The organism is Leptolyngbya sp. O-77 (genome assembly GCF_001548395.1).
Classification (GTDB): Bacteria; Cyanobacteriota; Cyanobacteriia; order Elainellales; family Elainellaceae; genus Thermoleptolyngbya.
On the sequence record NZ_AP017367.1, the window covers coordinates 3959723 to 4071741 of the forward strand.

Consider the following 112019-nt stretch of genomic DNA (forward strand, 5'->3'; position numbering starts at 1 on the left):
GGGCGCTGATGGCGTATACGGTGACGGCGGGCGGCTTGCCAGAAAAAGTGCGATCGCCCTTGGTCACCTTCTCCGGTGTCGCATCCAACTTTGCAGGGGTTCCCCTGGCCTTTGCCTTCATCGCCACGCTGGGGCGGCTGGGTCTGATGACGGGCTGGCTGAAAAATCTTGGGCTAGATCTCTACGCCCAGGGCTTCAACCTCTACACGTTTTGGGGATTGATGCTCACCTACCTCTACTTTCAGATTCCGCTGACGGTGCTGATCCTGGTGCCAGCCTTCGACGGGCTGCGGCGGGAGTGGCGCGAGGCGGCGGAAAACCTGGGTGCGAGTTCCTGGGACTATTGGCGGCAGGTGGCGCTGCCGATTCTCATGCCGTCGCTGCTGGGCACGATGATTTTGCTGTTTGGCAACGCCTTTGGGGCGCACGCCACCGCCTACGCGCTCACGGGCGGGCAGATTAATCTGGTGACAATTTTGATTGACGCGCAGATCCGGGGCGATGCGCTGCAAAATCCGGGCTTGGGCAACGCGCTGGCGCTGGGCATGGTGGTGATCATGGCGGTGTCGATCGCCCTCTACTCCTGGCTGCAACGGCGCACATCAAGGTGGGTGCGATGACCGATTCGACCCGACGCGGCAACCTCTGGGCGTGGCTGTGGATGGCGATCGGCACGCTGTATTTTGCGATCCCGCTGATTGCGACGATCGACTTTTCGCTGCGGGCACAAAAAGATACCCTCAGCCTCGCCGCCTACAGCAACATTTTCGACGACCCCAAGTTTTTTGAAAGCTTTACCTTTTCAGCGCTGACGGCGCTGGGGGCGATCGCCCTCAGTTGGCTGCTGATCGTGCCCACGGCCTACTGGGTGCAGCTCCGTCTGCCCCGGATGCGCCCGGTGATGGAGCTGATCACGCTGCTGCCGTTTGTCGTGCCTGCGGTGGTGCTGGTCTTTGGGCTGATCCGCACTTACAGCACCACCCTGCTCAACACACGCACGGGCGGCTGGATTTTGCTCACCGTCGCCTACGTCGTCCTCTCCTTTCCCTACATGTATCGCGCCGTAGACACTGGGATGCGAGCCATCAACGTGCAGACCCTTACTGAAGCCGCTCAGAGCCTCGGCGCAAGCTGGCCCGCCGTCATCCTGCGCGTCATCTTTCCCAACCTGCGCGTCGCCCTGCTCAACGGAGCCTTTATCACCTTCGCCATCGTCATGGGCGAATTCACGATCGCCGCTCTGCTTGCCCAGCCCGCCTTCGGCCCCTACATGAACCTGCTCGCCAGCAGCAAAGTCTACGAACCCTCTGCCCTTGCCGTCGTTAGCTTTGCCCTCACCTGGGGCGCAATCGGCATTGTGCAACTGCTGGGCCGCGGCAGCAGCGGCCAGTTGGGCGGGCCGCGATAGTTGTAGCGATAGTTGTAGCGTTGAAAATCAGGGTACAAGAAGAGAGCCGCCCCTTATTCAATCTTCGTTTTCCCTCTTCGTTTTTCGTTCTTCCCTCTTCATTTTTCGTTCTTCCTTCTTCCCTCTTCCCATGCACCTCTCCCTCAACCAACTCTCCAAATCCTACGGTGGCAAGACTTTGGCGGTTCGCGGAGTCGATTTGCAAGTCCAGTCAGGCGAGTTTGTCTCGCTGCTGGGGCCGTCGGGTTGCGGCAAGACGACGATTTTGCGGATGATTGCGGGGTTTGAAAAGCCGACGGGCGGCACAATTTTGCTAAATGGGCAGGATATCACCCGGATTCCGGCAAATCGACGGGATATGGGCATGGTGTTTCAGTCTTACAGTCTGTTTCCCCACATGACGGCGGCGCAAAATATTGCCTTTGGGCTGGGGCTGCGAAAAATGAACCGGGGCCAACAGCAGCAGCGCGTCGAGGAAATGCTGGAACTGGTGGGGCTGGGCAGTATGGGCGATCGCTTTCCGCATCAGCTTTCGGGCGGGCAGCAGCAGCGGGTGGCGCTGGCGCGGGCGCTGGCGATTTCGCCGCAGGTGTTGCTGCTCGACGAACCCCTGTCGGCGCTGGATGCCAAGGTGCGCGTGCAGCTCCGCAACGAGATTCGCCGGATTCAGCAGCAGTTGGGCATTACCACGCTGTTTGTGACGCATGACCAGGAAGAGGCGCTGTGTGTGAGCGATCGCGTCGTGGTCATGTCCCAAGGAAAAATTGAGCAACTAGGCACGCCAGAGGAGATTTACCTGACCCCCAGCACTGCGTTTACTGCCTCCTTCATCGGTGCAATGAACCAGATCCCCGGCTTTTGGGTAGACGGCAAAGTCCGCATCGACACCCACCCCAACACCAGCCTGCCCGACGAGTTTTTGCAGACGCAGCTCGTGGAGTTGCCAGAGGGTAGCCGCGTGGTGGTGCTGGTGCGCCCCGAAAGCATCACCGCCCAGCCGCCAGAGCAGACGGCTCCGCCGAACACTAACTTGCTCAGCGGCTTGATCACGGGTCGAACCTTCCTTGGCTCAGCGGTGCGACTGTCGGTGCTGGTGGGCGAGTTTTATTTGAATGTGGATGTGCCGACAGGTCAGGCAGAGACGTTTGCGGCTGGGCAACTGGTGCAACTCAGCTTTCCGCCGGAACAGTGTCGCGTGCTGACGGTCGAGGCAGCGCCTGCGTCTGTTGGGCGGGCAACGCCGCTGAATGTCGAAGATCCGGTGCGCGACTAAAACGGGACGAAGTGGGTAACTCACCTGGACTAAAGAGTTAGTCCTAGGGCGCGTCATCAATTAAGCTCAGAAACCTTAAGGAATCAGCAGTATCGCGCCCGCCTAAGCAAACCAGGCTAGGGGCTGAACCTCTTAAGAAATCAGTGTTGAGCAGACAATTGATGACAGCCCCTAGAATCACCCATTCGGGGCTGGAAATTTTGCAGGGTTTAGGCAGTCGATCGTTACATTAAGAAATAGTTTAGAGTTAGTCTGGTACGCAGTTTCTATGCGTTGAGCCAGACTTTTTTATGAGTGACATTTCACAACCTGCCTCATCGGAAGACACGCCTGCTAGCGTTTCCGAAGCCCCCGATCCCGCTCAGGCTACGCCATCGGAGCCGCCGCCCAGCTATGTGAAGCTGGCCATGCGGAACATGGTTCGCAAGCGGGGCACGTCGCTCAAGCATTTTGCACTGACGACGGTGGGGCTGCTGGGACTGCTGGTGGGGCTGGCCTACCTAACGCGGTGAAGGGACGATGATTCCAGAATTTCCGGGTCGAGCCGATATCCCAGAAGCCTCCGGAGTGGGGCGTTTGGCTGCTGAAGTATGGACTGGAACGCCTGAAACCCAGTCTGCTCAGGGAGTTTCGGTTGAGGTGGATGTGCAGGAAGAGGGGGCGATCGCCTCTCCCATTTCTCAGGACACCTGGATCACCTGGTTCCAAACCTGGCTGACGGCACTAGTGCCCGATTTATCTCCTATTGGGGTATATGAGCTAAGTCTGCGCCTCACCACCGATGCCGAGATTCACCAGCTCAATGCTCAATACCGCCAAGTCGATCGCCCAACGGATGTGCTGTCGTTTTCTGCGCTGGAGTCTGGCGTGGCGCTGCCTGCCGGACTGCTTGCCGAAGAACCCTTTCCTCTAGGCGACATCATCATCTCGCTGGATACCGCCGCTGCCCAGGCGCAACAGCGCAACCACACGCTGACCGAAGAACTAGCTTGGCTGGCGACTCACGGGCTGCTGCACTTACTGGGATGGGATCATCCTGACGAAGCCCAACTCCAAAAAATGTTGCAGCAACAAGTTAATCTGCTACAAACTGTTGCGCTGGAGGTTCAGTATGATTAACCAGGGAGTCATAGCCATGTCCTTTGCCGTTGGGAACTGGGCATCCTGATGATTGACGAAGCGAAACGACGAAACCGCCAGCAAGGCTGTAGTTGGTCATCCACTCTTCTTTCCTGTTCGCCTGAACTTTTTTCTTGATACTGTCGGAGTTCTGATTTGAACTCTTAAGCGATCGCCTACTGGTCATTGCCTGGGTTTCTCTCCTATCCGTATTCAAAGTTGCGACGGTTCCTATGCCTCAGCCCCTCCCCACCGAAAATTTTCAGGCTGTTCCACCGCCCCCCATTCCGTTTCCCACCAAGCCCAACCGCGATCTTTCGTGGAAAGTTGCCTCTAGTTTATTTGTGAGTTTTCGCTACGCCTGGGCGGGTTTGACCTATGCCTTCTTTACGCAGCGAAATTTTCGGATTCACCTGCTGGTGGGCAGCGTGGCGATCGGGCTTAGCCTTTGGCTCCAGCTCAGCCGCGTCGAAATTGCGGTCATTGGTCTGACCAGCGGCCTCGTGCTGACGATGGAACTGCTGAACACCGCCCTTGAGTCTGTGGTTGACCTGACCGTTAAGCAGACCTATCACGAACTCGCCAAAACCGCTAAGGACTGCGCTGCCGGAGCGGTTTTGATTTCGGCGATCGCCGCCCTGCTGGTGGCTGGTTCGCTGCTGCTGCCGCCGCTGCTAGCCGTTCTGGGCCTTGCTTGAGGGGTGATGGAGTGACGGAGTGACGGAGTGATGGAGCAGACTTTCCAACCCCTCAATACCCCAATACCCCAACCCCTCGTTCGGCGAAGCTCACGAGCCGCCAATACCAAAACACTCCAACACCCCAACACCCCAACACCTCTAAGATGCGCTTTAAAAGTGCCTAGAGAGATTGATTGTTGTGCCCGACGCACACGAAAAATCAACTTTTAAAACAGACCCTAACCCCCAACCCCTAACCCCCAACCCCTAACCCCCAACCCCTCATGATCCTGGTCATCGACAACTACGACAGCTTTACCTATAACCTGGTGCAATATCTGGGGGAACTGGGCGAAGAACTGCCCGTCGCTGCCGATATCCGGGTCTATCGCAACGACGAGATCACGGTGGAAGAGATTCGGCAATTGCAGCCAGACGGCATTGTAATCTCGCCCGGCCCAGGACGGCCGGAGGATGCAGGCATCTCGCCGCAGGTGATTGCTGAACTGGGGCCAGAAGTGCCGCTGCTGGGCGTGTGCCTGGGGCATCAGGGGATTGGGCAGGTATTTGGCGGTCGGGTGACTTCGGCGGCGGAGCTAATGCATGGCAAAACGTCTGCAATCGAGCATACGGGCGTGGGCGTGTTTGAGGGCATCCCCAGCCCCATGACGGCGACGCGCTACCACAGCCTGGTGGTGGATCGGGAAACCTGTCCCGATGTACTGGAAATTACCGCCTGGGTGGAAGACGGCACGATTATGGGCGTGCGCCATCGAGAATTTCCGCACCTCCAAGGCGTACAGTTTCACCCCGAAAGCATTCTCACCGACCAGGGCAAGTCGTTATTGCGAAACTTCCTGCGGCAGATTCCGCCCCGTCCAGCGGCCGTGGGCTAGGCGCGTGCCGCCAAGCTGTTCTGCCTGTTTCGTCGCCATCCAATAGAGCCAGGCCTGGCCCAGCGCTTCCCGGTTCAGGTCATACACCGTTGCCAGCGATCGCTCGTATTCGTTTAGCAGCGGCGAGCCGTCGGGATCATAGCCCTCCAGTTCATCCAGCGCCGCCAGCACGCCAAAATCCGCAAAGGACAGCACATAGCCATAAACAGGGTCTTCCCCAGGCGTGAGCGCCGGATACCCCATAGGCAAGTCATAGAGCGTGCCCAGGGCGATCGCCTCTACGCTGGCCACCACTTTGCCCTCACAGTAGCGCGGATAGAAATATTCGCCGGGTTTCAGCGTACCGTAGACAAAAACATGCAGCAGGTCGGGAGAAAGCATTTTGCAAGGAGAGATGCAGGGTTTATCTAGGGTTTATCTTTAGTTTCCCGCATTTTGCCCAGGCGGATTAGCCAGCCAGAACTTTTGCGTCAGAAGGGGTTCAAGCTCTGGGGGAAACGGACAATGGGCAGGCAGGGCAACATCAGGATAGTCGTCCTTCACCTGTCCAGCAGCATAGCGCCAGGACGCTTCAAAAATCTCGGCGAGATAACCCTTGAGGCTGGGTGAATCTCTGAGAAGCAGTTGGATTTCGCTGCGCTGTTCTTTGATCGGGTTTTCCCAACCCCGATAATCCTCTGGAGACTTGACATAAACCCGCTTCAGCAAATGACTCAGCAACACTCGCAGGCGGCTTTCTAGCTCTCGGCGATCGCGCTTTGCCAACGCCTCAACCTCCTCAATCAGATGTTCCCAGTCCACAGTGCCAAACTCGCCTGCTCGCAGCTTAGTCACAGTTTCGTCTATCCAGAGGCAAAAATCTTGGTCATAGAGCGTAGCTTTCGCTGGAAACTCCGCCATACCCATCTCCCATCATGCAAACTTCTCCAGAATCCAACCCCTCTTCCCTCTTCCCTCTTCCCTCTTCCCTCTTCCCTCGTTCTTCGTTCTTCGTTCTTCGTTCTTCGTTCTTCGTTCTTCGTTCTTCCCTCTTCATTCTCCAAACAACACCTTACCCTGACGAACCGTAGCCAACACGTCGGCCGGCGTGACGCGAGTAACGATACTGGCAGGAATGTGGCGACTAGCGCGGAGATGCGGTTGGGTAAAGTCCAGCACGACAAAATCCGCAGGAAGCCCTTGTTCTAGATAGCCGTAGGTGTCGCCGCCGAGGAGCGATCGCACGTTGGTGGTCACCATTTTTAGAATTTCCCTGGGATCGGGGCGAATCGAATCGCCGTACTGGCTCTTGGCGACTTTATAGGTGAAATCCAGTTCGGCAAACAGGTTGGGGCTGTTGAGCAGGCCGTTGTCGGTGCCCAGGAGCAGGTTGGCGTTGCTTTCTAATAATTTGGCGATGGGCGGCAGCGGCAGCCCTAGGTTGGCATTGGCGCGGGGGTTGAGGGCGACATTCACGCGGTGCTGGCTCATCAGGGCGATTTCGGCATCGTTGGCGACGGTGGCATGAATCACCAGATGCGGCTGATACAGATCCAGCGCCCGCTCCAGGTCGCCGCGCCCCGTGACGGCGAGACTCACCTCCCGATAGCCGTCGTTTTCCAGGCAGTGGATCGCCCGCAGCTTTCCCTGTGCCTCGGTCATCTCGCGAATTTGCACCCAGGCGGCATCGGTGAGGTCGTTCATGGTACTTTCCGAAAAGCCGTCGGCAACTGCCAGCACGGCCGCCAGTTCCGCCAGCGCTGCATCCGAGAGCGGAGCCTGGTTTTCCCGAAGCTGGGCATCGCTAAAGGGCAACTCGTTGAACTGCCCCAAGACTATCGATCGCACGCCGGTTTCGGCGGAAGCGCGACGCAGTAGCTCGCTGCCATACGCGCCCTGCTCCCGAAAGTCGATGTGTCCCACCGTGCCCGTGCGGGCCATGTAGTGGAGGTGGGCGGTGATGTGGCGGAGGTGTTCGGCTTCGGATTGTTTCGCGAGTTCTCGATATTTGTAGCCGTGGGGGCGAAAGAAGCCCTGCTCTAGTGTCATGCCCGTTGCGCCGTCGGGCAGGCACGAGTCGCCCATGTGGGTGTGGCTGTTGTAGAAAGCAGGCAAAATGACCTGTGCGCCGCGAGTCAGACTCAGTTCATCGAAGCTGAGGCAGGGCGGGCCGAGTTCCAGGCGGGTGATGGTGTCGGTGGTGACGGAGAGGCGATCGCACCAGTGCGGCTCTAGCTCTGGGCCATACAGCACAACGCAGTCGGTGAATTCCAGCATCGGCAGCGGGTTGGAGTGGGGTAGGGCAGACGTGACGTGACATTCAATGGCGAGATGTGGCGATTCTAATCCCACCCGATGGAAAATTGTCGTAGGCCATTCACAATTTGTTGATTAGCTGATCACTTTCCAGTCCCCTTTCTAGTCTCATTAGCTCATCCTGGGCAAGGCCCCCGCAGCCTCTCCACCCCACTCCAAAATCCCAAATCCCCCCAACCCCATTCACCTCTCCCTGCAACCCTCTGTGAGCTATTGTCTCAATCCCAACTGTGCCAATCCTCGCAACCTGGGCGATCGCCGCTTTTGCCAGAGTTGCGGGATGGAGTTGGTGCTGGGCGATCGCTATCGGGCGCTGGAGCCGCTGGGGGCGGGCGGGTTTGGGCGGACGTTTTTGGCGGTGGATGAATACCTTCCCTCGCGGCCGCGCTGCGTGATCAAGCAACTGTTTCCGCCGAAGCCGGGAAGTCGCCACGCCGCTAAAGCGGAGGAACTCTTTCAGCGGGAGGCAGAGCGGCTGGACGAACTGGGTCAGCATCCGCAGATTCCCAAGCTGCTGGCGCATTTTATTGAAAACGGCTATCCGTATTTGATCCAGACCTATGTAGATGGACACCCGCTGACGCGGGAACTGCTGCAAGCGGGCGCGTTTGACGAAGACCAAATCCGGCATCTGCTGCGAGGTCTGCTGCCTGTGGTGCAGTTTGTCCACGACCATCAGGTGATTCACCGCGACATCAAACCCGACAACATCATTCGCGATCGCCACACGGAAACGCTGACCCTGGTGGACTTTGGCGCATCGAAGATGGCAACGGCTTCCAGCCTCAGCAAAACGGGCACGGTCATCGGCAGTGCGGGCTATTCTGCACCGGAACAAGTGGCAGGCAAGGCCACCTTCGCCAGCGACCTCTACAGCCTGGGGGTTACCTGCATCCATCTGATGACCGAGGTGTCGCCCATTGACCTGTATTGCTTTGTCGAAGGGCGCTGGCTATGGCGCGACCACCTGATGCAATCCGTCAGCGATGACCTGGCCCTAGTCATCGACCGGATGATCGAGCCGGCCATCAGCCGCCGATACGCCGCCGCCAGCGCCGTCTTGCACGATCTGGAACCCGCGCAGGTGTCTTTCGCCCTGCCCTATCGTCCGTCTGCGCCGATGATCCCCGCCGCTACGATTCCGCCCCAGCGATCGCCCTGGCGCTGTATGCGGACGCTGTGTGAGCATAAACAGGCTGTGGCGGCGATCGCCCTCAACCCGCGCAATCAGCAGTTTGCCAGCGCCAGCTTCGACGGCTCGATTCGGCTGTGGGACGTAAAAACCGACCAGTCCACAGGGATTCTGTTGGGACATACGGAACCCGTCGTATCGCTGGTGTTTAGCCCCGACGGGCAGCGGCTCATCAGCGGCAGCCTGGATGACACGCTGCGGATCTGGAATCCAGAAAACGGCGAATTGCTGCGGACGCTAAACGACCCGTCGGATTCGATCGTGTCGCTGGCGGTGGCAGTCAGTCCCGACGGGCAGACGGTGGCCAGCGGCAGTGACAAGCACACGATTCGCTTGTGGCATCTGGCGACGGGTCGGCTGGTGCGGACGCTGGAGGAACCCCGCGCCGTGACCTGTGTGGCCATCAGCCCTGACGGTCGCCTGCTGGCCAGCGGCAGCAGCGGCAACACCGTGCGGCTGTGGAATTTGTTTACCGGCGAGTTGCTAAAAGTTTTGGAAGGGCACACCCGCGATGTGAATGCGATCGCCTTTAGCCCCGACGGCTCTATGCTGGTCAGCGGCAGTAGCGATCACAGCGTCCGCCTGTGGAATTTTGAGACGCGCAAGGTTCAGGTGCTAAATGGGCATCATGACTGGGTGAAGGCGATCGCCCTCAGTCCCGACGGCACACTCCTCGCCAGCGGCAGCAGCGACCACACCGTAAAGCTGTGGAGTCTGCCCGACGGCAAGCTTTGCCATACGCTGGCGGGGCATACCCGCGAGGTAAATGCGATCGCCTTCACGGCAGATAGTCAGATTTTGATTTCGGGAAGCCGCGATCGCACGATTAAACTGTGGCGACGTTGAGGCCGATTTTAGATTGGGGATTTTGGATTCTGGATTAGAGACTCAGCCCCCCTCCAAAATCCAAAATCTAAAATCCAACATTAAGCCTACTCATGCACCCAGGGCATGATCGTCGGCGTCCAGCTCACCAGCTCCTCCGGCTTAAACCACAGGCCAATCTCATACTCCGCAGTCTCCGGCGCATCTGACCCGTGGATGATATTGCGCCCAATGTTTGCGCCCAGATCGCCGCGAATCGTACCGGGTTCGGCATTCAGCGGGTTGGTCGCGCCGATCAGCTTGCGGGCAGCCGCAATCACACCGTCGCCTTCCCACACCATCGCCACCACCGGGCCGGAGGTGATGAAGTCCACCAGTCCAGGGAAGAAGGGGCGCTCTTTATGAACGGCGTAGTGTTGTTCGGCCAGTTCGCGGCTGGGTTGCAAAAACTTCAGCCCCACTAGGGTAAAGCCTTTCGTCTCAAAGCGGCGGATAATTTCGCCCGCCAGCCCACGCTGCACGCCGTCGGGCTTGATTGCGATAAAGGTGCGTTCCACAATAGTTACTCCAAATACTCCAAATAACTCCTAACTGGATTCCGAGCGGGAGGCTCCGATCCGGACAGTCCAACCAGGGGACTCCGGGCGGAACCCTTGCAAGCCTTCTCTATGCTCAGAAAAAGATGGCCCTTTGTAAAGGGTAAGCGGCGATGGTCATCGAGGCTTCATGTCAGAGCTTAATCGAAACTTAATCAAAGCCTTGCGCGGCAACGGATACAGAGATTTTTTGAGGAAATACGCTAGACTTAAGCTGAGCTTAAGCAATGCAGACCTGAGGGGGTGTCGTGCGTCGTGCGACACCCCAAACTGTTGAGAGGAATTCTAAAGTCTACTCGGCGGCTCATCATCCATGTTTTAGAGGAAAAACTTGATGGAAGTAAAACCCAAACTCTTTGCCAGCGATGTGGAAGAACCCGGAGGGGGAAAGCTCGCAGAAACGCCTCGAGACCGACGCATCACCAAGCTGCCCACTCCAGAGACGGGGCGCGTGAAGTCGGGCTGGACGATTGAAGACAGCGAGGAACTGTACCGCATCAAGGGCTGGGGCGACCCGTATTTTTCGATCAACGCGGCAGGACACGTCACCGTCTCTCCGCAGGGCGATCGCGGCGGTTCGCTAGATCTATACGAATTGGTGCGAGCGCTCAAGCAACGGAATTTGGGGCTGCCGCTGCTGATCGTTTCTCAGATATTTTGGAAGACCGGATTCAGCGGGCTGAATGCCGCCTTTGCCAAGGCGATCGCCCGCTACAACTACCAAGGCGTTTATCGCGGCGTGTTTCCGGTGAAATGCAACCAACAGCGACATTTGATTGAAGACCTGGTGCGTTTCGGACGACCCTATCAGTTTGGACTGGAGGCCGGGTCAAAACCAGAATTGATGATTGCCCTGGCGCTGCTGGATACGCCGGGTTCCCTGCTGATCTGCAATGGCTACAAAGACCAGGAATATATCGAAACGGCGATCCTGGCGAAGCAGCTCGGCAAGACGGTGATCATCGTGCTAGAGCAGGTCGAAGAAGTGGATCTGGTGATTGCCGAGAGTCGCAAGCTGGGAATCATGCCGATCGTGGGTGTGTGTGCGGGCCCAAGCTGAGCGCCAAGGGGCATCGGGCGCTGGGGTGGCTCGGCGGGGCGATCGCGCTAAATTCGGCCTCACCGTGCCTGAAATCATCCAGGCCGTCGAAAAGCTCCGCGCCGCCGACATGCTGAGCTGTTTGCAGCTATTGCACTATCACATTGGCTCCCAAATTCCCGCCATCAATGTGATCAAAGACGCAATTCGAGAAGCCAGCCAAATTTTTGTAGAACTGGCGCAACTGGGCGCGAATATGCGCTATCTGGACGTGGGCGGCGGACTGGGCGTAGACTACGACGGCTCCAAGACCAACTTCTACGCCTCCAAAAACTACAACATGCAGAACTACGCCTACGACGTGGTGGCAGAGGTAAAAGAAGCCTGCGAAGAACGCGACGTGCCCATGCCCACGCTGATTAGCGAAAGCGGCCGGGCGATCGCCTCCCATCAGTCCGTTCTCGTGTTCGACGTGCTGGGCACCAGCGATGTCATCGCCGAAGAACCCGAACCCACCACCGACGACGACCATCTGATTCTGCGAAACCTCTACGAAACCTGGCAGTCCATCACGCCAGACACCTATCAAGAGGCCTATCACGACGCAACGCAGTTTAAAGAAGAGGCCATCAGCCTGTTTGGGTTTGGCTATCTCAGCCTAGTAGAGCGGGCGCGGGCCGAGCGGCTCTATTGGGCCTGCTGCGCCAAGATTCTAGAAATCGCCCGCCAGCAGGACTATGTGCCCGACGATCTGGAAGACCTGGAAAAGATCATGGCATCGATCTACTACGTCAACCTGTCCGTCTTCCAATCCGCCCCCGATAGCTGGGCCATCGACCAGTTGTTCCCCATCATGCCGATCCACCGCCTCGACGAGGAACCCACCTGCCGGGGCACCCTGGCCGACCTCACCTGCGACAGCGACGGCAAGATTGACCAATTCATCGACCTGCGCGATGTCAAGTCGGTGCTGGAACTGCATCCATTAGTCAGAGGGCAGGGAGCAGACGCAAACTCTGAACTCCAGACCACAGAGCCATATTACCTGGGGCTATTTCTAGGGGGCGCGTATCAGGAAATCATGGGCAACCTGCACAACCTGTTTGGCGACACGAATACAGTACATATCCAGCTCACGCCCAAGGGCTACCAAATTGAGCATGTGGTCAAGGGCGACACCATGACCGAAGTGCTGGGCTATGTGCAATACGACTCGGAAGACCTGATCGAGAGCATCCGCCGCCAGAGCGAAGCCGCCCTACAAGAGCGACGCATCACCCTGCAAGAAGCGCAACTGCTATTGCAAAACTACGAGCGATCGCTCAGTCGGTATACATACTTGACCTCGTAGGGAAGGAGGAAAAGGGAAGAACGAAGAGCGAAGAACGAAGAGCGAAGAACAAAGAGGTTCCGTTTTTCGTTCTTCGTTCTTCATTTTTCGTTCTTCATTTCTTCCGTCCCTCCCCGACTGCCTCGATCTGCCGCGCCACGGTCCACGCACTGTAGCTCACGCCCGCTGTGCCCTCGCCGGGATGGGTCGAGTCGCCCACCAGCCACAGGCGAGGAATCGGCGTGCGGTTGGCAAAGCCGAAGGGACCGAAAGTGGAGACACGCTGCCCAATGCCGCCGACCATGCCGCGATCGCGCGCGGTGTAGTACGCAAAGGTGCGGGGTGTGGCGGCTTCGGTATGCAGGAGCGTTTCGGCAGTTAGGTGGAAAAATTGACCTAAGCGGGCGATCGCCGTTTCGGTGTAGTGCTGCTTCAGTGCGGCGTAGCGGTCGTCGTCGCCTTGCCAGATGCGTGGGTCAGTAAAAGACGACGCAATCACCGTGGCGCAGCCGCTTGGGGCGCGTCCATCGCCCGGGTGGCTAACGGAAACAAACAGGGAGTTATTTTCGGCGATGGGCCCGTCGAAGTCGTAGAGAAATTGCAGGTGCGGCGGGCAGTCAGCCGGAATCGCGTCCTGCTTGACCCCTAGATACACCACAAACGCGCCGGAGCCGTCGGGCAGCTTGTCTACGCGCTGGCGATAACCCGTGGGCGCAGCCTCGCCCAACAGTTTCACCAGATTTTGCACCGTTACGTTGGCGACGACGTGATCGGCAGGTTCCATCCAGGTTTCGCCCGTTTTGAGGTTGCGGACGCGCACGCCGACGGCTCGACCGTTTTCGGTGGCGATCGCCTCCACGGTATGGCGCAGGTGCAGCGTGCCGCCGTCGCGTTCGAGGGATTCCACGAGGCGATCGCTCAAAGCCTGCATACTGCCCTGGAGGTGAAACAAACCCTGGGGCGACTGCGACACCGCCAGCGCCGTGGCCGCGTAGAGCAGCGCCGTTTCCTCCGCATCCACCTGGGAATAGAGCTTCAGCTGCAAGTCCAGAAATCGCCGCAGCCGCTGGTCGTTCCCCAGCCCATACCAGCGCAAAACTTGACCCACCGTAGAAAACGTATGCGGCAGCGTGGTCAGCGTTCCTGGCCGCACCGCCTGCACCAGCTGCCACATATCCCACGCGCTGCGCGGCGGCAGCACCGGGTCGCGCCCCTGAAACGCCCAGCTTGCGTCAAACAGGTCTTTTAACAATTGCCAGAATGGCTCGCTGCCGGGAAACTGGCGCTGTCGCTCCTGCTGCCAGCGCTGCGGGTCGCGCCACACGCGGATTGGCTCCGGTTCCCCCGGCAGATAGACGGCACAGGCGGGGTCGCAGGGGGTGGCGGCGGGTGGCTCGATGCCCAATTCAGCAAAAATTCGGTGGTGAATGCCGCCCGGTTCCAGTCCCGCTACCTGGGTCGCGCCCACGTCGAAGGTAAAGCCGCGCCGCCGAAACGTAGACGCACAGCCGCCCGGCACGATCGCCTGATCAAACACGCGCACCCCATAGCCCCGCCGCGCCAGCAGCGCCGCCGTTGTTAGCCCGCCAATGCCCGCCCCGATTACCACCACACGAGGAGATTCCACACGAGGAGCCATGCGCCCTACTCCAACTGGCGATCGCCAGCCCTGTGACACCTTCATTACATTTCTTAATAATCCTCATCTTAACGTTTAACCGGATAAGGGCGATCGCCCCTCAGAAAAGTCGAGGTTATTGGGGGCCGGTTCAGGTTAAGGTAAGGTTAATGATCATTTAAGCCCGATTTTCACAGATTAGCGATGGATATAGGCGACCTCGTGCGCCTGAAGCAGCCGTTTCAGCCCGAACCAGACAGCGATCGCACATACAGCTATGGAATTATTGCCGGGATTGTTTGGTCGGAGGATGCATCGCTCCCGTCGCCCCCCGTAGAAATTGTGCTTTACCTATACGATCTCGATACACGGCAAATTTACGTCGATTCGGCTGGGCTACAGGCCATTTATGCCTTCCGTGCAGATGAGCTGGAGCTAGTGTGAGGTTTTGGATTGTGGGTTTTGGATTTTAGATTTGAACCTTTGCCGCTTCAAAATCACAGGCCAAACGTCAAGCTCAAAATCTAAAATTTTCTTGCCATTGGAGATCGCATCTACTACAATCGTCCATCAAGCTGTGAAAGATACCCTATCGACGCAGCGTCCCCGAAAAATTCGCCGCGAGTCGTTTACGGCGCTGGCAGGTGTTAGCCGCACCAACCAGCACCTGACCCGTTGACAGAGTACGCTGTCTCAGGGCTTTGCTTATTTTAGCCGCCTTGAAATTCGCTCTATGTCTTTCGGGCGGCGGTTTTTCGGGATTTCCTTCATCTAACTTTCAAGAGGAAACCCCAAATGCTTCAAATTCAATACTTTTCGGCGGCTTCCAACCCAGAAGCGGCCTCGGTTTCGCTGCCTGCTTTTCTGCCGCCGCTGCTGCCGCAACGGCCGAGCCGCCGCCGTCTGCGCCTCTACCTGGTCGGTTCCCCCGCCGACACCCAGCACGAGATCGACCGCCTGCATCTGCTGCACTATGCCGAGCGCTTTGAATGGAGCCGCGTGGTGCAGATTCCCGACGGCGGCATCGTCCTGCGTCCCGATGTAGGGGATGTGTTGCGTTATCTCCAGCGCGATCGCCCCCTGAATTAACGCCATCGTCCCTTTGACTAGGACGAAGAAATTAAGGGAAGACTAGGAGAATCAGGAAAATCGGTCGCCTGCGGAGAGGGTTCGCTCCTGCCGCAGGCGATCGCCCCTCCGCTCTCCGCATCTACCCGCGCCTACCTGCATGACCTACAGCCTACGGATCGCCGACCTGCCGCAAAGCGAACGTCCCCGCGAGCGGCTGCTGACCTACGGGGCAAAGCAGCTTTCCACCCCAGAGCTAATCGCCATCCTGCTGGGAACCGGGCAGGGGCCGGGCAAGCTATCGGCCGTAGGTTTGGGCAATCTGATTCTGAAAACGCTGGAACAGAGCCACGGCAACGGACTGGCAGCCTTGCAGCATATTGCGCCTCAGGAGTTGATGCAGATTAACGGGATCGGCGAAGCAAAGGCGACGACCATTTTGGCAGCGATTGAATTGGGCAAGCGGGTGTTTCAGTCTCGACCGGGCGATCGCACTATTGTAGACGACCCCGCCGTGGCCGCCGCCGTCCTCAGCCAAGACCTCATGTGGCAACCCCAGGAGCGCTTTGCCGTCGTGCTGCTAGATATCAAGCATCGCCTGCTGGGAACCCAACTGATCAGCATTGGCACAGCCACCGAAACCCTCGCCCATCCCCGCGAAATCTTCCGCGAAGTGATCCGCCGGGGCGCAACCCGTGCCATCATCGCCCACAACCATCCATCGGGAAACCTGGAACCCAGCTCAGAAGACATCGCCCTCACCCGCCAACTGCTGCAAGGCGCACAGGTCTTGGGCATCCCGCTGCTGGATCATCTAATCTTAGGCAATGGCGACTTCATCAGCCTGCGCCAAACCACGCAGCTTTGGAGCGAAACGCCCCAGGAAGTCTAGCGCCACCCCAACCGTGAATGGAGGACTCCCCGATGCCCCTCGCATCCAACGAACCCAAAAACGAACCCAAAGCAGAATCCGGTCTATCGACCCAGCCCGCCTCTGAACCCAAAGTCTGGACAGATGCAGAATTTATGGCGCTGCCGCAGGACGGTCACCGCTACGAACTGGTGAACGGAGAACTCATTGATATGGGCAACTCAGGAATGGAACATGGCTGGATAGCCAGCAACTTAATGATTGTATTGGGTGGCTTTGTGCGAACCCATAAGCTCGGTGTCATGTGCGACTCTAGCACCGCCTTTGCGATGAAAAACGGCAATCGGCGATCGCCCGATGTGTCCTTCGTGACCAAAGAGCGGCTGCAAGGGCTGCGGCGGCTGCCCAAGGGCTTCTTTCAGGGTGCGCCGGATTTGGCGGTGGAAGTCTTGTCACCCAGCAACACGGTCGAAGAAATTCACGAAAAAATCGTCGAATATTTTGAAAACGAAACTCGCCTGGTATGGGTGATTCACCCGGATGAGCAGTACGTGCTGGTCTACCACAGCCCCAGCCCCGATCGCCTACTGCGGCTCCAAGATGCGCTGGAGGGCGAATCGGTTGTGCCTGGGTTTTCCCTCGCGGTCGCGGAACTGTTTGAAGAGCTAGATTTCTGAAGTCTCGTCTCCTCATCATCCCTGATCCAACCCCTGCTCCCGATCCAGCGCCATCTGAAACGCCTGGAGTGCCGCAGGCGTGCCGACTGTCCACACCTGCGCCACAGCCTCTAGAATCAGCTGCTTGACCGGAAGCTCAGGAAACGTTGGGCTATAGTCAGATTCCACATAATGCCCATCATGCAGGATGTAAAACGTCAGATTTCCATTGGCATAAACCCACAGTTCTGGAACGGCGATCGCCTCATAAGCCGCTAGCGTCGTTGCAGAAGTGACATCGATTTCAAGGGCCAGGTCAGGCGGGGGATCGCCCAGTTGCAGCCGCCGCCGACCGCGCATTTGCGATGCATGTTGAATATAGAAGCACGCATCTGGCTCAACCCCAGCTACCCCCTCTTGCTTAAACGTGGTCGAACCGAAGGGTTCATAGTCCTGCTCGGTCGCGTTCAGCAGTCGCTTAACCAAATCCGAGATCAGCTCGGTTGGGCGTTCGTGTTCGGGCAAAGGAACCATAATCTCCAGCGTGCCATTGCTGTAGGCAATTCGAGCAGCCCGCCGTTCGCCAAGTTCTTCCAAAAGCCGTTCAAACTCTTCCCAGGACAGGTCAGGAATGCTGACCACACTGCCCGGTGCCAGGTGCATTTGGCTAATTGGCTTGGCAATTGGCGCTATCACCATTCAAAAACCCTCTAAAGGCTGGTTGGGGCTTGCAACAGGAACTTAGGGAACTTTTATCTTCGACTCTAAACCAGAAAACCTAAACCAGTGCCTTGAGCAGCGCTTGCAGCTTTAGCTTTACCTCAGCCAGTTCGCGGGCAGGGTCTGATCCGGCGACGATGCCCGCGCCTGCATACAGCCGAGCGCGATCGCCCTCTAGCAGGGCCGAACGGATGCCGACGATAAATTCTGCATTACCCGCCGCATCGACCCAGCCCAGGGGCGCAGCGTAGAGCGATCGCCCAAAGCCCTCAGAGCGGCGAATTTCCTCGCAGGCGATATCGCGGGGCAGCCCAGCCACCGCAGGCGTGGGGTGCAGCGCGTCTACCAGGTCTAGCGGGTGCAGTCGGGCGGGCAGGTGGGCATGAATGGGCGTGTGCAAATGCTGAATATTCGACAAGCGCAGCAGGTCGGGGGCGGCGGGCATCTGAGGGGATAGCCCAAGACAGAGCAGGCGATCGCGCAAAAAGTCCACCACTACCTGATGTTCGTGCCGCTCTTTGGGCGTGTTCAGCAGGGTGTAGCCCAGCCTCGCATCTTCGTCTGCTGTGCAGCCTCGCGGCGCAGACCCCGCCAGCGCATCGGTCGTGAGGCGCTGATTCCGCACGCTGACCAGTCGTTCGGGGCTGGCTCCGATAAAAGTCTTGCTGCCGCCCTGGTTCACCGAAAAGATATAGCAATCGGGATAAAGCTGCCGCAGATGATGCAAAGAAAAAAGCCAGTCGAATGGACGGCGAGAAATCACGTCAACCGCGTGAGACAGCACCAGTTTTTGCAGACGATTTTGATGAATCGAGCGGAGTGCTTTTTCAACCGTTTTTTGGAAATCATTAATTTCTAAAAATTCCCAGGATTGGGGGGCGATCGCCTCACTGCCCGCAAAGTTTAATAAGGAATAGTTTGCCTGCTGAATTTTTTGAAACTTGCGCCAGAGTGCATCGGTTAGCATTGTCACATTAGTATCAGCACCCAGCGCTATATTTGCGGTTGCCAAACAGCGATCTGGCTGGCGCAAAATCTGCCACTCTGGCAGCAAGATCATGGCAGAGGCAAATGGTGAATGAAGTGATCTAGGTTCATCAAAAAAGGTGTAGCTACAAAAACAGCGAAGATCCGCCGGAGAGGTGATGCCCGTTGGCACAGTTTCCACCCCATGAGTTGCCATGAAACGAGGCATCCCAATTAAGCTGTGCTTGAGAAATTGCTGAGTTCTTAAAAAGCGGCGATCGCCCCCTGTGCTGAGCGACAAAGTTTTCCCAAAAGCCGCTACAGCCTCACCTTCGTAAGGTTTTTCAAAGTAGAAATGGGGTTGATCAGAGAGGTTAAATTGATGTAGAGCCAGCAGTGGATCAACCGCCTCAATCTCCTGAGAAATGCTGACCCAATTGCAACCAGATTGATGCTCAGAATCTAGGACTTGTTTGATATGCTTCTGGCATTGGGAAAGGAGTTTATATAAACTTTTACAATCTTGAACAGGTTCAATCGGTCGGGGTGCGACTGGCATGAGTCAATGGTAAAACGGTTCGATAAAGGTGAGCAGTAAAACAGCAATGGCGGGCGCAGCCTGTCTACTACAGGTAACATACTTGGGCAAAGTCTAGCCACCGGCCCATCAGATCTGATGAAGCTGACGATTGTCTCCGACAAAGCCAAGGCCCATCAAGCGTTTGGACGAGGGGCGATCGCCCGCAACATCAGTCACAACTCTTTACAGTTCCAACAGGTCGCCACGACCAATCGGAGAGGCGGAAAATCGTAGAATAATGAGGCTTCCAGCAGTTACCCGCCCGCAATGACGACCAAACCGACCCGACAAACTCCCTCCACAAACCTTCACTCCCTGGAACCGACACTCAGCGCTGGGTCTGCGGTCGGCCCCCACCCAGATCAGCCCGCCAAGCCGCCTGCCAAAAAGCTCTGGATGGCAGCCCTGAAGCCACCCATGTATAGCGTTGCGATTATGCCGATTGCGCTGGGAACGGCGATCGCCTATTTTGAAAAGCGATCGCTTCAATGGGATATTTTGATAATATTTTTAGCGGCCGCAATTTTAATTTTGATCTGGGAAAATCTGAGCAATGATGTGTTTGATTCAGAAACCGGAATCGATCAAAATAAACATCATTCTCTGGTGAATTTAACGAGAAACAAATCCCTGATTTTTGCGATCGCCAATGTTTGTTTAATTTTGGGGATTTCAGGCATCATTTCTATTTCCTGGATTCAGCAAGATCCTACAGTTCTGGTTCTCGTCTTGCTCTGCTGCGGATTGGGCTACGTGTATCAAGGGCCGCCCTTCCGCCTGGGCTATCAAGGGTTGGGCGAAATTCTCTGCTTCTTCGCCTTTGGGCCGCTGGGTGTATCGGCTGCCTACTACAGCCAGAGCCAGTCGGGGTCATGGGCGAATCTGGCTGCATCCATCATTTTGGGCATCAGCACTAGCCTGATCCTGTTCTGCTCCCACTTTCACCAAGTCGCAGACGATGCCGCCGCCGGAAAGCGATCGCCCATTGTCCGTCTGGGCACCCGCCGTTCAGCAGAGTTGCTCCCCTGGCTCTGCGGCAGCCTCTACGGGCTGACAGCGCTGTTCGTCGTCACCAGGCTATTTCCCCTCTGGACGCTGCTCCTATTTGCCAGCCTGCCGCCCGCGCTCAAGCTTTGCCGCCACGTCCTCGCCAACCACGACAAACCCGCCCGCGTCAGCAACTGCAAATTCATCGCCGTCTCGCTGCATTTCTGGAGTAGCCTGCTGCTGTGTGCAGGGTTTGTGCTGGCCGCAGCATAGCGATTTTTGGAACTTATAGAAGCAACTGTAGATTTTTGATTTTGGTGGATTTTAGTTGGCCTTGGCTAGTGGTCGCCCAATCCAAAATCCCCAATCTAAAATCCAAAATCCATCAGACTTTCGCCACAGGCACCGGACTCACGTCTACATTTCGCCCAAACAATACCCTCGGCTTCAGCAACGCACGAAGCAGCAGCCAGAGCGACTGAAACTCGCCAGGAGACTGCCGCGTTTTCCACTGACCTGGACGACAAAACAAGACTTCTACCAGGCGGCGCTGTTGTTCCAGGCTCATCTCTTCAAACAGAATCCGCACAGTGGGGAACTCGTCGCTCATGCCTGTCCGCTCGACCAATCCCTGAAGCGACAGATTTTCTTCCAGGAGCTCGATTTGCACAGGCGGCAAGTCTTCCGACAGCGGCGGAAAGCCCGCCTGCGTCAGGGCGACCTCTACGCCCACTTCAGAAATCATGGTGGTAATGCCGTAAAACGTGCGATCGCCCACTTGCAGGCGCACCGTCCGGCGCAGGTCAAACCATTCATAGGGGCTGGGGCGCGGCGCGTCTAGCAAAATCAGCAGCGCAATCCCCAGCATCATCAGGTTATACAGGCTCCACAGCCAGCCCAGCCCAATGCCCTTCACCACCATCGCCTCTTCGGGCGTAACGGTCTGCTGCCATGCGCCCTTGATCATGCACAGGCCCAGATTCACCCACAGGCTAATGGCCGTCAGCACAAAGAAAATCAGAATTGGCGCGGCTAGGTTCCAGTTAAACGTAAAGCGATCGCTCGCAGTGCCCTTCGGCGTGACCTTGAACCCCTTGGAAAACGGATTCAGCATCACCTTCACCACTGTCGCTGCCAAGGGCACAGCCAGCGCCAGTGAGTAAATGTCCGACAGCACAGCGGAGCGCGATCGATAGTTCAGCCAGGAAAACACCGCAAGCTGCACCAAGTAGTAGGGCAGGAAGAAATACATGAGTTCTGCCGCCGTCGCCCGCAGCGGAATCACGCCCAAAAATGAGTAGGCCAGCGGCATCAGCAGATACCCCACGCGGGAAATGCTAGTAAACCAGTGCAGCAGTCCCTCCAGATGGGCGAGCCGCTGCAACGGCCGCAGCCCCCGAATCGTCAGCGGATTCGCCTGAATAAAAAAGGCTTGCAGCGTGCCCTGGGCCCAGCGCAGCCGCTGGAGCGCGTGGGAGGCGATGTTCTCTGCCGCCAGTCCGGCGCTCAGCTTCTCATCCAGGTACACCATGCGATAGCCCTTGGCAGAGATGCGGATGCCGGTGAAATAGTCTTCGCTGAGCGAGTCGGTGACAAAGCCGCCGATTTCATTCAGCACGCTGCGCCGCACCACGAAGGATGTCCCGGAACAGATGACGCTGCCTGCTCCATCGCGAATCGGCTGAATTTGGCGATAAAAGACTTCTTCTTCCGGCGTGAGGACATCTTCCAGACCCAGGTTATAGGCGATCGGGTCGGTGTTGTAAAAGGTCTGCGGCGTTTGCACTAGCGCCACCTGTGGATCTTGAAAAAAGCCGACCGTGCGGATCAGGAAATTGCGGGTGGGCACAAAGTCTGCATCGAACACCACGATCAGTTCCCCGGTGGTGCGGGGCAGGGCGTTGTTGAGGTTGCCTGCTTTGGCGTGGCGATTGTCGGGGCGGGTGATGTATTCGCAGCCCAGTTCTGCTGCCAATGCCTGAATTTCGGGACGGCGTGTGTCGTCCAGCAAATAAACCGTTTTAGCCGGATAGTCGATCGCCTGGCAGCCAATGACCGTGCGCTTGAGAATGAAGGCGGGTTCGTTGTAGGTGGGGATGAAGATATCGACGGTTGGCGTGTACTGTCCGGTTTGCACGGCTTGGGAAAGGGCATCGGCTTCGGAACGGCGATCGCGCACTTTCAGCATCAGCGCCAGTTGGATAATCGCGCTGCTCAGCATCAGCAGTTCCAAAAACAGCAGCCCCAGGCTAAACACCCCATTTAGCGGCGTATTCAGGTTTAGCGTGCTGGCCACTCGCCACAGCACATAGCGCACCGTCAGCACCAGCAAAATCGTCACCACCACAGTTCGCGACCAGGGTCGAGGGCGGGGTGACAGCGCCATCACTCCCAACACCAGCAGAAACAGCGCCACGGTAGGCACTAGCAGATATTGCCCCGTCACCATCGGTACTTCCAACCACAGCGGCGGGTTTTGCTGAATTGTGTTGATCTGGGCAAAGATTTTGCTAATCGTGCCCTGCCCTGCAAACCAGAGCGCCACAATCACAAAGGCGATCGCCACCACGCTCAGCAAAATCAGCGTCGTCAACTGCGGACGCATCGGCGCGGGCCCAGACTGGGACAACTGCTGGCGACGAATCTCAGAAATAGTCATAGAAGATGAGTCCTCAATCTGACATCGGCAATCAAGCAAAATCGCTGCTTCCAATCCAGCACCTTGACGTACCACCGCGTCACAAGCTTTGCCAAGCTAGGTGTCAAGCAGTACGCTGCCCCTCCTTAAAAGTACGAACTCAAGCACAGGAAGGATTTGAGAACGGCTCGGAACACTCCAAGTTTTCGATCTGCACCCGTTTCCCTAGTTTCCAGGCTCAGGCCAGCTTCAATGCCCAGAACAGCGCGATCGCACCATCAAGCTCCAGCAAGCCCCAGGTATATCAGCCAGTCCTCTACCCAACTGTTGTATAGATAACTTGTATAGATAACTTGTATTGATAATGTCAGTAACTCCGCACACAGCGTTTCTGAAGCGAATGAGGGACGCAGATAGCCACAAAACCCTCATCTTTTCAGACCGTTGCGCCTCTTACCACGCAAGGAGATCTTGTATCTCGCAAAGCTCCTCTCAAACAATGCCACATTGCTTCGAGGCGCGACAATTAAGTTCTGGTCATCCAATTCACGGCTGCACGGGTTTTGATTACTTACGGCTTGCCCTTCTATCAAAAACCCGTATCGCCGAAATTGAGAAAATCCCGCATAATCTTAAGAGAACGCAACAGTGTGGTGTTCGCGTCCCCAGATGCGATCGCCTTAAGCAGCCCCTATACCGAGTTCAGGAGACGGTTCACCTATGGCCATGATCGAAACCAAGACCGAACCCATGGTGCTGAACATGGGTCCCCATCACCCTTCGATGCACGGGGTGTTGCGGCTCATCGTCACTCTGGACGGGGAGGACGTGGTGGACTGTGAACCTGTGATTGGCTATCTGCATCGCGGCATGGAAAAAATTGCAGAAAGCCGCACGCCTGTCATGTACGTGCCCTACGTCAGCCGATGGGACTACGCAGCGGGCATGTTCAACGAGGCGGTTGTCGTCAATGCCATCGAAAAGCTAGCAGACGTGCCCGTGCCCAAACGCGCCAGCTATATCCGCGTCATCATGCTGGAGCTAAACCGCATTGCCAACCATCTGCTGTGGCTTGGCCCCTTTCTGGCAGACGTGGGGGCCCAAACGCCCTTCTTCTACATCTTCCGTGAGCGGGAAATGATTTACGACCTGTGGGAAGCTGCGACGGGCTACCGCATGGTGAACAACAACTACTGGCGGATTGGCGGCGTTGCGGCTGACCTGCCCTACGGCTGGGTGGATAAGTGCGCCGACTTTTGCGACTACTTCCTGCCCAAGGTCGATGAATACGAGAAGCTGATTACTAATAACCCGATCTTCCGCCGCCGCGTCGAGGGTGTTGGCACCATCACCCGCGAAGATGCGATTAACTGGGGGCTATCTGGCCCAATGCTGAGGGCTTCGGGGGTTAAGTGGGATCTCCGTAAGGTCGATCACTACGAGTCCTACGACGACTTTGACTGGGAAATTCATTGGGAAACCGCGGGAGACTGTCTGGCGCGTTACCTGGTACGAATTCGCGAAATGCGCGAGTCGGTCAAGATCATTCGCCAGGCCCTTGCAGGCTTGCCGGGTGGTTCCTACGAAAGCCTAGAAGCCCAGCGGATGAATGCCGGCCCGAAGTCTGAGTGGAACAGCTTCGACTATCAGTTCATTGGCAAAAAAGTTGCGCCAACGTTCAAGATTCCCAAGGGTGAAAACTACGTCCGCATCGAAAGCGGCAAGGGCGAAATTGGCATCTACGTGATTGGCGATGACAATGTGTTTCCCTGGCGCTTCAAGATTCGCGCCGCCGACTTCAACAATTTGCAGATCCTGCCTCATTTGCTGAAGGGCGTGAAGGTGGCGGACATCGTGGCAATTTTGGGCAGCATTGACGTGATTATGGGTTCGGTGGATCGATAGCGAACTGAGTAGAGCGTATTGCACAGCAGGCTACACCGCTGGTGCGGTTTGCGCTGAGTTTCCGCCAGTTCTATTCATTTTTGCGGCTCGAGACAGAGGTTTCGAGCCGTTTGGTTATGCTTTTGCGATTCGTTTTTTGCGGAGCAGCGAGGGACTTAAATGGAGGCTGGATGGAACCTGATCCAGGGCGATCGCGTCATAGGGGCTATCTTCACCTGATGCATCCCGGTTCAGCGTCGCTCAGCGTTTTCTTGGTCGATTTCTCAGTCGATTTCTCAGTCGATTTCTTGGTCGGCGGTTCACCCGTTTGGGTCAATCTTGTCCAAATGGATTGACTTACACATTCCAACCAAGGATAAATAAGTATGTTTACATTTAGGTAAGTATGTTTACATTCCACGATCTGCTCAGATCTTTTTGGGCAGCGTGGCGGGTTTCACAGTTCCGGTGCGTAGAGTCTGGCGCAGGGTTCTGAGACTTGCCGAAATTTCAGCAGCAATGGCTGGATCACTTAAAACAACAACCTCTTTGGAAGCGCGTTCGAGTTCGATTCACGTATCAGAAAGCTCGATGGAATTAGCAACAACACTGAGGGGGCATACCGTCCACAACGCGGTGCGTGAGGTCGGCATCAACCCCAACTACTGGTATCCCGTTTACTGGGCTGAAGATTTGCAGCCGGGTCAGGTGGCGCAGGTGGTGGTCTGGCAGCAGGCGATCGCCCTCTACCGCACCCCCGATGGCCAGGTCTACGCGATGGAGAATGCCTGCCCGCACAAAGGGGTAGAGCTACACAAGGGCAAAGTCAAGGGCGATCGCCTGGTGTGCCCCTATCACGGCTGGGAATTCAACTCAGACGGACAATGCGCCCACATTCCCTATCTGCCACCCAATCAAAAACTGCCCTGCGCCCAAGCCCGCAGCTACCCAACGCGAGAGCGCTATGGCATTCTCTGGGTGTTTCCGGGTGATCCGTCCCTAGCGGAACAGGTCGCCATGCCCTATATGCCGGAATACGACGACCCTGCCTATTTTCAAATCCCCATTCCGGGACATTTCCACGCCCATTTCTCGATTTGCAACGAGAACACGATGGATGTGTTTCACGGCTATCTGCACGAAAATCTCCAGGGCTGGTACGACCCGAAATTGCTCAAGCTAAAGGAGTCGCCCAATTCCGTTTTGGCAGAGTATGAGGTGAACTACGAAGGCTGGATGACGAAGGTGCTGGGGCTGAGCGAAGACGGCGGCAAAACCACTCGCATCGTCTCGGTTCATTACCAATATCCGCATTACACCAGTTCGCTGGAGAGCGTGTCCTCGCTCTACCTTAATCGGTTGCCCGTGGGGCCAAAGGAAACTCGCTCCTTCTCGATCCTGTTCCTCAAGCTGCCCCTGCCGCAGTGGTTGGTGCGTCCCATCCGCAAGCCGCTGATGCTGTTTGTGCGGCGGTTTGTGTTGATGAAATTTCTCCTGCAAGATGTGGAGATGATGGAGAGCGAGCAGCGGGTTTTCACGTCAGATCCCAAGCGGCGCTACGTGGAAATCAATCCAGCGATCATTGCGCTCCAGCGTGTCTTTTTGCGGCAGTATGAGCAGTTTCTGCAACGGTCTCAGGGATTCTCTGAGGCACTTTCTGGAGCGATCGCCCCAGCAGATGTAGCAGCCAGTAGTGAAGGAGAAATGCCGCAGCCTGAGCCTGTTTTGGCAGACTCGGCAAGGCGTTCGGTGGACACTTCCAATGGGAGGGGTGAACTGTAACAATCTCAAGACATGGATTAATCTTCTTCTGGCAGAGTAAAGGAAAACTCTTATTGTAATTATCAAAAAGCGCCGCCGGAGCAGCGCCAGAGGTCGAGAATTCACCCAAAAGCTCAACCAGGTTTCATGAGTGTCGATATAGCGCCAATGGACTTAGCAGCATGAACTTAGCAGCATGGATTCAGCAGCAATGAGTTAAGCCAAGTCTAATCATCCGAGGGGCTAGAAGAGATACGCTACTCAATTCAGTTAGGTGAGGGGAGTTTACTGTGCAAGTTATCAAGGAATACGTTCAGCGCTGGTATGAGAGCGGGCTAGACCCGGATGAATATATCTGCCATCGCAAACAGGGCAACCTGGTAGAAATTGAAGAGGCCGATACGGGCCGTCGCCGCATGGTGTTGACCTTCTGCACAAACGATGTGCTGGGTCTGGTGCAAAGCCCTGCGGTCAAGCAGGCTGCTATCGACGCAATTCTGCAATTTGGCACGTCGAACAGTTCGACCTCGGTGCTGAGCGGACGAATCGATCTGCACCGCCAGCTAGAAGATGAAGTCTCCGCCTTTAAGCATCTAGGCTATACGCAACTGTTTTTGAATGCGTGGATGGCCATGCAAGCGCTAATGGATGCGTTTTGCCATCAGGCGATTCCGGTGCCAGGGTTCCAAAACACCCGCGAGACGCTGATCATGACCGACGTGCTGAATCACGGCTGCATCGTGTCGGCGATCGCCAATGCGGGCACTCGGTCGGGCAAGCTGTTTGGCCACAGCCCTGCGGTGCGCGTGCGGGCCTATCGCCACTGCGACATGGAGGACTTTGCCCGCAAGCTGAAGCGCTACGCCAAGCCGGGGCGATCGCATTTTGGGTCGTCTCCGACGCGGTGTTCTCGATGGATGGCGACATCGCGCCCCTACCCGACATGATCGATATTATGTCGAAGTATGAAGACACCACCCTGGTGATGGACGAAGCCCACGCCAGCGGTTCAATCGGCGCAACGGGTCGCGGCATCTACGAACACTTTGGAATTTTGCCGCAAGATGCGCTGGATAAGGGCGTAACGCCGCTGATCATGACCACCTTCTCGAAGTTTGGCGCGTCGGTGGGTGCCGCCATCAGCAGCCCGGTGGCAGAGCTAAAGCCGCTGCTGAATGTGTCACCTTCTTCGATTGGCACCTGCTCTCTGGCACCCCCACTGACCGCGGCTGCTCTGGAAGCGGTGCGCCAAGTGCGCCAGCATCCCGAACTGGTGCAGCGCCTGCATGACAACACGCGCTATCTGCGGAGCCGTCTGGCAGAGAACGATTTTCTGGCGATTGGCGAAACCAACGTGCTGCCAGTGCTGCTGCCGCCGGATCTGAATCCAAAGGACTTTGCGCGATCGCTCGTGACCAACCACGGTATCTGGGTTTCGCCCATCTGGTACATTGCCAAGCCTCGTCTGCGGATCACGGCCAACGCGCTGCACACCCGCGAGGAAATGGATCGCCTAGTGGCTGCAATGGTGGCGGTGCGCGAGGAGATGTCCTATAAGCCTGCGGCAACCATCAGCGCTTAGTCCGGGAATTAGAGATAGGCAGCATGAAATTGGCGATCGCCCTTCTCTGAACGCCGAAGTGAACCTACCTTGCATCGCTTAGGAAAGACGGCGGCATCAAGTGTCGCCGTTTTTGTTTTGGGGAACCAAGGGGGCGATTGAACCAAGATTGAACCAAAACGTTTGCGTCTAGCCGCGCGAAATAGGAGAATGGCGCAGAATCAGTTGTCGATTTGCGGCTACTTGGGGCTGATTCGCCGCTGCAATCCATCGAGCGCTATGTTAGGTACTCCCGTGGGCTGGTTGGTTTTGTTTTTAGTGGGCACAATGACGGGCACCCTGTCGGGGCTGCTGGGCATTGGCGGCGGGCTGATTATGGTGCCGATGCTCACGTTTTTTGGGCTGCCGCTGGTGCAAGCAACAGCGACGAGTCTGGTTGGTGTGCTGCTGAGTGCTTTGTCAGGGAGCTACCAAAACCTGCGGACGGGTACACTGAACTGGCGCGTTTCTCTGCTGCTGGCGGTGTTTGGCATGGTGACGGCGCAGGTTGGGGCGTGGCTGGGCGATCGCCTTCCCGATGCCTCCCTATCGCTTGCCTTCGCCGTGCTGCTGCTGGTCACGATCTACCTCATGGATCTCCGCCGCAAGCTCGCCCAAAAAGAGCGCCATCTCAAAATTCCAGCCCCCGAAACAGTTTCAGCACCCGTTTCGACCCCTGCCAATGCTCTCCCGCCCATCGCTGGAATCGGCCTCCTCGCCGGAATTCTCTCTGGCCTCTTTGGGGTGGGGGGTGGCGTGGTCATGGTACCGCTGCAAACGCTGTTTCTGGGCGAAACAATCAAGTCTGCGGTGCGAACCAGCCTGGGGGCGATCGTACCGATTGCCATTTCAGGACTAGCGCAACATGCGTATAACGGCAACGTGCTATGGATTGCGGGGGTTTGTCTGGGGCTGGGCGGCATCGTCGGCGCTCAGGTCGGCACGCGCCTTCTGCCTAAGCTGTCCGATCAAACTGTGAATCGGCTGTTCAAATCCTTCCTGATTGCCCTGGCAGTCTATATGACCGTGCGGGGTGCAAAAGGGCTTGGGAGCTAGGGTGCAAAGGGTTGAGAAGGGCATAGAGCAAGCCTGGAATCGGGCGATCGCCCTCCATCCTCAAACCTCCATCCTCAACCCAATCGCCCTAAGTAGCAAAACCTATCGCAAAACTTAGTGATATTTTTTAGTGATATTTTCGAGCTTTTTGCGCTATCCTGCGATCGCCCCAAACTCTCACATTTTCGATCCCCTCGACCTCGCTTGACCTCGCTTGACTCGACCTGGCTAGATTGGCTCGCTGTCCTTGGCTATATCTCCCTGGCGCTGCTGGTGTGCTGGCGCGTCTTACAAACGCAGCCCAAGAAGTAGCCTAGAAAATGCCTAGAAAATATCGCTCGTCAGAAAAACGCTCCCAAAGGTCTTCATGGCAAAGAAACCAAAGCACGATCTGAAATGGGTGAAAGAAACCCTCAGCCTGCCCGAAAACCACAACTGGAAATCGCAAGATGGCTACAACATTTTCGTAGCTGGACGCGGTGCCGTGCGGTTCGACGTTCCCGAAGATTGGATCTTCGAGCCAGATGAAAAATCCTTCAAGTTTTTTGACGGCAAGCCGCCGAACGACAACTGCCGCCTGGAGGTGTCCTATAACCTGCTCCCAGAGGGCGACTGGACGCTGTTTCCGCTGGTCAGCGTGATGAAGGAACTAGTCGAAAAAGACGAGCGCAACATTTTAGAAAAGGGCGAGATTGTCAGCCTCAAACGACAAACCGCCCGGATCGTCTGGACAGAGTTCAAGTTTCTCGATTCGCAGGAAAATCGCGAAGCCTACTCGCGCACCTGCATCGGGCTGGGGTCAGGGGTGCAGTGCCTAATCACCTTCGACTATTGGGTAGACGATGCCGAGCGGCTCACACCCGTTTGGGACGTGGTCATGAATACGCTGACGCTGGGGTTGTTTATTCGCGACCCCAGACAGGGCTTTGCGTTTCCTGATTAACACTTCCTGATTAACACTTCCTGATTAACACTTCCTGATTAACACAATGTGCAACTTTGCCGATTCCCTTGTGTGAATCGTTGGGCGGCGGTGCTGTCCAACGATTCATGCTCTTAGAAAAGCATTTGTGCAAGAGGTCTACTAAGGATCAGCTAAAGATCAGTATCTTCTCTCCGAATGCGATCGCACAGCACGTAAATTGCCTGCACCACGCGCTCGTACAGCGCCTCATCAGACCCTTCATGCTCAAACAACTGGCGCGTTTCTTCGACCCAAGCATCGGCAGTTTCGGTCGTCCATTCTTCCATCAGGTCTAGTTCCATCTCTTCCAGTTTCATCGCTTCTAGCTCCAGGTTTTGTAGCAGTGCTGGGTCTTCGGGCATGTCGATTTCTGTTTCGATCCATTGGTTCGAGTCAGCCCGTTCTGAATCAGCCGTTAAATTCCACAGCAAGTCCATCTGAGCAAAATCGGGCGGGTATTGGGGTCGTCGTGCCATGTCGCCTCACCAAATTTAGTACAAATATACTAAATCAGATTGGAGTAAAACGCTAGCCCTGGTGACGGATTTTTAGCTTGATTTAACGACTTGATTTAACAACTTGATTGACGGGCAATCCAAAATCGAGAATTGATATTGATATAGTCTCTGGTCTTAATCCGTCTTGCAAAGCGCCAAAATTTAGCCCTGAGACAGAGCATTGAGAACAGTTCTGGGCGATCGCCCGTGCTACAGTCTAAGCATTACAAGCGCTGACGATGCGCGGTTTGAAGCCCTTGGGTTTGGGAGCTTTTGGTCAACCATGCCGTTTCCCCGTTCTAGTGGTATTTTGCTGCACCCCACGTCGTTTCCCAGCCGCTATGGAATTGGGGATCTTGGAGACAGCGCCTATCGGTTTGTCGAGTTTTTGCAGCGCAGCGGGCAGCAGTTTTGGCAGGTGTTGCCGCTGGGGCCGACGGGGCATGGCAACTCGCCCTATATGTGCTTTTCGTCGATGGCAGGCAATCCGCTGCTAATCAGCCCTGATCGCCTCTATCACGAGGGCTGGCTGACGGATGAAGACCTGGCAAACTTGCCCGATTTTCCCGCTGAGCGAGTCGAGTATGACCGGGTGATTGAAACCAAGATGCCGCTGTTGCTAAAGGCAGCCCAGCGCTTTAAGGAACACGCCACGGTAGAGCAGCGCATGGAGTTCGATGCGTTTTGCGCCAGCCGCGCCTTTTGGCTGAATGACTATGCGCTGTTCATCGCGCTGAAGGAGGCTCAGGGCGGCCTTAGCTGGCACCAGTGGGATGAGGCGATCGCCCGTCGCGATTCAGCAGCGCTGGCCGAGTGGCGGCTCAAGCTCAGCGAAGAGATCTTTCAGCATAAGTATTTGCAGTTCGAGTTTTTCCGCCAGTGGTCTACGCTGCGCGACTACGCAAATGATCTGGGCATCCGCATCATTGGCGACATCCCCATCTATGTGGCGCACGACAGCGTAGACGTGTGGGCATTTCCCGAATTTTTCCACCTTGACCCAGAAACAGGCGAACCCGCGCTGATGGCAGGCGTGCCGCCAGATTACTTTAGCGAGACGGGGGCAACTCTGGGGGCAACCCAATTTATCACTGGGAGGGCGCTGGAAGAGGCGGGCTTTGGCTGGTGGCTCCAGCGATTTCGTTCCACGCTAGATTATGTAGATATCGTCCGCATCGACCATTTTCGGGGCTTTTGCGCTTACTGGGCCGTGCCCCAGGGCGAGGAGACTGCGATGAACGGCGAGTGGATTGATGCACCGGGCACGGCGTTTTTTGAGACGCTGGCAGCGGAACTGGGGCATCTGCCGATTTTGGCAGAAGACCTGGGGGTAATTACGCCTGATGTGGAAGAGTTGCGCGATCGCTTCGAGTTTCCTGGTATGAAAATTCTGCAATTTGCCTTTGGTGGCGGTGCTGATAATCCGTTTCTGCCGTTCAATTTTGAGCGCAACTGCGTCGTTTACACAGGCACTCATGACAACGACACCACCCAGGGCTGGTTTAGCGAACTGTCAGAATATGAGCGCGATCGCCTGATTCGCTATCTGGGCTGTGTGTCGGAAGAGGGCATCCACTGGGGATCTGATTCGTCTGGGCATGGCCCTCGGTGGCTAACCAGGCCATTTTCCCGCTGCAAGACCTGCTGGGCCTGGGCACTGAGGCTCGCATGAACTATCCCGGCAAGCCCGATGGCAACTGGGACTGGCGCTACCGAGCCGAGGTTTTAACTGAAGAATTGGGCGATCGCCTTTTGGCGCTGGTCGAACTCTACGGCCGCGCCCCCAAACCTCCTTCAAAACAGGATCGTGAAGCCCGACACGAAATAGAGCCTGGTCAGCCCGACCCTCATTGACGCCCCTTTCACTCACACCCTTATCTACTATCTACACCCTTATCTACAAAGATCGACATCCACAAAAATCGACCGCCAGAGGTCAAAACTCCTGCGCCGCAAATGCCGTCACCGCGGCACCCAAAACCCATAACCACAATGCAAGTAACCGCAATGCAGGAACTAGGGCTGGGCAAAGCTAGTTAGCCTGAGCATTTGAAGAGGCTTGGGTGCTGCCTTGGCCCGGCGATGGCGGAAAGACGATGGACTGAACGGCTCCAGGCTGACCGATGGGCTTTGCTTCCTGCTCATTGTAGGACACCAGCACACCGCCCGCGTTGCCAGCGCGGATGCGAACTTCCCGGTCGGCTGCCCAACTGCGCTGCGTGCCGGCCTGCATCATGCCTTCAAAATCGGTGCGTCCGTCCACGGTCACCCGCAGCCAGGATTGCTCCCGCAGCGTAATTTCCACGCGAACAGGCTTGGCGGGTACGGCAGGCGACGGGCTGGGAGAAGGGCTGGCGGCGATCGCCTGTGTAGTGGGCGATTGTCCAGGCTGGGCGGCAGGGCTGGCAGCAGTCGGCGAGGGCGAGGCGATGAGCGAGGGGACAGGAGAGGGCTGATTCGCCGTAATCGGCGTGGTAGAACGGCTCCAGACGTAGGACAGGCCGGCGATCGCCGCTGCAATCAGCCCCACATAAGCAACATACAGGTGTAGCGGACGCAATTGTGCCTCCGGCGTTTCCTGCCAGGACGGCTGAATTTCAGCATTTTGCGGCTCCAATGGGAACTCGTTTGCCAGGGCGTGCCCGTCTAGCCCCAGCGCATCCGCATAACGCCGCAAAAAGCCCCGGATATAGACCCCTTCAGGAAGCTCCTTAAAATTGCCAGATTCGATCGCGCGAATCACTCGCGGCTGAATCATTGTCTGGGCAGAAATCTGGTCGATCGAGAGCATCTGCTGCTCCCGAAGCTGGTGCAACTCATAGCCCAACTCTTCAAGCTTCAGGATTTGCTCTTGCTCTAGTGGAGAAAGACCCTTGCTCATAGCATCCAGCACCTTACGCTCCTCACTGTGACGTGACCTGTTGAGACGACATGACCTGATGAGACATGATTTTGATGATTGGTCGGCCGCACAAGCTCAGCATCATCCTCAAAAAGCCAGACTCTAAACCCCCAAAAGAGGGCGACACAGATAAGAGCATATTACTTCAAAATCCTACGGGTCTGAAGGGGGTTTGGCGAAGTTACCAGCCTGCGCTCGGAGAAAATCCAGATCCTTTGAGGTCAGGTTTCGATAGCGTCCGGGAGGCAAATCTCCCAGCGAAATCGGCCCGATCGCCACTCGATGGAGCGACATTACAGGATGCCCCAACTGCTCAGCGACGCGGCGGATTTGTCGATTCCGCCCTTCATGCAAGACGATTTTCAGCAGGGTTTTGTTCGGTCGAGCATCGAGGAGCGTGACTTCGGCGGGCAGGGTTGGGCGATCGTCTAGCAGCACGCCGCCTCGCCATCGCTGCAAAGTCTCCGCGCTGGGGCGGCCAGCAACCCACACTTCGTACACCTTGGGAATGTGGTGAGACGGATGGGTGAGGGGAAAGGTCAGGGAACCGTCGTTGGTCAGCAGCAGCGCTCCGGTGGAATTGGCATCCAGGCGGCCCACGGGGTGCAGCCCACGGCTCTGGCGCAAATGCTCTGGCAACAGGTCTAGCACCGTGCGCCGTTGCTGCGGATCGTGGCAAGTGGAGACTACACCCATCGGCTTATGCAGCAGCAGATAAAGCAGGTCTGGACGGGCCTGGGCGTTTAGCAGCTTGCCGTCTACTTCTAGGCGATCGCCCGTCAGATCCGCCACCTGACCCAATGTCGCCACCTGCCCATTCAGACGCACCCGCCCCGCCAGGATCATTTGCTCTGCCTGGCGGCGCGAAGCAATGCCATATTGAGACAAAATTTTCTGAATCCGCTCAGCCATTCTGGCTCATGTCGATTTGCGATTTTGGATTTGCGATTTTGGGTCAGCAAGGTGTCAGCAGGGCTTCCAGCCATCTCCCCTGTGGTGCCACAGGCGGACTGATATCAGCCGCGTTATCTTGCTTGCATCACGCCATCACCCTATCATGCAGCCTTACGATCGCCGAATATTTAAGCAGCACCAGTCCTGCCTGCGCCAGAGCGTGGCAACGATCCAGCCGTTGGCTTCGAGCGAGTCAGCAATGGGCTTCACCTGATCTAGCAAGATGCCGCTGAGAACGCCCCAAGTGCTGGGTTTGGCGATCGCCCCAAAACCGGGGATCAGGTCAAGAATCACTTCTGCCAGAATATTGCACACAAACCCATCGACGGGGGCGGGCAGCATTTGGGTGAGGTGATCCAGGCTGCCCAGTTCGACGATCAGACGCTCTGGCGCGATGCCGTTTAGCTCTCGGCTGGCGTTGGTGGAGTCAATCGTCAACGGGTCAGTATCCACCGCGTAGGCTTGCTTTGCTCCCAGCAGCAGCGCTGCGATAGAAAGAATGCCAGAGCCGCAGCCAATGTCGGCAAGGGTGATATCCGATGGCCCCTCGATCCGCATTTCCAGCGCCTCTAGGCAAAGCTGCGTTGTGGCGTGGGCCCCCGTGCCAAAAGCAACCCCAGGGTCAAGTTGCAGCACAATGCGATCGCCCTGCGCGGGGACAGGCAGCCAGGCAGGGTTGATCAAGAGGCGATCGCCCACTTCCTGCGGATGCCAATACTGCTTCCAGCTACTCGACCAGTCTTCTTCATCAATCATCTGCCACTGTACTACAGGCACCGCCACCCCAGCACAGAGGGCATCCTGCTTCAGCCGCAGCGCCAGCGCCGACAGATCCAGCAACTCAGCTTGAGTCTGCGGCAGGTAGCCGCGCACCAGCACACCGAACTCCTTGCGTTCACTCGCCGTGCCTTTGCAGCCAAACTCCTCAAGCCGCCAAGACACCAGGTCTTCGGCTGCCGGATCGCACAGCACTTGAATTTCCCACCAGGTGGACATAAGGGGTCAGGGTGTGAAAGCTGGCCGAAAGGCTGATTTGTTGCGCCCGTTGCGCCCGAAGAATCAGCCGAAACTAACGCCTCAAACCAGCGCTAAGACGTAGGCAGCGTCACCGTATAGGCATCGCGGATGCCGGGAACCTGAGTAATTTCGTCGAGAATGCCGTCTGGCAAGGGGTCGTCCAGGCTTAGCACCATCACCGCATCGCCCCGCACAATCTTGCGGCCGACCTGCATACTGGCAATATTGACGTTCAGGCTTCCCAAGAGAGAACCTAGCTTACCAATGATCCCCGGCATGTCGCGGTGCAGCGTGAACAGCATATGGCGACTGGGCGGCACGTTGATTGGGAAGTCGTCAATATTGGTGATGCGAATTTCGTTGTCGCCTAGGAGCGCACCCGTGACGGTGTGTTCGCCGTTGGGGCCACTAGCCGACAGGCGCAGAGAACCTGTGTAATCAATCACCGCCGCATCGCGGGTTTCTACCACGCGAATGCCCCGCTCCTTGGCTTCGATGCTGGCGTTAACGTAGTTGACCCGCTCTTGCAGCGCAGTGGACAGCAGACCTTTTAGCGCGGCCACCACGACGGGCTGACTCTCGTTGCTGGCGAGTTCACCCTGAAGCCGCACGTTCAGCGACTCGACGCGGCCGCCCGTGAGCTGGCTGATCAGATTGCCCAAGATTTCCGCCAGTTGCAGGTAAGGGCGCAGTTTTTCCAGCAGGTCGGGCCGCAAACCCGGAATGTTGACCGCCGAGCGGGCAGGCAGCCCCAGCAGCACATCGCGGATTTGCTCGGCTACGTCGATCGCCACGTTGACCTGGGCTTCTTCAGTAGACGCACCGAGGTGGGGCGTGAGAATAACTTCTTTGCCGAGGGCCCGCAATGCTGACTCGCCCAGCGGTTCTGATTCGTAGACATCCAGGGCGGCTCCGGCGATTTTGCCTTCCTTGAGGGCGATCGCCAAGGCCTCTTCATCAATGATCCCACCCCGCGCGCAGTTGATAATACGAGCCGTAGGCTTCATCTTGGCCAGCGACTCAGCGTTGATCATGTGCTGGGTTTCTGGCGTTTTGGGCAGGTGCAGCGTAATATAGTCCGACTCGCGCAGCAGCAGATCCAGATCCACCAAATGGCAGCCCATCTGCTCGGCGCGTTCGCTAGAGAGGAATGGGTCGTAAGCTAGCAGGCGCATCTCCATTGCCCGCGCCACTTTCGCCACATGGGAGCCGATCTTGCCCAGCCCAACGATCCCCAGCGTTTTTTTGTAGACCTCGACCCCTGTGAAGCTCTTGCGATCCCACTCGCCCGCCTTCACCGATTGATTAGCAGCAGGGATATGACGCGACAGGGCCAGCATCATCGCTAGGGCGTGTTCTGCTGCGGCGATGGTGTTGCCTTCGGGCGAGTTGACCACGAGGATGCCGCGACGAGTCGCCGCAGGCACATCGACATTATCCACACCCACGCCTGCACGGCCAATGATTTTGAGCTGAGTGCCTGCTTCGATGATTTCCTGAGTAACGCGCGTGCCGGAACGAATCATCAGCGCGTCGTAGTCGGGAATGATCTGCACCAGTTGGTCAGGAGACAGCCCGGTTTTCACATCGACCTGAGCAACCTGCGAGAGGATGTCAATTCCGATTTGATCAATTGGGTCGGAAACAAGAACCTTAGACATGATGATGGGCTGACAGGTTGAGAGAACAGTGTTGATAGAACAGTGTAGACAGTTTGAAAGACGAGCCAAAAGCAAACGCGAAACCGAAACCCGTACAAGGTTGTGAAGCGCTGAGGGGTGAAGGCAACCGAATGAGGCGTTCAGATGCAGTTTAGACGCAGGTTTACTCTCCTCAACGGGCGAGTTGCTCTGGTTTTGAACCCGTCATGGGCGATCGCCCCAAGGACCCCAGAATCTTTGGACGGGAAAACGCCGGGCCGGTTCGCAGTGCGCCGGAGCAGAAGAGAGTTTTCCACAGACCGAAGGTCATTTTACTGCAAAGCGGTATACCAATCGGGTTTACACCCGAAAGTTTTTGGGTTCGCCCGCTAGGGCCAGGTTCCGAGGACGAATCCACGAGTACGGCTACCCACACTCGCGGAGAAATTGCAATACTTTGAAATATTTTGTTATATTTATTTACAGATTGAAACAAGCCAACACGGGAGGCTGTTATGACGCTTCTAATTGCACTATTTGTGATCGCCTGGGTCGCCGCTTCAGTCATTGGAACCCAAGCGTATTTCCGGGGCGAACAGTCCAAGCCAATCCACGAACGAAACTGGAATTCTGAGTCTTTCGAGCAGCTCGCCGCCTCCATCACCGCCACGGAAGTGGACTACAGCACGCGCGAGTTCCCGGGTTATTTGGGGGATCAGGGGTTAGGTAGGGGCTGGGGTCGGTCGGGCTTTTGCGATGGTTATTCTGCGGTGGTTACGTGTCTCTCCTCACTGTCCACCGGGGTCAAATGAGGCGATCGCCAGCCGACCTGTGCTCCAAGCCTCGTTACAACGCACGATTTGAGCCAAGTTACCTATGCCCTCCTGTCTGGAGGGCTTTTTTTGGGCCCAAATCGCTATCGCTCTGGGGTTTCCCTGAAATCTCTACCCCCACAAACTTTTGAACTCTAACCCTAAAGCGTCATGAACATCCGCCGATCAAGTGTCCGGGGATCATGACTTTCCATGAAGTGTGTCAGGTCTTCGTCGCTTTCGAGTCGCCCATCGACCAAGCTGACGATGCGATCGGCAATGTCAAGGATGCGATTGTCGTGGGTCACCATCAAAATCGTGCAGTTTCGCTCTTTGGCCAACTGCTGCATCAGTTCTACGACTTCGCGGCCGCTTTTTTTGTCGAGGGCGGCGGTGGGTTCGTCTGCCAGGATGAGGTTTGGCTGGTTGACCAGGGCACGGGCGATCGCCACTCGCTGCTTTTGCCCACCAGAGAGGGCGCGGGGTTTGTAATCGACCCGTTCTCCCAGACCCAACCGGGTCAGCATGGCAACGGCTTGCTCTCGCTTGGTACGCCAGTTGGACATTAGTTCCACTGCCATCTCTACATTCTGAGACGCAGTGAGCGAATCAAACAGGTTGTGGGCCTGAAAGATAAAGCCGATATTGCGTCGCACTTCCACGAGTTGCCCCCGGCCCATGCCCACCAGTTCGCGCCCCAGCACCTTGAGACTGCCATCTTGCACGGTTCGCAGTGCGCCGATCAGCGTCAGCAGCGTGGTTTTGCCGGAGCCGGATGGGCCGGTCATGATGACAATTTGCCCCGGCAGCAGGTCGAGGTTGATGTCGTAAAGAACCTGCTTCTGGAGTTCGCCCTGGCCAAAAAAATAGTTGAGGTTGCGAATCTGAACCGTGGCGCTCGGCGAGGGTGCCATAATTGCTGTCGCGCCAGCAGCGGGGTTGGGTTCAGCCGTAGGGCGATCGCCCTCCAAGTTTTCCATCATGTAGAAACACTTGAAACTTGCCAGGAGTAGCCTCTCGGCCTAGCCCAGCTTGCTCTCCATTATCGCTACTGCAACGTGGTTTTGGAGACGATCCGAGTCCTTTTGCGATCGCTCTCCGACAGTTCCTCGCCCTCTTGCAGGCGGGTGGCGTTTTCTTGCAGTACAGTGGCAGCCGTCTGGTCGCCCATTTGCAGCGCAGTCTTGGCAGCAGATTGCAGCATGGTAGCCGCCCCAGCGCGATCGCCCTGTTGCAGCTTTTGCTCAGCGATCTGGGTCTGGCGATATTTGCCTAGTGCCAGGACATGCTGCTGCACCTGCGGGTCGGGCGCTGGCTGGAATGTGGTCACCACGCTCGCTTCAACGATCACCGGATCGCTCAGCACGCTCTCCAAATTCTGCGCCGGGTCATCGTAGCGCACCTGCACCTGCACCAGCGGATGCCGCCCCACGGGAAGCTGCGAAGCATACAGGTTTGCCAACACCACACGCGGCGAGTCTACCATCAGGTCACCCAAGCGCACCGACACCTGCCCCGCCTCCTGAATCGGCTGCAATTCTACCGTTTCGGGCACCACCTGCGCCACAGGCTTTAGCTCTGCCAGCCGCACACCGGGCATCATTCTCAGCAGCAGATAGGCATTCGTCAGCCCAACAGACTGCACCCGGCTAAACAGGCGCGTAAACTCCAGCAGCGCGTCTTCTGGAGTCTGGATATAGGTCAACGCACCGCCGCCTGCATCGGCAATCTGTTCCAAAATGTCCTGGTTCCAGTGGTCGCCAAAGCCCAGCGTATTCAGCGTCAGGTTATATTCCGCTGCCAGGTGCGCCAGCTTCAGACATCGATCGTTGTCGCCGTGTTCGTTTTCGCCATCCGTCAGCAAAAACGCCTGAGAAATCGTGTCTTTTTTCGCCTTGGCCAGTTCTTCAATGCCCAGCCGCATTCCTTCGTCGATGCAGGTGCCGCCGCTGGTTTTGAGTTTGCTAATTTCGCTCTTGATGCCCACTGGGTTTTCGATCACCTGGTTGGGCACTAGCACCTTGGCTTTGTGATCAAAAACGACGATCGAGAGGCGATCGCCCGGCGACAGGCTATCCACAATTTTCAGCGCCGCCTGCTTGACGGTTTCCATTGGGCGACCGTTCATCGAGCCACTGTGATCCAAAATCAAGCAAAGGTTCAGCGGTGCCGTGCGACCGGACGAAGCGGCGATCGCCGACATCGAAATTGCCAACTGCCGCTGACTGCTCACCTGCGCCACATCCAAATTGGCATCACTCAGCGACGCTTGCAGACCCACTTTCATAGCCCCAGGCTCCAGTCTAAGAGAATGTGTTGAGAAGGAATACGTCGAGAACCCGCAGCATTCCCTTGCAAGGTGAGGTACGCCCTTGCCCTAAAAGACAAAGGTTTCGCAGTCCGGTTTCGTAACCCCCTGCAAACCTCACTCGCTTCCAAAACGCTGTATTTTTATGTTCTGCCTCTTCAATACTCCAACGCCCCCATTCCCGATTCCGTAAACTGCCCCAATCTTCTCACGCTTTTCCCAAACCCCTGATGGGCCAGCCCTCTCGACCGCTGCGATGCCCCTCACGCTACTATGGTATAAGCGGCGTTCGTAGAAACAGCGCAGTTCATACGCTAATTCAGGCGTAAGTCCTCCCGCAAGTTCACACGCCAACCGTTTCGGCAAGCGTCCAGGCGAGTTTGACCCTATGAGTTCATCGATTAAGGCCGTTCAGTCCAACTATTACTACGGGGATGCTGCCTATCGCACACCCCCGCCTGACCTACCCTCGCTACTGCTCAAAGAGCGCATCATTTACCTGGGGCTGCCGCTGGTCTCGTCAGACGACCTCAAGCGCCAGTTAGGGGTCGATGTGACCAAGCTGATCATCGCGCAACTCCTCTACCTCCAGTTCGACGACCCTGAAAAGCCCATTTACTTTTACATCAACTCGACAGGCACCTCCTGGTATACCAACGACGCGATCGGCTACGAAACCGAAGCCTTCGCCATCTGCGACACCATTTCCTACGTCAAACCTCCGGTCCACACTATCTGCATTGGCCAGGCAATGGGTACGGCGGCGATGATCCTGTCCGCTGGCACTAAAGGCTTCCGCGCCAGCCTGCCCCATGCCACCATCGTGCTGAATCAGCCCCGCACGGGCATGGGCCAGGCCCAGGCAACCGACATCCAGATCCGCGCCCGCGAAGTGCTGATTAACAAGCAGGCCACCCTAGAAATCCTTTCCCGCAATACAGGTCAACCCGTCGAGAAAATTGCCAAGGACACCGACCGCATCTTCTACATGAACCCCTACGAAGCCAAGGAATACGGGCTGATTGATCGCGTTCTCGAAAGCGCCAAGGAATTGCCTAAACAGGTTCCAGCGCTGACCTAGAAGTCTCAACAAGTCGCATTAACAAGATGATGAGACGTGCGGTGAGGATGGGAATCGCTGATATTCCAGGGCTTCCCCGCTTTCATCGCTCTATCTGTCATCCTTACATCCCTCCAACTCACAGTCTTTTCCATGTCTGTAGATCCCGTCCTCCGTGTTCCCTACAACATCCCCGGTAGTCCCTACTGGCAGTGGATCAACATCTACACCCGCATGAGCCAGGAGCGGATTATCTTTCTCAACCAGCCCATTACCGACGGATTCGCCAATTCCATCATTTCGGCGCTGCTGTACCTAGACTCGCAAGACCAGAGCAAGCCGATTTACTTTTATATCAACTCGCTGGGCGATCCGCTGATGGCGGGCATGGGATCGATGGCAATTGGCATGATGTCGATTAATGCTGGACTTGCCATCTATGACACGATGCAGCACATCAAGGCACCCATTCTCACCATTTGTATGGGTCAGTGTTTTGGCATGGCGACGGTGCTGCTGTCGGCGGGCACGAAGGGCAAACGCGCCAGCCTGCCGCATACCATGATCGCCCTCGCCCATCCCCAAAGCGGCTCTCGCGGCCAGGCAACCGACATCGAGATTAATGCAAAGGAAGTGCTGAACAAGCAGCGTATCGTCATAGAACTGCTCTCGGAAACCACCGGACAGCCTTTTGAGCGCATTCATGAGGACATGGATCGGATGTTTTATCTCACGCCGACTCAGGCAAAAGAGTACGGACTAATCGACCTGGTACTAGAAAGCCCGAAGCTGGCAGGAGCAGGAGTTGGGCGCTAGGGGATTCATGAGGCTCTCGACCGAATCCTTCCCCAGTTCCAACACCCCCCTCCTGTAGATTCCCATTACATACCCTTTCACCCCTTCAAAGACCTATGCCAATTGGAATTCCTAGCGTCCCCTATCGCCTCCCTGGCAGTTCTTTTGAGCAGTGGATCAGCATCTACGAGCGGCTGTTTCGGGAGCGGATTATTTTTCTAGCAGAAGAGGTAGACGACGGCATTGCAAATGCGATTGTCGCCTACATGCTTTATCTCGATTCGGACGACAACACGAAGCCCATCTATCTTTATATCAATTCACCGGGCGGCTCGGTGACAGCAGGCATGGCGATCTACGACACCATGCAGCACATCAAGTCGGAAGTGGTGACGATTTGCGTGGGGCTGGCGGCCTCGATGGGCGCGTTTTTGCTGACGGCGGGCGCAAAGGGTAAGCGACTGGCGCTGCCCCATGCGCGGATCATGATTCACCAGCCGCTGGGCGGAACGGGTCGTCGTCAGGCCACCGATATCGAAATCGAAGCGCGGCAGATTTTGCGGGTGCGCCAGGAACTCAATGAGATGATGGCGCTGCATACGGGCAAGACTGTGGAGCAGATTGAGAAAGATACCGATCGCGACTACTTTATGTCGGCGCAAGAGGCGGTGGAATACGGCTTGATTGACCGAGTGATTACGGATGCGAGCGCTCAAAGTTGAGATTTGAATTATTCAAAATTATTCAAAATTGAAATTTCTAGGAGCGAACGATTACACTTGGAACGCTAAGTGTAGAACGCTAACGTGGAACGCTTGAGGCGATCGCCCGGTTGATGAGCCTTGTTGATGAACCTTGCTGAGTGCTATCGGATTTTGGGACTGAGAAGCAGCGCCACCTACGAGGAGATTAAGTCTTCCTATCGGCGGCTGGCGCGGCGATATCATCCCGACCTGAATCCGGGGAGCGCTCAGCAGGCAGAGCAGTTCATCCAGGTGAATGCGGCCTATCGGCAACTCATGGAGTTGGTGCGTCCGACGGGCATGGGCGATCGCCCTCTGCCTGCCCCGCCGCGACCCGCACCAAGCGCAGCCGATGCTTCCCCATCCACAGCCTCGCCAAAAGCCACATCGCCCTCCTCCGCCCAAAAAGCCCAGACCCAGCGGAGTCCCACCGCACAGTCTGGCTCTGGCATTCGCAAGCGCCCGCCGATTCAGCGCAGCCCGGATGCCTCGCCGACGGATCATCAGCTCAAAGAGCATGTCTATAGCCGCCTCCAGCAGTTGTTGCGGCAGCAGCGCTATCCCCGCGCTGTCGCGCTGGTTGAAGGGCTGGCCCAGCGGTTGCCCAACGACCTGGAGGTGCGCCAATGGCTGGCGATCGCCTATCAGCGCTGGGGTCGCCACTTGGTAGACCTGAAGCAGCCCGAAAAGGCCCGCACCTACCTCAACAAAGCCCTCCGCACCGACCCGCGCAATCGCGCCCTCTGGTTTGAGGTCGATCGAGATTTGCGCCGCCTGGATGGCATCGAGATTTTGTAGGGGTCAGGAGTCAGGGGCTAGAGGTCAGGGGACAGGGATTAGGGGTTGAGGATTGGATAAGCTCTTGAGCTTGAAACCTGATTCCTGGCACCCGCTCCCTGGCACCTTATCCCTGAAGCTCGATTCCTAACCCCTAACCCCCAACCCCCAAACCCTCACTACGGCGTTGCCTTGAGGACTGTCCGCTCTGCTGGGTCGAGGGTAAATTCTAGCGGGATGCGGTCTTCGTAAGCTTTCACAACCTGGCGATAAACCTCGTAGCGTGTGGGCAGCGTGCGGTTGTCTTCGCCGGGGCGACGGAACGTGATGGTGTAGTCAACCGTTTTGTTTAGTCGGGGTGTGCCGGGTCTTTCCTGTCGCTGCTGGCGGGCTTCGACATCATCAATCGTTGGTTTGGGCGGCAGGGCGGGCCACCAGAGTCCCTGCTCGTCGGGGCCGGTGACTGCGCCATCGGGCTTTTGACCGTTGCGATTTTCTAGCGAGGTCGAGGCAAATTTTTCGATGCGGGGGGGACGTTCACCCGGCCGGTTTGCGCCCTCATATTCCACCAGCCAGGTGTAGGTCGTCGTGGCGGTGGCCTGATATTGGGTCGAAATGGGGGTTTCACAGCCGCCTAGCGCCAGCATGGGCAAGCTAGCCAGCAGCAGGGCTGCTCGTCGCCAGGGGCGAGTTCGGGTGGCTTTGCGCGGGAGGGGCGATCGCAGAGATGGGGTCATATGTGCCTTCTATCCGACTTTTCAAACTATCCAAGACTTTTCAAAAACTGTTTAAGCAGTTTCGACGCAGGTATTTTAACTGCGAATACTGGCGGATGTTCATGATCCAATTCTGTTCTTGTGTTGCACAGGCTGATGCGAGAGGCGGACACTTTTCGCAAACGTCACAGCCGCTCCCTTTTCTAACTGATGTTGAGAATTTGAGAAATTGCCTGGCCAGCTTAGCCCGCGCAAAGAAAGTCGCACTGAGAATGTTTTGTATAGGCGATCGCCCTCATGGAGCTGAAAAACCGAGACAAAATGGGCTAAAAATTGTGGCTCTCGAAATTTGAGAAGCGCCCTTTCTCCTGGTTTGAAATTTGGCTCAACTGGCTGTATGCAGGTTTTTCACAATGCAAGACGGACTGCTAAAATGTGCAGCTTGGTTGGGTTGAATTAATTTTGATCCGCCCTGTGAAAATGGCGCTATAGTCAATAGGCGAAAAGCCCTCAAGCGATGCTCGGTCTCATTTTTGGCTTTAAATAAGCAGCTTTAAGCAAAGAATCAGCTTTAAGCAAGGCGGCTTTAAGCAGCGCAGGCAGGCAGCGTAGGCAGGCATTTTTCAGATTTTCACTGCCCGTTTCCACGCAGCTCAAGGATGTTTGAATGGCAACGATTACCGGCGATTCCCAAAACAACCGTATACAAGGCACTTCTGATAATGACAGTATTTTTGGCGGTGCTGGGAACGATACGCTATTAGGTTTGGGGGGGGATGATCGGCTTTTTGGGGAAGCCGGGGACGATCGCCTCGAAGGGGGCATCGGCAATGATTTGCTAGACGGCGGCGCAGGAGACGATACGCTGGACGGCGGCGCGGGAACCGATACGCTGACTGGGGGAGCCGGAAACAACACCTATATTATTGATGCACCGGGCGATCGCATCGTTCAAAGCAACAACCAGTCCATCACCACGGTTCAATCTTCCATTACGTTTAACCTCAGCGCTCTAGGGCTGTCGGCGGGTCTGCAAAATCTGATCTTGTTGGGCAACGCCGACATCAACGCCACGGGCAATAGTAGGGATAACGTTCTGGTGGGCAATCGCGGCAGCAACGTGCTGCGCGGGTTGGCGGGCGACGATCGCATTTCTGGCGGCTCAGGCGGCAACGACCTGCTGGATGGCGGCGCGGGTAACGATATTTTGGTGGGCAACGCAGGCAACAACACCTTCGTGATCGACAGTCCGGGCGATCGCATTTTGGGCGCAGGACGCGGCATTGACACGGTTGAGTCCTTAGTAGACTATGCGCTGGTGCGGGGGCTGGAGAACTGCAATCTGCGGGGCGATGCGCGGATCTGCGTCGGCAATCGGTTCAACAACGCGCTGACGGGCAACCGCAACGACAACACCCTCATCGGCGGGATGGGGGCGGATACGCTGCTGGGCAACGACGGCAACGACAAACTCAGCGGCGGCCAAGGCGACGACGACCTCACGGGTGGACGAGGCAACGACACGCTAACCGGGGGAGAAGGGCGCGATTTGTTCTACTACCGGAGCGATCGCAGCTTTAGAACCAGCGACTTCGGGCGCGATACCATTACCGATTTCCGGGGCACAGACAGCATTGTTCTATCGCGGCGCACCTTCGGACTCCGCAGCAGTCGCGGCTTTGGGTTTAGCCAAGACAGCGAATTTGCCGTAGTGGCCAATAATCGCCTGGCCGCCAGCAGCAGCGCCCGCATCGTCTACAGCACCGGGTCGCGCACGCTGTTTCTCAACGCTAACGGCAGCAGCGGCGGCTTTGGCTCCTCTAGCAGCAGCGGCGCATTTATCGTGTTTAGCAGCAACACTAACCTCAGCACCCTCAGCTTCCTGATTGTCTAGAACCCCCTTCCTGTCAGAACTTCCTGACCTCCTATCTGCCCCTTGGCTGACAACCCCTAACAGTGGATTGGGGTTATGATAGAAGGCATTGTTGATATTTCTTAATACTGGATGGTTGAGTCCTCCGCTGGGTTCGGACAGGTCAAGGCAAACCTCACGGAATTCATCACCGAGAAGGTGCTGTTTGGCAATCGCCCAACGCCCGAACTGGTTGCGATTCTGCTGGTCTACTTTGTGCAAGGCATTTTGGGTCTGGCACGGCTGGCGGTCAGCTTTTTCCTGAAGGATGACTTGGCGCTGAGTCCGGCGCAGGTGTCGGCGCTGCTGGGGGTGGCCGCCATCCCTTGGATGATTAAGCCGCTGTTTGGCTTTATGTCGGACGGGCTGCCGATTTTTGGCTATCGCCGTCGGCCCTATCTGGTGCTGTCGGGCGTGCTGGGGGCGCTGGCTTGGGTCGCTATGGCCACGGTGGTTCACACTGCCTGGGCCGCCACACTGGCGATCGCGCTCAGTTCACTGGCGATCGCCGTTAGCGATGTGATTGTGGACTCGCTAGTCGTTGAGCGGGCCCGCCTGGAATCTAGCAAAGCGTCTGGTTCGCTGCAATCTATCTGCTGGGGCGCGTCGGCTCTGGGCGGGCTGATCACCGCCTACCTCAGCGGCTTTTTGCTGGAGCGATTTTCGGTGCAGACCGTGTTTGCCATTACGGCCACCTTCCCGCTGATCGTGTCGCTGGTGGCAGGGCTAATTGCTGAATCGCCCATCACCCAGCCCACCGACTGGTCAGTGATCCGATCGCAGGTCAAGGATTTGCGGTCTGCCATTTCGCAAAAATCCATCTGGCTGCCCACGGCGTTCCTCTTCCTCTGGCAGGCCACACCCACCGCCGAATCCGCCTTTTTCTTTTTCACCACCAACGACCTCGGCTTTACGCCAGAGTTTCTCGGTCGCGTCCGCCTGGTCACCAGCCTCGCCTCGCTGCTGGGCATCTGGATGTTTCAGCGGTTCTTTCGCACCGTGCCTTTCCGCACCTTTTTCGGCTGGACGATTGTCGTCTCGACGCTGCTGGGCATGACCATGCTCATCCTAGTAACCCATACCAACCGGGCGATCGGCATCGACGACCACTGGTTTAGCCTGGGCGACAGTCTGATCCTGACGGTGATGGGACAAATTGCCTATATGCCTGTGCTGATTTTGGCTGCCCGCCTCTGCCCGCCCGGTATAGAAGCAACGCTCTTCGCCCTGCTGATGTCCGTCACCAACCTGGCTGCACTGGTGTCTTACGAACTGGGCGCGGGGCTGATGCACTGGCTCGGTGTCACCGAAGACAACTTCTCGAACCTGTGGCTGCTGGTCATCATTACCAACCTCAGCACTCTGCTGCCGCTGCCCTTCCTGGGCTGGCTTCCTGGCAAGGAGGACGAAAAACTGGAAATCCACACTTCCACGCCACGAGTGACGCAGCCCGTTGTGGAGATTGGCGAAGGCATTGGTGTGGCGGAGTAATGGATTGTCCCGGTGACCAGTCAACGCGGTGATACAGATTAGCAGCGGCCCAACGATTGAATTCTTCTTGATCTCCTTGCTCTGGCACTCTCCAATCCTCCAGCATTTTCCGACTTCCAAAAACGCTTATGCAAACCCAACCGCTCTCCACCCCCCGCTCATATAACCGCAAAGACTGGCAAACAGGCTATCGCTCATTGGAGCAAGAGTTTGACTATGCCATTGAGGATGTAGAGGGTGAAATTCCGGCTGAACTAGAGGGAACGCTGTTTCGCAATGGGCCGGGGCGGCTGGAACTGGGCGGGCAGCGCTATCGGCATCCGTTTGATGGAGATGGCATGGTGTGTGCGATCGCCCTCCGCAACGGCCGCGCCCATTTTCGCAATCGCTTTGTGCGGACGGAAGGATTTGTCGCAGAGCAGCAGGCGCAGAAAATTCTCTATCGCGGCGTATTTGGCACGCAGAAGCCGGGTGGCTTGCTGGCAAACGCCTTTGACTTGCGCCGCAAAAATATTGCCAATACCAACGTGATTTATTGGGGCGGCAAACTGTTGGCGCTGTGGGAAGCAGCCGAACCCTATCGCCTCGACCCGCGCACGCTGGAAACGCTGGGCACTGATGACCTGAATGGCGGCCTGAAGCCGGGTGAATCCTTCGCGGCGCATCCCTGGGTTGACCCCGCTAGCGAACTCGACGGCGGCGAACCCTGTCTGGTGAATTTTTCCATTAGCCCCGGACTTTCGACGCGAATTACAGTCTATGAGCTAAATTTGGCGGGCGATGTGGTGCGCCGCTATAGCCATTCGGTGCCCGGTTTCGCGTTTATCCACGATTTTGTGATTACGCCGCACTACTGCATCTTTTTCCAGAATGCGGTGTCGTTTAACCCGCTGCCGTTTGTGCTGGGGCAAAAGGGGGCGGGCGAGTGCGTTGAGTTTCATCCCGAAAAGCCCACGCAGGCGGTGATCATTTCTCGCCAGGGCAGCCATGAAAAGCAGTTGATTTCGGTCAACTCAGGCTTCGTATTTCACCATGTAAATGCCTTTGAGGACGGCAAAACGCTGGTGGTGGACTCCATCAGCTACGATTCGCTGCCGACGCTGGAACCAGGGCAGGACTATCGCGAGGTGGATTTTGAGGCGCTGGCTCCGGGACAACTCTGGCGCTTCCGGTTTGATCTGGCGGCGGGTTCCGTTGCCCAGCAAAAGCTAGACGAGCGCTGCGTCGAGTTTCCGGTGGTGCATCCCGACCGGGTGGGACGCAACTATCGCTATCTATTTGTCGGCGCAGCCCATGAGCCGACGGGCAACGCGCCGCTGCAAGGCGTGCTGAAGTTGGATTTGCAGACGGGCGATCGCCAGCTTTGGAGCGCTGCGCCCTACGGCTACGGCAGCGAACCCATCTTTGTACCACGACCGGGCGCAACCGCTGAGGACGATGGCTGGGTGCTGGTGCTGATTTACAACGCCGAGCGGCAAAAGTCGGAACTAGTGATTTTGGATGGGCAGGATTTAGAAAAGGGGGCGATCGCCACGCTGCGGTTGCGGCATCACGTCCCCTATGGGCTGCACGGCAGCTTTACGACCGAATACTTTGGCGAGTAAGGGAAAATTTTAGCATTTGCAGCCTGCTAGCCGATGTGAAAGGCTGACTCAGATATCTTTAATGTCTTTAATCAGGATAGACACAATGTTCATAAAGAATATTGCGCTTGTTGGCAATGGGTAGATAAATGCTCACAATCGTCTCTTTGGCAAATGATAGGATTTTCAACGATCCTCCATGAGCGATAACAATTTGCTTTGAGATTGCCAATCCCAACCCCGTGCCGCCGGACTTTGTGGAAAAAAATGGAGTTCCCAAGTGAGGCAATAATTCTGACGGAATGGGTTTGCCAGCATTCCGAATACTGATACAGATGCAATGATCTGGAACATTATATTTGACCAAGCAACTTACACCTTCCTGGATGGCGATCGCTTCCAGCGCATTGCGAAATAAATTCAAAAACACCTGCTTCAATTTATTAATATCTGCCATCACCTCAACCGCTGGCGCTTCATTGACGTAATGAATTGAGCGATCGACGGACTCAGGTAAATCTTGTATCTGCACCAACATTGCCTTGAGAAACGCATCAACGTTAGTGATTGAGAGGTTCAGTGGTTTTGGCTTCGCATAATCCAGAAGCTCGCTCAAAAGCTGGTTGAGGCGCTGAGACTCGCTTAATGCAAGGGTAATACGTTGTAGATCGGTATCGGAAGTTAACACCTTTTTCGCGTGTTTTAAGCCTAACTCAATTGTGGTCAGCGGATTCCGCGCTTCATGCACAATCATGGCAGTAAACTCCCCTAACGCTGCTAATCGATCGCGCTCCATCAGCTCCTCTTGAGACTGACTTTTTTGTGACAAGTTTTGCTCAAACATAGTTGGATGATTTGAAGATAGATAAGTAGATAGACCAAATTAAAAACATATCCTAAACCCTACGTCGCCCGCGCAGCAGATGGCGCAGGGTCTCTGGGTTTTATGTTTATTAATGTCTGCTTACTTAGAAATGTTTAAGCATTCTTTCGTGAACTTCAATCCTCTGGCTCATTACCTATTTAGAACAACTGTGAGATTAAAATCGCTATTCAAAATTTGCTTGCACAATCGCCTCTAGCAATTTTTCTAAGTGTTGCTCACCGCCATATTTCAACCCATTAATAAAGAACGTCGGCGTTTTGACCACACCACTTTTCACCCCACTTTCAATATCAGACTGAATTCGTGCTGTATGACAATCGTTCGCCATTTCTGCTAAAAATTGATCCACATCTAGATACAGAGCCATTGCATATTCAACCAAATAGCTATCAGCCAGTTGAGATTGATGCTGTAGCAAGTGGATATGCATATCCCAAAACTTATTCTGGGATGCTGCTGCTTCTGCCGCTTCCGCTGCGTGGTGGGCTTCGGGATGGAGATACGACTGCGGAAAGTGGCGAAACACAAATCGCAACTGCTCACCTAACTGCTGCTGAATAGATGAAATAAAGCGATGCGCTATTCGACAGGAAGGACATTGATAATCGCCGTACTGTACCAATGTGAATTTTGCTGCGGGGCTGCCTTGACAGTGGTCAAAATCACCCACAGGAAGAATGAGGCGACTGGATTTTTGGGGTAATGTCATTAGAAAATATCACGACTGCTGATTAGACGATTGGAGAGTATTCCTGTGCTGAAATGACTATGCAGAGTCACCACTTTAAACTCAGGGCTATTTCATTCTAAAAATAGACTTCAATTGCTTGAGGCTGAAGCCACAACGACGCTGTGCTTGAGCCATGTTGTGGAACCCTAAATCACGATAGAGGTTGAGTGCCAGGTTGCGGGCAATTGTCCAAAGTTGCGGTAATGGCACCACTCGAATTCTGGAAGCATCTTCGCCCTGAGTCACGTCACGCACATAATGCACTTTGTTTTCCACTCCCCAGTAAGCTCGAATCCGCTCGGCAAATTGCTGTGCTGTTTCACTCAATGATGAAATGTAGTAGCGCGTTTCTGGCTTGCCGACGATTTCATAATTGCCTTTGAGCAAGGTGCGCGTGGCAGTCACCCGAATCAAGGTACACAGTCCTGCCCAGGGACGAATGCCCGCCAAACTACGACAAATACTGACCGTTCGCTGCTCAAGTCGTCCATGCCCTTGATTCGATTCGCTGTAGGTCTCCTCCGGTTGGAAATGCGCCACGATGTCGTTGAGCAAGCCTGCATGATTCCCTTTGAGCGCACCCAAATAGTGATTGCCGCTCTCAACAATTTGCTGACAACTTTTTTTGGGTGTTGATCGCATCAAAGCCAAACACTACGCCAAACTGAGCAAACTGTTTCACCAATTCGGGCAAGACCTTAATTTCATTACTCTTGCGCTCGACCTCAAACGGTTCGAGGATAATGCCCCGCTCAACCAAGTACACACTCACCAATTGGATCGCAGGATGAGGCTCAGTTGTACAATGCTCACTTGCGATTTGATAAGAACCCCGTAAGTGCTTGCCATCGACTGCTATCATCTCGCCAACCTGAGGCTGAATCTCAAAGAACTTGGCGAGACAGGCGGAGTACTGGGAGTAATCCACGTTCAGTAGCACTCGCCGGATGGTGCTGTAAGAGGGCAAGCGTCCTTTGGGCGGCGCAAACATTCGACTAACTCGTCATGGTACGCTTCTAGCCAATCACCAATGGCTAAGAAGCCGCGACAACCTGCTGCAACCGCAAGCGTGAACAAGGCTAAACACAAGGCTTGATTGTGCCTTTGTCCCGCTCCACGTCGAGGGTCAGGCAAATGAGCAAAGGCTTCCAGGATGGCAAGCGTCGTCATGGCAGGGCAGGAAAGAGCGACATTGCAAGTTTACGAGAAACAATCGCCTCTGACTAGAATGAAATAGCCCTGACTTTAAACTAATGTGATAAAGCCGCTATGAATGATTTTCAACTAGGAGTTTGGGGCTTCTCATTGATACTGCGAAGGGATTCCAAGTATCCAACAGCTAACCCCATGCCGCCACCCCATAGCAACCAAGCCGCGATTAATAACAGCTTGGACTGGTCATAACTGTAGATGTTTTGAAACCAAGTTAGCACGCTGCCATCAATGAGCGTAGCTGTTGTAGTTTCTATTGCTAGAGCGCTTAATAGTTCTGCACCACTGACTTTTCCAAAGATTGCGCTTATCTTCACAAAGATCCAAGAAATAGGAATTGCCAGGGCGAATAGAAACAACAGCCAGGGGCTATCGTTGATAAACAATTTTTCTCCTCCCAGCCGGATAAACAGTACGCCTGTAAACCAAAAGATAATCCCAAGTAGTATGAAAAAAGCCAAATTAAGCGATTTCTTCTCTTCAAGTGTCTGAGTCATGATGCTCTCTGTAAATGGAGTATAAGAGTCTTAAGAGTTGATTTCTTTGCGTTGCTTAAGATACTCTCTACCCTACAGATAGTCAGAAGTGTTGAAAGATAGATTAAGCGACGAAAAAAAGGGACAGAATGCAGTATTCTGTCCCCTAGTAAACAAAAAATGATGCCTGATGATAGCCTCATTTCCGAAGCTTGTCAAATCGATCTTGATGCAGCTTTGTCCGCATGACTATCCCGTTTTGAACTCGCGCTTGTTCTTTGAAATCTGGTTGACCTTTGTGTTGGACAAGGGCTTAACCAGCATGAGAGACTTATTTTACCGCCTAAATCGTACAGGTGTTGAGGTCGATATATCCACCTTTTCTAAAGCTTGCAAAACTCGAACGGATGGGCACTTTTGTCGAATCTATGCACAGTTAATTGAGCAAGTAAAGCGCAAACAGCCGACCGCGGCTCAGATACTTTTTCCGATTGATTCAACCATCGTTACACTTACCAGCAAGCTATTTTGGCTGCAAGGATATCACCAAGTTAAATTACTGAATGGAATCAACTTAGAGCAAGGATATTCGAGTGAATGCTTGATTCATTTTGGGCAAGGACATGATGCAAAGTTTGCCGATTCGATTAGCACGATGATTCCCGAAAACGGCATCGGCATCATGGATAGAGGCTTCGCAAGCTGGGAATTTCTCGACCAAATGAGTCTCACTCAAACAAAGTTTGTGGTGCGAATCAAGAACAATATGAAGACTGAACTTGACCACGACCGTTACCGCGTGGTTTGGTTCTGTGATTTGGAGAGTCGGAGCGAGTTTCGTCTGGCAACTAATGTCAATGAGATGAGCGACAAAGAAATCAGTGATACCTATCGGCATCGTTGGCAAATTGAGGTGTTATGGAAGTTTCTCAAGATGCACTTAAAGCTCGATCGTCTGGCTCTTCCGGATCCGGGGTGAAAATCGTATAATATGATACTTTCAGTCAGGGGTTGCGCCAATGGACATACATCTTGATAGATTGCTTAGCTTCCCTCACGTTACGGTTGAAAGTTGCATTCAAAAAGACAATGAAGTGTACTTAAAGTTGCGCTTGCTCAATCAAGAATCTAGCTGTCCACACTGTAAGAAATCAAGTTCGGAGTTGCATCAAAACCGTCCGATTTTGATTCGAGACCTATCGATTTTTGGTCAAGTCACTTATTTGAAAATTCCTCGTCGTCAGTTTTATTGTCGTGATTGTCAACGTTATTTTACTGAGTCATTGACATTTATGGATGCAGGACGGCAGTACACTCGACGCTATGAGGAGCATATTTACCAGCAAGTACAACTGTCAAGTATGGAGCAAGTGGGTCGCGTAGAAGGGTTAAGCTTTGAGCGCATTGAAGGGATTTTCAAGCATCAGTATGCACAGAAAAAAACACAGGATGGGCAGGAGTCAAACGCATTGGGATTGATGAAATCAGCAAGCGGAAAGGGCATCAAAACTTCGCCACCGTTATCGGCGACGTTGAGACCGGGAAATTGATTGAAGTGATTGACAGCCACCAACAGGAAGACATTATTGAAACCCTGAAGCAGCAGCCCCTAGAGGTGCGTGCAAAAGTTGAAGAGGTGAGCGTGGATATGTGGGGAGGATTCCCAAAGGTAGTCAAGAGGGTGTTTCCCAATGCCGTGGTAGTGATTGACCGCTTTCATGTCATGAAATTAGTCAATGAGGAGTTAAATAAAATTCGTAGACAATCGGGTGTATCAGACCGAGGTAGCAAATTCATTTTGCTCAAGAATGGCAAGGATTTAACAGCAGAAGAAAAGACAAAGTTAGAAGAGATTCTGAAACGGTCAAAGCGATTAGGAAAAGCCTATGAGTGGAAAGAAGAGTTTCGCGCGATTTATGAACAACCATTAACCGTTGAGGAAGGCAAGCGTCAGATCCAAGGGTGGCTCGATAAAGCGCGAGTCGTCTATAGAGAAGCAAGCACAACGATTCGTAACCATTTAGATGGAATTAGCAACTACTTTCGGAATCGCACAACGAGTGGCGCAATGGAGGGAATCAACAACCGAATTAAATTGATTAAACGGCAAGCTTATGGCTTTGTCAATTTCAACAATTTTCGAGAAAGACTATTAGCCTGCTTCTCTGATTAAATAAAGTTATCACCGTACTGACGGGAGAACCGATCGTCTCATCACCAAGAATGTGAATGGGGTGAGTATTCAGATTTATAGAGTGCATCCCACTTTTGCGATGAGTAAAAGTGCTTAGTTCTAGACTTTGGCGATAGCGATAAACTTTGAGTATTGTACTTTTACCCGATACCTGTCATGGACGCTGAGAAAAAAGCCCAAATCCAAGCCCATGCTCGTGCCCTTGCCGCTCTGCTATACGAGGAAACTGACCCAGAGCAAGTGAAAACGTTGGCAGGGATTGAGGCGGCAGTGCGAGGACATCTGCTCGAACATGTCAGCCCAGAGATCGGGGATTTTTTATTGCAACAAGTAGCGGCACGACAAGTGGACGAAAGCGTCGCATCGAGAGCATCCTTGGACAACTGCAAGTGAGTGAGAAACAAGCTCAAATTCTGGAGGTGAAAGCGTACACACGATGGAGTCCTTACCTGGAGCGGTGTTGTTTGTTGGTGAGTGCCAATGAATCGTATGAGCGGGCGGCAGAAGACATTGAAGTGTTGACTGGGATAAAGGTTTCTCACAGTACTCAACAGCGATTAGTGCATCGTCAAATCTTTGAGTTACCGCAAGTGGAAGAAACGGTTGAGGAGATGAGTATCGATGGAGGTAAAGTGCGATTGCGAACACCCGAAGGAGAACCGAGTGAATGGCGAGATTACAAGGCAGTGAATCTGCACGAGTCCTGTGTTGCTGCCTTCTTTCAAGACAATGAGCAGTTGGTCAACTGGGTCAATGTTCAGTCTTTATCTGACCCATTGACTTGTATTGGAGATGGGCATGATGGGATCTGGAATGTCTACACCCAGATTGGCAACCAGACCCAAAGACGGGAGATTTTGGACTGGTATCACTTGGTTGAGAATTTGGGCAAAGTGGGTGGTTCTGTGCAACGTTTAGATGCCGTGGAAACCTGTTTGTGGCAAGGCGATGTCGAGGGCGCAATTGCACAGTTTGAGGATTGGCAACACGAGCGGGTTACGAATTTCGTTAGCTACCTTAACAAGCATCGACAGCGGATTGTCAATTATGGCTACTATCAAGCTGAAGGAGTCTCCATTGGTTCCGGGGCAATTGAATCGACCGTTAAACAACTTGGGCGGCGAATCAAGATATCGGGGGCGCAGTGGGACAAAGATAACGTTCCGCAGGTGCTGAAGCAACGTTGTGCCTACCTCAATGGGCAATTCTCAACATGAGTCTTGCAAAATTGGGATGCACTCCTATAAAAATCATGCTTGTTCAGTTCTTCAACCGCTGTTTCGACGGGAAAATCACTACCTATCCCTGAAATAGAATTTAGTAGATCATCAACATTTGCATTTGCATCTTTGCGGATCTTCTTTGCCGCACGCACATATTCACCAACTTTAGTACGCGCATCTTTTCTAAAGAGACCAAATATCTTGAAAGAAGTCCGTTCCCACTGCTCAAGTAGCCTATCTCGTTCTTCTTCTCTCAAGTCTTTCCGAAGCATAATTGCCACTGCTAGTAATCTTGCCTGAGTAATATCAGTGACAGCATTTCTTCTTTTATCTGCATACAGCCTGGATAAACAAGATGTGATCTCTTTAAGCCAAACCGTATTCTCAATGATTTTGTTGATGATCAAATCATTGCCAGATAGCTTTATACAATCATTTTTGAAGAATTCAAGAGTATCTTCCGCGCTGAGAGGTCTTCCCGCTCCACTTTCCTCCTTTAAAGTCGCGGCAAATCGTATTATTTCATGCCCTGGGATATTCTGAAGTCCAATCTCTCTGTATATATCAGACCAGTAGCCATGAAGCTCATTTAAGTGCTGACTGAAAAGATCGTTACTCTCTGGGCTACTTGCATATTCGTATAATAGTCCCATCAATAAGCTTTTACACTTATCAAGCCAGTCAACATCAAGTCCTCGGCTATTTAAGACTTCAAAAATGGTATATACTGCACCTTTATCTTCTAGCGATTGAAAGATGAAGTAGAGATAATTTTTTACGAGAGCAAGTAGTTTTACCGCATTGGGGTGAGCGTTTACAAATTTCTCACAATCTTTAATTGCTTGTGATATGTTTTTGTCGGCAATAGTTCTTATAGAACTTATTTCTGGCTTTTGTCCATCTTTTAGATAATTTCTGAGAATGAGTCGATTATCATGATTATTCTGTAAAATGATCAGCCTTCCATCATCTTTGACTAGCAACTTATTTAATTCTTTTGCTTCATCAAGCTGATGATCAGATTCAAGCTTAAGACTTATAGACTTTAGAAGAATAACTAGCGTTGTCAATCGTTGTTGCCCATCAACAACATCATAAATATAGAAAGTGTTAGAACCAACTTGCTCTTTATCCTTCGTTTTCAGGCAGACGATAGTTGCCATAAAATGAGTTCTTTCATCGTATTTCTCCCTAGCTAACTCCAGCTTTTTAATGTCTTCAAATAATTCATGCCTCTGCCTTGACTGCCAACTGTAGTGACGCTGGTATTCGGGAATCCTGAAAAGTTTGTCGCTTAAGATTACGATTAAAGGCTTGAATTCAGGCTGAATCATACTACATATAGGCTAGTCAGTAACGTCTATTATATCGCCGCTGCCCTCAAAGCAGTACCTCTTCGACTCGCTGCATCAACCTGGCTTTGAAGCCTGACCGACAATCTTTCGCTTGCGCCCTGACAGGTTAGTTGAGGCGGCATAACGACCAAGCTCACCGGACGCAGATAACCTTTACAACTCAACCGATAACTTGCGGCGTTCCGGTGCAGCGACTTGTTATGACGCGCTGAATACTGCCCTCTTTTCTTCACTCAGCACTATTGATAGTATCAATCTCTCCAGGCAACACTACAGGAATTTCTGCATTTACGAATCCAGAGGCATCACGAGTTACGATCACATCAACGCCATGCCTTACTGCACAAGCATACTGCACTGCATCTTCAAAATCTTCAAAATTCAATGCTAGAGCCTGCTCTAGTATCTCTAAATTTACTGCACAAATATTTAGATCGCTTAACACCTGCATAATTGCATCTTGAGCCGCTACTCTCCCTGCTGCTCGGCGGACAATGTAGTAAATGTTGGTTATTGTCGTGGCTGCAATAAATCCCTCAATTTCTCCAGCATCAATACGCTCAAATAATCTTGCTGCACTTTCTACAAATGGCTCTCGTTCTTGTAAAAAATCAAGAACAACGTTGGTATCAATCAGAACTCGCATTACTGATACTTCTCGGTCAGATAGGTTACATAATCCGCCTGGGCGTTACTCTCCCCCGCAACTGCCGAAATCTTAGCGACACCTCGTAAACGCGACAGGTTTCTCCGCTTCGGCTGAGGGTTGGTTTCCCGCTTCAAAGAGTCTAAAAGAACCTGTACCAATTGCCAGCGATCGCCAGTAGGCAACTGCAATGCCTGATTTTGTATTTCTTGCAACGTCATCAGCCTTTTCCCTGCAACTCTGTATCCATTGTAAGGTGCTGTTCCTGCCACCTAAAAGCACTTTTGCTCAAGGATTTCTATCCACCTTGGACACCAACAGATAAGCTTTCGGTTGCGCCCCAACCGAGGGCTGAGCGGCATAACGGCTCAAATCAGCGGCAGCAGATACCCTTAAAGTCAGCACCCGTAGCTTGCAACCGTCCGCTGCATTTGAATGGTTATGCTGCCCCGCTCACCCAAAGACTTAGGCTACAGTACACCCATTAGTTTTGGAAGGCTGACCGATCAGCCAGGTGGGAAATCTCAAGGTTTTGTGGAACCGTGAACCAACGCCCTGGATTTTATCGAGTTTTAACGCTTGAGGTTTAAGCTTTGATCAAGTTGAACTTTGACAGTTGAGCGTTAAGCGTTGAGCGTTAAGCGTTGAACTTTGAATTTAAGCGAATATAGGGCTAACGCCCCACATCCTAGCCTGTAATGCCAGGCTGAGCAGTCCACAAATTTAGAGGTTTTCAATCGACCAGCCAACCCTATTCTAATCGGGAATTTCAATCATTGTTCTAGCATTGCTCACAGATAAAACACGATCGACACTTGATTTAAAGTCCTCAATGAATGCCTGTCGTCTTTCTATTTCTCTCGGCAAGTTTGTCGGATCAAGCAGTTCAACACCTTCCCTAGCCATGAAGCTATCTGCAAGCGACTGATATTGCTCCGAATTCATTGTCTCAGCACGTCCCAGAACTTCCAAAGCCAACTTGTCTAACCGTTCTTTGATTCGCTCCTGAGCGGTTTCATAATCTTCTCGCGCTTTAAGATAAGCAGATTGAATCGTTGTTAATGTTGATTCATAGTATTTGATAAAATTTTTCATTTCAATTGCCTCTGCAACAGTCATTTCCTCACCTGCAACATTGACAAGTGTTGTAGCGTTCGATCGAACGATAGCTCTCTTGACCGTTCGTCGTCGCGCAATCAAATCATTTACTCGTTGCAAAGTTGCTCTGGCTTGAGTTGTGTATTCCTCTCTAGATTGAAATCCGGTTGGAATTTTGCCTACTCCTACTACAGTAATCAGCGTGTTTTTGTCGAGACTTGTTCTTGCTGACTCAATCCGCTTTTCTAGTAGCGTTAATTCTGCCAGCGCATCTGTGACGGTCATAGTAGTCATGCAAATCCACTTCCTGATGCCAAAACTAATTAAAATGCCTCTTTATTGTGCCCAAGATGTCCAAATCCGTTACCTTACCTGAAACACGGGCAGACAAGGGTTCTATTACTCACACACCAATGACTCAGGCAGCATAACGGTGAAGTTGTGCGGCGGCAGATAACCTCAAACACCCACCGATAACCTCTGTGCCGTCCGCACCAACGCAGTGTTAGCTGGCTGGCTGTACCCTTGAGTATATCTCACACAACTGAGTTACCCTTAAGAGTGCATCATTAAAACTAGCTAAATGACCAAAGCATTTTCAATGTATGACAGACCCCGGCTCAAATAATAATCCTGAATTACTCTCGGTAGCTCAAACTGCAAAGTTGCTTGATGTGACTCGCCAGCGAGTCCATGACTTAATTAAGAATGGTCAGATTGCGGCTCGTAAATTGGGACGTTATTACTACATAGAAGCAACCGAGTTAGAGAGGTATAAAAACCAACCTACTGGAAAACCATACCAACCACGGAGTACAAGCTCTCAGGAAGACTCTATTGACAATTGTCAATAGAGTCTTGTAGACTCAAGCATACTAAAGTACTAGAGGTTAGGTTAATGTTCCCATCTGAAGTAATTACGGCTAATTTTGCTACTCAGGAAGGGCTACAGCAAGGAGTGCATCCCACTTTTGCGATGAGTAAAAGTGCTTAGTTCTAGACTTTGGCGATAGCGATAAACTTTGAGTATTGTACTTTTACCCGATACCTGTCATGGACGCTGAGAAAAAAGCCCAAATCCAAGCCCATGCTCGTGCCCTTGCCGCTCTGCTATACGAGGAAACTGACCCAGAGCAAGTGAAAACGTTGGCAGGGATTGAGGCGGCAGTGCGAGGACATCTGCTCGAACATGTCAGCCCAGAGATCGGGGATTTTTTATTGCAACAAGTAGCGGCACGACAAGTGGACGAAAGCGTCGCATCGAGAGCATCCTTGGACAACTGCAAGTGAGTGAGAAACAAGCTCAAATTCTGGAGGTGAAAGCGTACACACGATGGAGTCCTTACCTGGAGCGGTGTTGTTTGTTGGTGAGTGCCAATGAATCGTATGAGCGGGCGGCAGAAGACATTGAAGTGTTGACTGGGATAAAGGTTTCTCACAGTACTCAACAGCGATTAGTGCATCGTCAAATCTTTGAGTTACCGCAAGTGGAAGAAACGGTTGAGGAGATGAGTATCGATGGAGGTAAAGTGCGATTGCGAACACCCGAAGGAGAACCGAGTGAATGGCGAGATTACAAGGCAGTGAATCTGCACGAGTCCTGTGTTGCTGCCTTCTTTCAAGACAATGAGCAGTTGGTCAACTGGGTCAATGTTCAGTCTTTATCTGACCCATTGACTTGTATTGGAGATGGGCATGATGGGATCTGGAATGTCTACACCCAGATTGGCAACCAGACCCAAAGACGGGAGATTTTGGACTGGTATCACTTGGTTGAGAATTTGGGCAAAGTGGGTGGTTCTGTGCAACGTTTAGATGCCGTGGAAACCTGTTTGTGGCAAGGCGATGTCGAGGGCGCAATTGCACAGTTTGAGGATTGGCAACACGAACGGGTTACGAATTTCGTTAGCTACCTTAACAAGCATCGACAGCGGATTGTCAATTATGGCTACTATCAAGCTGAAGGAGTCTCCATTGGTTCCGGGGCAATTGAATCGACCGTTAAACAACTTGGGCGGCGAATCAAGATATCGGGGCGCAGTGGGACAAAGATAACGTTCCGCAGGTGCTGAAGCAACGTTGTGCCTACCTCAATGGGCAATTCTCAACATGAGTCTTGCAAAATTGGGATGCACTCTACAGCAAGTTTATAGGAGCGAACATGGTGTTCTCTATCAAGGAGATTGCCTTAAATTCCTTTCATCGCTACCAAGTGAAGTTGTAGACGTTGTGTTTGCCGACCCGCCGTTTAACCTTGGGAAAGAATATGGTGAGGGAGTTAGCGACCAGATGGAGATTGAGAAGTATCTAGCCTGGTCGAAACAGTGGCTTGATGAGAGCGTTCGAGTACTTAAACCTGGTGGCAGTCTGTTTGTATTCAACTTGCCTAGATGGTGTATAGAGTACGGGGCATATCTCAATCAGAAAGAAATGTGGTTTCGACATTGGATTGCTTGCAGGATGCCGAAAGCTTTTCCTAGAGGTAAAAAGATGTCTCCTGCCCACTACGGGCTAATCTATTACACCAAAGGAGAACCAGCAGTTTTTAATAAGGTTTATACACCTATTCAGGTTTGTCGGCACTGTGGCGGAGAAGTTCGTGACTATGGGGGACATCGCAAAAGTCTGAATGAGAAAGGCATTAATTTAATGGATGTTTGGGATATGCCAGAGGATGTTTGGGAGAATGCTGACGAATCTAACTCGAATGAAGTTTTATGGACATTAGCCGAGGAAATGTGGACTGCTATTCCTCCGGTTCGGCATCGTCGGCATAAAAAACGGGTTCCTAACGAACTTGCTCCTATCATGTTAGAGCGAATTATTGCGATGGCATCTAATCCAGGTCAAATAGTGGTTGATCCATTCGGTGGTTCTGGTACTACATTTTATGCAGCAGAAAAACTACACCGTTATTGGATTGGTTCAGAAATCGGTGATACAGAGCCAGCAATAGAACGCTTGACCAACTTAGCTAACGGAATCGTTGAGCAATGGGAGTCAGCACGAGGAACCAAGAAATTGAAGCAGCGCAAAACGGCTGCATCGCAACTACCTATTCCCTATTCTACATAGCTTTTAGACAGAAATATTTAGACTAACGCACGACCATCCGTTCCTTTGGTAATCATCGGTACACTGCTATCTATTTGATCATGCTCAATCACAAAAATTGCAAGAAAACCTTCTCCGAGGCGAACTGCTCGCCAAACATCAAAATATGGCTCTAGCTCTTCATAGTTGCCAATGCGGTCAGTTAGATAAGGGTAAAGTTTTCTGCTTGGCAGTACCAGAACAGCACCCAAAAAAACATTCCGTAATAATCCGAGAACCATTTTATTGACTGCTCGATGACTCGAGGAAATGTTGCCTGTCTCCCATTCAAGAGCGAAAAGATGGTTATCAAGGGCTTTTGTTGCATCCACTTTTCCTGGCGAGCGAGTTGCGTAGTTAATCGAGGTTTCTAAATTCCACCCAAACCTGTCCCTTAAAGCAATCATACAAGCTTCCTTAATTGGCTTTACACCGTTACCGTGCCTTGTGGGATTAATGGTAAACCTTGATGTACCAGGAGGATAAACAATTAAGGAAATAGCTTCACGGATCGGCTCTTCCGGATCCGGGGTGAAAATCGTATAATGTGATACTTTCAGTCAGGGGTTGCGCCAATGGACATACATCTTGATAGATTGCTTAACTTCCCTCACGTTACGGTTGAAAGTTGCATTCAAAAAGACAATGAAGTGTACTTAAAGTTGCGCTTGCTCAATCAAGAATCTAGCTGTCCACACTGTAAGAAATCAAGTTCGGAGTTGCATCAAAACCGTCCGATTTTGATTCGAGACCTATCGATTTTTGGTCAAGTCACTTATTTGAAAATTCCTCGTCGTCAGTTTTATTGTCGTGATTGCCAACGTTATTTTACTGAGTCATTGACATTTATGGATGCAGGACGGCAGTACACTCGACGCTATGAGGAGCATATTTACCAGCAAGTACAACTGTCAAGTATGGAGCAAGTGGGTCGCGTAGAAGGGTTAAGCTTTGAGCGCATTGAAGGGATTTTCAAACATCAGTATGCACAGAAAAAAACACGGGATGGGCAGGAGTCAAACACATTGGGATTGATGAAATCAGCAAGCGGAAAGGGCATCAAAACTTCGCCACCGTTATCGGCGACGTTGAGACCGGGAAATTGATTGAAGTGATTGACAGTCACCAACAGGAAGACATTATTGAAACCCTGAAGCAGCAGCCCCTAGAGGTGCGTGCAAAAGTTGAAGAGGTGAGCGTGGATATGTGGGGAGGATTCCCAAAGGTAGTCAAGAAAGTGTTTCCCAATGCCGTGGTAGTGATTGACCGCTTTCATGTCATGAAATTAGTCAATGAGGAGTTAAATAAAATTCGTAGACAATCGGGTGTATCAGACCGAGGTAGCAAATTCATTTTGCTCAAGCATGGCAAGGATTTAACCGCAGAAGAAAAGACAAAGTTAGAAGAGATTCTGAAACGGTCAAAGCGATTAGGAAAAGCCTATGAGTGGAAAGAAGAGTTTCGCGCGATTTATGAACAACCATTAACCGTTGAGGAAGGCAAGCGTCAGATCCAAGGGTGGCTCGATAAAGCGCGAGTCGTCTATAGTGAAGCAAGCACAACGATTCGTAACCATTTAGATGGGATTAGCAACTACTTTCGGAATCGCACAACGAGTGGCGCAATAGAGGGAATCAACAACCGAATTAAATTGATTAAACGGCAAGCTTATGGCTTTGTCAATTTCAACAATTTTCGAGAAAGACTATTAGCCTGCTTCTCTGATTAAATAAAGTTATCACCGTACTGACGGGAGAACCAGACTATTAGCCTGCTTCTCTGATTAAATAAAGTTATCACCGTACTGACGGGAGAACCGAAAGTAACCAGGTTGCCATCTTCATCTAGGATGCCAAATTCGTAAGTCCCCCAGGGTTTAGCCTGGAGAGAAGCATTATTGTGAATCACGCCCTTGGGTTGCAATTCGGCATACAAGGAATCAATGCCCTCAACCTTGATGCGGCAAGCTGTATTTTCAGCGATGTGTATTTCAGAACAAGCCCAGAAATGAATTTCCACTGAATCTCGCCGGGCAATGCCATAGACCACTGGTTCTTCATGGATTTTGGTAAAGCCCAAAACTGTGCAGTAGAACTGGATGGTTTCACTGATATTCAGAGAAGCCAGAATGGGCACTGCCCTGCTCAACGTTGACTTGCCCATTTCACCTCCTTGTCTGTGCATTTTGAGATGGGATCGTCGACCAGTTTTTCTGTAACCCTCCTGACAACACAAACATCGGAAAGGTATAAAACTGCTCGGTGTACAGTCGAGTTAAAAAATCTAAACCGTTGCGAAAGGGGGCTGGAGTTTTTGCCTCTAGTGTATGTCCCCAACGCTGCAATCCTAGAGATACAACGGCTAGACCAACACACATCAAGGCTGGCAAAGCCTGTTGCTGGGCGATCGCACTCACCAGTCCAAAATGGGCTGCAATGAACAGAGGAACGGCAATCAAATGAATCAGTAAGTTAGTCCGGTGAGTGTGGATTTGAGCATAGGTGTTCATGGTTAATTTCCTTGACAAGAACAAAAGAATTTTTCTGGCTCCTGAGAACCGCAGCTTGCCCCTCGCTTCAATTGGTAATCGAGTACATTTCCAAGTCGATCACGCTCAATTTCACAGCACCGCAACAGCATTGCCTTCAACTGTTGCCGACCGCGTTGCACCCGCGACTTTGCCCCAGACGGAGAAAGCCCTAGTTGCTCTGCTGCTGCTTTTTGGGTCATACCTTCCAGTTCTACTAGCCGTAGGGCTTCCTGGTAAGTAGAGGGTAAAGCCTTGAGCATCGAGTGCAAGCAAGTGGCCAGTTCCTGATTCAAGGTAGCGTCTGCTTCCTCGTCAACCCAAGGGTTAGCCCCTAGCTCTATCGCTTGCTCGGTAGCTATGCCCCACCGCTTGGAGGAAGAGCGGTAGTGGTCAATTACAGCATGGCGGGCAATCTGAAAGATCCACGACACAAGGCGATCGCGATCTCTCACAGTGGAGAGGCGGTGATGAATTCGCAGAAACACGTCCTGCAAGATGTCATCCGCGTCAGCAGGGTTCTTCACCCGTTGTTGAATGAATCGGTACAGGCGATCATGGAACACCTGCCAGAGTACTGTCAGATCAGTATCCATCACCGCTCCTCCTGTTGGTAAAACTACTGACACCCACAAGATGCAGGCGCGGCCGTTGCCGTACCGCAACAGGATGTCTTTTCCTCTGCTTCACAGCAGGTAGCTTGTTCGCTGACATCACAACAACTGGATGCTGTTGCGGTCAGCGTGTTGGGGCGGTTTTCCGAAGGAACCGCTTGTGCCTGCCGACCGGCAAAAAACTGTCTTAGGTTGTCCGGTACGCTAGTGTAGGACTGGGGAACCATAGACACCGTGGATGTATCACCATAGATCGCTGCCAGAATCACATCGACAATCATTCCGACTGGAGCCTCAGTGTACTCTTCGCCATGATAGCGCCAGACTCGACAGGCAACTCCCCCGTTACACCCACACAGATCGCTACAGGAATCACAGGGACTTTCCACCGTCTCTAAGGCAATATCACTGCCATTGACACGGATGGTGGGGGAGGTAACAAACTGGTGCTGGCGAGCTTGTTCTTCTGACTCAATCAGTCGTTGGGTTACAGACACTGTTGTGCCAGTTGCCTCTAAAACTCCCTGCAAAAGCGCGATCGCCTGCTGAATGTTTGCCAACGAGCCAACACATCGGGTACAGGTATTGAGGTCTAACGCCAGTAACTCAAGCTCTACAGTCCGAGGGGACTGGAAATGGATCATCTGAGAATTCATACAAATGTCCTCCGATCTAGAAATCAAGCACAATCCTGTGCTCATCTTGAAAGACGGAGAATTTACAAAAAGGACGCAAAGTCTGATCGGCAGGGTTTAGATAAGAACTCCTCAGCCGTGCTAGATAACGGCTGAATTAACGCAGTTGCGCGTCCGTGGGAATGAGTTGTTAGGGCGCTGACCGCAACGCGCGCAGCCAACCAACCGAGAGAACAAACCGAGGAAACGTAACCCACTGCTCCAAGAATATGCGTGAGAGTGCATTACCAACCCCGGTGAATGGCTCAGGTGGAATGGGCTCGGCTTTATGACCACGCCCCTGCAAGGCAATGGAGACGAATGTTGCAACAACGCCGACAAGTGCCAACCACCAAGACAACCGAACCACCCCGCCAACGAACGCAATGTTGCCAACAAGGAACAACGGAACCAAGAAGATGTGAAGCAGCAGATTGGAACGCACCTGATGATAACGAGCGTAACCCTGCCATTGCCATTGAAGAAGCTCACCAAGTTTCATGACCGTTGCCAGCAGCACCCTAACGTCTGAACTCACTCGCCGTCAATAACTTTGGATGATGCCGACAGTTTAGCCTATGGTCAGGTGCAGTGACTTGTTATGTTGTGTAAATTTTCACCGGTCGCCCATCCGTCCCCACCGACACCAGCGCCCCCCCAACAATAATCTTGCCCATTCACGACCCTAGCACTGGCAACATAACGGCCTGCGCTGCGTAGCGTCGGTGAAGCGATTGTTAGCCGCCGTTTTATCTTTCACGCAGCCACTCTGAGCTTTTTTCATGCAAAATCTAACCTTATATCGGACACGCTATACAAATCAGGCTCATCTGCCATGTCTCGCATTGCCGATGATAACGATAAAGAAGCCCACTCCTGCTTTTCCTGTTGTTCAGCCTTGATAAGCAAGTACTGGATAAAATCGAATAACTCTTCCTGAAGCGAGTAAGGAAGTTTACGGGCGTATTGGTAGATTTTTTCATCAAGGGTCATGGCTTTACTCCGTCATCTGCTAAACGCTACGCTGCTGACCCTGATCTTACACCAATATTTAAAGGTGCTTACAAGTCAGGCGACTAACGGTTACGCTCACCGGACGCAAGTAAACTCTGCAACCCAACCAATGAAATTAGTATGTTCCGGTGTAGCGCAATTGTTATGGTGCTGTTGGCTTCGCACTTTCTTCTCTCCTCCAAGATTGAATTTCATAGTAAAGTAATGGACGTTCATTGACGATCGCTTTGTGAGTTTGAGACAACCCCAACGCCTCAAGCACTCGAATCGAAGCTTTATTAGGCTCATCAACATCTGCCTCTACCCTCTCCAATCCAAGTACATCAAAGGTGTAGCGAAGTACAGAAAGTGTAGCTTCCTTGGCATATCCCCTTCCCCAGAATTGAGGTCGTGTACCAAAAATCAGACTTGGTGAACCTTGCAACGAATGTAGCAGACCTGAGAACCCTGCTACCCGATCGCTTTGATGCTCAAAAAAGAGCCAAATTCCATAGCCATGATTAGCAAAGCTAACCACACTTGTCTCGATAAATAATTTTGCTTCCTCAGCAGAGATTTGTCGATCGTCGAAGAGAAACCGACGGACATCAGCCTCGTTCCATAACTGGTGTACAGCATCTAAATCACTCATCTGACAAGAGCGCAAACTTAAGCGTTCAGTGCGAAGCAAATGCGACATTATTCGGACACCTTGCTTTATGGTTGCTTTTATCAAATTTAACTTAGCACCGAGTGGCTGATAGTTACTTTTGAAGCACCATCCCAACCCAGAAATGAAGTGGCATAACGGTGTAGCTCAACGGCGGTCGGTTGCTCTCGGTCTTGCTCAGAGTCTCTGTTCCGTCCGTTGCAGCGAGGTGTTAGCCTTCGCGATCGCCCTTCATCTCCCAACACCCACACCTCTGGGCGATCGCCCTCATCTCTCAGCACCCAAACCTTTCGGCGATCGCCCCCCGACACCTCTCGGAACCTCAAACGGCTGACCCAAACCTATCACCGCTCAACGTTGGCATCTTACCCGAAAGCTGCTGGGACTGGTTGCAATGACCGAAACCTCCAAAAAACCGAACCTTTGCAATCAGGGGGCGAATCGCCTACTCACCCGTAAGCTAACTGAACCAGAACGCTGAGGGCTAACGGTGTAGCTCAACGGCGGTCAGTGGCTCTTGGTCTCAACCAGCATCTCTGTTCCGTCCGTTGCAGCGAGGTGTTAGCCTTCGCGATCGCCCTTCATCTCCCAACACCAACACCTCTCGGCGATCGCCCTCATCTCTCAGCACCCGCACCTCTGGGCGATCGCCCCCCGACACCTCTCGGAACCTCAAACGGCTGACCCAAACCTATCACCGCTCAACGTTGGCATCTTACCCGAAAGCTGCTGGGACTGGTTGCAATGACCGAAACCTCCAAAAAACCGAACCTTTGCAATCAGGGGGCGAATCGCCTACTCACCCGTAAGCTAACTGAACCAGAACGCTGAGGGCTAACGGTGTAGCTCAACGGCGGTCAGTGGCTCTTGGTCTCAACCAGCATCTCTGTTCCGTCCGTTGCAGCGAGGTGTTAGCCTTCGCGATCGCCCTTCATCTCCCAACACCAACACCTCTCGGCGATCGCCCTCATCTCTCAGCACCCGCACCTCTGGGCGATCGCCCCCCGACACCTCTCGGAACCTCGAACGGCTGACCCAAACCTATCACCGCTCAACGTTGGCATCTTACCCGAACGCTGTTGGGAGTGTTCGGGTTGACCGAGCGCTGGAAGAACTAAATCTTCGCAACTGGGGGGCGAATCGCCCACCCACCCGTAAGCTGACTGAACCAGAACGCTGAGGGCTAACGGTGTAGCTCAACGGCGGTCGGTTGCTCTCGGTCTTGCTCAGAGTCTCTGTTCCGTCCGTTGCAGCGAGGTGTTAGCCTTCGCGATCGCCCTTCATCTCCCAACACCAACACCTCTGGGCGATCGCCCTTCATCTCTCAGCACCCACGCCTTTCGGCGATCGCCCCCCGATACCTCTCGGAACCTCAAACTGCTGACCCAAGCCTATCACCACTCAATGTTGGCATCTTACCCGAACGCTGTTGGGAGTGTTCGGGTTGACCGAGTTCTTGAAGAACTGCACCTTCGCAATTGGGGGCGAATCGCCCACCCACCCGTAAGCTAACTGAACCAGAACGCTGAGGGCTAACGGTGTAGCTCAACGGCGGTCTATCGCTCTCGGACTCAGCCAGGATCTCTGTTCCGTCCGTTGCAGCGAGGTGTTAGCCTTCGCGATCGCCCTTCATCTCCCAACACCAACACCTCTGGGCGATCGCCCTCATCTCTCAGCACCCGCACCTTTCGGCGATCGCCCCCCGATACCTCTCGGAACCTCAAACGGCTGACCCAAGCCTATCACCGCTCAACGCTGGCATCTTACCCGAACGCTGTTGGGAGTGTTCGGGTTGACCGAGTTCTTGAAGAACTGCACCTTCGCAATTGGGGGCGAATCGCCCACCCACCCGTAAGCTAACTGAACCAGAACGCTGAGGGCTAACGGTTCGGGTCAGCGGTTGCCGAGAACTTTGCATCCAACCCAAGCGGCTTCGGTCAATCCGCTGCACCCGAATTGTTAGACAGACGCTCGGCAACAACTTTTCTAGAGGCTGTAACCGTTTTTATCTCAACTCTGACAGAAACTTGAGCGATTCATCACTTCCTATACCCATATGTTTCCTCAACATAATTAAGCATTCTAATCCGACAAATAGACAGTTGCTCCAAATTTCAGAGCCAGAAAAGCGATATACATCATAGCCTTTCGACTTGATTACTCTATCTCGTTTTCTATCAGCTATGAAGTGTTGCTTATCAGAATGCGTTTGAAAACCATCACATTCTATAAAAACTCCATTATGTACTTGACTTGGAAGCCAAGCAAAAGCGTCAGCTCTGATACTTTTACCCTCGACTTTAATATTCAAAGCTTTTGATTGAAGTGAAATATGAAGTTTATTCCATAGACCTCCTGCATATGTTGACCAAAAGTACTTACTAGCAATTCCAGCTTTTCCCTTATCTAACATTTCAACGTGTTTCAACTGTTCTTGAAAACTCATTTCTTCAAGTTCTTGCTTTAATCTTGCTACACAACGGTCTGATTCTAATGCTTCTTCCTCAATATCTCCGTCGCATACACCAAAAATAATTAACTCATCCATATTTACGGAATTACATAATATTGAACCAAAAAATATCTTTTCAATTTCTGACTCCGCCATTTTGTGAATCACTAAGGCATTATCTATAGAAAGAGTTCTCATAAAATCTGCTTGGAACTGAAAGAATTGCTCACGATATGGAAGATCAAGTGCCCATTCAGGAGGGTTTTCCAACTCATCCTTAAGCCTTTGCTTAATAGTCATTTCGCAAAGGTTTATTGTCTCTTCCATATCCTGAAGCCGTCTCCTAGCCTCTGCCAACATTCTTGGATCTTTCAGATTAACAGAATCAGGTTTAGACTTAGTAGGTTTACTAGGCTTGCCAAAACCTTTAGCCATAGTTGTTGTTGAAATTGCTATGTATTTGGAATCACTAAATCATAGCCCTATTCTTAATTGAACGTCGATCTACAGGGATTACGGATAACGTCGGACTTCTCGAAGAGGGAATTCAGTCTGTCTAACGGTGTAGCTCAACGGCGTTCAGTGGCTCTCGGTTTTAGCCAGGATCTCTGTTCCGTCCGTTGCAGCGAGGTGTTAGCCTTCGCGATCGCCCTTCATCTCCCAACACCCACACCTCTGGGCGATCGCCCTTCATCTCTCAGCACCCACGCCTTTCGGCGATCGCCCCCGATACCTCTCGGAACCTCAAACGGCTGACCCAAGCCTATCGCTGCTCAACGTTGGCATCTTACCCGAACGCTGTTGGGAGTGTTCGGGTTGACCGAGTTCTTGAAGAACTGCACCTCGGCAATTGGGGGCGAATCGCCCACTCACCCGTAAGCTAACTGAACCAGAACGCTGAGGGCTAACGTTCTGGTTGAGCGGCTGCAAGTAACCTTTGTATCCACACCAAGATCTCTAGGCAGTCCGCTCCAACCAGGTTGTTATATCGCGCACATTAACGGGTTTTCATAACCTTCTCATATTGGTCTGGCTTAGCCATCTCTTTCTTTAAAAACTCTAGCCACTCCTTAGTATAAACATAATCTTTGTGAGCTTCGTCATAATGACAGTAGCGAGTATCAGTTTTCTTTGGATCACCATCACCTTTTTGGGGACGTACCTTATAGAAATAGCAAGCCCTTACATGATGAGAGCTTGCTACAAATTTTTTATCTGAACCCACCACCTTTTTAACAATTGGCTCAATCTCTTTACAGATGTCTCCTGGTTTAAGTCTGCCCGGATTAGCAACTGCAACTTGATTGATTTTCATCATAGTAACAATTCTTTCATATTGCTCCATATCTTCTGGATTAGCCGGATCATACTTGATAAATTCAACAGCTAAAGTATCGCGACTTTGATGATTTGCCAATTTAGGGACAATAAAAATTTTGTAACTAAACTGTAGGTCATTTAACTCTTCGATACTAAGAGAGGAACGAAACTTATCAATGTAAGATTTAATATTCTTAGCAATTGGTTGATGCAATTTTGCTATTGCACTATCTCTATGCTGATTGCGAAGTTGAGAAAACTGAAGTGATAAGGAGAGGCTTTCATTCAATAAGTAACTATCACCAAACTCTTGATACAGTAAATCTTCAAAGTTAAATAAAAGTGCTTGACACTCTCCAAAAATTTCTAGATCAAGTTCGGGCATCGAACGATGCTCAATCTTATTACGCAGTGGGATGAAGAACTCTAGATTTCGACGAAGTGGCGGGTTGTCAGAACCATAATACTGCCTCAAACACTCAGAGACCTCCCATGCCTGATAATCACCATCTCTTTTTTGATAGCGCCTAGAATGTCGAGGATCTCGATAGAAAGGCTTGATCTTCCGCTTAAAGAAGATGGCATGGAATAAAGCCGTCCAAGCAATACACATGAGGACAATATAGGCACTTGAGCGAAACCTTGTAGCAGGCTTGTTGTAAACATCAACTGCCAAAATAGCGCTTTCTCGTGCTTTCTCCAAATGAACCCGAACTTGCTTTGAAAGGCTACGCGGCATTTAGTGCTCTTCACAAATCTACTACCACTATTATTTTTATACCCTTATTGCTTTGGCTGAATATTTTTCACCGACATTTCACGTTGACTTGATCTAAGGTACAAACCAGCAATCATCAAATTACTGCCCTCACCAGCAATCCAGCGATATAACTAGCAATTAGACTGATCCCGTCTGCCTATCTACCCCGCAGAGGGCAATTAGGCTGAAATCTGTCTGTCTAAGATCCCAAATTGGGGAGTTAGGCTGATTCAGATCTGTCTAAGATCCCAAATTGGGTAGATAGGCAGACGATAATCTGCATAATACCGCTGATTCTGGGAATTAGGCAGACAGCTTCAGTAAATCTTCATATAAAAAGAACAAATGTATCGTGGTAGCTTTCTATACAGACGTTCTACTGAAGAAGATTGGGTTTTGTGGAAGCACGTCCTAAAAAGCTACTGGATCAGGTGCGGGATACGCTGCGATTCAAACACTACTCTTACCGCACGGTGCAGGAGCTATTGGGGCACAAGGACGTGAAGACGACGATGATTTATACCCATATGCCGAATCGGGGTGGGCGAGGGGTGCGGAGTCCGCTGGATGGATGAACTGGATGGATGAGCTAGAAAAAGATTTTGGGCTGTAGATTTTGGATTTTGGATTTCAGCGATTTCTCACCAAAGTCCAAAACCCAAAATCGGCTAGCTTATCTTACCTGTTGCGCTGCAAATAGCGCAGCACGTCGCCTGCGTCGGGCTGGATGAGGATGCCATTTTCTGCAATGGGGACGGATCGGCTCCACTCAAAGCGTTCGGCATAGCGGAGCAGGTGCAGGCGATCGACCTCCTGCTGCGTGTCGGCGGGGGAGCCGACGAGATAGAGGCGCAGGCGGCGGCGACGCGGCAACTCACAGGTGAGCGGGGGCAGCGAGAACTAGGTCGCCTCCGAGCGTGGGGACGACCAGGTGTATTGGATTGTGAGCATTTGGGGTTTCCTCCTGGGAAACGAGTGGGGTAGGAAACCCCGAAATGTTGGCCGCCCAAGGACGTGAAGCGCTGATGACAGGGCGGCCTACAATGGACGCAGCCCTGAGACAGCCACCGACTGTCGAGGGGTCAGGCGTTGGTAGGTGTTGCGAGCATCTACCAATGCCGTGGGTGACTAAACGACCAAGATTTCGGGGGAAAGCAAGCTGCGGATATACAGCTATGGCGCAGTATTGTACACCGAGATCGGGCGATCGCCAAGCATAGTCGCCCTGTTTCTCAGCACAATCTGTTCAGCACGATTTTTGGGGTAAGAATATCCGGGAGGTCTGGGAAGGGCGATCGCCCGGCCAGCTTGCCACCTTGACTCCGACCGCTGCTGCCCCCCGATTCGATCCCTGATGGATCGCTAGCTAGCCGCTTCGGGAGTCACATCTCCGTGAAAATAGGGTCATGCCCCCTTGATCGAACCCCGGACTTCATTGAAGATTAGGTGTAGAAACAGAGTCGCTCATTGATCTTGCGGATTAGGATCTTGCGGATTAGATGCGTTAGTAGTTGCTCTGTTCATGTTCTATTTACTCTGGGTTCCGTTAATTTACGTAGGGGAATTCCGCAGTCCCTTGAGGGCGTAACCCATTGGAAACTGCGGAGGGCGATCGCCCATCCTTTATGTTTTCTTTAAGGCCATGCAGCCATGATGGACTGGAGTGTATCGGTGACAAACGATCTGGAGTTTTGCGTTCGCACAGCGCTTGAGTTTGGCGAGTTGTCGCCCGCCGCGCAAGCCCGAATTGCAGTCTTGGTTGCCGAAGGAAACCTGTCGCAGCGCGATCGCATGTTGCTGTCGCTGCTAGAAGACGCGATCGGCGATGGCTGCATTCGCCAGATTCCTGTGCCAGTGGCGATTTAGTCGCTGGTGCGCCTGATTTTGAGCTGGCTCTTTCCCTCAGCGAATTGCCAGACCTCAAGAGTGAAGACTTGTCAAAACGGGAATAATTTGGGGTGTAAAGATGGACGGCGCATCGCGTCGCTCGTCTTTGCGTTTTTAAGACTACCCAGAATTGCAGCCTTATGATGAAGGGGAAAGGCTGCCATATCAGGGCTGAGCTGCCATCGCTGAGGGGTTCTCGTTTTGAAAGTGTTCTCAATGCTTCGCCCGTCCGATCGACGGAATCTGGGGTCTCTATTTGTTTCAGGGCTACTCTTTTGGGCATCGCTGGCATCGCTGCTACCAATCCTGCCGTTGTATGTGCAGTCGTCTGGGGCGACGGGGCAAATGGTGGGGCTGGTGATGGGCTGTTTTGCCATCGGGCTGTTGGGGTCGCGGCCACAGTTGGCGCGGCTTGCCGATGAGCGGGGACGCAAGATCACGCTGCTGTTGGGCATGGCCGTGGTGGCGATCGCCCCGTTAATCTACATTTTTGCTGAGTCGATGGTGCAACTGGCGGCGGTGCGGGCCTTTCACGGGCTGAGCATTGCTGCCTTTGCGCTAGCCTACAGTGCGCTGGTGGTGGATCTATCTCCCCCCCAGCATCGGGGCGAACTCATCGGCTACATGAGCCTAGTAAACCCGATTGGCATGGGGCTGGGCCCGGCCATGGGTGGTTTTTTGCAAGCTGCCTGGGGCTATCAGGCGACGTTTTTGGCATCGGGAGCGCTGGGTCTGCTGGGTCTGGTGCTGTTGCTGCCGATTCGGGAGCCGCGCGTTGAAAAGCACCCAGCAGCGCAACGCCATCGCCGCGAAAATTTTTGGTTTCAGCTTGCCCATCCTGCTGTGCGGACACCCGCGCTGGTGCTGCTGCTGGTGGGGCTATCGTTTGGGGCGCTGACGACGTTTGTGCCGCTGCTGGTGGCAGAGTCGGGCGTGGCGTTTAACGTGGGGCTGCTGTATACGGCGGCGGCGATCGCCAGCTTCACAATTCGCCTGCCCGTGGGTCGAGCGTCGGACTCCTACGGACGCGGCCCGTTCATCAGCCTTAGTCTGGTGCTATATACCCTTTCGATGGTGGTGCTGTGGCAGGCAGATAGCACCCTGGAGTTTCTGATGGGCGGTTTTCTAGAAGGGGCGGGCGCGGGCATTCTGATTCCGATGATGGCAGCGCTGATGGCTGATCGCGCCTTGCCCAACGAGCGGGGTCGAATGTTTAGCCTGTGCATGGTGGGGTTTGATGTCGGCATTGCGATGGCGGGGCCGGTGCTGGGGGCAGTGTCCGATCAGGTCGGCTTTCGGGCGATTTTTGGCTGGTCGGCGGTGCTGACGGCGATCGCCCTGCTGGTTTTTTTCACGCTGTCCTCCAAAGACGCGCCCCACTCGCTGCGGTTTGCGCTGGGTCGCGGGGACGATATCTATGCCGTAGATTCCCCAAGTTAACCAGCACACACTCCCTCACGCGCCGAAAAGGCTCTGCCCAAATCTTCCGCCCATCGCCGCCAATCCAAAATCCAAAATCCCCAATCAGCGCTCCATGAATCCAACTGCAACTGCCGTTCAAAACGTCCTCAACGCCCGCGCCCGGTTGGGAGAGTGTCCGCTGTGGGACGGGGCGGCTCAGTTGCTCTACTGGGTCGATGTTTACAACCATCGGGTGCATCAGTTTGACCCAGCGACGGGGCGCGATCGCTTCTTGGAGGTTGGGGATGTGGTGAGTGCGATCGCCCTGGCAAGCGACCAGCAACTCCTGATCGCCATCGGCAATCGGCTGGCGCTGCTGGATACCCAGTCGGGCACGCAGCAAACGCTGTATACCGCCGAGTTTGAATGCCCTGGCACGCGCTTCAACGACGGCAAGTGCGATGCTCAGGGGCGCTTCTGGATTGGGTCGATTAGCCTGGAACCGGGACAGGCGGCTCTCTATCGCTACGATCCAGACGGCTCCTGGCAAACGATGGAAACGGGCTTGACCATTTCCAACGGACTGGGCTGGAATCCGGCGGGAGATACTTTTTACCTGACAGATTCGCCTCAGCGGAAAATTTTTGCCTACCGCTTTGATGCGGCGACGGGGACGATTGGCGATCGCCGGGTGCTGGTGGATCTGGGCGATGAAGCCGTTGAACCGGATGGACTGGCGATCGACACTCAGGGCAATCTCTGGTCGGCGCTGTGGGATGGCTGGTGTGTGGTGCAGTTTGACGCTGCGGGTCGGGAGTTGCAGCGGATATCGCTGCCTGTGCAGCGCCCCACCTGTCCCATTTTTGGCGGGGCAGGGCTGACGGATCTCTATATCACGACGGCCTCGGTGGGGCTGAGTCAAGCCGAAATTCAGGCGGGCTTTTATGCGGGAGATTTGTTCTGTCTGCGGACTGATTTTACAGGGCTGCCCGCGCATCGATTTGGTCGATTTGGCGGAGCATAGACCCAACCTTGCTACTCATAAAGTCGAGCGGGTTTGTCGTTCACATGCGCCTCGATCGGCTTCACCTTATCGATGAACTCGATCAGCGTCTTATAGTCGGGTGGTGCGGCGCTGGGAATATAGCCGACCTGCTGGGCGATAGTGGGCAGCACCTCGCTCATGGCGGCTTGAATTATTGCCTGCTGGTTTCGGTCGATAGCGGGGCTGATCAGCACAGAGCCGGAGGGGATGCGACGGCTGGCTCGCACAATGCGGAAGGTGGTAGGGCTAAACTGCGATCGCAGTTGGTCAAACTCATCCTTTGCCAGTGCGCCCAGGTCGGCTTCCTGATTCGCCACCCACTCCATCACCGTGGCAGGTGTGGAGGCGATCCGCACTTCCGATGGCGTGGTGCCATACAGTTCATACAGCGGCACATAGTAGCCCGTGGCTGATCCGGGCTGTCCCAGCGCCACAACTCTTTTGTTCACATCGCTGAGGTCTTGAATCGGGCTGTCGTCGCGCACTACTAGGACGGAACTGAGATTATTCACGCCTTCTAGCGGAAACAGCGGCAAATATTGGGCGCGCGAGAGGGCGATCGCCGCCAGACCGGGAGGCGCGAAGGCCAAAGACCACGCCTGCCGCTGGAGCTGTTCAACGGCTTTTACCTCGTTATAGGCTGGCTCCAGCTCTGCCAGCATCTTGGTCTGGGTCTGCAAATAGTCCAAAAACGGTTGATATTGGTCAATAGACTTTGCGCCTTCGCCGTAGGCTACAACGCCCACGGTCAGCTTATCCAGCTTGGTCGCAGTGGAACTGTTTCGACTATCGCAGGCCGAGAGCAGCCCAATCATGCTCTGGGTCAGCAATACCCGACTCGACAGGCGCAGGAGGGTGCGGCGAGAGAGGGTGTTCATTAAGGCAATCCGGCGAAAATACAAAATTTTCTGATCCGAAACATATCATTGGAATCAGGCAATATAGTAGAGATTCCAGGTTTTTCAAATGTTGCAAAACCTTAATTTGAGCCGAAAGTTTAACTTGCTGCTGCTGCTGGTGTTTCTGGTGGCGATCGCCCTTAGCGGTCTTGCCTTTTCGCGCATCCTGAACCGCGATGCAGAACAAACCGTAGTCGGCAAGGCTAACATCCTGATGCAGACCATGCTTGCTGTCCGAGACTATACCTCCGAGCAAATCAACCCAGAACTGGCTCCCCGACTGGAAACGGAATCCGAATTTTTGCCGCAAACCGTGCCGGGCTATTCTGCCCGCGAAGTGTTTGAGAACCTGCGAAAAAGCCCTGAATATACCGACTTTTTCTACAAAGAAGCCACGCTCAACCCTACCAACCTGCGCGACAAAGCTGACACCTTTGAAGCCTCCATTGTCGAGCAGTTTCGCAGCAATGCCAATCTCAAAGAACTCTCTGGCTATCGCCAGTCGCCTGCGGGACGGCTCTACTACACCGCCAAGCCCATTGCGATTACCAAAGAAAGCTGCCTGCGCTGCCATAGCACCCCAGAAGCCGCGCCCAAAAGCCAGCTCACCACCTACGGCCGCGAAAACGGCTTTGGCTGGCAACTGAATGAAATCGTCGGCGCACAGATGATTTCTGTCCCTGCTAGCGGCGTGATCGACAGCGCCCGCCGCGCCTTTCTGCTATTTATGGGCATCGTGACAGGCGCATTTTTGCTGGTGATGTCGCTGCTGAATTGGCTGCTGCGCCGCGCCGTCATTAACCCCATTAAAGGCATGGCGACCGTCGCCAACGAAATCAGCCTGGGCAATATGGATGCCGACTTTCAGCAAAAATCTAACGACGAAATCGGCAAGCTGGCGGCTGCGTTTAACCGCATGAAGACGAGCCTGAGTATGGCGATGGAGATGCTGGGGCAGCGGGAGTAGGAAAGGTATATCGATTTTGGATTAGGGACTTTCAATCCGGCTCCTTTCTCCCAAAGCAGGAGAAGGGGCTGGGGTATGAGGGCAAACTTGCAGAACTAGGATGCGCCCACGGGCAAGCGCCTAGAAACGCTAGAAAAACGAATCCCCAGCCTCCATAGAAGCTGGGGATCAGCGAAGAAAACCAAACAGGTCAAGCCTATGCTTTTTCAACGCGAGTGCGATCGGGCAGAATCCACATCAGCACGGGCGATAGGGCAGCCGAAGCAAGGCAGACGATGGCAATGATGGCAAGACCAGTGGAAACATCGGTAGGCATTTTTTACTCTCCCATTTTTTCTCTGAGTAGTTCTGGAAATCTGTTGATGCGAACAGTTGATACGAACAGGGGGGAAACGCCCGTGAGATCAGCAGAAAGCCGATCAGCAGAAGACTGGTGTGGCGAAAATAGGCAAGCGCAGATAGCGCGATCGCTCCCCGATGCGAGAACTCAGGCAGTTGTGATAGCAATTCCAAGGAATCACCCTTCGTAACCAGCCTCTATAAAAACCAAGCTCTATGAATTAGGCACGGAGTTGAACACAACGCTAGCTATTCGTGCTGGCTGTTCGTACTGGCTATTTGCGCTGGCTGCTTGGGTACACCGTTAGATACAACGTTTCGGCAAGCAATTTCGGGAAACGGAATGGCTATTTCAAACTTACTTTCTGTATTCAATTTTACTAAATTAAATCAATATTGGGGCAAAGCTTAATGTCTTGTATTGATTTCGCTTATTGATTTCGCTCTCACTAATCCCTAAGCGTTTGCAATGTCAGCACTTGCGGCGGGGTTGCGTCGGGCGGATAGAGGAACGTCACCTGTACGAGACGGCGACCCCCCGGCGGCAGATCCAGGACGGCCAGGGGAGCGCTGCGATCGCCCCGTCGCTGCACCAGATGCACATAGCGCGTGCGGTTTAGCCCCCGGCTGTCGAAAAAGCGCACCCGCACCGTGCCGCGAAAGAAGGTCTGCGTTGGCAATGGCTCAAAAAAGCGCAGCCCGTTTTGGCTGAGGCTGTCTTCTTTGATGGGGGTTTGCAGGGCGATCGCCACCCGCTGCAATTGGTCGGTCGGGTTATGCAGCGGCAGCGCCAGGTCATATTCCACCGCGTAATTGCCGTGGGCAGCGTAGGCGGTGTCGTCGTAGCGCACGATCAGCGGCGCAGTCTGAATCTGTCCCGTGCCCAGTCGCCCCGCCACCAGGCTACTCAACGGGTACGAAACGCCTGCACCCGCAGGTGGAATGCTGAGGTGGGGGCCGTTGGGTTCGTCTGTGATTCGCGCAGCCCAGCGAGATCCCTGCGCCACGCCGGCCACTCGCCCGTAGATAACTGCGCCCGGTTCGCCCGGTGGAGTGGGGGGGCGATCGCGCGGAGTCGCCAAATCCCCTGTTTCCAGCAGGCTTACCCAGTCTTCCAGCGTCGGCGCTTGCTCGTTTCCATCAACATCGCGGCGGGCAAATAGGGCCAAACTCGCAGCATACACCGGGCCATCACTCCGCAACCGCGCCAGGGTCGATCGCCCATTCAGCGGCGGATCAAGCGTCGCCACCGGAATCGGCGCATTCAGCAGCAGGCGATACTCACCTGGCGGAATCACCAGACGATCGGGAAAGACCTCGCCGCGTCGCCCTCGCAGTACGTCACTCATGGCGCGGCTGCCCGGCCCAGCAAACACATCGCCATCGGCATTTTCTACCCATCCAGGCAGGGCGATAAAGGGCGCGTCGGGCTGGCTCAGGTAGCTGGCGGCGCTGATCACATCCACCGTGACGGGCTGTGTACCCGGATTGTGCAGCACAATGCCCAGATACAGGCTGGTGAGGTTATCCGGCGACACTGCTCGAAACACATGATGGGCAAACACATCAAACCGCCCCGCTAGCGGCACGTTTAGATGGGCAGCGGGGTGCTGCTTGCCCGCAGGCGGAAAGGTCGAGAGCAAAATGCCCTCCGACCCGACTAGTTCTGGGCTGTTGCTGTTGAACTGGAGCGTGTCGTCGAGTTGCCCCGGCAGGGGGCGCACCTGGCGCGGTACGACAATTTCTTGCGGCGTAGGAGTGGGGGCGGGCGTTTGGGCAAGGACTGGAGAAAGGAGTAACGGGAAAAGTAGCACAGCTTAATCAGAATCAGAGGTGAATTAGACGATGGAGAACCTGGCAAAAGTCTTGCAGGATGGGCTGGCGGTTGGCAGCAGTGAGAACGGGAATGTGGACAAACAGGCAGGGACGCTGGGATGTCTGGGCATGTTCCAGCAGGGAAAAATAGAGCGCGTTGCACACGAATTGTCCGGCATCGTGGCTGAGGTCGGTGTGAGGCAGGTCGGCGGCGAGGCGGGGCAGGTCGAGCGGCGTTTTGAGGATGCGATCGCCCTTTACTGCTTGCACTTCTAGACTCAGGCGATCGCGCGTTTCTGCCATGCCACAGCACACGACGAGATCGGGCTGAAGCTGATGAATGTGGGCGATCGCCAGCCGGGGCGCTTGCTCAAAATCAACGGGCAGCCGCCGCAGCAGATGGAGCGAATCCAGAAACGCGAAGTCGCATTGCAGCAGTGCTTCCAGCAGGTCATCAGACGAGTTGGAGGGCTGTTCGGGTTGCCAGGTGGTAAACGATGTAAGCAGGAGTTTTTGGGTCACAGGAATTAAGGATAGGCGATCGCCCCACGCTTGTTTACAAGCTTAGGACTTATGCAGTGGGATGATTTTTGGCGGGCTAGAGCCATTTTGCCAAATGCCGAATGAAATGCCGAATGAGCGGAAGCGAGAGATAAATTGCAAAATTTCTCAAGTTCCGTAAACTGTTCTGTAATTTCCGTGTGGTTACGCTGCTGAAATGCCTTTAACCCCCTTGGAGGAACAGAATGAGCTTGAACGCAAGCCTGAACCGTAGCCCGAAACTATCTGCGCTGTCGGCCGCTTCTGCCCTGGCGCTGGCCGGAGCGACTTTGCTATCTCTGCCTACGGCTGCCTCGCCCTGCGGCTTCGCCAAACTTAATAATTCCGCGACCACACTGACAGATACCCCTTCTACGCCCGTAGACCCCCTCAGCCAGTCGCTCAATGTGAACCGGATGAGCCTGCTGGGTGGCGGTATTGTGGCGATCGCCGCTCTTGCTGGGGGAGCCTTTGCGCTCAAGGCTTATCGCGCCCGCAAGCTCCAACCCAGCGCGGCTCCCGACGCAGCGGCTGAGGCGTTCGTCGAAGAAAAGCCCTTTGCCATTGTCGTTCCGGCGATCGCCCTGGAGCGCCCCGCCGTGCAAAACCTCGACGCAGAACCCGCCCTGGCAGACCGCAAGTAGAGCGATCGCTCAAAGGGTTTTCCCCTCAAAAGATTCTAGACCTTGGTCTAAGCATTGGTACTGACTCGTAGCCCGGCCCTAGCGTCGGGCTATTTTGTTCAAATTTTCCCCTCATCTCCCTCCCTCACCCCCTCTCTCGTCTCCAGCAGCGTATTACTCAGCGCCACCCAATCTGCCACGCTGAGGTCTTCGGCGCGGGACTGAGGGTTCAGCCCCAGGCTTTCTAGCAGGGGCATGAGGTCGTCTTTGTCTACGGCAGGTTGCAGCGTGTTGCGGAGCATTTTGCGGCGGGTGGCAAAACCCAGCCTCACGAGCATGTCCAAATGTTTGGGGTCGGCGGCGGCAGGGGCAAACGAGCGCGGGGTCAGGCGCACGACGACGGAATCGACCTTGGGTGGCGGCTGAAAGGCACTGGCGGGGACATGGCAGATGCGATCGCACTGGGCGAGATACTGCACCCGCACCGACAGCGCACCATAGGCCTTGCTGCTAGGGCTGGCGCAGAGGCGATCGCCCACTTCCTTTTGCAGCAGCAGCACGATCGAGTCCAGCGGGCGGGGATTGGGAGCCGCAATGCTGCCCAGCAGCCGTTCCAAAATCGGCCCGGTGATGTTGTAGGGGATATTGGCGACGACCTTGTTGGGCTGCTGAAACTGCGGAAAATTGGTCAGCAGCGTGTCCAGATCGAGCGCCAGAAAATCGCCTTGCAGCAGCAAGAAATTTGGCGCTTCACCCAATTGCTTGGCTAGCAGCGTACACAGGTCGCGGTCGATTTCTACCGCCACCACCGCTGCGGCCAGGGGCAAGAGGCGGCGCGTCAGGATGCCCGTGCCAGGGCCAATTTCCAAAACGCGATCGCCCTCTGCCAGGCTAGCCGCCTCCACAATCTGCTGAAGCGCGCGATCGCTGCGGAGCCAGTGTTGCCCAAATTGTTTTCGCGTGCGGGGAGCCATCGGCAGCCGTCGATAAAGTTTTTGCCCAGATTCTTAACCCATCGTCTTGGCTAAGAGTCCAAGCTTCCCACACTGAGGGGCACCATGTCTCCCTGAAGCGTTAGCCCCAATAGCATTTTTTGGCGGGGCTTGATCAAGGTGCCTGTGAGGGCGCAGTGGGTTTCTTGATGGGCGATCGCCGCTACACTAGATTGAATCTCATCCCGCGAGAGGAGGGAGGGCGTTTCGCCACTCTTTTGCTGCACGTAGCGCCACAGCACCTCCCGAATTAGCGCCTGATAGCCTTGGCTCCCGGCAATTTCTTTGAGCCGCTCTTTCAGCTCTCGCTCTAGCCGGATGCTGGTCACTTCCATTTCAGTGGTTGATGTGCGGTTCAGAGTATGCATTTTGTAGGGCCTCCTCATAAAGCTTGCTAGAAGAACTGGCCCTATCGTAATACAACTGTAGTATGTTGCGCCAATTGGTCGTTCTGAAAGGCAAAGACTCGGAGGCAGGAAGGGGTTAAGTCCCTATAACACGGCATTAAAAAATCGCTGCACAGAGAATCTGCACAACGATTTGCGGAAGTTAAGCCAACGATCTAAACCAACAATCTAAACCAACAGGCTATTGCGAGCTATCGTGGGCATCGCGAGCTATCGCGGGCTATTGCGAAGACTATTACAGAGTCCAGAGTGATCAAGAGCCTTGAGCCATAGCGATTTGATGAATTAGAAAGCACCTAGCCTCAGAAGAGCCTAGGGAGTCTCTTAATGCTCCACTGGATTCGCTACTGTACGGTCATACCCCGATGCAACACAGTGCCGAGGGCAAATCCTTAAGACTGGCCTGGGTCGGTTACGGTTGCTACCTGGTTGTTGGAAGTCATCGTTTCAATCCGGTTGCCGCGAGTGGTCAAAGTTACTGCTGAGCCATTCCGCAGCCCCAAACGAGCCTGATCTTGTACTGAAAGAGACAGTAGACGGATCGAGCCATCGGCCAGCCGGACTCGAATACGATCGAGCCTGGGGGTCAGCTCGACCACGGTTGCCTCGACCTGTTCTGCGGGCTGCACCGAAACCATCCGCATCATGGTGATAATGCGATCGCCGCTCATGGTCAGCATCACTTCTACGCCGGGGGCTAGTCCTAACTGACCCTGCTTTTGAGCCGCCAGCGAGAACATGCGGATGCTGCCGTTTGCCAGTCTCAGCCGCACCGTGTCTTCACGAAGGTCAGTATCCACAACGGTGGCAGTGGTGCTCATTTCTGGGGAGGACGAAATCATCCGGGTCATGGTGATAATGCGATTGCCGCTCATCGTTAGCATTACCTCGGCACCCCGCTCCAGCCCAAGCTGGCTTTGCTCCTGGGAAGATAAAGAAAACATACGAATGCTGCCGTCCGACAGTCTCAGGCGCACCGTATCTTCGCGGGCATCGGTATCGATCACGGTTCCGGTCGTGCTGGTCAGAGCTTGGGCAACCAGGATTGAGGAAGAGGAGGGAGCGCGTCCGGCTTCGGGCAGGGCGATCGCCCCAGGTGCGATCGCTATCCCAGCAACGAGCGCCAAGGCGGCACCCGTCCATACATTCCGTTTTGCAAGCGTATTCATTTCAAGTCATCTCCAAAGTCAACATCACAACGCAGCTCTGTTGAAGTAGAGTGCCTGCATGAGAGAGAACAAAAGCAATCAACATTGCGTTCTGAACTGTGTTCCTATGCAGGTCATTCAAACATTCAACTTGCCTTCATGATGGACGGCTTCTATGACAGTCAAATGATGGCTGGTTAAAAGCGTAATAAGAGAAAGATAAGAGGATGCTGAGAGCCGTAGCGGATGCCAATATTGGTGAAAAGATTAAGCAGCGGAACTGCGAACTCGGGCTGCGAAGACTGCTGCATAATGCCGAATGCCGCATAACGCCGCATTATGTTTGGTTCAATCTTGCGATGGGCAAACGATGAATCGTGACGGGTTAGCGATGGCTGCTGTCGGCGATCGCCGAAGTAGGTTCATCCGCCGTGGGCGGAAAGTGGCGATCGATAATCTGCGGCACGTCTTCGGGGCGAATACGGCTGTAGCGCGTCTTGTTGATGATGACGTTGGGCCCGGCTTTGCACTGTTTCATGCAGCCTGTGCCTTTGAGCTTTACCTGGTCATCGAGCTGGCGATCGCCCAGGGCTTGCTGAATCGCTTCGGTGACGGCGCGGCCGCCGCGCTTGCAGCAGTCCGATTTTTGGCAAAACAGGATCGTGCTGGTGGCGCTGGGCGCAGGAGCCGCTGGCTGTGCCGGAGAAGCGGTTGGGAGAGGCTCTAAGCCACGGCTTGCTCGCTCAGGGCTTGCCAAGTCAGCACTGGGTGACGCAACCCGAATATGGTCTGCCTTAAACTTGACCATCCCCTCGCCATAGTCCAACTGCTGATAGCCGCTGACCTGGAGCCACTCACCCGGCACCAGCACCCGCTGACAGCTTGCCCGCGCTTCTTTTGACAGCTTGATATATAGCTCTCCGACCGCCGTTGACAGGCGCAATCCCTTAATCTTGTAGCCGTCTTTTACCACCAGTCCTAGAAATCGACCTTCGATCTGAAACGGTGTTTTTTCGCTTTTGTGGCCCATAAGTGAATTACCCCTTGACGCGCCAGCAGCGGTCTAATAGTTCAACTAAATCTTTGCGAGAGGCAGTGATTTGGTAAATCACGCTCCTCACCTGGAGGGCGGCCAGGGGCGTAGAAACGTCGGCCCGAAGCATCCCATCTGGAAAACAGTATGCCGGAATATTGAGATCTCGGAGGCGGTGGTAGACTTGCCAGCGATCGCTCCGAGATATGGCGATCGCTGGCAGTAATGAAGCGTCGGAATCGGTTGTTGCTTCGGCAGTAAGCGGTGTGGTCGGGTTCATCAATCCAGCGTCAGCAGGTCAGTGAAGATTTGCAGAAGGAAGGGCAACGAGTACTTAAAGTACGTCTAAAGAGCGCTCTGTGAGCTTGATCAGCAGCACGCCGTAACCAGCGCTCCATCATCAATAGCCAGCACTCTATTGACAATAAAAGTCAATAGCTCCTATTTCCAGGATAGACGCTCACTGGATCTTTTTGCAAACTATTTTCATTAGCAAATCGTCAAACTCGCTACCTGAACAAGGCCGAAAGCCTATTCAAACGGTCGTTTCAGCGAATTTCTAGATTAAAACTTACTTCCAAGATTGATCTAAATCCTGAGTGAGTGTGCGATAGAAATGCTTCACTCCTCTTCAAAGGGGAGGCGCTCTGGCGCGGCAGGCGCGACCAAATCCGGCAGGGGCGATCGCTCTACTGGCGCTAGATCAACAGGCTCCAGCGGCGCAGTTGGCTCCGAAAGTGGCGCAGGCTGGGCAGTAGGGCTAACCAACTCTGGTCGCAGGCTGGGTCGGGCGCTGGGCGGCTCCGCAGGTTTGGATTTAGCAGGCTTAGAGCTAGCAGGTTTGGATTTAACAGACTCCTGCAACTCTTTCACACCCAACTGGAGCGACTCTTGCAGCGCCTCAACCTTAGTGCTGGCTGAAGACTGAAACTCTTTCAGGCGATCGCGCAGGCTGTCCAGATAGCTCTTGGGTTTGGGTCGAGCGGGTCGGCTGACGCGCGGTGTGGGGCTGGGCGCAGGCAACTCCTGCACTTGCTCCTGCACCTGCTCTTCTAGTTCGCGCAGCACAGACGGGGTTGGAGCAGACTGGGCAGGGGGACTTGGCAACGGCTCTGGGATGACGCTTGGCTCCGGAGTCGGCACAGCGGGCACTGGGAACACTCTGGGCGCTGGGGACACTCTGGGCGCTGGCTCAGTCGTGCGAGTCGGCGGCGGCGCTTTTGCGGGGGTAGGAGCTGGCGTCTTGCCAGATGGCTCCAAATCCGATGGCTCGCGATCGAACGACTTCGGCTCCACTGGCTCTTTCACTGGCTCTTTCACTGGCTCTGGCTGTTGGGGCCGGGGGCTGGGGGTCGCCGCTGGGGAAACCACAGGTTTCGGTGATGCGGGCGCGGTTTCCTGGGCTTTCTTTGCTTTGGGCGATTCGCGAAGCGATCCCTGCGGGAATCGCGCTGGGCGGACAGGCACAGGGCTGGGTTCGGCGGCTGGTGTGGGAGCTAGCACTGGGGTCGGTGCTGGGGTCGGCGCTGACTCCACCACGGGAGATGATTGGCGTGGGCTGGGCGAAGGCTCTGGGGCGATCGCCTTGGGTGTTGCCGATTCCGACGGCTCTGGCCCGCTAGAATTTACTTTTTGGGAGGGCGCTGCTTCGGGCGGTGATGGTTTGGGTTCCGCCGCCTTTGGTGGTTCAGATTCTAGAGTGGGGGCGGGCGAAACGGCAGGTTTTGCGGGCGCAGTTTTGGACGCGGGCAGAGGTACGGGCGTTGGCGCGATTTCTGTTGGCGCAGATTTCGGGGATTCTGGCACGGGTGACACCGCTGGCTTCGGGGTGGGAGATTCCTTGCTAAGCGGCGTGGGCAGTGGTTTCGGGGCAGGCTTGTAGTTGGGGTCAACAATGGCGCGGGCTTCGTCTAGTGTCAGATCGCCCCGCACTAGCTTTGATAGTCCATCCGTGCCGCCAGGAGTGTAGGTCAATACGCGAACAGTGTTATTGAAAGCGTTGGGAATTGGCTCTCCGTCTTCGTTAAGCAACTCTAGCTGTACCCAGTTCTTGCCTGGCTTGAACCCTTTTAGATAAATGGGCTGCCACTGGTCGATCAAGAAGCTCTCGCCGTTGACCGTAGCACGAATCCGCCAGTCGGGGATATCGTCATCTTCGCTGGACTGGGCGACCAAGTGCAGCGGCACGTTGGTCAGGAAAAAGTCCAGCATCACAGGTTCCGCGCCGTAGGAACCAACGGGACGGCTGTAGGTAAGCAGGGGCTGATTGCGGATAGGGCGGTTGTCCGGCGTTTTTGCATAAACGTGGAACGTAACCTGGGCAAAGGCTCCGTCGTTCTTGAAGAGTTCGTGCCAGGGACGAGAGGCGATCGCCCTCACGGTATGCGTCCCCGGCTCCAGATTCTCGAACACAATCGGCTCGGCAGCGTCGTACAGCGCTTTATAGGGCGAGTTGTCCAAAATCACATGGACGTGTGGCCCCAACCCCAGGGTTTTGTCCTTAAAGATAGGCAAGTCGTTGACCTGCACCTTGACTAAAACTTTGTCATCTTGCAGCACTTCGTCCGGGCGCGGGCTGAGGATTTTGACCTGCGGCTGATAATTCTCCAAAAATGGGCGCAGGTCTAGCAGTAGCGCTGGGGGAGGCACTTCGGAAATACTGCTGGGACGGGGACTACTGAGACTAGTCGAGGGGCGATCGCCCTTGCGGACGGGCTTTTCACCACAGGCGGCAGATCCTAGCCCCAATATCGCAACTAAACCCAAGATCACCAGGCGTTTGCCCCATTGCCGTATCCGCTGCATCACCACGCGCCTCACTCCTGTGCGATCGCCCTTCCAGGGCGGCTAGCCGATGTTCAGCTTCAGCGGGCTAGCCTGTTCCCTGCAAACAAAATGAATCGAGTCTATCCATAGGGAACTATACCGCTTCCACTCTCTCCCAGAACAAATTCCGCCAGTCCTCCCGTGTTAGGCAACCATCGCGAAAGGCACAGGCACGCTGATGCAAGCACTCTCAAGCACTCTCAAGCCTCTCAAGCACTCTAGAGATGATATAGAGATGATAGAGATGGGTAAAGGCGATAGCGATGGTTCAGAGTTGCGTCTATTTTGTGAGCGAAGACTTCTAGAGAAATAGATAGAGCGATCGCCAACCATACAAGATCCAGGATTTTTAATGGCATTAATTCTTGTGTCTTATACGTAGCCAAGCAAAAAACGAAAGCTCGGTATGCAGAGGAGTTGGGCGATCGTGTCCCACACTACTTTTGAATTCTTTCACGGCTGTTTCCTGCTGATTTTTCTATGCTTAGGATTGGTTTATGATTAACCATTTCGATTTGTAAATATTCGGCCACAAACGGGACATCTTTTGCGTCCCACTGCTCGTGAAACGCAGGATCAATCAAAGTTTTCCCATCTTGAATTATTGTTAATAGCCGTGAAACTTGGGCTAAACACAGCACTATAATCTCTAAGAAACCTACCCAGGTCACGTCCTGTCGCCGTTTTGGCCCTTGCCAGGGGCGATCGCGACGTTCCTCCCCCACTTCCCCAACTGCTTGAAAGCCTTGCTGCCAAAGCATTTGCCGTAAAGCGGTTTACACGCTCCCCCTGGGTCTTAGTATGCCTGGTTATCATCATCGGCGAACGGTGGTGAGCGGGGAGGCTTGCTGCGAAAGCAGTGCCTGGGTTTGGATTAATTTTCGTTCCTTGTCTAGAGAGAGGAGAGTCTCTAATGACAACTACCCCACGGGAGCGAGAAGCGAAAGTCAAGGTGACGGTTGATAAAGACCCGGTTCCTACCTCTTTTGAGCTATGGGCCAAGCCGGGACACTTCGACCGCACGTTGGCGAAGGGCCCCAAAACCACCACTTGGATTTGGAACCTTCATGCGGACGCTCACGATTTTGATAGTCATACCAGCGACTTAGAGGATATCTCCCGTAAAATCTTCAGCGCTCACTTTGGTCACCTCGCGGTGATCTTTATCTGGCTGAGCGGGATGTATTTCCACGGCGCTAAGTTTTCAAACTATGAAGCCTGGCTAACCAACCCCACGGGCATCAAGCCTAGTGCCCAGGTGGTCTGGCCAATTGTCGGTCAAGAGATTTTGAATGCAGATGTTGGCGGCGGCTTCCAGGGCATCCAGATCACCTCTGGCTTGTTCCAACTGTGGCGCGCCTCCGGCTTTACCAACAGCTTCCAGCTCTATTGCACCGCGATTGGTGCGCTGGTGATGGCAGGCTTGATGCTATTTGCTGGCTGGTTCCACTACCACAAAGCCGCTCCCAAGCTGGAGTGGTTCCAAAACGTGGAGTCCATGATGAACCACCACCTGGCAGGTCTGCTGGGTCTAGGTTCCTTGGGTTGGGCCGGTCACCAGATTCACGTCTCCCTGCCCATTAACCAGTTGCTCGATTCGGGCGTAGCTGTAAAGGATATTCCGCTGCCTCACGAGTTCATCCTGAACTCCAGCCTGATGGCAGATCTGTATCCCAGCTTCTCGAAGGGCTTGACTCCCTTCTTTACCCTCAACTGGGGCGAATACGCCGATTTCCTCACGTTCAAAGGCGGGCTGAACCCGGTCACGGGCGGTCTGTGGCTCAGCGATACGGCACATCACCATTTGGCGATCGCCGTTCTGTTCATCATCGCGGGTCATATGTACCGCACCAACTGGGGCATCGGTCACAGCATGAAGGAAATCCTGGAGGGACACAAAGGGCCCTTCACCGGTGAAGGTCACAAAGGTCTCTACGAGATCCTCACGACTTCCTGGCACGCCCAACTGGCCATCAACCTGGCCATGATGGGGTCTCTCTCCATCATCGTGGCGCAGCACATGTATGCAATGCCGCCCTATCCTTACCTGGCAACAGACTACCCCACCCAGCTCTCGCTGTTCACTCACCACATGTGGATTGGCGGCTTCCTGGTCGTGGGTGCAGGCGCTCACGCCGCGATCTTCTTCGTTCGCGACTACGACCCTGCTCAAAACGTCAACAACCTGCTGGATCGGGTGTTGCGTCATCGCGATGCCATCATCTCCCACCTGAACTGGGTCTGTATTTTCCTGGGCTTCCATAGCTTCGGACTCTACATTCACAACGACACAATGAGAGCGCTAGGCCGTCCTCAAGACATGTTCTCGGACACGGCGATTAAGCTCCAGCCCGTATTTGCTCAGTGGGTGCAAGGCCTGCATACGGCTGCTCCTGGAGCTACCGCTCCGAACGCAATCGGCCCTGCTAGCATCGCCTTCGGTGGCGACCTAGTAGCTGTGGGTGGCAAAGTCGCCATGATGCCGATCGCCCTGGGCACGGCAGACTTCATGGTTCACCACATCCATGCCTTCACCATCCACGTGACGGTGCTGATTCTGCTGAAGGGTGTTCTCTTCTCTCGCAGCTCTCGTCTGATTCCCGACAAAGCCAACCTCGGTTTCCGCTTCCCTTGCGACGGGCCCGGTCGTGGCGGCACCTGCCAGGTGTCTGGTTGGGATCATGTGTTCCTCGGTCTGTTCTGGATGTACAACTCCTTGTCGATTGTAATTTTCCACTTCAGTTGGAAGATGCAGTCGGATGTATGGGGCACGGTCGCACCAGACGGTTCGGTAACGCACATTACGAACGGCAACTTCGCTCAGAGCGCCATCACCATCAATGGCTGGTTGCGTGACTTCCTCTGGGCACAAGCCTCTCAGGTGATTGGCTCCTATGGCTCGGCGCTGTCGGCCTACGGTCTGATCTTCCTGGGTGCCCACTTCATCTGGGCGTTCAGCCTGATGTTCTTGTTCAGCGGTCGCGGCTACTGGCAAGAACTGATCGAATCCATCGTTTGGGCCCACAGCAAGCTTCGGGTTGCTCCGGCAATCCAGCCTCGCGCTCTGAGCATCATTCAGGGTCGTGCGGTTGGGGTGGCTCACTACCTCCTGGGAGGTATCGCGACGACTTGGGCCTTCTTCCTGGCTCGAATTATTGCTGTTGGCTAGGTGCTTCCAAAGCGCTGATTTCTCTGAGCTACTAGACAAGGACGGTGAACGTTGGGCATCGAGTGATGGATTGTATTGGTTTCTGTAATGAAATCTGTGTGGTTCTGTAGCGAGGTGCCCAGGGTTCCACCACTTGAGTCGGGTAGACTGGAGGCTAAATAGCAAAACTGCTGATTGTTAACTGAGTCTGTTAATCAGGACTTATGGCAACTAAATTCCCAAAATTCAGCCAGGATTTGGCGCAAGATCCGACCACTCGTCGGATCTGGTATGGGATTGCCACCGCCCACGACTTCGAAAGCCACGATGGCATGACGGAGGAGAATCTTTATCAAAAGATTTTTGCTTCTCACTTCGGTCATTTGGCAATCATCTTTTTGTGGACATCGGGCAACCTCTTCCACGTCGCCTGGCAAGGCAACTTCGAGCAGTGGATTAAAGACCCACTGCATGTAAAACCCATCGCCCATGCGATCTGGGACCCTCATTTCGGTAAAGCCGCTGTCGATGCCTTCACTCAGGGCGGTGCCTCTGGCCCGGTGAACATTGCTTTCTCTGGTGTGTATCACTGGTGGTACACGATCGGGATGCGGACAAACGGCGAACTCTACACGGGCGCAGTGTTCCTACTGCTGCTGGCTTCGGTCTTCCTGTTCGCGGGCTGGCTGCACCTGCAACCCAAGTTCCGTCCGTCGCTGTCCTGGTTCAAGAATGCTGAGTCTCGGTTGAACCACCACTTGGCTGGTCTGTTTGGTGTCAGCTCTCTGGCGTGGACGGGTCACCTGGTTCACGTGGCGATTCCCGAATCTCGCGGGATTCATGTGGGCTGGGATAACTTCCTGTCGGTGAAGCCGCACCCCGCTGGTTTGCTGCCCTTCTTTACGGGCAACTGGGGTGTGTATGCAGAAAATCCCGATGGGCTGAACCATGTGTTTAGCTCTGGCGAAGGTTCTGGTACTGCGATTCTGACGTTCCTGGGTGGTTTCCATCCTCAGACCGAGGCGCTGTGGCTGACGGATATCGCGCATCACCATCTGGCGATCGCCGTGATTTTCATCATCGCTGGCCACATGTACCGCACCAACTTTGGCATTGGACACAGCATCAAAGAAATGCTGAACTCCAAGGCTGGTCTGTTGAGCAAGAGCAGTGAAGGTCAGTTCAACCTGCCCCACCAGGGCTTGTATGAAACCCTGAACAACTCGCTGCACTTCCAATTGGCGCTGGCGCTGGCTTCTCTGGGCGTGATCACGTCGCTAGTGGCGCAGCATATGTATGCCATGCCGCCCTATGCCTTCATTGCGAAGGATCATACGACGATGGCAGCGCTCTATACCCACCACCAGTACATCGCTGGCTTCATCATGGTGGGCGCGTTTGCACACGGCGCAATCTTCCTGGTGCGGGATTACGATCCGGCTCAGAACAAAGGCAACGTGTTGGATCGCGTGCTGCAACACAAGGAAGCGATTATCTCTCACCTGAGCTGGGTGTCGCTGTTCCTCGGCTTCCACACGCTGGGTCTGTACGTCCACAACGACGTGATGCAGGCTTTCGGCACGCCCGAAAAGCAAATCCTGGTGGAGCCTGTGTTTGCTCAGTTCGTTCAGGCATCTTCGGGTAAGGCCCTGTATGGCTTTAACACGCTGCTGTCGAATCCTGACAGCATTGCAGCGACCGCCTGGCCCAATCACGGCAACGTGTGGCTACCGGGCTGGCTGGATGCCATCAACAGCGGCGCAAACTCGCTGTTCCTGACCATTGGCCCTGGCGACTTCCTGGTTCACCATGCGATCGCCCTGGGTCTGCACACCACCACGCTGATCCTGGTGAAAGGCGCGCTGGATGCTCGCGGCTCGAAGCTGATGCCCGACAAGAAAGACTTCGGCTACAGCTTCCCCTGCGACGGCCCTGGACGGGGCGGCACCTGCGACATCTCTGCTTGGGACGCTTTCTATCTCGCCATGTTCTGGATGCTCAACACCATTGGTTGGGTCACCTTCTACTGGCACTGGAAGCATCTGGGCGTGTGGCAAGGCAACGTGGCGCAATTCAACGAAAGCTCGCCAACAATCATGGGCTGGCTGCGCGATTATCTGTGGCTCAACTCGGCTCAGCTAATCAACGGCTATAACCCCTACGGCATGAATAACCTGGCGGTTTGGGCCTGGATGTTCCTGTTTGGACACCTGGTTTGGGCAACCGGCTTCATGTTCCTGATTAGCTGGCGTGGTTACTGGCAAGAGCTGATCGAAACCATCGTCTGGGCACACGAGCGCACGCCGCTTGCAAACCTGGTGCGCTGGAAGGACAAGCCTGTGGCGCTGTCGATCGTTCAGGCTCGTCTGGTAGGTTTGGCACACTTCACAGTGGGCTACATCCTGACCTATGCCGCCTTCTTGATCGCCTCAACCTCTAGTCGATTTGGCTAGGTTGATGGAGTTCAGGTCATTGAATCCTTAACTGAAAGCCCCCTCGCCATCCGGTGAGGGGCTTTTTGTTTCAGCTAATTTCAAGCGGATTTGAGCGTATCTGAGCTTGTTTGAGCATACTTTGATCAGCGTCTTTACAAATGCTCTGCACTGGGACAGATCCGGGGCAGGAAAGCCCGTCGTTATAATCAAACTGTATTGTGTAGGCGGCGATCGCCCTCTACGCAGTCCCCGAAAGCGCCTGACGACCAGGATTTTAGCAGGATGATTTCAGCGGGCTGATTTTTCGTGCAGTGATTCGGCAACTCAATGTCCTATGGCGATTCTGAACCCTGACCTCTTGAAAACCCCAGGATATCTAGTGGCTCTCGTTTCTCTAATTGGTTGTGCTGCTTCACCTCCGGTGCAGCCAGAGATGCCCGAAGCCTCTCCCGCTGCGATCACCCCCGCCGATTCCCCTTCTGACATTCCGCCTGCCGCATCTAATGCTGAAGCACCTGCTGCGTTTGACCTTGCCTCTGCTGCTAGCGAGGTTGATGCCGCCATTCCGCCTGTCCTCAGCGGGGCGATCGCCCAGCAACCTGGCATCCAGCAAACCATCCTTGCCGAAAATCTGGAGCATCCCTGGGGCATCGCCTGGCTGCCCAACGGCGATATGCTGGTGACCGAACGGCCCGGACGGCTGCGGATCATTCGCAACGGCAGGCTTGACCCAACCCCGATTCCCGGCGTTCCCCCAGTGCTGGCAGTTGGTCAGGGCGGACTGCTGGATATCGCCCTGCATCCCCAGTTTGCCGAAAACCGCTGGGTCTATTTCACCTATGCCCACGGCGCGGCCAATGCGAACCAAACTCGCGTCGCCCGTGCCCAGTTTGACGGAACGCGCCTGACCAACTGGACAGTGCTATTTGAAGTGAACCGCACCAAGACCCAGGGACAACACTTTGGTTCTCGTCTGGTCTGGCTGCCCGATAATACGCTGCTGGTGTCGATTGGCGACGGCGGCAACCCGCCCGTGCAGCTCGACGGCGACCTGATCCGCAACCAGGCACAAAATCTGAATGTGCATCTGGGAAAAATTGTGCGGCTCAACGACGATGGCTCCATCCCAGCCGACAATCCCTTTGTCAATAGCGCAAATGCTGAACCCAGCATTTGGAGCTACGGACACCGCAACATACAAGGGCTGGCGTTTGACCCGGTGACGCGGCGCGTATGGTCTACAGAACACGGCTCTCGCGGCGGCGATGAGTTGAATCTGATTGCCCCCGGTAAGAACTATGGCTGGCCGGTGGTCACCTTTAGCCGCGAATACTCTGGTGGCGTGATTTCATCAGAACAGTCGCGACCGGGCATGGTCGATCCTCGCCTAGTGTGGACTCCGGCTACGGCTCCGTCGGGGTTGGCGATTTATCGGGGCGATCGCTTCCCAGAGTGGCAAGGGAAACTGTTTGCGGGTGGTCTGGTCTCACAAGATGTACGCCAGATAGAGGTAGATGGGGCAGGGCGAGTTGTCAACGAATCTTCAATTCCTATTGGACAGCGGGTTCGAGACGTGCGCCAGGGCCCGGACGGCTATCTCTACGTCCTCACCGACGCGCCAAACGGCCGCCTGATTCGTCTAGGCGCTTCCTGATGACGAAATTGAAGCGGCTGCAATCTAAAGTGGCTACGCTTTAGGCAAGTGGCTGCGCTTTAGACAGCCGATATCTACCGATATCTACATCATCACTCCAGCCAAACTTCTACATCACCAGAATGTCAGAGTGACTCAGCGATAGGTTTCTTGGCAGGATCGCGATTTGCACAGCGCCCACGCCATCGCCAGAGCCGTTTGCGTCGTATAGCAAATCTCCGTTCAACGGGTTGTAGATGATTCGGTGGAGGGAAGTCTGAGCGGCGACACCTACGGCAAATCGGTTTGCCTGCAACGGCCCAGCACTTTGGAAATTCTCAAAGTCGGAAGCTGCGATTCGCAGGCGATCCATACCGGGCGTAAAGTCAGTGATTTGGTCTATGCCCTGTCCGGGTGCATTCAGGTGAAACGTATCTCGACCGGGGCCACCCGTCAGCACATCGTCGCCCGGCCCGCCGACTAGCGTGTCATCGCCTGCACCGCCAATGAGGATATCATTGCCCGCAAGTCCGTGAATTTCTACAGGTGTAGTAAAGGTAGATGCGTTTACCAGGTCGTAAGTTTCTCCCAGCCGAATCAGCGGGACATTCATGACCGATTCAAACCCTGAGAAGTCGAGATAGTTGGTGAGCGTATCGCGCCCAATGATTGTTCCCCCGTTGCCATCGAACACTTCTACGCCCAGAATCCAGGTTGATGTGGGGAACTGGTAGAAGTTGTTGATTTGCCAGAGGAAGATGTCGGCTCCGGGCGTGTCGTTGCGGATGGTGTCGCTGCCTGCGCCGCCGTAGATTGTGTCGCCATCCAGAGCGCTGCCGTCTGCATAACCCAGCACATTGAATAAAAACAGGTCGTCGCCGTCTTCGCCATAGATTGTATCTGCACCGCTGCTCAGAACAATCGTGTCGTTGCCTGCGCCTGCCCATACCTGGTTCGTATCTGTTGAACCAAAACTGCTGGTGTAGATTAGGTCATCGCCACTGCCAGCGTAAATGTAGTCGTTGCCGCTGTTAGCTTTGATAGTGTAGGCACTATCCATTGCAATGAACAGCGTGTTAACTCCCGGCGTTCCAACCAGGGTTGGCATTTCTGCGATCACCCTGTCCGAACTTTCCACGGAGCTTGCTATGGAAAAGGTATCAAGGCTCACCATCGCCTCATCTACCGGAGGTATCCACTCATCGAGTTCTGGCATTTCGACATTGGGCGAATCATGAATGCCGGGAACCTCGGGTGAATCGTCAGGCAGGACGGAGGGTGAACTGCTGAAGCTAGATGATGCCCGACCAATGCTAACGGCATCGGTATTGAGCAGCGCGTCGGTGGAAATGGGTACGAGGCGATCGCCCAAGTCCGGGTTACTCGTATCTTGAATATACAAAGCCGCTATCTCAAAGCCCTCAGCCGCAAAGTTCAGCAGCGACACTAGCTCCAGCCGTCGATTTGTTGGATCGCTGAGGTAAGTCTTTAGAGCGGGCAACTGGCCGCCATCGAGGATGGTCTGGAGTTGTTCGGATGTAAACACCAAATTAATCCGGTCGATGCCCAAACCACCCCGATAGACGGTTCGCTCTGAGTGTTCAGTAGAGGTGAAAATCGTGTCATTGCCGCTACCCAGGACGATTTCTAGAAAATCGGAGGAGCGGACTGGAGAAAAATTGGCAGATGAAAACGGGGTTTGGGTATCCATAGGAGGCAAGAGTCGAGGGGCAATTTCCGGATGAGAACACAGGGTTGAATGTGAAGTTCAGCAGAAACTGGGCAGCACAAACAGCAGCACAAAACCGCCTGCCATTCAGCAGACCTACTCTTCAAACCGATTTGCACCCTAAAAAGCTTGAGACTTAAAAACTTAGGATCTACGCACTTGCAATAAGCTTTTGGGCTTTGGAACAATCTCTCGTGGGTTGCGCTCTCAAGAAATCGTCCAACCGCGTAAGTCCTAAAACTAAAACTCGAAAACTGAACCTGAAAAACCCAGACAACTAAACCTAGACAACTAATTAGACAATCAGACTTTGCTGAAACAGGACGAAACCTAGCAGAAACTTAAAGAGCTGATGCTAAAAACCCTCGCGATAGGCTGCGTGGAATTACTGAGGTGACTTCCCCTCCTGTATATTAAGGCTGCCCTCAGTCTCTTCCACGGGCTTCACAGAGGCTTTATTGAAGCTTTAATCTTGCTTCAATGGAACTCTATGCAGCACTCGCTGTTTCCCAAAGTTCAGCAAGGGCGATCGCAACATTGACCACAAACCCCATGACCGACTCCGATTCTCTAGCCACTCGACTCACCCAGTACAACACCCGCTTTGTGCGCTTGCTATGGTGCGACAACGGCAACGTCATGCGCGGCAAAGCCTTTCACCGCCAGTTTCTAGAGGAACATCGAGACTGGGGAATTGGCATCTCGTTAGCGCAGCAGGCGGTTCCCGTGATGGTGGACGGCGTGGCCGCAGACAGCGGACTGGGGCCGGTGGGCGAAGCGTGGCTAGTGCCCGACTGGGAGACGCTGACCCCCTTGCCCTACGCGCCGGGCCATGCCCGCGTAATGGCCGACATGCAGCTAGGCGAACAGCCCTGGAGCCTGTGCCCGCGCGGCTTCCTGAAGCGAATGCTAGCTCGTCTGGAGCAAGAGGCAGGGCTGCGGGTGATGGCGGCGTTTGAGCCTGAATTTTATCTGCTGCGGCTGGACGAAGCAGGACAGATTCACCCGGCAGATCGCACACCTTTTGCGGCGACTCTGGGGATGGATCTGAACCAAGCGGTCATCGATGACATCACGGACGCGCTAATAGCGCAGGGAATTTTGGTCGAGCGCTATTATCCAGAGTCGGGGCCGGGGCAGCACGAGATTGCTATTCGCTATGGAGACGCGCTGCGGGCGGCCGACTCGCAGATTGCCCTGCGAGAAACGGTGCGCGGTGTAGCGCTGCGGCACGGGCTGCGGGCTTCGTTTTTGCCCAAGATTTTTGCCGATCAGGCGGGGAGTGGCTGTCACCTGCATCTCAGCCTGTGGCGCGAGGGCGTGAATGTGTTGCCAGATCCAGGACGACCCGGAACCCTGTCGGCGATCGCCCTCCACTTTATCGGCGGCATTTTGCACCACCTGCCCGCCCTGATGGCGCTGACTACGCCCAGCCCCAATTCCTACCGTCGCCTCCAGCCCCAGAGCTGGAGCGGAGCCTTTCGCGCCTGGGGCATGGACAACCGCGAAGCCGCTGTGCGCGTGCCCAGCAATCCCCACCCGCCCAGCCCGACCCACTTTGAGTTAAAAACAGTAGACGCTTCGGCAAATCCTTATCTGGCACTGGGTGCGGTTCTTGCTGCGGGGCTAGACGGGATTCAGCAGCGGCGAGAACCGGGCGAACCCGTCGCCGTAGACCCAGCCACGCTGACCGAGGCAGAGCGGCAGTCTCGCCAGATCGATCGCCTGCCTGCCAACCTGGGAGAGGCGATCGCCCACCTCAGCGCATCCACCGTGCTGCTGGATGCGCTGGGGCCAGACCTGGCGCGGGCATTTTTGGCGGTGCGCCGGGCCGAGTGGAGCGCCCTGGGCAATCTGGAACTAGAGGCAGAAGTGCAGCAGTTGCTAGAGCGATACTAGCGACGCAGCGGTTTCTTGCAGGGTTCGGCTAGAGTATGGTTGCATCTTCTAATGCCTTACAGGGACAATTATCGTCGAATGGTATAGCGAAAGCAGACTTGTACCGTACCGAGAATGCTATTGTTTCTAGATAGCCAGGCTCCCAATTTCCTTCAGGTACAGGTATTCTTCTAGCCTTTTACAGGCTGCTTTCTGAGGCATTCTAGACCTGTGAGCGATCGCCCCACTCCCCAAATGCAGCCTTGCGATCTATCCGACTCGCCCACCCCAGCAATCCACGCTTCGGCTCCTCCTGAAGCAACGGCTGTATTCGGCAAACCACAGTCTGTTGCCAGTTCTCTGTCCCAAGATTGTGAACTACACCTTCAGCGGGTTCTCGATGTTTTGCCGGTGTGCGTTGCCTATAATGACGTTGAGCAGCGCTACCGTTTTATGAACCGCACCTACGAGGTGTGGATGGAGCGGCCGCGAGAAGAACTCTATGGCAAAACAGTGCGAGAGGTGATTGGCGAAGCAGCCTATCGCATGGCCGCTCCATTTATCGAGCAGGTACTACGAGGCGAGTCAGTTCACTATGAAACCAAACTGCCCTATCAAGTTGGCGGATTGCGCCATGTCTCGGTGCTGCTAGTTCCCGATAGGGGGGAACTTCAGCAAGTGCAAGGCTACTATGCGCTGATTACAGATATCAGCGATCGCAAAGCCTTAGAGCAAACCTCCGAGCAAACAGCGCTGCAACTCCGGGAGGTATTGAACGGTGCCTGCGCCGCCGTCACTAGTTTTCGGCTCTATGCAGATATGACCTGCGTCTATGACTATCGCTCTGCTGGAGACGAAGCGCTGTTTGGCTATCCGGCTCAGGACTTCATGAATGATAAGCATCTCTGGATTTCGCGGGTGCTACCCGACGATCGCCCGCTGGTGTTTGCCCAAATGCGAACCCAACTCCTGCAAGGAAAACCTGCCAACTATGAGTACCGATTTCGCCATCGCGATGGCTCAATTCGCTGGATCTCTTGCATTGCTTCTAGTTGCTACGAGCCGCAGAACGACTGCTGGCGGGTGACAACCGTTGATTTAGACGTGACCCGCCGCAAGCAGGCCGAAGAAGCCCTTCAGCAAAGCCAGGCCCGCCTAAAAACAGCCCAGGCGGTAGGTCAGATTGGGGATTGGGAGTTTGACGTAGACACCAAGCAAATCACCTGGTCGGAGCAGATGTATGTCATCTATGGGCTAGACCCTGCCCAGGGCACCCCTGAATATCTGGATTTGCTACAACAGCTTGTCCCGGAGGATCAACTGCGGCTAGAGGCGGCTATTTCGCAGGCGATCGCCCTGGGGCAACCCTATGTTCTCGATTTGCGACTGCGCCGAGCCGATGGCTCAATTGCCTATCTAGAATCCCGTGCCCAAGTACGGGTCAATGGGGCAGGGCGCGTCGTCACGCTTTATGGCACGACGCAAGACGTTACTGAGCGCAAACAACTAGAGCTAGAACTCAAGCAGCGATCGCAGCGAGAGCAAATGCTGAATCAGGTGATTCAGGCAATCCGTCGATCGCTGGATTTGCCCACCATTTTTGAAACTGCGGTTCGCGAAACCGCTTCCCTTCTGGGACTCAGCCGCGTGTGGATTGCGAAATATCTGCCCGCCGAGCAGTGCTGGCTGCTTCAGGCAGAATATGTGCCGCCGGGGTCGCCCGTCTCCCAACGACTGCTGGGACTCCGCATTCCCCACAGGGGCAATCCCATCAGCAGGCAACTGATGCAAGGGGTGTCTGTGCGGCTAGACGACAATCGCCAGGCAGAAGGAGAGGTTAACCAAAAGCTAGCCGCAGAGATCCCCGGTCGTTGGCTGCTGGTGCCGCTGAAAATCGGAGAAGGTATTTGGGGCAGCCTTAGCCTCTCGCGAGATTTGTCGCTGGCGGGGTGGGAAGACTGGGAGGTAGATTTTGCTCAGTCCGTCGCCGATCAGCTGGCGATCGCCATCCAGCAATCCGAACTATTCCACCAGGTGCAGTTGCTTAACACCACCCTGGAAACGCAGGTACAGCAGCGCACCACCCAGTTGCAGCAGGCGATCGACCTGGAGGGGCGGCTCAAGCGCATTACCGACAAGGTGCGCGATAGCCTAGACGAACACCAGATTTTGCAAACTGCTGTGACCGAGTTGGGCATCGGGCTGGGCGTGGAGCGGTGCCAGGCAGGCTTGTATGATCTGGCGGCACAGACGTTGACCATCTCCTATGAATATCGCAGTAGCCCCCAGGCAACTTCTAGCGAGGGACTCGTGGTGAGCATGGTCGAGCATTCTGAGGTGCATAGAGCCGTGCTCGCCGGTCAGTTTGTGCATGGGTGCTGTCTGGAACCGCTCCCTGCGCTTAGGCTTGTTCATGAGGCTGCTGTGCCGATTGCGTCCCCAAGGGCTGAGCAGCCAATGGCGATGCTAGTTTGCCCGATTCTGCACGATCAGCGAGTTTTGGGCAGTTTGTGGCTATTTAAGCCCTGTCAGGAGGCGTTTCGGGAGATAGAGATGCGGCTGGTGCAACAGGTGGCCAACCAGTGCGCGATCGCCCTCCGCCAGTCGCGCCTCTATCAAAGCGCCCAGCACCAGGTGGATGAGCTGGCCCGGCTAAACCATTTGAAAGATGACTTTCTAAACACCGTGTCTCACGAGCTGCGATCGCCCATGTCCAGTATCAAAATGTCCGCAGAAATGCTGGAGATTTTGCTTCGGCGCAAGGGCGTGTTCGACGACCCGCAAATCAGTCAGTATTTCAAGATTCTGCAAAGTGAGTGCGATCGCGAAACGAGGTTGATCAACGACCTGCTCGACCTGTCGCGCCTTTCTGCCAACACCGAGCCGCTGTTGCTGACCAGTCTGGAGCTTCGATCCTGGATACTGCACGTTGCCGAACCCTTCGTCAGCCGTGCCCGCAGCCAGCAGCAAAGCCTGCACTTTCATATGCCCACCGACCCGCTGATCGTCACCACCGACTTTTCCTACCTGGAGCAAATCTTCACCGAATTGCTGCAAAACGCTTGCAAGTACACGCCATTCGGCCAGTCCATCTGCATTTCTGCTTGCCTCGAAAGGAACGAACTGGAGCAGAACCCATCACACGCTGCCTCCCCTTCTCCTCGCTGTGCCATCCACATTACCAACACGGGGGTCTACATCCCCGAACAGGAGCGCGATCGCATTTTCGAGAAGTTCTACCGCATTCCCAACAGCGACCCCTGGAAGCACGGCGGCACAGGGCTGGGGCTGGCGCTGGCGCGGCGACGGGCCGAGCAAATTCACGGCAGCCTCTCTGTATCGAGCGATCGCCACTCCACCACCTTTACCATCCGACTGCCGCTGCTGCCGCCGGAGGATCTGAGGGCGTAGGCAGGGGCGTAAGGGCAACAGCGCTCCCCTCCCTCGATGGGCAAACATAGCCCTGGTAGGGATAGTTGGCGGCGTGGTGGGTTTCGTCGGGGGCGATCGCGCATCGTATCCAGCGGGGGCGGCTTCCCGGCGGGCGACGCAGCCGCACCTGCGCCGGAAAGCTCTGTTTGGGCATTTGCGAAGACCCGACCACCCAGAGATTCAGCGGTAATTCCTGGGGCTGGGGCATATTTGCCAGGGCTTCCCAAAAATCTGCGTCTCGCGCAGGCTGTGCCAAAAAGCCGAGGCGAATCGGCGTAGTAGACTCATCCCGCAGGGCGCGGCGGCGAATCTCCAGTCCAAAGCTGAGGCCGAGGGCAATTTCCTGGGTGCTGGGGGCGCTGACGACGATGCTGATGGGCGTGGTGGGGTTGTCGGAATACATCTCGCTGGCGGCTTTTAGCGGGTTGAAGCTTTTGTAAAAACCGAGTCCGCTGGCAACGACCAGGCTGCTAACCATGCCGACGACCAGGGCGATCGCCCACACGCGCCTCGGATTCGTCCCCTTGGGCAAATGCGCCAGCAGCAGCCCCACCAGCGCACACACCGCCGGAAAGTAGACAAAGTTGTAGCGCGGAGCCAGGGTGATGTCTTTGTTCAGCCCGTAGACGATGACGACAAACTCCAGCAGCACCAGCCCCAGAAACCCCACCAGCAAGGTCAACGCAGGCTGCTGCGGCGTTTTGCCCCAGAGGTTTCGCCCGCTGCGCCACAGGTGCCGCCCCAGCCACGCCGCATAGCCCAGCATGAACAGCGCCGACGGAATGGCGATCGCCCTGGGCTGTTTTTCCGCAGGCATGATTACCGCCATCAGCACCCAGCCAACTGCGGTTTGCAGCAGTGGCGAGAGTTTGCCCAAAATCCCGTCCGCCAGCCCCAGCCACTCGGTTTCCGGGCGATTCATATGCTCCCAGAAAATCGGCAGCCAGGGCAGATACATCAGGAAAACAGCGGCGATCGCCAGGGTCAGCGCCCCCCAGCCCCAGCGCGAAATTTGCCCCCGGTTCAGCAACATCCAGCCCAGCAGTGCCCCCACCTGCGCCGCCAGCGCCAGCAGGCAAAAATAGTGAACGTAGAGTCCGAGTCCGGCGATCGCCGCCCAGCCCAGCCACACCCACGGACGAAACCGATGCCGCTGCAAATCTTGCTGCATTTGCACCAGCCCCAGCAGCCCCAGCGTAATGATCAGCACGGGCAGCGTGTAGTGCCGCGCCTCTTGAGATAGATACACTCCAAACGGCGACACCGCCATCGCCGCCGCCCCCGCCAGCCCCGCCGCAGTCGAAAAGGCGACCCGGTTCAGGGCATACACAGCGGCGATCGCCCCCACCCCAAACAGCGCTGGCAGCGCCCGCAGCGCCCAAACCCAGTGTTCGCCCGGCCGCAGCGCCTCCATCCAGCCATACATCAGGCAAAAAAACAGCGGCGGATGGGGCGAGGTGGCGATCAGCCGCTGCGTGATATCCCCACAGCTCAACCCCGGCTGCACGGTGAACAACTCATCCAAATACGACAGCGGGAAGAACTGCCCGACCGGGATTTCGTCATAGCGACGACCTATCGCGGCGATCGCCGTAATCACCTCATCCAGCCACATCGGCTTCAAGTCCAGCCCCCAAAACCGCAGCCCCAGCCCCAACAGCAGCAGGAAAGCAAGGATCAGAGGCGGGCGGTGAAGTTTCATGGCAAGTCATCACAAGGCTTGGGCACGGTCTTTGGAAAGCCCGTTCGCTGGCTGAGGTTAAGTCTTTTGGAAAATCTTTTGAAGACGATCCCATAACGAGAGCTGAAAGTCTTACATCGCCTCAGCTCGGCAATCTAAAATCTAAAATCCGCATATCGTGAATTATGGCAGAGCAAGACGAACTCTATGACCTGAATCGCTTTGTGAAGGCGCAAGCGTCTGATTATGCGCGGGCGCTGGCGGAAATTCGGCAGGGCAAAAAGCGATCGCACTGGATGTGGTACATCTTCCCGCAATTTGCAGGGCTGGGCTTCAGCGCTACGTCTCAGCACTACGCTATCAAAAGCCTCGCCGAAGCCGAAGCATACCTGCAACATCCCGTCTTGGGCGATCGGCTGATCGAGTGCGCCGAGGCGGCTCTCAGGCTAGAGGGACAATCTGCCTATGAAGTCTTCGGCTCACCCGATGACATGAAGCTGCGATCCTGCGCCACGCTGTTCGCCCAAGTATCGCCCGCTGGTTCAGTGTTTCACCAACTGCTCGACCAATACTTTCAGGGCGAACCTGATGCGAGAACGTTGGAGTTGATCGGGCGATCGCCCTGACTCCCTCATCTTGTCACGTCGATTTTTCGTCCAGTGTTCCAAAACCGCTTTGCGAAGTTGCTTTGTGAAACAGTTGGCATGAGTGAATATCCTAAGGTTACTTTATAAGAAGATGGCTTCTAAGCCGACGCTAAATAAGAATTTATTGACCTAAAAAGGAGACGCATGAACAGACGAGGTTTTCTCGGTTTCTTAGGGCTGGGAGGCGCATCACTTGTTCCTGTTAAGAGATCACCTTCTCCGATCGAGACTAGTTCTGAAAGTCCTAAAGTGACTCTGCTTCAAACTTCGCCTGTCGCAGGTTTTCAATACTACGACGGGGAAAAAGTATGGAAAAACCTGGCTGTCGGAGATGCCGTGCGGCTTGTCCGTGAGCCTGACAACAAGCATGATGAGTATGCGATCGAGGTTTACTGGCAAGGCCGGAAATTGGGCTATGTGCCTCGCGTTGCGAACAGAACCCTGGCGCAAATGCTAGATCGTGGAGAAACACTGACCGCCCAAATCGCCAATCGACAATCTACTGATAATCCTTGGGAAAGGCTGGAAATCGAAATTGGATTAATTACCTGAGAAGCTGCTTAATAAAGCAATCCAACTACCTTCTTCCTCGCTTTTATTTCCATCTAGCTTGAAGGCGGAATGCTCTCGAAACTCACATCTTCATAGAGCAGGGCGATCGCCCCTTGCCAGTCGATGCTGGTGAGTTCGAGGGTGTCTTCGGCGGCAAAAGATTGCAGTTCCCACTGCGTTTCTGAGAGCCGACGGAAGCGATCGACGCTAATTTGCGTAGCATCAATCAAGACATATTCTTGCAGCGTCGGAAGCTGGCGATAGCGACGAAACTTTTCGCCCCGATCGAAGGCTTCGGTCGTGGGAGAAAGCACTTCCACAATCAGGCACGGATGTTGGATGAGGTTCACCGCTGGGCGATCGCGCTCATCGCAACTCACCATCACATCGGGATAGAAATATGCCCCACGCTCAGACACCTGCACTTTTACATCAGCAATGAACGCGCGGCAGCCTTTGCCCCGTAGATGGCTTTTGAGCAGCGCATAAAAATTTCCCGAAATTAGATTATGGGCGATTGTGCCGCCCGTCATGGCGAACACTTCCCCATCGAGATATTCGTGCTTGACGGACTGCGTGGCTTCCCAATCTAAATACTCTTGGGGAGAACGGCGGTGAAATTGGGGTTCTGCGATCATGGCGGCAGTTCTCGCAATGCAGCGCTTTTGTTTAGCATAGCGAATTGGGTTTCAGGCGCTACGCTATAAGGCATGGTGCTTTCTGTAGAACTACAAACGCTAGAGACGAAGCTAGAAGCTCTGCGCGATCGCCTGCGACCGGGACAGCAGCGCATGGCCGACTGGACGGGCGGGCCGCTGGCGGTGTCGGCCGTGCCAGGGTCGGGGAAATCGACGGGCATGGCGATCGCCACGGCGATTCTCCTAGGACGGCGCTATCAGCAGGCGATCGCTGACCGGACGCTGCCCAACCAGCAGATCTTCCTCGTCACCTTCACGCGCTCCGCCGCCGCCAACCTGCGGGCCAAAATCCGCGCGTTACTGAAAGACCTGGGACTGCCCGCCGCCGGGTTTTCGGTCTACACGCTGCACGGCCTAGCGCTGAATATTGCCAGCCGTCACCCCGATTTGTCCGAACTTGACCTGACGCGGCTAACGCTGATTACGCCAGAGCGGGGCAATCGGCTGATCAAAACTGCCGTAGAGCAGTGGAGCACCCTGCATCCCGACCTCTATCGCCAGCTTTTGGAAGGGCAGCAGGTCGATGCCGAAGAAACCGAGCGACTGCGGCGGCGATCGGTGCTGGGCACGGAGATTTTGCCGAATCTGGCGAACACCGCGATTCACGAAGCCAAAAGTTCGGGCTTGAGTCCTGACGATGTACGGGCGATCGCCCAAAGCGCCGACTTTTCTCCGTCCTACATCACCGAAGACGGCATTAACCTCCTGCCCAACAATATTGCCCTGCAAGTCGCCGCCGGACTCTACGAACAGTACGAAACCCTGCTCCATCAGCGCAGCTTCCTGGATTACGACGACATGATCCTCGCGGCCCTGCGCGTCTTGCAAAACGACGAGGCGCGACAGTCCTGGCAGCAGCAGGTCTACGCTGTGTTTGAAGACGAAGCCCAGGATTCCTCGCCCTTGCAAACACGCCTGCTGGAACTGCTTGCCGCCGATCCCCACACGGGACAGCCCAACCTCGTCCGCGTTGGCGATCCCAACCAGGCCATCAACTCCACTTTCACCCCCGCCGACCCGCTGTTTTTCCGCGAATTTTGCGCCCAGTGCCAGCAGCAGAACCGCCTCGCCGAGATGGATCAGGCTGGCCGCAGCACCCAGTCCGTCATCGATGCCGCCAATTTCCTGGTGCAGTGGGTCAACAACGCACCCGATCGCCCCCTTGCTGCAAGCCCCCTCCCCTTTCGCCTCCAGGCGATCCGTCCCGTGCCCCCCAGCGACCCCCAGGCCGACAGCAATCCGCCGCCAGAGGGCGAAGGCGTGGAGATCCGCTTTCCGCCGGATATCTACCGCAGCGTGGATTTGATTGCTCAGCGGGTGGCGGAGTTGTTTGCCAAGGAGCCAGCGGCGCGGGCGGCGGTGCTGGTGCGCGAGAACCGCATGGGACGCTTTGTGGCAACTGTGCTGCGAAATCCGACGGACTATAAGCTGGGTGCGGATTTGGGGGCGCTGGGCATTGCGGTGTATGAGGTGGGAGAGCGCGATCGCCATTCGCATGTACCCGGCGAAATTTTGACGCTGCTGCAATTTTGCGATCGCCCCCATTCGCCCGACAACCTGAAAGCAGCGCTGCGCGTCCTGGCCGATCGGCAACTGATTCCGCCGCAGGATCTCGATGCCCTCAGCAGCCAGCCGGAAGATTTTCTCTATCCCGGCCCGCTAGAAGCCGCCCAGCCCGACCCAGTGGTGCAGGCGCGACGCTATTGTGCAGGCTTGCTGCGGGCGCGGGTAGAGTTGCCGCAGTTTCAACTGATTCCCTTTCTGGCGCTGACGCTGAACTATGACCAGACAGAACTCGCTACGGCCGACAAGCTCGCTGCCCGCATTGCCCAGCAAACCGCCAGCGAGCCGTCGCTGCAATTCACCCTGGAGGTGCTGAGCGAAATTGTGCAATCTGAGCGGTTTGAGCCTGTGGAAACGGAGGACATCGACACACGCTACGTCCGCCCTAAGCAACTCACCATCATTACCATGCACAAGGCGAAGGGACTGGACTGGGACTTTGTGTTTCTGCCGTTTTTGCAGCAGCAGACGATTCCCGGCAAAGCCTGGGTGCCGCCCGCCCAGCAGTTTTTGGGCGAGTTTGACCTGGCAGAAGTGGCCCGCGCCCAGATTCGCGCCCAGGTTCACCAGTCGCCTCTACCTGATATCCACACGGCCTGGCAGCAGGCGCAGCAGCTTAAAATTGCGGAAGAGTATCGCCTGCTGTATGTCGCCATGACCCGCGCCCGCCGCTTGCTGTGGATGGCCGCCGAACGACAGGCCCCCTTTAGCTGGGCGAATCCGTCGAATTTGCAGGCCCAACAGCCCACGCCTGTTCTGAATGCGCTCATGCAAACTCTGGGGCGTTCGTAAATTCTGCATATCATCCTTCGCCATGCATGAAATCTCTGTTCTCAATCAGCGCCTCCAGCTTTTGCCAGACAAGGCCGTGTATGTTCCTGATTTGGATTTGCTGCTGGTTGCAGACGTGCATTTGGGAAAATCCGAAGCGTTCCAATCGCTGGGTGTGCCGATTCCCAATCGTGTGAATCAGGATACGCTGGAACGACTCAATACCCTGTGCGATCGCCTCTCACCCAAAACGCTCTGTGTCCTGGGGGACCTGTTCCACTCACCACGCGGACTGGACGACGCAATCCTGCAATCTTGGGTTCACTTCACTGAGACGTGCGGCGCGACAGTGCAAGTGATCTTGGGCAATCACGATCGGGCGATCGCCTCTTTGCTAGATTCATTTGAAATCTCGTTCCATACCCGCCCCATCGAATATCCTGGACTCGTTCTCAGTCACGAGCCTGCTGACACTCCTGATTGCGTGAATCTTTGTGGTCATATGCATCCCTGTTTGCGGCTCAAGACTCGACTCGACACGCTCCGACTGCCGTGCTTCTTGCTGGAACCTCCCCATCGACTGATCCTGCCGTCCTTCGGCGGTTTCACGGGCGGCTATGAGGTGCGGCTAAAACCAGGGGCGATCGCCTATGGGGTGGCAGAAGATAAAGTCGTCCCGTTTTCGGGAAACTCGCAGGCGGGGCGGCGCAAAATCCAAACTTTCTAAACTCAAACTTTCTAAGTTTTTCTTGCAAGATGCGAACACATCGACTGCAATCGACCATCAAGCTGTGAATGACCCCAAGTCAGCGCGGCTTACCTTTCCCCCGAAATTTTGGTCGTTTAGTCATCCACGGCGCTGGCAGGTGTTCGCAGCACCCACCAACGCCTGACCCCTCGACAGCTACAGCCTGTCTCAGGGCTGCGTCCATTGTAGGCCGCCCTGTCCCAGTGCTTCACCTCCGGGGGCGGCCAACATTTCGGGGTTTCCTACCCCACTCGTTTCCTGGAGGAAACCCCAAATGCTGACAATTCAATACACCTGGTCGTCCCCATTCTCGGAGGCGACCCAGTTTTCGCTGCCCCCGCTCACCTGCGAACTGCCGCGCCGTCGCCGCCTGCGCCACTACATCATCGGCCTGCCCGAAGACGCGCAACTGGCCATCGACCGACTCCACCTGCTCCGCTATGCCGAGCGCTTCGAGTGGACGCACGCCCTAGAATTCCCGCCCAACGGCATCGTCCTCAACGCCGAGCAACCCGGCGAAGTGCTGCGCTGCCTGCACCGTGAAGTCCGGAGCAATCCTGGTGCGAATGAGTAAGAACAGATAAGGGTGATTTTGGATTTTGGGTTTTGGATTTTGGCGGTTCAGGTTGCCTATCCAAAATCCAAAATTCGTTAGTGTCCCGATTGATTCGCCATCCTCAAAATGACTGATCAAGAGTGAGCACGCTACAGCATTTTCTTGCGGGGTGAGGCACATGCTGCCCTCACGAGGCAAGGGCTTATTGACCATCCGTGTGCCTCACTAGCTTCAAAAACGCTGTATAAGAATTTCAGAAATCGCCAGCTCGAGGTGGCAGGAGACTCCTTCCGCGATAACCTTTGCTGAATATAGATACGGGAAAACCGGATATTAGAGTAGTAGCAACCGTAATTTCCTAAGCTGAAGGGTGGAAAACCCGCATCATTTAGGTGAGGTTTTCGACGCTCTGACTAGGGGCGATCGCCCTCAAGATAAAGGATGTGAGAAGCGCGATATGAATTCTGCAATGTGAATCATGCGATCGCCTTTTTCATACTTGTTGCATTCAGGACTTACTGCCGATGAAACCGGATTCTCGTTCCCTTTCGACCTACAGCACCTTTCTCGATCAGGTAAAATCCTCGCAGGTGCAGCAGGTCGTGATCAAGCGCGATCGCATTGATTACTCGCTGAAACCAGAATTGGGTGGAGAGCAGTTCTACACCCTTCCCAACGGCCCGACCGACACGCTGCCGGGTCTGCTGCGTCGCAACGGCGTACCCTTTACCAAGCTTGATGACAACGGCGACACCTCTGGGCTAGTGGCAGGTATCTTACTTTCCACCGGGATGCTGGTGGGGATGTTTGCCTGGCTGGCAAGGCTGAATCAGGCGGGGGGTGGCTCCAACAACAGCACCCCTAGCAACAGTTTTGGGACTGGTTTTGGCAATCACTTTGGCGGCGGCTTTGGCGGGCTGGGCGTGGGCATGGGCATGGGCAAGAGCAATGCCCGCGTCTACAATCAAGCGGGTAAAGGTAAGATTACCTTTGCCGATGTAGCTGGCGTAGACGAGTCAAAGCAAGAGCTGCAAGAGATTGTGGACTTTTTGGCGAATGGCGAGAAGTATCGCCGCATTGGGGCGAAGATTCCCAAAGGCGTGCTGCTGGTGGGCCCGCCGGGGACGGGCAAGACGCTGCTGGCCAAGGCGATCGCCGGAGAAGCGGGGGTTCCTTTCATCAGCATGTCTGGCTCGGAGTTTGTGGAAGTGTTCGTCGGCGTGGGCGCGTCTCGCGTGCGCGACCTGTTCAATCGCGCCAAGCGGCAGGCTCCTTGCATCGTGTTCATTGACGAACTGGATGCCATCGGCAAAACCCGTAGCGCCAACCCCGTCGGCGGCAACGACGAGCGCGACCAGACGCTAAACCAACTGCTGACGGAAATGGACGGCTTCGACGGCAACGACGGCGTGATTGTGATCGCTGCCACCAACCGTCCCGAAATTCTCGACCCAGCGCTGCGCCGTCCCGGCCGCTTCGATCGGCAAGTATTGGTCGATCGCCCTGACAAGAGTGGTCGTCTGCAAATTTTGCGCGTCCACGCCCGCCCTATCAAATTGGGAGAAGATGTGGATCTGGAGGCGATCGCCGCCCAAACGGCCGGTTTCTCTGGCGCAGACCTGGCGAATCTGGTGAACGAAGCTGCGCTGATGGCCGCCCGCAACAATCGCCAGGCCGTGCTGATGGCGGATGTCAACGAAGCCATCGAGCGGGTCGTCGCCGGATTAGAGAAGCGCTCTCGCGTGCTAACGCCGATGGAGCGGCAAACCGTTGCCTATCACGAAGTCGGCCATGCGCTCGTCGGGGCGCTGATGCCCGGAAATAACAAAGTGTCGAAAATCTCTATCGTGCCGCGCGGCATGGGGGCGCTGGGCTACACGATGCAAACGCCGGAGAGCGATCGCTTTTTGCTGCTAGAGGACGAACTGCGCGGGCAGTTGGCGACGCTGCTAGGCGGGCGATCGGCAGAGGAAATCGTGTTTAGCAAAGTCTCGACCGGAGCCAGCGACGACATCCAGCGGGCCACCGACCTGGCCGAACGCGCCATCACGCAATACGGCATGAGCGAAACCCTCGGCCCGATCGCCTTCGATAAAAACCAGGTGCAGTTCCTTGATGGGGGCAGTACCCGCCGCGCTATCAGCCCAGAGGTGGCCGCTGAGATCGATCGCCAGGTCAAGCAAACGCTGGATAAGGCCCACGACATGGCGCAAACCATCCTCCGCCAAAACCGCGACCTGCTGGAGTCTGCCACCCAAACCCTGCTTAAAGAGGAGGTGCTGGAAGGCAACACGCTGGCGGCGATTCTTGCCCAGGTGAAAGCTCCCGAAGGCCTGCAAACCTGGCTGACCCAGGGCTAAGCCTCGTTCAGGTTCCGATTCAACATGAAAGGCGCAAAGGTATCTAGTAGGTATCTCTGCGCCTTTTGTTCTAATCAAGAATCATAGACATCGCAGCATTGGCGCTATGTAAGA

Annotated in this window: 113 protein-coding genes and 2 pseudogenes (1 of these 115 cut by a window edge); 65 read left to right on the top strand and 50 right to left on the bottom strand. The window is 54.6% G+C overall.

Annotated elements, in window-relative coordinates; all coding sequences use genetic code 11:
• From O77CONTIG1_RS16775 to O77CONTIG1_RS16805, 7 genes are all read left to right on the top strand, one after another.
• Window positions 1-620 carry the 3' portion of an ABC transporter permease gene (locus O77CONTIG1_RS16775; RefSeq protein WP_068512796.1) on the top strand. The gene continues 268 nt to the left of window position 1, outside the view, so only the last 620 of its 888 coding nucleotides appear in the window; its start codon lies beyond the left edge, outside the window; the stop codon is at window positions 618-620.
• Window positions 617-1408, top strand: coding sequence for an ABC transporter permease (locus O77CONTIG1_RS16780; RefSeq protein WP_068512798.1), 792 nt, complete (start codon window positions 617-619; stop codon window positions 1406-1408). Before O77CONTIG1_RS16775 ends, O77CONTIG1_RS16780 begins: the two co-directional genes overlap by 4 nt.
• Window positions 1409-1538: 130 nt before the next feature.
• Window positions 1539-2681, top strand: coding sequence for an ABC transporter ATP-binding protein (locus tag O77CONTIG1_RS16785; protein ID WP_068512800.1), 1143 nt, complete (start codon window positions 1539-1541; stop codon window positions 2679-2681).
• A gap of 290 nt (window positions 2682-2971) precedes the next feature.
• Window positions 2972-3193 carry a DUF3285 domain-containing protein gene (locus O77CONTIG1_RS16790; RefSeq protein WP_068512803.1) on the top strand — a complete coding sequence of 74 codons (222 nt, stop codon included), beginning with the start codon at window positions 2972-2974 and terminating at the stop codon, window positions 3191-3193.
• A gap of 7 nt (window positions 3194-3200) precedes the next feature.
• Window positions 3201-3800, top strand: a complete 600-nt coding sequence (gene ybeY, locus O77CONTIG1_RS16795; RefSeq protein ID WP_084782775.1) for an rRNA maturation RNase YbeY — start codon at window positions 3201-3203, stop codon at window positions 3798-3800.
• 233 nt (window positions 3801-4033) lie between these two features.
• Window positions 4034-4498: a diacylglycerol kinase family protein gene (locus O77CONTIG1_RS16800; protein WP_068512805.1), complete on the top strand. Its 465-nt coding sequence runs from the start codon at window positions 4034-4036 to the stop codon at window positions 4496-4498.
• Window positions 4499-4764: 266 nt separating this feature from the next.
• Window positions 4765-5376: an anthranilate synthase component II gene (locus O77CONTIG1_RS16805; RefSeq protein WP_068512808.1), complete on the top strand. Its 612-nt coding sequence runs from the start codon at window positions 4765-4767 to the stop codon at window positions 5374-5376.
• Here the strand turns inward: O77CONTIG1_RS16805 and O77CONTIG1_RS16810 are convergent.
• The 3 genes from O77CONTIG1_RS16810 to O77CONTIG1_RS16820 all read right to left on the bottom strand — a co-directional run bounded on the left by O77CONTIG1_RS16810 (window position 5323) and on the right by O77CONTIG1_RS16820 (window position 7707).
• On the bottom strand, window positions 5323-5757 hold the full coding sequence (locus O77CONTIG1_RS16810) for a gamma-glutamylcyclotransferase (RefSeq protein WP_156435387.1): 435 nt from the start codon (window positions 5755-5757) through the stop codon (window positions 5323-5325). The two genes, O77CONTIG1_RS16805 and O77CONTIG1_RS16810, sit on opposite strands and share 54 nt — an antisense overlap.
• Before the next feature lie 39 nt (window positions 5758-5796).
• Window positions 5797-6210 (bottom strand): DUF29 domain-containing protein, encoded by a 414-nt coding sequence (locus O77CONTIG1_RS16815; protein WP_286132369.1) that lies wholly within the window; start codon window positions 6208-6210, stop codon window positions 5797-5799.
• A 198-nt stretch (window positions 6211-6408) separates the two neighbouring features.
• A complete protein-coding gene (locus tag O77CONTIG1_RS16820; protein ID WP_197673215.1) occupies window positions 6409-7707 on the bottom strand; it encodes an amidohydrolase family protein in 1299 nt (432 codons plus the stop codon).
• Window positions 7708-7876: 169 nt separating this feature from the next.
• Between O77CONTIG1_RS16820 and O77CONTIG1_RS16825 the strand changes: the two genes are divergently transcribed.
• Window positions 7877-9709, top strand: a complete 1833-nt coding sequence (locus O77CONTIG1_RS16825; protein WP_156435389.1) for a serine/threonine-protein kinase — start codon at window positions 7877-7879, stop codon at window positions 9707-9709.
• 86 nt (window positions 9710-9795) lie between these two features.
• Here O77CONTIG1_RS16825 and ndk read toward each other — a convergent pair whose 3' ends face one another.
• Window positions 9796-10245: a nucleoside-diphosphate kinase gene (gene ndk, locus O77CONTIG1_RS16830; RefSeq protein ID WP_068512822.1), complete on the bottom strand. Its 450-nt coding sequence runs from the start codon at window positions 10243-10245 to the stop codon at window positions 9796-9798.
• 373 nt (window positions 10246-10618) lie between these two features.
• Here ndk and O77CONTIG1_RS27090 point away from each other — a divergent pair, with 373 nt between their 5' ends.
• Together O77CONTIG1_RS27090 and speA are read left to right on the top strand one after the other, a co-directional pair.
• The gene (locus O77CONTIG1_RS27090) at window positions 10619-11344 is read left to right on the top strand and encodes a hypothetical protein (protein WP_286132370.1); all 726 of its coding nucleotides are present in this window, start codon (window positions 10619-10621) and stop codon (window positions 11342-11344) included.
• Complete coding sequence (speA, locus tag O77CONTIG1_RS16835; RefSeq protein WP_286132371.1) at window positions 11328-12674, top strand: biosynthetic arginine decarboxylase; 1347 nt, start codon at window positions 11328-11330, stop codon at window positions 12672-12674. The genes O77CONTIG1_RS27090 and speA overlap by 17 nt, the downstream gene beginning before the upstream one ends.
• Before the next feature lie 94 nt (window positions 12675-12768).
• On the opposite strand, the gene crtD is transcribed toward speA, so the two are convergent.
• Entirely contained in the window at window positions 12769-14337 is a 1569-nt protein-coding gene (gene crtD, locus O77CONTIG1_RS16840; protein WP_317134130.1) for a C-3',4' desaturase CrtD, read from the bottom strand.
• A 138-nt stretch (window positions 14338-14475) separates the two neighbouring features.
• On the opposite strand from crtD, the gene O77CONTIG1_RS16845 reads away from it, so the two are divergent.
• The 4 genes from O77CONTIG1_RS16845 (at window position 14476) to O77CONTIG1_RS16860 (ending at window position 16887) form a co-directional block, all read left to right on the top strand.
• Complete coding sequence (locus O77CONTIG1_RS16845) at window positions 14476-14715, top strand: hypothetical protein (RefSeq protein WP_068512828.1); 240 nt, start codon at window positions 14476-14478, stop codon at window positions 14713-14715.
• A gap of 351 nt (window positions 14716-15066) precedes the next feature.
• Window positions 15067-15360, top strand: a complete 294-nt coding sequence (locus tag O77CONTIG1_RS16850) for a hypothetical protein (protein ID WP_084782777.1) — start codon at window positions 15067-15069, stop codon at window positions 15358-15360.
• A gap of 139 nt (window positions 15361-15499) precedes the next feature.
• A complete protein-coding gene (gene radC / locus O77CONTIG1_RS16855; protein ID WP_068512831.1) occupies window positions 15500-16231 on the top strand; it encodes a RadC family protein in 732 nt (243 codons plus the stop codon).
• Window positions 16232-16263: 32 nt separating this feature from the next.
• Complete coding sequence (locus O77CONTIG1_RS16860; protein ID WP_084782779.1) at window positions 16264-16887, top strand: Uma2 family endonuclease; 624 nt, start codon at window positions 16264-16266, stop codon at window positions 16885-16887.
• 15 nt (window positions 16888-16902) lie between these two features.
• Here O77CONTIG1_RS16860 and O77CONTIG1_RS16865 read toward each other — a convergent pair whose 3' ends face one another.
• Window positions 16903-17565 (bottom strand): Uma2 family endonuclease, encoded by a 663-nt coding sequence (locus tag O77CONTIG1_RS16865; RefSeq protein ID WP_068512834.1) that lies wholly within the window; start codon window positions 17563-17565, stop codon window positions 16903-16905.
• Between the two features lie 79 nt (window positions 17566-17644).
• Window positions 17645-19111: an isochorismate synthase MenF gene (locus O77CONTIG1_RS16870; RefSeq protein ID WP_084782781.1), complete on the bottom strand. Its 1467-nt coding sequence runs from the start codon at window positions 19109-19111 to the stop codon at window positions 17645-17647.
• Between the two features lie 117 nt (window positions 19112-19228).
• On the opposite strand from O77CONTIG1_RS16870, the gene O77CONTIG1_RS24760 reads away from it, so the two are divergent.
• Both O77CONTIG1_RS24760 and menA read left to right on the top strand, forming a co-directional pair.
• Window positions 19229-19366, top strand: a complete 138-nt coding sequence (locus O77CONTIG1_RS24760; protein WP_156435391.1) for a hypothetical protein — start codon at window positions 19229-19231, stop codon at window positions 19364-19366.
• 33 nt (window positions 19367-19399) lie between these two features.
• Window positions 19400-20392, top strand: a complete 993-nt coding sequence (menA, locus tag O77CONTIG1_RS16875; protein WP_084782782.1) for a 2-carboxy-1,4-naphthoquinone phytyltransferase — start codon at window positions 19400-19402, stop codon at window positions 20390-20392.
• Between the two features lie 112 nt (window positions 20393-20504).
• On the opposite strand, the gene O77CONTIG1_RS16880 is transcribed toward menA, so the two are convergent.
• Window positions 20505-22778 carry a glycosyltransferase gene (locus O77CONTIG1_RS16880; protein WP_068512837.1) on the bottom strand — a complete coding sequence of 758 codons (2274 nt, stop codon included), beginning with the start codon at window positions 22776-22778 and terminating at the stop codon, window positions 20505-20507.
• A gap of 699 nt (window positions 22779-23477) precedes the next feature.
• On the opposite strand from O77CONTIG1_RS16880, the gene O77CONTIG1_RS16885 reads away from it, so the two are divergent.
• From O77CONTIG1_RS16885 to O77CONTIG1_RS16905, 6 genes are all read left to right on the top strand, one after another.
• Window positions 23478-24662 (top strand): NAD(P)H-quinone oxidoreductase subunit H, encoded by a 1185-nt coding sequence (locus O77CONTIG1_RS16885; protein WP_068512840.1) that lies wholly within the window; start codon window positions 23478-23480, stop codon window positions 24660-24662.
• A gap of 570 nt (window positions 24663-25232) precedes the next feature.
• Entirely contained in the window at window positions 25233-26423 is a 1191-nt protein-coding gene (locus tag O77CONTIG1_RS16890) for an aromatic ring-hydroxylating dioxygenase subunit alpha (protein WP_084782784.1), read from the top strand.
• Between the two features lie 269 nt (window positions 26424-26692).
• Entirely contained in the window at window positions 26693-27349 is a 657-nt protein-coding gene (locus tag O77CONTIG1_RS28080) for a hypothetical protein (protein ID WP_286132372.1), read from the top strand.
• A complete protein-coding gene (locus O77CONTIG1_RS28085; RefSeq protein WP_286132373.1) occupies window positions 27316-27984 on the top strand; it encodes an aminotransferase class I/II-fold pyridoxal phosphate-dependent enzyme in 669 nt (222 codons plus the stop codon). Before O77CONTIG1_RS28080 ends, O77CONTIG1_RS28085 begins: the two co-directional genes overlap by 34 nt.
• A 258-nt stretch (window positions 27985-28242) precedes the next feature.
• Window positions 28243-29058, top strand: coding sequence for a sulfite exporter TauE/SafE family protein (locus tag O77CONTIG1_RS16900; RefSeq protein WP_068516757.1), 816 nt, complete (start codon window positions 28243-28245; stop codon window positions 29056-29058).
• 367 nt (window positions 29059-29425) lie between these two features.
• Window positions 29426-30001 (top strand): hypothetical protein, encoded by a 576-nt coding sequence (locus tag O77CONTIG1_RS16905; protein WP_068512842.1) that lies wholly within the window; start codon window positions 29426-29428, stop codon window positions 29999-30001.
• Window positions 30002-30153: 152 nt separating this feature from the next.
• On the opposite strand, the gene O77CONTIG1_RS16910 is transcribed toward O77CONTIG1_RS16905, so the two are convergent.
• Entirely contained in the window at window positions 30154-30498 is a 345-nt protein-coding gene (locus O77CONTIG1_RS16910) for a hypothetical protein (protein WP_068512845.1), read from the bottom strand.
• Window positions 30499-30700: 202 nt separating this feature from the next.
• Here O77CONTIG1_RS16910 and malQ point away from each other — a divergent pair, with 202 nt between their 5' ends.
• Window positions 30701-32191, top strand: a complete 1491-nt coding sequence (gene malQ, locus O77CONTIG1_RS16915) for a 4-alpha-glucanotransferase (RefSeq protein ID WP_286132374.1) — start codon at window positions 30701-30703, stop codon at window positions 32189-32191.
• Window positions 32128-32373: a 4-alpha-glucanotransferase gene (locus tag O77CONTIG1_RS28090; RefSeq protein WP_286132375.1), complete on the top strand. Its 246-nt coding sequence runs from the start codon at window positions 32128-32130 to the stop codon at window positions 32371-32373. Before malQ ends, O77CONTIG1_RS28090 begins: the two co-directional genes overlap by 64 nt.
• A 178-nt stretch (window positions 32374-32551) precedes the next feature.
• Here the strand turns inward: O77CONTIG1_RS28090 and O77CONTIG1_RS16920 are convergent, their stop codons facing one another.
• The 5 genes from O77CONTIG1_RS16920 to O77CONTIG1_RS24765 form a co-directional block, all read right to left on the bottom strand.
• A complete protein-coding gene (locus O77CONTIG1_RS16920; protein ID WP_068512848.1) occupies window positions 32552-33400 on the bottom strand; it encodes a helix-turn-helix domain-containing protein in 849 nt (282 codons plus the stop codon).
• 174 nt (window positions 33401-33574) lie between these two features.
• Window positions 33575-34333 (bottom strand): pseudouridine synthase, encoded by a 759-nt coding sequence (locus O77CONTIG1_RS16925; protein ID WP_068512851.1) that lies wholly within the window; start codon window positions 34331-34333, stop codon window positions 33575-33577.
• Between the two features lie 153 nt (window positions 34334-34486).
• Window positions 34487-35371, bottom strand: a complete 885-nt coding sequence (gene prmA, locus O77CONTIG1_RS16930) for a 50S ribosomal protein L11 methyltransferase (RefSeq protein ID WP_068512854.1) — start codon at window positions 35369-35371, stop codon at window positions 34487-34489.
• 92 nt (window positions 35372-35463) lie between these two features.
• Entirely contained in the window at window positions 35464-37053 is a 1590-nt protein-coding gene (gene serA / locus O77CONTIG1_RS16935) for a phosphoglycerate dehydrogenase (RefSeq protein ID WP_068512857.1), read from the bottom strand.
• A gap of 172 nt (window positions 37054-37225) precedes the next feature.
• Complete coding sequence (locus O77CONTIG1_RS24765) at window positions 37226-37363, bottom strand: hypothetical protein (RefSeq protein WP_156435393.1); 138 nt, start codon at window positions 37361-37363, stop codon at window positions 37226-37228.
• Between the two features lie 184 nt (window positions 37364-37547).
• On the opposite strand from O77CONTIG1_RS24765, the gene O77CONTIG1_RS24770 reads away from it, so the two are divergent.
• Complete coding sequence (locus tag O77CONTIG1_RS24770; RefSeq protein ID WP_156435396.1) at window positions 37548-37844, top strand: photosystem II protein, Psb35-related; 297 nt, start codon at window positions 37548-37550, stop codon at window positions 37842-37844.
• Window positions 37845-38005: 161 nt separating this feature from the next.
• On the opposite strand, the gene O77CONTIG1_RS16945 is transcribed toward O77CONTIG1_RS24770, so the two are convergent.
• Together O77CONTIG1_RS16945 and O77CONTIG1_RS16950 are read right to left on the bottom strand one after the other, a co-directional pair.
• Window positions 38006-38758: a DevA family ABC transporter ATP-binding protein gene (locus O77CONTIG1_RS16945; protein WP_068516760.1), complete on the bottom strand. Its 753-nt coding sequence runs from the start codon at window positions 38756-38758 to the stop codon at window positions 38006-38008.
• Between the two features lie 134 nt (window positions 38759-38892).
• Entirely contained in the window at window positions 38893-40131 is a 1239-nt protein-coding gene (locus O77CONTIG1_RS16950; protein ID WP_068512860.1) for a vWA domain-containing protein, read from the bottom strand.
• Window positions 40132-40540: 409 nt separating this feature from the next.
• Here O77CONTIG1_RS16950 and O77CONTIG1_RS16955 point away from each other — a divergent pair, with 409 nt between their 5' ends.
• The 4 genes from O77CONTIG1_RS16955 (at window position 40541) to O77CONTIG1_RS16970 (ending at window position 43548) form a co-directional block, all read left to right on the top strand.
• Entirely contained in the window at window positions 40541-41233 is a 693-nt protein-coding gene (locus tag O77CONTIG1_RS16955; protein ID WP_068512864.1) for an ATP-dependent Clp protease proteolytic subunit, read from the top strand.
• Window positions 41234-41365: 132 nt separating this feature from the next.
• On the top strand, window positions 41366-42028 hold the full coding sequence (locus O77CONTIG1_RS16960; protein ID WP_068512867.1) for an ATP-dependent Clp protease proteolytic subunit: 663 nt from the start codon (window positions 41366-41368) through the stop codon (window positions 42026-42028).
• 95 nt (window positions 42029-42123) lie between these two features.
• The gene (locus O77CONTIG1_RS16965; RefSeq protein ID WP_068512870.1) at window positions 42124-42729 is read left to right on the top strand and encodes an ATP-dependent Clp protease proteolytic subunit; all 606 of its coding nucleotides are present in this window, start codon (window positions 42124-42126) and stop codon (window positions 42727-42729) included.
• 126 nt (window positions 42730-42855) lie between these two features.
• Complete coding sequence (locus tag O77CONTIG1_RS16970; protein ID WP_068512873.1) at window positions 42856-43548, top strand: J domain-containing protein; 693 nt, start codon at window positions 42856-42858, stop codon at window positions 43546-43548.
• 158 nt (window positions 43549-43706) lie between these two features.
• Here the strand turns inward: O77CONTIG1_RS16970 and O77CONTIG1_RS16975 are convergent, their stop codons facing one another.
• Window positions 43707-44264, bottom strand: coding sequence for a hypothetical protein (locus O77CONTIG1_RS16975; RefSeq protein WP_068512875.1), 558 nt, complete (start codon window positions 44262-44264; stop codon window positions 43707-43709).
• 646 nt (window positions 44265-44910) lie between these two features.
• On the opposite strand from O77CONTIG1_RS16975, the gene O77CONTIG1_RS16980 reads away from it, so the two are divergent.
• The 3 genes from O77CONTIG1_RS16980 (at window position 44911) to O77CONTIG1_RS16990 (ending at window position 49250) form a co-directional block, all read left to right on the top strand.
• Window positions 44911-46137: a calcium-binding protein gene (locus O77CONTIG1_RS16980; RefSeq protein WP_068512879.1), complete on the top strand. Its 1227-nt coding sequence runs from the start codon at window positions 44911-44913 to the stop codon at window positions 46135-46137.
• Between the two features lie 111 nt (window positions 46138-46248).
• Window positions 46249-47646, top strand: coding sequence for a folate/biopterin family MFS transporter (locus O77CONTIG1_RS16985; protein WP_068512882.1), 1398 nt, complete (start codon window positions 46249-46251; stop codon window positions 47644-47646).
• 128 nt (window positions 47647-47774) lie between these two features.
• A complete protein-coding gene (locus O77CONTIG1_RS16990) occupies window positions 47775-49250 on the top strand; it encodes a carotenoid oxygenase family protein (protein ID WP_068512885.1) in 1476 nt (491 codons plus the stop codon).
• 67 nt (window positions 49251-49317) lie between these two features.
• Here O77CONTIG1_RS16990 and O77CONTIG1_RS16995 read toward each other — a convergent pair whose 3' ends face one another.
• The 5 genes and pseudogenes from O77CONTIG1_RS16995 to O77CONTIG1_RS17015 all read right to left on the bottom strand — a co-directional run bounded on the left by O77CONTIG1_RS16995 (window position 49318) and on the right by O77CONTIG1_RS17015 (window position 52554).
• Window positions 49318-50073, bottom strand: coding sequence for a two-component system sensor histidine kinase NtrB (locus O77CONTIG1_RS16995; RefSeq protein ID WP_068512889.1), 756 nt, complete (start codon window positions 50071-50073; stop codon window positions 49318-49320).
• 205 nt (window positions 50074-50278) lie between these two features.
• Window positions 50279-50824: a DsbA family protein gene (locus O77CONTIG1_RS17000; protein WP_068512891.1), complete on the bottom strand. Its 546-nt coding sequence runs from the start codon at window positions 50822-50824 to the stop codon at window positions 50279-50281.
• Between the two features lie 87 nt (window positions 50825-50911).
• Window positions 50912-51836: pseudogene (locus O77CONTIG1_RS28420) on the bottom strand (ISAs1 family transposase).
• Window positions 51776-52015 carry a transposase family protein gene (locus tag O77CONTIG1_RS28425; protein WP_156435402.1) on the bottom strand — a complete coding sequence of 80 codons (240 nt, stop codon included), beginning with the start codon at window positions 52013-52015 and terminating at the stop codon, window positions 51776-51778. The pseudogene O77CONTIG1_RS28420 and the gene O77CONTIG1_RS28425 overlap by 61 nt, the downstream one beginning before the upstream one ends.
• Window positions 52016-52125: 110 nt before the next feature.
• A complete protein-coding gene (locus O77CONTIG1_RS17015) occupies window positions 52126-52554 on the bottom strand; it encodes a DUF5367 family protein (RefSeq protein WP_068512901.1) in 429 nt (142 codons plus the stop codon).
• A 208-nt stretch (window positions 52555-52762) separates the two neighbouring features.
• Here O77CONTIG1_RS17015 and O77CONTIG1_RS17020 point away from each other — a divergent pair, with 208 nt between their 5' ends.
• From O77CONTIG1_RS17020 to O77CONTIG1_RS17035, 4 genes are all read left to right on the top strand, one after another.
• A complete protein-coding gene (locus O77CONTIG1_RS17020; RefSeq protein ID WP_172799714.1) occupies window positions 52763-53512 on the top strand; it encodes a transposase in 750 nt (249 codons plus the stop codon).
• A gap of 40 nt (window positions 53513-53552) precedes the next feature.
• On the top strand, window positions 53553-54083 hold the full coding sequence (locus tag O77CONTIG1_RS25635) for a transposase family protein (protein ID WP_197673217.1): 531 nt from the start codon (window positions 53553-53555) through the stop codon (window positions 54081-54083).
• A complete protein-coding gene (locus tag O77CONTIG1_RS25640; protein ID WP_286132713.1) occupies window positions 54017-54706 on the top strand; it encodes an ISL3 family transposase in 690 nt (229 codons plus the stop codon). The genes O77CONTIG1_RS25635 and O77CONTIG1_RS25640 overlap by 67 nt, the downstream gene beginning before the upstream one ends.
• 177 nt (window positions 54707-54883) lie before the next feature.
• Window positions 54884-55944, top strand: a protein-coding gene (locus tag O77CONTIG1_RS17035) for an ISKra4 family transposase (protein ID WP_156434832.1) whose coding sequence is annotated in 2 segments (ribosomal slippage) — window positions 54884-55040 and window positions 55040-55944 — 1062 coding nt in all. Because the reading frame shifts where the segments join, the coding sequence is not laid out codon by codon here.
• Here the strand turns inward: O77CONTIG1_RS17035 and O77CONTIG1_RS17040 are convergent.
• From O77CONTIG1_RS17040 to O77CONTIG1_RS17055, 4 genes are all read right to left on the bottom strand, one after another.
• On the bottom strand, window positions 55917-57284 hold the full coding sequence (locus O77CONTIG1_RS17040) for a DUF262 domain-containing protein (protein ID WP_068512907.1): 1368 nt from the start codon (window positions 57282-57284) through the stop codon (window positions 55917-55919). The genes O77CONTIG1_RS17035 and O77CONTIG1_RS17040 overlap by 28 nt on opposite strands.
• Before the next feature lie 250 nt (window positions 57285-57534).
• The gene (locus tag O77CONTIG1_RS17045; protein ID WP_068512911.1) at window positions 57535-57951 is read right to left on the bottom strand and encodes a type II toxin-antitoxin system VapC family toxin; all 417 of its coding nucleotides are present in this window, start codon (window positions 57949-57951) and stop codon (window positions 57535-57537) included.
• Window positions 57951-58172 carry a hypothetical protein gene (locus tag O77CONTIG1_RS17050; protein ID WP_068512914.1) on the bottom strand — a complete coding sequence of 74 codons (222 nt, stop codon included), beginning with the start codon at window positions 58170-58172 and terminating at the stop codon, window positions 57951-57953. The genes O77CONTIG1_RS17045 and O77CONTIG1_RS17050 overlap by 1 nt, the downstream gene beginning before the upstream one ends.
• 535 nt (window positions 58173-58707) lie before the next feature.
• Entirely contained in the window at window positions 58708-59343 is a 636-nt protein-coding gene (locus O77CONTIG1_RS17055) for a hypothetical protein (protein WP_068512917.1), read from the bottom strand.
• Between the two features lie 311 nt (window positions 59344-59654).
• Between O77CONTIG1_RS17055 and O77CONTIG1_RS28430 the strand changes: the two genes are divergently transcribed.
• The 3 genes and pseudogenes from O77CONTIG1_RS28430 to O77CONTIG1_RS17070 all read left to right on the top strand — a co-directional run bounded on the left by O77CONTIG1_RS28430 (window position 59655) and on the right by O77CONTIG1_RS17070 (window position 62124).
• A complete protein-coding gene (locus tag O77CONTIG1_RS28430; protein WP_084782787.1) occupies window positions 59655-59903 on the top strand; it encodes a helix-turn-helix domain-containing protein in 249 nt (82 codons plus the stop codon).
• 199 nt (window positions 59904-60102) lie between these two features.
• Window positions 60103-61162, top strand: a pseudogene (locus O77CONTIG1_RS17065) (ISKra4 family transposase).
• Window positions 61159-62124 carry a DNA-methyltransferase gene (locus tag O77CONTIG1_RS17070; RefSeq protein ID WP_068512920.1) on the top strand — a complete coding sequence of 322 codons (966 nt, stop codon included), beginning with the start codon at window positions 61159-61161 and terminating at the stop codon, window positions 62122-62124. The pseudogene O77CONTIG1_RS17065 and the gene O77CONTIG1_RS17070 overlap by 4 nt, the downstream one beginning before the upstream one ends.
• Window positions 62125-62141: 17 nt before the next feature.
• Here the strand turns inward: O77CONTIG1_RS17070 and O77CONTIG1_RS23720 are convergent, their stop codons facing one another.
• Window positions 62142-62702, bottom strand: coding sequence for a restriction endonuclease (locus O77CONTIG1_RS23720; protein WP_084782788.1), 561 nt, complete (start codon window positions 62700-62702; stop codon window positions 62142-62144).
• Window positions 62703-62717: 15 nt separating this feature from the next.
• Between O77CONTIG1_RS23720 and O77CONTIG1_RS25645 the strand changes: the two genes are divergently transcribed.
• Window positions 62718-63248 carry a transposase family protein gene (locus tag O77CONTIG1_RS25645; RefSeq protein ID WP_197673218.1) on the top strand — a complete coding sequence of 177 codons (531 nt, stop codon included), beginning with the start codon at window positions 62718-62720 and terminating at the stop codon, window positions 63246-63248.
• Window positions 63182-63871, top strand: coding sequence for an ISL3 family transposase (locus O77CONTIG1_RS25650; protein ID WP_286132715.1), 690 nt, complete (start codon window positions 63182-63184; stop codon window positions 63869-63871). Before O77CONTIG1_RS25645 ends, O77CONTIG1_RS25650 begins: the two co-directional genes overlap by 67 nt.
• Here O77CONTIG1_RS25650 and O77CONTIG1_RS17080 read toward each other — a convergent pair.
• The 7 genes from O77CONTIG1_RS17080 to O77CONTIG1_RS23730 form a co-directional block, all read right to left on the bottom strand.
• The gene (locus O77CONTIG1_RS17080) at window positions 63868-64305 is read right to left on the bottom strand and encodes a bleomycin resistance protein (RefSeq protein WP_197673219.1); all 438 of its coding nucleotides are present in this window, start codon (window positions 64303-64305) and stop codon (window positions 63868-63870) included. The genes O77CONTIG1_RS25650 and O77CONTIG1_RS17080 overlap by 4 nt on opposite strands.
• A 1-nt stretch (window position 64306) precedes the next feature.
• Window positions 64307-64651 (bottom strand): Mpo1-like protein, encoded by a 345-nt coding sequence (locus tag O77CONTIG1_RS17085; RefSeq protein WP_068512923.1) that lies wholly within the window; start codon window positions 64649-64651, stop codon window positions 64307-64309.
• Between the two features lie 2 nt (window positions 64652-64653).
• On the bottom strand, window positions 64654-65265 hold the full coding sequence (gene sigZ, locus O77CONTIG1_RS17090; protein WP_068512925.1) for an RNA polymerase sigma factor SigZ: 612 nt from the start codon (window positions 65263-65265) through the stop codon (window positions 64654-64656).
• Window positions 65266-65288: 23 nt separating this feature from the next.
• Window positions 65289-65939, bottom strand: a complete 651-nt coding sequence (locus O77CONTIG1_RS23725; protein ID WP_172799715.1) for a DUF2703 domain-containing protein — start codon at window positions 65937-65939, stop codon at window positions 65289-65291.
• Between the two features lie 169 nt (window positions 65940-66108).
• Window positions 66109-66477: a hypothetical protein gene (locus O77CONTIG1_RS17095; protein WP_197673220.1), complete on the bottom strand. Its 369-nt coding sequence runs from the start codon at window positions 66475-66477 to the stop codon at window positions 66109-66111.
• 260 nt (window positions 66478-66737) lie between these two features.
• Entirely contained in the window at window positions 66738-66950 is a 213-nt protein-coding gene (locus tag O77CONTIG1_RS17100) for a DUF2281 domain-containing protein (protein WP_068512928.1), read from the bottom strand.
• A gap of 163 nt (window positions 66951-67113) precedes the next feature.
• Window positions 67114-67602, bottom strand: a complete 489-nt coding sequence (locus O77CONTIG1_RS23730) for a GNAT family N-acetyltransferase (protein ID WP_286132376.1) — start codon at window positions 67600-67602, stop codon at window positions 67114-67116.
• Between the two features lie 216 nt (window positions 67603-67818).
• On the opposite strand from O77CONTIG1_RS23730, the gene O77CONTIG1_RS24780 reads away from it, so the two are divergent.
• From O77CONTIG1_RS24780 to O77CONTIG1_RS24800, 5 genes are all read left to right on the top strand, one after another.
• Complete coding sequence (locus O77CONTIG1_RS24780; protein ID WP_156435404.1) at window positions 67819-68079, top strand: hypothetical protein; 261 nt, start codon at window positions 67819-67821, stop codon at window positions 68077-68079.
• A gap of 89 nt (window positions 68080-68168) precedes the next feature.
• Window positions 68169-68429: a hypothetical protein gene (locus O77CONTIG1_RS24785; protein WP_156435406.1), complete on the top strand. Its 261-nt coding sequence runs from the start codon at window positions 68169-68171 to the stop codon at window positions 68427-68429.
• An 89-nt stretch (window positions 68430-68518) separates the two neighbouring features.
• Window positions 68519-68800 carry a hypothetical protein gene (locus O77CONTIG1_RS24790; protein ID WP_156435408.1) on the top strand — a complete coding sequence of 94 codons (282 nt, stop codon included), beginning with the start codon at window positions 68519-68521 and terminating at the stop codon, window positions 68798-68800.
• Between the two features lie 67 nt (window positions 68801-68867).
• The gene (locus O77CONTIG1_RS24795; RefSeq protein WP_156435100.1) at window positions 68868-69068 is read left to right on the top strand and encodes a hypothetical protein; all 201 of its coding nucleotides are present in this window, start codon (window positions 68868-68870) and stop codon (window positions 69066-69068) included.
• Window positions 69069-69216: 148 nt separating this feature from the next.
• Window positions 69217-69480, top strand: a complete 264-nt coding sequence (locus O77CONTIG1_RS24800) for a hypothetical protein (RefSeq protein WP_156435410.1) — start codon at window positions 69217-69219, stop codon at window positions 69478-69480.
• A gap of 145 nt (window positions 69481-69625) precedes the next feature.
• Here the strand turns inward: O77CONTIG1_RS24800 and O77CONTIG1_RS17105 are convergent, their stop codons facing one another.
• Complete coding sequence (locus tag O77CONTIG1_RS17105) at window positions 69626-70507, bottom strand: hypothetical protein (RefSeq protein WP_156435412.1); 882 nt, start codon at window positions 70505-70507, stop codon at window positions 69626-69628.
• A gap of 185 nt (window positions 70508-70692) precedes the next feature.
• Between O77CONTIG1_RS17105 and O77CONTIG1_RS24805 the strand changes: the two genes are divergently transcribed.
• Window positions 70693-70956 carry a hypothetical protein gene (locus O77CONTIG1_RS24805; protein WP_156435414.1) on the top strand — a complete coding sequence of 88 codons (264 nt, stop codon included), beginning with the start codon at window positions 70693-70695 and terminating at the stop codon, window positions 70954-70956.
• 113 nt (window positions 70957-71069) lie between these two features.
• Here the strand turns inward: O77CONTIG1_RS24805 and O77CONTIG1_RS17110 are convergent, their stop codons facing one another.
• Window positions 71070-72131, bottom strand: a complete 1062-nt coding sequence (locus O77CONTIG1_RS17110) for a DUF3644 domain-containing protein (protein ID WP_084782794.1) — start codon at window positions 72129-72131, stop codon at window positions 71070-71072.
• 419 nt (window positions 72132-72550) lie between these two features.
• On the opposite strand from O77CONTIG1_RS17110, the gene O77CONTIG1_RS28435 reads away from it, so the two are divergent.
• On the top strand, window positions 72551-72727 hold the full coding sequence (locus O77CONTIG1_RS28435; protein WP_084783045.1) for a tyrosine-type recombinase/integrase: 177 nt from the start codon (window positions 72551-72553) through the stop codon (window positions 72725-72727).
• A gap of 103 nt (window positions 72728-72830) precedes the next feature.
• Here O77CONTIG1_RS28435 and O77CONTIG1_RS17115 read toward each other — a convergent pair whose 3' ends face one another.
• Window positions 72831-73025 (bottom strand): hypothetical protein, encoded by a 195-nt coding sequence (locus O77CONTIG1_RS17115; RefSeq protein WP_225894601.1) that lies wholly within the window; start codon window positions 73023-73025, stop codon window positions 72831-72833.
• A 777-nt stretch (window positions 73026-73802) separates the two neighbouring features.
• On the opposite strand from O77CONTIG1_RS17115, the gene O77CONTIG1_RS17120 reads away from it, so the two are divergent.
• The 3 genes from O77CONTIG1_RS17120 (at window position 73803) to O77CONTIG1_RS17130 (ending at window position 76464) form a co-directional block, all read left to right on the top strand.
• The gene (locus O77CONTIG1_RS17120; RefSeq protein ID WP_068512942.1) at window positions 73803-74018 is read left to right on the top strand and encodes a hypothetical protein; all 216 of its coding nucleotides are present in this window, start codon (window positions 73803-73805) and stop codon (window positions 74016-74018) included.
• Window positions 74019-74255: 237 nt separating this feature from the next.
• Entirely contained in the window at window positions 74256-75479 is a 1224-nt protein-coding gene (locus O77CONTIG1_RS17125) for an MFS transporter (protein WP_156435415.1), read from the top strand.
• A gap of 94 nt (window positions 75480-75573) precedes the next feature.
• The gene (locus O77CONTIG1_RS17130; RefSeq protein WP_068512947.1) at window positions 75574-76464 is read left to right on the top strand and encodes an SMP-30/gluconolactonase/LRE family protein; all 891 of its coding nucleotides are present in this window, start codon (window positions 75574-75576) and stop codon (window positions 76462-76464) included.
• Window positions 76465-76475: 11 nt separating this feature from the next.
• On the opposite strand, the gene O77CONTIG1_RS17135 is transcribed toward O77CONTIG1_RS17130, so the two are convergent.
• The gene (locus tag O77CONTIG1_RS17135) at window positions 76476-77363 is read right to left on the bottom strand and encodes a phosphate/phosphite/phosphonate ABC transporter substrate-binding protein (protein WP_068512950.1); all 888 of its coding nucleotides are present in this window, start codon (window positions 77361-77363) and stop codon (window positions 76476-76478) included.
• Window positions 77364-77469: 106 nt separating this feature from the next.
• Between O77CONTIG1_RS17135 and O77CONTIG1_RS17140 the strand changes: the two genes are divergently transcribed.
• Window positions 77470-78351, top strand: coding sequence for a DUF3365 domain-containing protein (locus tag O77CONTIG1_RS17140; RefSeq protein ID WP_286132377.1), 882 nt, complete (start codon window positions 77470-77472; stop codon window positions 78349-78351).
• Window positions 78352-79139: 788 nt separating this feature from the next.
• Here the strand turns inward: O77CONTIG1_RS17140 and O77CONTIG1_RS17145 are convergent.
• Window positions 79140-80504, bottom strand: coding sequence for a DUF3370 domain-containing protein (locus O77CONTIG1_RS17145; protein WP_068512957.1), 1365 nt, complete (start codon window positions 80502-80504; stop codon window positions 79140-79142).
• Window positions 80505-80517: 13 nt separating this feature from the next.
• Window positions 80518-81027: a peptidase C15 gene (locus O77CONTIG1_RS17150; RefSeq protein ID WP_068512960.1), complete on the bottom strand. Its 510-nt coding sequence runs from the start codon at window positions 81025-81027 to the stop codon at window positions 80518-80520.
• Between the two features lie 224 nt (window positions 81028-81251).
• Between O77CONTIG1_RS17150 and O77CONTIG1_RS17155 the strand changes: the two genes are divergently transcribed.
• Complete coding sequence (locus O77CONTIG1_RS17155; protein ID WP_068512963.1) at window positions 81252-81689, top strand: hypothetical protein; 438 nt, start codon at window positions 81252-81254, stop codon at window positions 81687-81689.
• 98 nt (window positions 81690-81787) lie between these two features.
• Here O77CONTIG1_RS17155 and rsmA read toward each other — a convergent pair whose 3' ends face one another.
• From rsmA to O77CONTIG1_RS23740, 6 genes are all read right to left on the bottom strand, one after another.
• Window positions 81788-82642, bottom strand: coding sequence for a 16S rRNA (adenine(1518)-N(6)/adenine(1519)-N(6))-dimethyltransferase RsmA (gene rsmA, locus O77CONTIG1_RS17160; RefSeq protein WP_068512966.1), 855 nt, complete (start codon window positions 82640-82642; stop codon window positions 81788-81790).
• A gap of 50 nt (window positions 82643-82692) precedes the next feature.
• Complete coding sequence (locus tag O77CONTIG1_RS17165; RefSeq protein WP_068512970.1) at window positions 82693-83028, bottom strand: hypothetical protein; 336 nt, start codon at window positions 83026-83028, stop codon at window positions 82693-82695.
• A 431-nt stretch (window positions 83029-83459) separates the two neighbouring features.
• Window positions 83460-84236 (bottom strand): hypothetical protein, encoded by a 777-nt coding sequence (locus O77CONTIG1_RS17170; protein WP_068512973.1) that lies wholly within the window; start codon window positions 84234-84236, stop codon window positions 83460-83462.
• A gap of 364 nt (window positions 84237-84600) precedes the next feature.
• A complete protein-coding gene (locus O77CONTIG1_RS17175; protein WP_068512975.1) occupies window positions 84601-85245 on the bottom strand; it encodes a (2Fe-2S) ferredoxin domain-containing protein in 645 nt (214 codons plus the stop codon).
• Window positions 85246-85252: 7 nt separating this feature from the next.
• Window positions 85253-85528, bottom strand: coding sequence for an Asr1405/Asl0597 family protein (locus tag O77CONTIG1_RS17180; protein WP_225894602.1), 276 nt, complete (start codon window positions 85526-85528; stop codon window positions 85253-85255).
• Window positions 85529-85869: 341 nt separating this feature from the next.
• Window positions 85870-87996 carry a hypothetical protein gene (locus O77CONTIG1_RS23740; protein ID WP_225894603.1) on the bottom strand — a complete coding sequence of 709 codons (2127 nt, stop codon included), beginning with the start codon at window positions 87994-87996 and terminating at the stop codon, window positions 85870-85872.
• Window positions 87997-88035: 39 nt separating this feature from the next.
• On the opposite strand from O77CONTIG1_RS23740, the gene O77CONTIG1_RS27120 reads away from it, so the two are divergent.
• Window positions 88036-88164, top strand: a complete 129-nt coding sequence (locus tag O77CONTIG1_RS27120; RefSeq protein ID WP_286132378.1) for a hypothetical protein — start codon at window positions 88036-88038, stop codon at window positions 88162-88164.
• A gap of 347 nt (window positions 88165-88511) precedes the next feature.
• On the opposite strand, the gene O77CONTIG1_RS17190 is transcribed toward O77CONTIG1_RS27120, so the two are convergent.
• Entirely contained in the window at window positions 88512-88835 is a 324-nt protein-coding gene (locus tag O77CONTIG1_RS17190) for a hypothetical protein (protein WP_068512982.1), read from the bottom strand.
• Between the two features lie 152 nt (window positions 88836-88987).
• Here O77CONTIG1_RS17190 and psaA point away from each other — a divergent pair, with 152 nt between their 5' ends.
• The 3 genes from psaA (at window position 88988) to O77CONTIG1_RS17205 (ending at window position 95311) form a co-directional block, all read left to right on the top strand.
• The gene (psaA, locus tag O77CONTIG1_RS17195) at window positions 88988-91243 is read left to right on the top strand and encodes a photosystem I core protein PsaA (protein ID WP_068512985.1); all 2256 of its coding nucleotides are present in this window, start codon (window positions 88988-88990) and stop codon (window positions 91241-91243) included.
• 203 nt (window positions 91244-91446) lie between these two features.
• Window positions 91447-93675, top strand: a complete 2229-nt coding sequence (psaB, locus tag O77CONTIG1_RS17200; RefSeq protein ID WP_068512988.1) for a photosystem I core protein PsaB — start codon at window positions 91447-91449, stop codon at window positions 93673-93675.
• A gap of 361 nt (window positions 93676-94036) precedes the next feature.
• Window positions 94037-95311, top strand: coding sequence for a PQQ-dependent sugar dehydrogenase (locus tag O77CONTIG1_RS17205; protein ID WP_225894604.1), 1275 nt, complete (start codon window positions 94037-94039; stop codon window positions 95309-95311).
• A gap of 109 nt (window positions 95312-95420) precedes the next feature.
• Here the strand turns inward: O77CONTIG1_RS17205 and O77CONTIG1_RS17210 are convergent, their stop codons facing one another.
• Window positions 95421-97001 (bottom strand): calcium-binding protein, encoded by a 1581-nt coding sequence (locus tag O77CONTIG1_RS17210; RefSeq protein ID WP_068512993.1) that lies wholly within the window; start codon window positions 96999-97001, stop codon window positions 95421-95423.
• A 570-nt stretch (window positions 97002-97571) separates the two neighbouring features.
• Here O77CONTIG1_RS17210 and O77CONTIG1_RS17215 point away from each other — a divergent pair.
• Together O77CONTIG1_RS17215 and O77CONTIG1_RS17220 are read left to right on the top strand one after the other, a co-directional pair.
• A complete protein-coding gene (locus tag O77CONTIG1_RS17215; RefSeq protein ID WP_068512997.1) occupies window positions 97572-98918 on the top strand; it encodes a glutamine synthetase family protein in 1347 nt (448 codons plus the stop codon).
• Between the two features lie 234 nt (window positions 98919-99152).
• Window positions 99153-102308, top strand: a complete 3156-nt coding sequence (locus O77CONTIG1_RS17220) for a PAS domain-containing protein (RefSeq protein WP_225894605.1) — start codon at window positions 99153-99155, stop codon at window positions 102306-102308.
• Here O77CONTIG1_RS17220 and O77CONTIG1_RS17225 read toward each other — a convergent pair.
• A complete protein-coding gene (locus tag O77CONTIG1_RS17225) occupies window positions 102262-104031 on the bottom strand; it encodes a glycosyltransferase family 39 protein (RefSeq protein WP_068513003.1) in 1770 nt (589 codons plus the stop codon). The genes O77CONTIG1_RS17220 and O77CONTIG1_RS17225 overlap by 47 nt on opposite strands.
• 164 nt (window positions 104032-104195) lie before the next feature.
• Between O77CONTIG1_RS17225 and O77CONTIG1_RS17230 the strand changes: the two genes are divergently transcribed.
• A complete protein-coding gene (locus O77CONTIG1_RS17230) occupies window positions 104196-104636 on the top strand; it encodes a DUF1810 domain-containing protein (protein WP_068513005.1) in 441 nt (146 codons plus the stop codon).
• Between the two features lie 270 nt (window positions 104637-104906).
• Window positions 104907-105209, top strand: coding sequence for an HIRAN domain-containing protein (locus tag O77CONTIG1_RS17235; protein ID WP_225894795.1), 303 nt, complete (start codon window positions 104907-104909; stop codon window positions 105207-105209).
• A gap of 53 nt (window positions 105210-105262) precedes the next feature.
• Here the strand turns inward: O77CONTIG1_RS17235 and O77CONTIG1_RS17240 are convergent, their stop codons facing one another.
• Entirely contained in the window at window positions 105263-105847 is a 585-nt protein-coding gene (locus O77CONTIG1_RS17240) for a Uma2 family endonuclease (RefSeq protein ID WP_068513008.1), read from the bottom strand.
• A gap of 72 nt (window positions 105848-105919) precedes the next feature.
• On the opposite strand from O77CONTIG1_RS17240, the gene O77CONTIG1_RS17245 reads away from it, so the two are divergent.
• The 4 genes from O77CONTIG1_RS17245 (at window position 105920) to ftsH (ending at window position 111905) form a co-directional block, all read left to right on the top strand.
• A complete protein-coding gene (locus O77CONTIG1_RS17245; protein ID WP_068513010.1) occupies window positions 105920-108262 on the top strand; it encodes an ATP-dependent helicase in 2343 nt (780 codons plus the stop codon).
• Window positions 108263-108284: 22 nt separating this feature from the next.
• Entirely contained in the window at window positions 108285-108968 is a 684-nt protein-coding gene (gene pdeM, locus O77CONTIG1_RS17250; RefSeq protein WP_068513013.1) for a ligase-associated DNA damage response endonuclease PdeM, read from the top strand.
• Between the two features lie 295 nt (window positions 108969-109263).
• Window positions 109264-109563, top strand: coding sequence for a hypothetical protein (locus O77CONTIG1_RS17255; protein ID WP_225894606.1), 300 nt, complete (start codon window positions 109264-109266; stop codon window positions 109561-109563).
• A 506-nt stretch (window positions 109564-110069) separates the two neighbouring features.
• Window positions 110070-111905, top strand: coding sequence for an ATP-dependent zinc metalloprotease FtsH (ftsH, locus tag O77CONTIG1_RS17260; RefSeq protein WP_068513017.1), 1836 nt, complete (start codon window positions 110070-110072; stop codon window positions 111903-111905).
• Window positions 111906-112019: the final 114 nt, after the last annotated feature.

Bases quoted from the DNA above. Each gene is read 5' to 3' on its own strand.
- O77CONTIG1_RS16780 (WP_068512798.1), top strand. From the start codon at position 617: ATGACCGATTCGACCCGACGCGGCAACCTCTGGGCGTGGCTGTGGATG.
- O77CONTIG1_RS16785 (WP_068512800.1), top strand. From the start codon at position 1,539: ATGCACCTCTCCCTCAACCAACTCTCCAAATCCTACGGTGGCAAGACT.
- O77CONTIG1_RS16790 (WP_068512803.1), top strand. From the start codon at position 2,972: ATGAGTGACATTTCACAACCTGCCTCATCGGAAGACACGCCTGCTAGC.
- ybeY (WP_084782775.1), top strand. From the start codon at position 3,201: ATGATTCCAGAATTTCCGGGTCGAGCCGATATCCCAGAAGCCTCCGGA.
- O77CONTIG1_RS16800 (WP_068512805.1), top strand. From the start codon at position 4,034: ATGCCTCAGCCCCTCCCCACCGAAAATTTTCAGGCTGTTCCACCGCCC.
- O77CONTIG1_RS16805 (WP_068512808.1), top strand. From the start codon at position 4,765: ATGATCCTGGTCATCGACAACTACGACAGCTTTACCTATAACCTGGTG.
- O77CONTIG1_RS16810 (WP_156435387.1), bottom strand. From the start codon at position 5,757: ATGCTTTCTCCCGACCTGCTGCATGTTTTTGTCTACGGTACGCTGAAA.
- O77CONTIG1_RS27090 (WP_286132370.1), top strand. From the start codon at position 10,619: ATGGAAGTAAAACCCAAACTCTTTGCCAGCGATGTGGAAGAACCCGGA.
- crtD (WP_317134130.1), bottom strand. From the start codon at position 14,337: ATGAAGGTGTCACAGGGCTGGCGATCGCCAGTTGGAGTAGGGCGCATG.
- O77CONTIG1_RS16845 (WP_068512828.1), top strand. From the start codon at position 14,476: ATGGATATAGGCGACCTCGTGCGCCTGAAGCAGCCGTTTCAGCCCGAA.
- O77CONTIG1_RS16850 (WP_084782777.1), top strand. From the start codon at position 15,067: ATGCTTCAAATTCAATACTTTTCGGCGGCTTCCAACCCAGAAGCGGCC.
- radC (WP_068512831.1), top strand. From the start codon at position 15,500: ATGACCTACAGCCTACGGATCGCCGACCTGCCGCAAAGCGAACGTCCC.
- O77CONTIG1_RS16860 (WP_084782779.1), top strand. From the start codon at position 16,264: ATGCCCCTCGCATCCAACGAACCCAAAAACGAACCCAAAGCAGAATCC.
- O77CONTIG1_RS16865 (WP_068512834.1), bottom strand. From the start codon at position 17,565: ATGGTGATAGCGCCAATTGCCAAGCCAATTAGCCAAATGCACCTGGCA.
- O77CONTIG1_RS16870 (WP_084782781.1), bottom strand. From the start codon at position 19,111: ATGCCAGTCGCACCCCGACCGATTGAACCTGTTCAAGATTGTAAAAGT.
- O77CONTIG1_RS24760 (WP_156435391.1), top strand. From the start codon at position 19,229: ATGAAGCTGACGATTGTCTCCGACAAAGCCAAGGCCCATCAAGCGTTT.
- menA (WP_084782782.1), top strand. From the start codon at position 19,400: ATGACGACCAAACCGACCCGACAAACTCCCTCCACAAACCTTCACTCC.
- O77CONTIG1_RS16880 (WP_068512837.1), bottom strand. From the start codon at position 22,778: ATGACTATTTCTGAGATTCGTCGCCAGCAGTTGTCCCAGTCTGGGCCC.
- O77CONTIG1_RS16885 (WP_068512840.1), top strand. From the start codon at position 23,478: ATGGCCATGATCGAAACCAAGACCGAACCCATGGTGCTGAACATGGGT.
- O77CONTIG1_RS16890 (WP_084782784.1), top strand. From the start codon at position 25,233: ATGGAATTAGCAACAACACTGAGGGGGCATACCGTCCACAACGCGGTG.
- O77CONTIG1_RS28085 (WP_286132373.1), top strand. From the start codon at position 27,316: ATGGATGGCGACATCGCGCCCCTACCCGACATGATCGATATTATGTCG.
- O77CONTIG1_RS16900 (WP_068516757.1), top strand. From the start codon at position 28,243: ATGTTAGGTACTCCCGTGGGCTGGTTGGTTTTGTTTTTAGTGGGCACA.
- O77CONTIG1_RS16905 (WP_068512842.1), top strand. From the start codon at position 29,426: ATGGCAAAGAAACCAAAGCACGATCTGAAATGGGTGAAAGAAACCCTC.
- O77CONTIG1_RS16910 (WP_068512845.1), bottom strand. From the start codon at position 30,498: ATGGCACGACGACCCCAATACCCGCCCGATTTTGCTCAGATGGACTTG.
- O77CONTIG1_RS16920 (WP_068512848.1), bottom strand. From the start codon at position 33,400: ATGAGCAAGGGTCTTTCTCCACTAGAGCAAGAGCAAATCCTGAAGCTT.
- O77CONTIG1_RS16925 (WP_068512851.1), bottom strand. From the start codon at position 34,333: ATGGCTGAGCGGATTCAGAAAATTTTGTCTCAATATGGCATTGCTTCG.
- prmA (WP_068512854.1), bottom strand. From the start codon at position 35,371: ATGTCCACCTGGTGGGAAATTCAAGTGCTGTGCGATCCGGCAGCCGAA.
- serA (WP_068512857.1), bottom strand. From the start codon at position 37,053: ATGTCTAAGGTTCTTGTTTCCGACCCAATTGATCAAATCGGAATTGAC.
- O77CONTIG1_RS24765 (WP_156435393.1), bottom strand. From the start codon at position 37,363: ATGACCTTCGGTCTGTGGAAAACTCTCTTCTGCTCCGGCGCACTGCGA.
- O77CONTIG1_RS24770 (WP_156435396.1), top strand. From the start codon at position 37,548: ATGACGCTTCTAATTGCACTATTTGTGATCGCCTGGGTCGCCGCTTCA.
- O77CONTIG1_RS16945 (WP_068516760.1), bottom strand. From the start codon at position 38,758: ATGGCACCCTCGCCGAGCGCCACGGTTCAGATTCGCAACCTCAACTAT.
- O77CONTIG1_RS16950 (WP_068512860.1), bottom strand. From the start codon at position 40,131: ATGAAAGTGGGTCTGCAAGCGTCGCTGAGTGATGCCAATTTGGATGTG.
- O77CONTIG1_RS16955 (WP_068512864.1), top strand. From the start codon at position 40,541: ATGAGTTCATCGATTAAGGCCGTTCAGTCCAACTATTACTACGGGGAT.
- O77CONTIG1_RS16960 (WP_068512867.1), top strand. From the start codon at position 41,366: ATGTCTGTAGATCCCGTCCTCCGTGTTCCCTACAACATCCCCGGTAGT.
- O77CONTIG1_RS16965 (WP_068512870.1), top strand. From the start codon at position 42,124: ATGCCAATTGGAATTCCTAGCGTCCCCTATCGCCTCCCTGGCAGTTCT.
- O77CONTIG1_RS16970 (WP_068512873.1), top strand. From the start codon at position 42,856: ATGAACCTTGCTGAGTGCTATCGGATTTTGGGACTGAGAAGCAGCGCC.
- O77CONTIG1_RS16975 (WP_068512875.1), bottom strand. From the start codon at position 44,264: ATGACCCCATCTCTGCGATCGCCCCTCCCGCGCAAAGCCACCCGAACT.
- O77CONTIG1_RS16980 (WP_068512879.1), top strand. From the start codon at position 44,911: ATGGCAACGATTACCGGCGATTCCCAAAACAACCGTATACAAGGCACT.
- O77CONTIG1_RS16985 (WP_068512882.1), top strand. From the start codon at position 46,249: ATGGTTGAGTCCTCCGCTGGGTTCGGACAGGTCAAGGCAAACCTCACG.
- O77CONTIG1_RS16990 (WP_068512885.1), top strand. From the start codon at position 47,775: ATGCAAACCCAACCGCTCTCCACCCCCCGCTCATATAACCGCAAAGAC.
- O77CONTIG1_RS16995 (WP_068512889.1), bottom strand. From the start codon at position 50,073: ATGTTTGAGCAAAACTTGTCACAAAAAAGTCAGTCTCAAGAGGAGCTG.
- O77CONTIG1_RS17000 (WP_068512891.1), bottom strand. From the start codon at position 50,824: ATGACATTACCCCAAAAATCCAGTCGCCTCATTCTTCCTGTGGGTGAT.
- O77CONTIG1_RS28425 (WP_156435402.1), bottom strand. From the start codon at position 52,015: ATGACGACGCTTGCCATCCTGGAAGCCTTTGCTCATTTGCCTGACCCT.
- O77CONTIG1_RS17015 (WP_068512901.1), bottom strand. From the start codon at position 52,554: ATGACTCAGACACTTGAAGAGAAGAAATCGCTTAATTTGGCTTTTTTC.
- O77CONTIG1_RS17020 (WP_172799714.1), top strand. From the start codon at position 52,763: ATGCAGCTTTGTCCGCATGACTATCCCGTTTTGAACTCGCGCTTGTTC.
- O77CONTIG1_RS25635 (WP_197673217.1), top strand. From the start codon at position 53,553: ATGGACATACATCTTGATAGATTGCTTAGCTTCCCTCACGTTACGGTT.
- O77CONTIG1_RS17040 (WP_068512907.1), bottom strand. From the start codon at position 57,284: ATGATTCAGCCTGAATTCAAGCCTTTAATCGTAATCTTAAGCGACAAA.
- O77CONTIG1_RS17045 (WP_068512911.1), bottom strand. From the start codon at position 57,951: ATGCGAGTTCTGATTGATACCAACGTTGTTCTTGATTTTTTACAAGAA.
- O77CONTIG1_RS17050 (WP_068512914.1), bottom strand. From the start codon at position 58,172: ATGACGTTGCAAGAAATACAAAATCAGGCATTGCAGTTGCCTACTGGC.
- O77CONTIG1_RS17055 (WP_068512917.1), bottom strand. From the start codon at position 59,343: ATGACTACTATGACCGTCACAGATGCGCTGGCAGAATTAACGCTACTA.
- O77CONTIG1_RS28430 (WP_084782787.1), top strand. From the start codon at position 59,655: ATGACAGACCCCGGCTCAAATAATAATCCTGAATTACTCTCGGTAGCT.
- O77CONTIG1_RS17070 (WP_068512920.1), top strand. From the start codon at position 61,159: ATGAGTCTTGCAAAATTGGGATGCACTCTACAGCAAGTTTATAGGAGC.
- O77CONTIG1_RS25645 (WP_197673218.1), top strand. From the start codon at position 62,718: ATGGACATACATCTTGATAGATTGCTTAACTTCCCTCACGTTACGGTT.
- O77CONTIG1_RS17080 (WP_197673219.1), bottom strand. From the start codon at position 64,305: ATGGGCAAGTCAACGTTGAGCAGGGCAGTGCCCATTCTGGCTTCTCTG.
- O77CONTIG1_RS17085 (WP_068512923.1), bottom strand. From the start codon at position 64,651: ATGAACACCTATGCTCAAATCCACACTCACCGGACTAACTTACTGATT.
- sigZ (WP_068512925.1), bottom strand. From the start codon at position 65,265: ATGGATACTGATCTGACAGTACTCTGGCAGGTGTTCCATGATCGCCTG.
- O77CONTIG1_RS23725 (WP_172799715.1), bottom strand. From the start codon at position 65,939: ATGAATTCTCAGATGATCCATTTCCAGTCCCCTCGGACTGTAGAGCTT.
- O77CONTIG1_RS17100 (WP_068512928.1), bottom strand. From the start codon at position 66,950: ATGACCCTTGATGAAAAAATCTACCAATACGCCCGTAAACTTCCTTAC.
- O77CONTIG1_RS23730 (WP_286132376.1), bottom strand. From the start codon at position 67,602: ATGAGTGATTTAGATGCTGTACACCAGTTATGGAACGAGGCTGATGTC.
- O77CONTIG1_RS17105 (WP_156435412.1), bottom strand. From the start codon at position 70,507: ATGGCTAAAGGTTTTGGCAAGCCTAGTAAACCTACTAAGTCTAAACCT.
- O77CONTIG1_RS17110 (WP_084782794.1), bottom strand. From the start codon at position 72,131: ATGCCGCGTAGCCTTTCAAAGCAAGTTCGGGTTCATTTGGAGAAAGCA.
- O77CONTIG1_RS17120 (WP_068512942.1), top strand. From the start codon at position 73,803: ATGATGGACTGGAGTGTATCGGTGACAAACGATCTGGAGTTTTGCGTT.
- O77CONTIG1_RS17125 (WP_156435415.1), top strand. From the start codon at position 74,256: ATGCTTCGCCCGTCCGATCGACGGAATCTGGGGTCTCTATTTGTTTCA.
- O77CONTIG1_RS17130 (WP_068512947.1), top strand. From the start codon at position 75,574: ATGAATCCAACTGCAACTGCCGTTCAAAACGTCCTCAACGCCCGCGCC.
- O77CONTIG1_RS17135 (WP_068512950.1), bottom strand. From the start codon at position 77,363: ATGAACACCCTCTCTCGCCGCACCCTCCTGCGCCTGTCGAGTCGGGTA.
- O77CONTIG1_RS17155 (WP_068512963.1), top strand. From the start codon at position 81,252: ATGAGCTTGAACGCAAGCCTGAACCGTAGCCCGAAACTATCTGCGCTG.
- rsmA (WP_068512966.1), bottom strand. From the start codon at position 82,642: ATGGCTCCCCGCACGCGAAAACAATTTGGGCAACACTGGCTCCGCAGC.
- O77CONTIG1_RS17165 (WP_068512970.1), bottom strand. From the start codon at position 83,028: ATGCATACTCTGAACCGCACATCAACCACTGAAATGGAAGTGACCAGC.
- O77CONTIG1_RS17170 (WP_068512973.1), bottom strand. From the start codon at position 84,236: ATGAATACGCTTGCAAAACGGAATGTATGGACGGGTGCCGCCTTGGCG.
- O77CONTIG1_RS17175 (WP_068512975.1), bottom strand. From the start codon at position 85,245: ATGGGCCACAAAAGCGAAAAAACACCGTTTCAGATCGAAGGTCGATTT.
- O77CONTIG1_RS17180 (WP_225894602.1), bottom strand. From the start codon at position 85,528: ATGAACCCGACCACACCGCTTACTGCCGAAGCAACAACCGATTCCGAC.
- O77CONTIG1_RS17190 (WP_068512982.1), bottom strand. From the start codon at position 88,835: ATGCTTTGGCAGCAAGGCTTTCAAGCAGTTGGGGAAGTGGGGGAGGAA.
- psaA (WP_068512985.1), top strand. From the start codon at position 88,988: ATGACAACTACCCCACGGGAGCGAGAAGCGAAAGTCAAGGTGACGGTT.
- psaB (WP_068512988.1), top strand. From the start codon at position 91,447: ATGGCAACTAAATTCCCAAAATTCAGCCAGGATTTGGCGCAAGATCCG.
- O77CONTIG1_RS17210 (WP_068512993.1), bottom strand. From the start codon at position 97,001: ATGGATACCCAAACCCCGTTTTCATCTGCCAATTTTTCTCCAGTCCGC.
- O77CONTIG1_RS17215 (WP_068512997.1), top strand. From the start codon at position 97,572: ATGACCGACTCCGATTCTCTAGCCACTCGACTCACCCAGTACAACACC.
- O77CONTIG1_RS17220 (WP_225894605.1), top strand. From the start codon at position 99,153: ATGCAGCCTTGCGATCTATCCGACTCGCCCACCCCAGCAATCCACGCT.
- O77CONTIG1_RS17225 (WP_068513003.1), bottom strand. From the start codon at position 104,031: ATGAAACTTCACCGCCCGCCTCTGATCCTTGCTTTCCTGCTGCTGTTG.
- O77CONTIG1_RS17230 (WP_068513005.1), top strand. From the start codon at position 104,196: ATGGCAGAGCAAGACGAACTCTATGACCTGAATCGCTTTGTGAAGGCG.
- O77CONTIG1_RS17240 (WP_068513008.1), bottom strand. From the start codon at position 105,847: ATGATCGCAGAACCCCAATTTCACCGCCGTTCTCCCCAAGAGTATTTA.
- O77CONTIG1_RS17245 (WP_068513010.1), top strand. From the start codon at position 105,920: ATGGTGCTTTCTGTAGAACTACAAACGCTAGAGACGAAGCTAGAAGCT.
- pdeM (WP_068513013.1), top strand. From the start codon at position 108,285: ATGCATGAAATCTCTGTTCTCAATCAGCGCCTCCAGCTTTTGCCAGAC.
- O77CONTIG1_RS17255 (WP_225894606.1), top strand. From the start codon at position 109,264: ATGCTGACAATTCAATACACCTGGTCGTCCCCATTCTCGGAGGCGACC.
- ftsH (WP_068513017.1), top strand. From the start codon at position 110,070: ATGAAACCGGATTCTCGTTCCCTTTCGACCTACAGCACCTTTCTCGAT.